Genomic DNA, 111,924 nt, shown 5'->3' with positions numbered 1-111,924 from the left:
TTGCGGCCGGACCGGCGTTCCGGCCGGTCCGGCACCAGGGTCGTGCAGGCACCGCGCCCGCTGCGGTCCGCGCTCGGCGGGCAGCACCGGGTGGGGCGCCGCGGCCGGGCGTCGACCGGGCGCCGTCGCCGCATGCGCGGCCGGCGTCTCGCTCGCGCGGTCGGGCGGTGGGTCAGGCCGGGCCGGTCGCCGCGTCCTGCTCGCGGCTCGCGGCGCGCTCCGCCTTGGCCTCCGCCTTCTTCTTGTGCGGACCGAGCACCATGATCATGTTTCGGCCGTCCTGCTTGGGCCGCGACTCGACGAAGCCGAGCTCCTCGACGTCGTCGGCCAGCCGCTGCAGCAGCCGGAAACCGAGCTCCGGGCGGGACTGCTCACGACCACGGAACATGATCGTGACCTTCACCTTGTCCCCGGCCTTCAGGAACCGCACCACGTGACCCTTCTTGGTCTCGTAGTCGTGCGGGTCGATCTTCGGGCGGAGCTTGATCTCCTTGATGATCGTGTGCGCCTGGTTCTTCCGCGCCTCACGCGCCTTCATCGCGGACTCGTACTTGAACTTGCCGTAGTCCATGAGCTTGGCGACGGGCGGGCGCGCGGTGGGCGCCACCTCGACCAGGTCGAGGTCCGACTCACGCGCGAGTTCAAGGGCCTTGGCGATGGGCACGATGCCCACCTGTTCGCCGTTCGGGCCGACGAGCCGGACCTCGGGCACGCGAATGCGGTCGTTGATACGCGGTTCGGCGCTGATGGGACCTCCTTGGGGCCGTTCTCAAGTTCTGGGACCGGTCGTACCCCGAGGCTCTCACGCGAAAAGCCCCGCACGACTCACGTGCGGGGCCACCTTCGGTCGCCCTGGACGGCGGAACCGTCCGGGGACGACGGCGAGACGAGCGCGCCGCGCCCGTTCGCCGGACCGATACCCACCGGCCTCACGGCCGGTCAGGTGGGAGGTGGCCTCCGCTTGAGCGCCCGGCGCGCACGACCTCGTCGGTCGCGTGCACAGGGCCGGTCGGCCACCAACACTACCACCTGCGAGGCGCGTGCGCGCCCCGCGGGTTCCGCGTGCACCGCGGAGTACGCCGTCCGTAGTAACCCGGCGGGGCGGTGCCGCATTCCCGGGCGCCGGCCGCCTCGCGCGCGCGGACCGGTCGCCGATCGCCGTCCGGCCGCCTTTTCCCACGTGAAGGTGAGGGTCATCTGGCTCGGCGGGCGCCTGGCACCGGACGCCCGCGTTGTTACCGTGGTGCCAGGACGGCCCGGTGGGGCCGGCGTCAGAGAGGTATTCCCGAGATGCCCTCAGTCGAGACCGGTTCCCCCGGCCCCCTCACCGCCTCGCCGCCGGTCCGCCTGCAGTTCGCGCAGAAGGCGTTCATCACGGCCGGCGGCCGGCTGCTGATGGTGCGCAAGGCGGCGTCCGACCCCTTCCACCCCGGCCGCTGGGAGGTGCCCGGCGGGCGGCTGGACGTCGGCGGCGACCTGGACCTCGACGACCACATCCGGCGGGAGGTGTGGGAGGAGGTCGGTCTGAAGATCGACCCGGGCCCGCCGTTCCACCTGTGGCAGTGGTTCATGGACGACCGGTCCCCGGACGCGCGGGGCGGGCGGATCCGGGTGGTCGCGGCGGCGCGGCACTGCCGCCCGCTCACGCTCGACGTCGCGTTCGGCAACCAGGACGAGAGCGACCATCTGGACGGATGCGCCTGGGTGCCGCTGGACGCGGTGTGCTCCTACCCGCTGATCCCGAGCCTGCGCCCGGTGGTGCGGGCGTTCCTGCCCCTCGCCCGCTGACCACCGGATGGACGCGGGCACGAGCGGGGGCGGGGCCTCCCCCGCGTGCCGGCCCGGCCTGGACGCGACGGGCCGGCGCCGATTCTCCCTGTTCGTGATCGGCGACGTGCGGATCGAGGTGCGGGCGGCGCTGGACGGCGTCCGGTTCGGGGAGCTGACCGCCGACCGGCTCTGTTACGCGCCGGCGCGCGCGCTGGTCGCAGGGACGGCGGTGAACCTGGCCCGGTGCGCGGTGGCCCGCTTCCGCCGCGTGAGCGTGCTGGCGAAGATCGGGGACGACGGGTTCACGCCCGTGATTCGGCGGGAGCTGCGCCGGATCGGCGCCCGGGACCGGCTGCGGGTCGAGCCGGGCGCGCCGAACGGGGTGACGGTGATGCTGCGCGACGGGCCGGCGGGCGGCGGGCCGGGGGTGCGGCTGCTGGTGGCCGACCAGGACGCGCCGGGCCGCCGGCTCACCGAGTCGGAGGTCCGCTCGGCGGCACGCGCGATCGGCCGGTCGGACGTGCTGTTCCTGGACGGATATGCGCTGCTGTCGCCGGTGTCGCGGGCGGCGCTGCGCGCGGCGGCGGACACGGCGCGCGAGGCGGGGACGGCGGTGGCGTTCGATCTGGTCCCGCACGACATCGACGCGCGGCTTCCGGCGGCGGACGTGCTGCCGCTGCTGTCGGCGGCGGACCTGGTGATCGCGGAGGCGCCGACGCTGGCGCGGCTGCTCGGCCGGGAGGTGCCCGCCGGGGCGGACGAGGTGCGGGCGCTGGCGCGCGCGCTGGACGACCTGGTCCCGGGGACCCCGCTGTGGCTGCTGCGCTTCGGCCCGACCCAGCTGGAGCGGGTGCTGGCCTACCAGTGGGAACGGCTGCTGATGGAGTACGAGACCGGGTACCGCGACGGGGACGCGCGCGCCGGGTTCGGTGACCGCCTGGCGGTGTGGGAGCTTCACCAGTGGCTGTCGTCACGGTGATCGTGTAGGGGCGGGCCGTCGAGGGCGGCGGTCGCGCGGCGCAGCGTCCGCAGGGTCCTCAGGAACCGCCGGCGGCTTTCGGGGAGGCCGAACGTCTCCTGCCAGCGCCACGTCCCGGCCGTACGGTGCCCACTTCTGCTGTTGAGGGCGACGGCCACGGCCCAGCGCAGGAACTGGCCGCGCACCCCGTCGCCTGGATGGACGGTCGCCGTCCCCCGCTCCTCGATGAGCAGGTAGGAGCGTCCGGTGCGGAAGCGGGCGCGGACCGCCGCGTGCCCGGCGGGGGCGCCGGGCAGGCCCCGCCGCTCGACCACGTCGCGGACGCCCGGCGTCCCCGGAAGGAGGTGCCAGTGCGCGTGGTCGATGCAGGCGCCGCCGCCCTGCGGCAGCGCGGGCCCGTGCTCGAAGAGCAGCAGCTCACCGGTCCCGTAGGCGTGCCGGTAGAGGCGGGCGACGCGGTCGCGCCAGTGCAGGGCGCCGGCCCACAGCCGCTCGTCGAAGTCGCCCGCGCACTGGCGGTGCTCGCGCGTGACGAGGAGGAGGTGCCCGTCGGCGAGCGGCGCGACGTCCGGCATCAGCAGGAAGTCGCGGTCCCGGGCGAGGACGGACGGCTCGCCCGGCAGCCCGGCCATGGCGTTGATCCGGAACCGGAGGGGCGGGCACAGCACGCACTCGGGGCCGGGCTCGTCCTGCACCGATGGCTCGGCCAACGCCTCCTCCAGCACACGGGGACGCACGGGCGGTCGCTTCCAGCGTGCCCGCCGCGCCGCGCCGGCGATCTGTGCGGGCGCGGCCACAGACCCGGGACCCGCGGGGTACAAAACATGGCCAAATGGGCACATATGGGGATAGAAGGCAGCACCGTGAACCAGACCCCACAGCCCCCCGCACCGGCGCCCCGCGCCGCCCCGTCCGCCGCCGCGCCCTCCGGCGCCCTCGCCGCTCCCGCCATCGACATGGCGGTGCTCGAAGCCCGGCTCAACGAGTCCCTGGACGTCCTGCGCGACACCTACGCGCCCGCGTCTGGCAGCGGCGGCGGCTGGTACCACGAGCTGGCCCGGCCCGAGCCCGGCACGACCGCGACGGCGCTCGGGTTGCTGGCGTTCGTGGAGGCGGGCCGCCCGTTCGAGCACTTCGACGAGGGCCTGGCCTTCCTCGCCGAACGGCAGGCGGCGTCCGCCGACGCGCTGCGCGACGGCGGCTGGGCGACCCGGACCAGCCTCGGCATGCCCGTGGTCGAGGCCACCGGATGGATCGCCCGGTTCCTCGCCCGCGCCCGCTGCGACCTGCGCGAGGACGCCCCGGACCTGCGGCGCGCCTACCGGTGGCTGCTGCGCAACCAGAATCCCGACGGCGGCTGGGGCTCGCTGTACGGCTGCGCGTCCCGGGTGTGGCAGACGTGCCTGGCGCTGCGCGCGCTCGCGCAGCTCAACCCGTACGACCCGGCGGTGGACCGGGGCGTGGAGTGGCTGACCGCCGACCGGACGGCGCACCGGCCCGCGTGGGGACCGGTGCCGGCGGCCGCGCCGACCGTGACGCACACCGCGTTCGTCCTGGTGACCCTCGCCGAGGCGCGGCCGGGCCTGCGGACCGAGCGGCTGCTGGACGCCTACGACTGGCTGCTCGCCCACCTCGACCCCGACGACGACCACACCTGGATCGAGACGTACGAGGTGTCCCCGCACGGGCTCGGCTCGCGGCCGGTGTGGCGGCTGGCCCTGTGGCACTACGGCCTGCCGATCGCGCTGACCGCGCTGCTGCGGGACCCGCGGGGCCCGCACGGGCCGACGGTCGCCCGCGCGTTCCGGACGCTGGTGCGCGGTGAGGTCGCCGACCCGCGCCTCAACGGCCTGCCCGGCGGCGGCCGTACCTCGCTGTGGACGCTGTGGTGGCGGCTGGAGACGCTGATCGCGCTCACCCGCGTCCCGCTCGCCGGGAGCGCGGACGTGCTGCACTGGTTCCCGGACGCGACGGTCGTGCAGCGCGCCCACGCGCGCGAGCGCCCGGTGGCGGCGCTGCTCCCGCACCGCCGGCTCGTCGACCCGGTGGCGCTGGTGCGGCGGCACTGGTCGGCGCTGGTGCTCGGGTTCGTCTGCGTGTCCAGCGCGTTCGGCGTCACGCTGGGCGCGTGGGGCTGGCGCGACTTCTGGCTGAGCGTGATCGTGCCGATCGTGCTGGCCAGCGTGGACGAGTCGCTGAAGCGGCGGCGGACGCCGCGCGGCCCGCCCCCGGCGGCCCCCTAGCCGGCCCTAGCCGCCGGTGGAGGCGGCGCGGCGGGCCAGTTCCGCCTCGCCGGCGCCGCGCATCGCCGCCACGGGGACGTCGTCGCGGCCGGTCATCAGCTCGACCTGCCGGACGGCCTGGTGCAGCAGCATCGCGAAGCCGCCGACGACCGTGCCGCCCGCGCGCTCCACGGCCGCGGCGAGCGCCGTGGGCCACGGCGCGTACACCACGTCGAACAGCGCGGCGCCGGACGCCGCGACGGGCCCGGCGAAGGCGTCGGCGGCCCGTCCGGGCAGGGTCGACACCACCAGCCCGGCCGGCAGGTGGTCGGCGACCCTGTCCAGGGTGACGACCCGCACGGCCAGCCCGCAGCGCTCGCCGACCTCGGCCGCCTCCGACGCCCGGCCCGGGTCGCGGACCGCGAGGACCGCCGCGTCCAAGCCCAGCTCGGCGAGCGCGGCCAGCGCCGACGCGGCCGTCGCACCGCCGCCGAGGACCACCGCGGACCCGGGCGAGCCGAGGCCCGCTTCGCCGAGCGCGGTCACGATTCCGTGCACGTCGGTGTTCTCGGCGTGCCGGCGCCCGTCGCGGAAGACGAGCGTGTTGGCGCCGCCGACCCGTTCCGCCAGGTCCGACACCGAGTCGGCGAGCTTCAGCGCCACCCGCTTCAGCGGCATCGTCAGCGACAGGCCCGCCCACTCGGGGCCGAGGCCGTCCAGCAGCCGGGCGAGGCCGTCCTCGCCGCACTCGACGGCGTCGTAGCGCCAGCCGTCCAGGCCCATCGCCGCGTACGCCGCCCGGTGCAGCACCGGCGACAGCGAATGCGCGATCGGCGATCCCAGCACGGCGGCGCGCCGCACCTCACCCACCTGCCCGCTCCGATCCGTCACGCGTCAGCCGTTCGGGTGCTTCTTCTGCCACTCGCGGAACTCCTGCTCCAGCTTCTGGCGCTCGGCGTCGGTGCTGGCGAACTTCGTGACCTTGTGGGTGGGGTCGGTGGCCACGAAGTACAGCCAGTCCCCGGACGCGGGCGACAGCGCGGCCTCGATCGCGTCCGGACCGGGGTTGCAGATCGGTCCGGGCGGCAGGCCCTTGTGCTTGTAGGTGTTGTACGGCGAGTCGACCTGCAGGTCGCGGTTCCGCACGTCCAGCGTCCGCTTGTTCAGCGCGTACAGGACGGTGGTGTCGAACTGCAGCGCCATCCCGGCCTTGACCCGGTTGTAGATGACCCGGGAGATCTTCGGGAGGTCGCTCGGCTTGCCGCCCTCGGCCTGCGCGAGGCTGGCCAGCGTCAGCACCTTCAGCGGGCTGAGGCCCGCCTCCTTCGCCTTGCCCTCCAGGTCGGAGCTGCTCGCCTCCTTGTTGAACGCGTCGATCATCTGCTGGACGATCTTGCGCGCCGACCCGTTCGGGTCGAGGTCGTAGCGGCCCGGGTACAGGAAGCCCTCCAGGTTCCCGCCCGCGTACGACGGCAGCCCGAGGCCGCCGGTGTTCTTCGCGACCGCCTGGAAGTCCCGGACGGGGATCCCGGTCTTCTTCGACAGCAGCTGGAAGACCTCGATCGCCCGCTTGCCCTCCGGGATGGAGATCTGGTTCCCGGCCCGCGACTTCGGGTCCAGCAGCAGCGCCATCGCCGCCTTCGACGACATCTGGAGGCGCATCTGGTAGAAGCCCGGCTGGATGCTGGAGGCGCGCGTCTCGGCGTTGTAGACCTTCACGAACGCCCGGGTGCTCTTCACGACGCGGTGCTCCTGCAGCGTCGCCGCGATCACCGCGCCGCTCGCGCCGTCCTTCACCTGGACCGTGACATTGCCGGTGCCGGAACCGGAGTAGTCCGGCGGGTGCAGCCGGTTGTCCAGGATCGCGACGCCGAACACGCCCGCGGTGCCGAACACCGCGACGATGAACGCCAGCGCGAACAGGAACGCGGCGCGGCCGCTGCGGCGGCGGCGCTTCTGCCGCTTGCGGGCGCGCCGCTGGTCCCGCCTGCTCGGCGGCTCCTGCGGCTGCCCCTCCTCGTACGGATCACCGTACGGATCGGAGAAAAGGTCCAAATCGTTCATGAGCTCCCCCGGACGATCTCGCCTGGGGGGCGCCCGGTCAACCGTTCCCCGTCCAGGGCCGCTTGAAGCAGGACCGCGGCCGCGGCCTGGTCGACGACCTTGCGGCGGGCCTGACCGCGCACTCCCCCCGCCCGCAGCCCGCTCTCGGCCGTGACGGTGGTGAGCCGCTCGTCGTACAGCCGGACCGCCTCCGGGGGAAGGCGGTCCGCCAGCCGGGCGGCGAACTTGCGCGCCGACTGCGCCGCCGGGCCCTCGCGGCCCGACAGCGACGTCGGCAGCCCGACGACCACTTCGATCGCCTCGTGCTCGGCGACGAGCTCGACCAGCCGGTCGATGTCGCCCCGGCCGCTCTTCACGGTCTCCAGGGGGGAGGCGAGGATCCCGCCGGGATCGCACCGGGCGACGCCCACCCGGACGCTTCCCACGTCCACCCCGAGCCGCACGCCCTGCCTCATCGCTCCGCTCCGCTCCGCGGTGCGGGACGCCCTGCGGGGGGCGCCGCGCCGGTCACGAACCTCATGACGCGCCGCCCCTTAACCCGCCCGCGGGGCTCACGCGGCCCCTACGGCTCGTTCGACCGCGGCGAGCGCGTCGTCGATCGCGGCGGGGTTCGCGCCGCCGCCCTGCGCGAGGTCGTCCTTGCCGCCGCCCCCGCCGCCGAGCGCCTTGGCGGCCAGGCCGACGAGCGCGCCGGCCTTCAGGCCGCGCTCGCGCGCGCCCGGGGTGACCGCGACGACCACGACGGGACGGTCCTTCGGGACGCCCGTCACCATCACCACGGCGGGCCGCGCCTGCAGCCGGCCCCGCACGTCGACGGCGAGCTTGCGCAGGTCGTCGGCGCCGGTGCCGTCGGGGGCGCGGTGCCCCACGAACGCGGTGCCGTTCACGTCCTTCGCGCCGTCGGCGAGGGCCCCGGCGGCCGCGAGGATCTGCTGGGAGCGCAGCTTCTCCAGCTCCTTCTCCGCCTCGCGGAGGCGGCCGACGACGCCGGAGATGCGCTCGGGCAGCTCCTCCTTGCGCGCCTTCATCTGCTCGGCGAGCTGCGCGACCAGCACGCTCTCGCGGGCCAGGAACCGGAACGCGTCGATGCCGACGAGCGCCTCGACGCGGCGCACGCCCGCGCCGATGGACGACTCGCCCAGCACCTTCACCAGGCCCAGCTGCCCGGACCGGGCGACGTGGGTGCCGCCGCACAGCTCGCGGGAGTAGTCGCCGACCTCGACGACCCGGACCTCGTCGCCGTACTTCTCGCCGAACAGCGCCAGCGCGCCCATGGCGCGGGCCTCGTCGATCGAGGTGTGGAACGCTCGCACGTCCAGGTCGCCGATCAACACCTCGTTGACCTCGTCCTCGACGTCGCGCAGCACGCTCGCCGGGACGGCGCCGGACGCGGTGAAGTCGAACCGGAACCGGCCAGGCGAGTTCTCCGAGCCGGCCTGCGCGGCGGACTCGCCGAGCGCCCGCCGGAACCCGGCGTGCACGAGGTGGGTCGCGGTGTGCGAGCGGGAGATCGCGGCGCGCCGTGTCAGGTCGATCTCGGCGTGCGCGGAGTCGCCCGCCTGCGCCTCGCCGCTGCGGACCCGGCCGCGGTGCACGATCAGCCCGGCCAGCGGCGACTGCACGTCGTGGACGTCGATGACCGCGCCGTTGCCGAGCCGGATGACGCCCTGGTCGGCGAGCTGGCCGCCGCCCTCGGCGTAGAACGGGGTGCGGTCGAGGACGACCTCGACCTCGGTGCCCTCGCCCGCCGCGGGCGCGTTGGCGCCGTTGACCAGCAGCCCGACGAGCCGGGCGTCGCCGGTGACGTCGTGGTAGCCGATGAAGTCGACCTTGCCGCCGGCGCCGGTGAGCAGCTCGTCGAGGACGGAGACGTCGAGGTTGCCGGTCTTCTTGTCGCGGGCGTCCTGCTTGGCGCGGTCCCGCTGCTCCTTCATCAGCCGGCGGAAGCCGTCCTCGTCGACCTGGAGACCGGCCTCGGAGGCCATCTCGAGGGTCAGGTCGATCGGGAAGCCGTAGGTGTCGTGCAGCTTGAACGCCTGGTCGCCGGCCAGGGTCCTCCCGCCCGCGCGCCGGGTCTCCTCCACCGCGGTGTCGAAGATCGCGGTGCCGGTGCGCAGCGTCTGGAGGAAGGACTCCTCCTCAGCGTCGATGACCGTGTGGATGTTGGCGGCGGTGCGGATCAGCTCGGGGTACTGCTCGCCCATCGCGGAGATCGCGACGGAGGTCAGCTCGTGCATCAGCCCGGCCTCCTGGCCGCCGAGCAGCCGCAGGTTCCGGATCGAGCGGCGCAGGATGCGGCGCAGCACGTAGCCGCGGCCCTCGTTGCCGGGGCGGATGCCGTCGGCGACCATCATCGTCCCGCTGCGGACGTGGTCGGCGATGACCCGCAGCGACACGTCCGCGCGGTGCTCGCGCCCGTAGGAGGTGCCGGTCAGGTTCGCGGCGCGGTCCAGGACCCGCCACAGGGTGTCGGTCTCGTAGATGTTGTCGACGCCCTGCAGGACCGCCGCCATGCGCTCCAGGCCCATGCCGGTGTCGATGTTCTTGGCGGGCAGGTCGCCGAGGATCGGGAAGTCGGTCTTGCTGTTCCCGGGGCCCCGCTCGAACTGCATGAAGACGAGGTTCCACACCTCGAGGTAGCGGTCCTCGTCGGCGACCGGGCCGCCCTCGCGCCCGTACTCCGGGCCCCGGTCGTAGTAGATCTCCGAGCAGGGGCCGCAGGGCCCGGGGACGCCCATCGACCAGAAGTTGTCCTCCATGCCGCGCTTCTGGATGCGGTCGAGGGGGACGCCGACCTTGTTGTGCCACAGGTCGCGGGCCTCGTCGTCGTCGTGGAAGACGGTGACCCAGAGCTTGTCCTCGGGGAAGCCGAAACCGCCGTCCTCGCGGGAGCGGGTCAGCAGCTCCCACGCGAACGGGATCGCCTGCTCCTTGAAGTAGTCCCCGATCGAGAAGTTGCCCAGCATCTGGAAGAACGTGGCGTGCCGGGTGGTCTTGCCGACCTCGTCGATGTCGGGCGTCCGCACGCACTTCTGCGCGCTGGTCATCCGCTGCGACGGCGGGGTGCGCTGGCCGAGGAAGTACGGCTTGAACGGGACCATGCCGGCGTTCACCAGCAGCAGGGTCGGGTCCTCGGCGACCAGGCTGGCGGAGGGCACCACCGTGTGCCCGCGCTCCTCGAAGAACTTCAGGAAGCGGCGCGCCACCTCTGCCGACTCCATGATCAGTGGCCATCCTTCTCGTCGTCGATGATCGTGTAACGCGCCCGCAGCACCCGGCGGGGCCGCGGCCCCGGGGTCTCGGGCGGAGCCTGGTCCATCCGGACGGCCTCGCGCAGCTCCTCCTCGCGGGCCTGCATCCCGGTACGCACGTCCGCCGCGAAAAGCCTCAACCGCTCGCTCGCGGACTGCCCGGTCGACACCGCCCGCGCCGCGACCCCCTCCGGGGACCAGGTGCGCGCGAACCGCTCGACCCGGCGCTTGACGCGGTGCGTGGCGTAGACGCCCGCCCCTGCGCCGACCGACAGCCAGAACAGCCGCTTCACTTGCGCCCCTTCCCCGAGGAGCGGGCCGGGAGCTGCGGGCGGCCGGACGCGGCGGACCGCCCCTCCCCGTCGCGGTTGCTCAGGGCCTTGCGCACCCCGTAGGAGAACGCGGCCGCCTTCACCAGCGGCCCGCCCACCACCGAGGTCATCACGGTGGTGACGGCCGAGACGTTCTGCGTGACGCCCGCGACCTGCTTGGTGATGACGTCGGTGCGGCCGAGCTGCTCGTTGGCGCGCTTCACCGTCGTCGTCATGTCGTCCAGCAGCGGGGCCGCCTGGTCGCCGAGGTCGCGCACGAGCTTGCTGGCCTCGCCGAGCAGCCGGGCGAGCCGCAGCAGCGTCAGTGCGACGAACGCGACGAGCACAGCCCAGAACACGGCCACGATGAGACCTGCTAGCTGTCCACCAGTGAGCATGAGGGCTTCCGTTTCGCTGTGGTTCCGGCCCGGGCCGGGCGCTGGCCTGACAGACCTTACCGGCCCGGACGCGCGCCGTGGGCGCCGGTCACGGCCGGGCGGCGGCGGGCACCGGCCCGGCGGCCGGCGCGCCGGGACCGCGCCCGGGGCCGTTCCCGGCAGAGTAGCGGGCCCGCGCCGCCGATGCCGGGAGCACGGCGCCGGGAAGATCGATCTTCATCGGCCCGGCTCACCGTCCGGGGTCGCCGCGCAGCACCGAGCGGATCCGCGCGAGGACCTCGGTGAAGCGGGACTCGGCGCCGTGCCGCGTCGGCCGGTAGTACTCGCGGCCGTCCACCGAGTCGGGCGCGTACTGCTGCCGGACGACCCCGCCGGGATGGTCGTGGGCGTACTTGTAGCCCTTGCCGTGCCCGATCTTCGCGGCGCCCTTGTAGTGCGCGTCCCGCAGGTGGCCGGGGACGGGCCCGGCCAGGCCCTTGCGGACGTCGCCGAGCGCCCCGTCCACCGCCATGATCACCGCGTTGGACTTGGGCGCCAGCGACAGGTGGATCACCGCCTGGGCGAGGTTGATGCGGGCCTCGGGCAGCCCGACGAACTCCACCGCCTGCGCCGCCGCGACGGCCGTCTGCAGCGCGGTCGGGTCGGCCATGCCGACGTCCTCGCTGGCGTGCACGATGAGGCGCCGCGCGATGAACCGCGGGTCCTCCCCCGCCTCGATCATGCGGGCGAGGTAGTGCAGCGCGGCGTCGACGTCGCTGCCGCGGATGCTCTTGATGAACGCGCTGATCACGTCGTAGTGCTGGTCGCCCTCGCGGTCGTAGCGGACGGCGGCCCGGTCGACGGCCTTCTCCAGCACGTCGACGTCGATCACCGCGCCGTCGTCGACGACGAGGGCCGCGGCCTCCAGGTAGGTGAGGGTGCGGCGGGCGTCGCCGCCGGCGAGCCGGATCAGGTGGTCCTCGGCGGCGGGGTCGAGGCCGACCGTCCCGCCGAGGCCGCGCTCGTCGGCGAGGGCCCGGCGGACCACCTCGCGCAGGTCGTCCTCGCCGAGCGGCTCCAGGGTGAGCAGCAGCGACCGCGACAGCAGCGGGCTGATCACGGAGAAGAACGGGTTCTCGGTGGTGGCGCCGATGAACGACACCCACCGGTTCTCCACGGCCGGGAGCAGCGCGTCCTGCTGGGCCTTGTTGAAGCGGTGCACCTCGTCGACGAACAGGACGGTCTGCCGCCCGGTCATGCCGAGCTCGCGCCGGGCCAGGTCGATCTCCGCGCGGACCCGCTTCACCCCGTCGCTGACCGCGGAGATCTCCACGAACCGGCGGGAGGTGACGTGGCTGACGACCGTGGCGAGGGTGGTCTTCCCGGTGCCGGGCGGGCCCCACAGCACCAGCGACATCGGGACGTCGCGGTCGACGAGCTGCCGGATCGGGGTGCCGGGGCCGAGCAGGTGGGTTTGGCCGACGACCTCGTCCAGCGCGCGGGGCCGCATCCGGACCGCGAGCGGCTGCCGCCCGGCCTCCGCCGCCGTCGGCGGCGCCGCGGACGCGCCGCGGTCACGCTCCGCGGAACGGCCCCCGGCCTCGGCCGACGGATCGTCGAAGAGCCCCTCCGGCTCGCCCGGTTCCGCCCTGCTGGTCACGCTCCGACACTATCTCGCCGCGGCGACACTCCCGCCCGCTCGGGCGGCCGGTCCGCCAGCGCCGGGATCCTGGACGTCGCCCCCAGCGTGAGGACGACGATCGCGCAGCCGACGATCCCGTCCGTCCAGTAGTGATTGGCCGTGACGACCACGATGGTGAACGTGAGCACGGGATGCAGGGCCAGGATGTAGCGCCAGCGGCCCCCGCCGTAGCGGATCGCGCCCCAGGCGACCAGCAGCGCCCACCCGACGTGCAGCGACGGCATGGCCGCGAACTGGTTGGCCATCCCCTCCCCCGGCTTGGAGCTGTAGGAACTCGGGCCGTACACGTTCATCAGGTCGATGAACCCGTGGCCGGGCAGCATGCGGGGCGGCGCCAGCGGGAAGGCGAAGTGCAGCGCCAGGGCCGCCGCCGCGGTGATCGCGATCACGGCGCGGACGCGCGGCCACCCCTCCCGGTGCCGGAACCACATCCAGGCCATGAACAGCAGGATCGCCGGGAAGTGCACGCGGACGTAGTACTCGTTCGCGGCGCGCACCCAGCCGTCCCAGCCGAGCGCCCACTTCTGGAACGCCGCCTCGTCCGGCAGGTGGAGCGTGCGCTCCAGGTCCCACAGCCAGCGGGCGTGCGCGAACGCGTCGCTCGGACGGCCGTCGGCGAAATGGCGGCCCAGCTCGTAGGCCCCGATCACCACGCCCATCACCAGGACCTGCAGGGCGGTCGCCGCCGCGAGGCGGCGTCCGGTCAGATCGCGTTGCAGAATGGCCTCCGTACCCCCAGATCGCCGCATAGGGTTCATCCTCCAGGCCCCCGGCGCGGCGCGCCTGATCCGTCAGGAGGGTATCGGTCTCCGCCCGGAGTCCGAGACGGGACCGGGAACCCCCCGTCCCGCCGCCGCGTTGTTACCGGCCGGAAGACGTAGTCAGGAGCGTGACGGTGTCCGGAACGGCCCACCGCCGGCGCCATGGGCAGGCGGGCCTGCTCGTGGCGCTGTTCGTCGTGGCCGGGCTCGTCTTCAGCTACGGCCTCGGGCACGGGCTCCCCGACCGGGTGTGCATCGAGAACGGGATGAGCGTGCCCGCCGAGGTCGCCGCCGCGCTGCACCACACCGCGGCGGAACCCGGCGGCCCCGCCTCCGCCGGCCGTGCCCCCACCGGGCACGCGCCGGCCGCCCACACCGCTCCCGTTCACGGCGTTCCCGGGCATCCAGGGCCCGCCGCCACGTCCCTCAGCGCGCCGCTGAGGCTCCCCCCGCTGGCTCCGGCGGACGCGTGCCTCTGCCTGGCCGTGCTCTTCGCCCTCATGCTGCTGGGGCTCGCCACGGGCCGCCGGGCGCTGCTGCGCCTGCCCGCCCGCGGCGGCCGGGCCCCCGCCCCGCCGCCCGGCGGCTTCTTCTCGCCCGTTTCCCTGGCGTCCCTCCAGGTTCTCCGGCTGTGACGGACCGGCCGTAAGGCCCACCGGCACCGCCCGCCGCGCGCATCCCCGCGCCGGCGCGATGCCGCCATGTCCGTATGCCCCCTGAGACTCCTGAGAGGAGCGCTCCATGTCCAAGAGCGCCCGGAACAAGCAAGCCCGGAAGAAGAACGCCCTGACGCAGCGGCAGGTGCCGTGGGGCGGCATCGCCTTCTTCACCGTCATCGGCCTGATCGCCGTCGTCGCCATCGGTTACGCGTTCGTCCAGTCGAGGCCGTCGTCCGCCGACGACGCCTCGTCCATCAAGGGCGTGGTGGTCAAGAACGGCCTTACCCGCAACCACACGACCGACTCCGTCACGTACGACGCGAGCCCGCCCATGGGCGGCGACCACGACCCGGTGTGGCAGAACTGCGACGGCCGCGTCTACGACCAGCCGCTGCGCAACGAGAACGCCGTCCACTCCCTGGAGCACGGCGCCGTCTGGATCACCTACCGCCCCGGCCTGGCCGCCGCCCAGCTGGACGCGCTCAAGGCCAAGGTGGAGCGCACCGACTACACGTTCCTCAGCCCGTACCCGTCGCTGGACGCGCCGATCGCGCTCACCGCGTGGGGCCACCAGCTGAAGCTCCAGGACGCCGGTGACGCGCGCGTGGACCGGTTCCTGAGCGCGTTCGTCAAGGGCCCGCAGACCCCCGAGCCCGGCGCGGCCTGCGACGGAGCGAAGGACACCCCGTGACCGGGCCCGACGACGCCGTCCGGCCCCGGGGCCGCCGCGTCACCGTCGCCATCGCGGCCCTGGTGCTCCTCGCCGCCGCGGCGCTGCTCGGGACGGCGGCCTGGAAGTCCGGCGAGCCCGGCACGGACGGCCCCGAGGCCGGGTTCGCCCGCGACATGAGCGCCCACCACGCGCAGGCCGTGGAGATGTCGTTCATCGTCCGGGACCGGACGTCCGATCCCGCCGTCCGGCTGCTGGCCTACGACATCATCAACACCCAGTCGGCGCAGATCGGGATGATGACGGCCTGGCTCGACCAGTGGGGAGTGCCGAAGACCGACCCGGCCGGCCCGATGCGCTGGATGTCCGGCCACGCCGGGATGGCCATGCCGGCCCCCGCGACCGGCGCCGCCATGCCCGGGATGGCGACCGACGCGCAGCTCGCCGAGCTGCGCGAGGCGTCCGGCAAGGACGCCGAGGTGCTGTTCCTCCGGCTGATGATCGCGCACCACCGCGGCGGCGTGGACATGGCCCGCGCCGTGCTCGAGCGGACCGGCCGCGACCAGGTGCGGCGCCTGGCCCGGACGATGGTCGACGGCCAGCTCTCGGAGATCACGCAGATGAACGCGATGCTCCGGGAGCGCGGCGCGGCGCCCGCCTGACGGCCCGGCGGGCGGTGCCGCCGCGCCGCCCGCCGGGTCCGCCCGCGCCGCGTCCGGACGAGCTTCGCGATAGCGCTTGACAGCGCGGTCCGATCGCGGGTCACTGACCACCATGGCTCACAACCTCAGCGGCTACCACCGGGCTCTGGACCTGTTCGAAGGTCTGCTGGCCGGCGTCCCCGGGGACGCCTGGGACGCCCCCTCGCCCTGCGACGGCTGGACGGCGCGGGACGTCGCCGGCCACGTCACCGGCGGGCAGTACCTGGTCCGGTCGCTGGCGACCGGGGAGCCCGCGCCGGACGTCGCCACCGACCCGGCGCGCTTCGTGCCGGGGGACGCCCTCGCCGCGTGGCGGACGGCCCGCAAGGAGGCCGCCGCGGCGCTGACCCCGGACGGGCTGAGCCGCCCGGTCCCGGTCGGCGCGCTCGGCCGGCTGCCGCTGGGCGACTACCTGCAGGGCTACATCCTGGAGCCGCTGGTGCACGCCTGGGACCTGGCCCGCGCCACCGGCCAGCCGACCCGGCTGGACCCCGACCTCGTGCACCACGCGCTCGCGACCGCCCACATGATCGCCGCCGACCTCCGCACCGCGGGCCAGCTGGCCCCCCAGCTCCCCGCCCCCCAGGGCGCCGACGAGCAGACCCGCCTCCTCGCCTTCCTCGGCAGGCCGATCACCTGACGGAAGAGCCGGTTCGAACTCGGTCCCGAAGAGCCGGCTGAACCGCCGACGGGAGGCCGGACCTCAGCCACGGCCACGGGCAGGCCCGCGGAGCGAGTGCAGCGAGCGCAGCGGGCATGCCCGACGACGGGCAAGGCGTTTCACGCGGAGCGCCAGCGGAGCGGGAAACGCCTTGCCCGTCGCAACGGGGGTTCCAGGGGGTCGCCCCCCTGGGAAAATCAGCTGAATTCGGCGAGCGTCCGCTCGGCCTCCTCGAGCCAGGCGCGGCGGGCGCCGAGGGCCTCCTCGGCGTCCTTGACGTCCTTGTCGCGGCCGGCGGCGCGGGCCTTGTCCAGGCGCTTCTCCAGCTGGTCGATGGAGCTGCGCAGCTGGTTGACGGTGGCCTCGGCGCGGGCGCGGGCCTCGGGGTTGGTGCGGCGCCACTCCGACTCCTCGGCGGTCCGCACGGCCTCCTCGATCTTGCGGAGCCGGCCCTCGAGGCGGTCGCGCTGGTCGCGGGGCACCATGCCGGCGGCCTCCCAGCGCTCCTGGATCGCGCGCAGCGCCTGGCGGGCCTGCCGGACGTCCCGGACGGGCAGCAGCCGCTCGGCCTCGGCGAGGATCTTCTCCTTCTCCTCGGCGTTGCCGCGGAACTCGGCGTCGCGCTCGGCGAACGCGGCGCTGCGGGCCTGGAAGAAGGTGTCCTGGGCACCCTTGAAGCGGGCCCACAGGTCCTCTTCGGCGTCGCGGGAGGCGCGGCCGGCGAGCTTCCAGCGGCGCATGAGGTCGCGGTAGGCGGCGGCGGTCTCGCCCCAGTCGGTCGACTCCCGCATCGCCTCGGCCTCGGCGACGAGGCGCTCCTTCTCCCGGCGGGCCTCCTCGCGCTGGTCGTCCAGGGTCGCGAAGTAGACCTTGCGGCGCTTGGTGAAGGCGTTGCGGGCCGAGGAGAGCCGCTTCCACAGCGCGGTCTCGGTGGGCCGGTCGATGCGGTCGGCGGCCTTCCACTCCTCGACGAGCTGGCGGAGCCGCTCGCCGCCGTTCTTCCAGTGCGTCTCCTCGGCGGCGATCCGCTCGGCCTCGGCGACGATGCGCTCCTTGACCTCGCGGGCCTCGTGCCGGTGCTGCTCGCGCTGGGCCTTGACCTCCTCGCGGCGCCGGCCGACCTGCTCGGTCAGGCCGTCGAGCCGGCGGGCGAGCGCGTCGAGGTCGCCGACGGCGTGCGCCTCGCCGACGGCCTCGCGCAGCCGGGCGATGCTGTGCTGGGCCTGCGCGGGCTGCAGGTCGGTGGTGCGGACGCGCTGTTCGAGCAGGCCGATCTCGGTGGCGAGCGCGTCGTACTTGCGCTTGAAGTAGGCCAGGGCCTCTTCGGGCGCGCCGGCCTGCCAGGAACCGACGACGCGTTCGCCGCCGGACGTCCTGACATAGACGGTGCCGTCCTCGTCCACCCGGCCCCAGGGATCGGTCGCGCTGGACACCCTTGCCTCCTGAATCGCAGGTCCGATCGGGCTCACGGCCTCCGGACCCTCCACACCTTAGTATCCCGATCGCCTAAACCGGGGCGATCGTGACGTCCTGGATCGTGACCTTCTTCTTGGGCTTCCCGTCGCCCGCGGGGTCGGAGCCCGCGGCGGCGATCTTCTGCAGGACGTCCAGCCCCTTGGTGATCTTGCCGAACACCGAGTAGTCGGGCTGGAGCTGCGAGTCCTTGTAGACCAGGAAGAACTGGCTGCCGTTGGTGTCGGGCCCCGAGTTCGCCATGGCCAGCGTCCCGGCGGTGTACTTGGCGTTCGCCGTGTTCTCGTTGGCGTACTCGTACCCGGGCCCGCCGGTGCCCTTGCCGGACGGGTCGCCGCACTGCAGGACGTTCAGGCCGCCACTGGTCAGCCGGTGGCACGGGCTGTCGTCGTAGAAGCCCTTCTGGGCGAGGTAGACGAACGACCCCACGGTGCAGGGCGCGGCCTTGGCGTCCAGGGCCATGACGACGTCGCCCTGGTTCGTCTTCACCGTGGCCTGGACGGTGCCCTTGTAGGCGGGCTTCTTCGGCGGCGTGCCGAGGTCCTTGACCTTGCCCACGGGCTGGCCCGCGGGGTTGTAGGCGCAGTGGAGCCCGTCGGCCTTGGACTTGTCGTCCTTGCCGGTGAACACGACGACCGCGGCGCCGCCCACCACGACGACCGCCACCGCCACCGCGGAGCTGATGATCTTGACGCGGCGGGCCTTGGCGGCCGCTTGCGCCAGCGCCTGCTGCTGCCGCTCGTAGCGCTGCCGAGCGAGCTGCTTCTTGCGGTCCTTCCCCGCCACGTGCCTGCCCTTCCGCTGTGATCAGGTGAACGTGCAGCGCATAGTAGCGGCACCCGAGCCCCGGCCGGACTCCAGCCTGAACGAACGTGGAGGAAGCCGCGACGGCCCGGGGCCGCCTCGCCCGATCCGCCGCGGACCGCCGCGGACCGCCGCGGACCGCCGCGCGACACGGCGATCGGCCTATCTCGTTCGCGATGGCCGCGGCCGCGCCGGTACGCTCGGACAAGCCCACCCGAGATGGTTCTAAGGAAGGACGACCGTGCTCGTCGCCGGGTTCCCCGCTGGATCGTTCGCCGCGAACTGCTATGTCGTGGCGCCCGCCGCGGGCGAGGAGTGCGTCATCGTCGATCCGGGCCAGGACGCCGAGGCCGGGATCGAGGAGATCCTGCGCGAGCACCGGCTGAAGCCGGTCGCGGTGCTGCTGACGCACGGCCATATCGACCACGTGTGGTCGGTGGCGCCGGTGTGCGGCGCCAAGGACGTCCCGGCCTACATCCATCCGGACGACCGCGACCTGCTCACCGACCCGGCCAAGGGCCTGTCCCTCGGCCCCGGGCAGCAGCTGTTCGGGGGCCTGGAGCTGACCGAGCCGGACGACGTGCGGGAGCTGGCGGACGGCGCCGTGCTGGAGCTGGCGGGGCTCAGCTTCACCGTCGACCACGCGCCCGGCCACACGCCCGGGTCGGTGACCTTCCGCACGCCGAAGACGCAGGAGCTGCCGGACGTGATGTTCACCGGCGACCTGCTGTTCGCCGGGTCGATCGGCCGTACCGACCTGCCGGGCGGCTCCTACGAGGAGATCCTCGCGAGCCTGTCCCGGGTGTGCCTGTCCATGCCGGACGAGACGGCCGTCCTGCCGGGGCACGGCACCCAGACCACAATCGGCCGCGAGCGCGCGACCAACCCGTTCCTGGCCGAGCTGAAGCCCGCCGGCGGGCCCAACAAGGGATTCTGAGCCGAAAAGATCATGAGTTCGAGTTTCCGGGCCCCCAAGGGGGTCAGTGAGTACGTTCCGCCGCGCGCGGACCTCTTCTACGCCATCCGCGAGGCGTTCGCCGAGCAGGCGCGGCTGGCCGGCTACGGCTACCTGGAGCTGGCCGTCTTCGAGGACACGAACCTGTTCCGGCGGGGCGTCGGGGAGTCCACCGACGTGGTGTCGAAGGAGATGTACACCTTCGAGGACCGGGGCGGCCGGTCGCTGACGCTGCGGCCGGAGTTCACCGCGTCGGTGCTGCGGGCCGTCCTGGAGAACAACCTGCACAAGGGCGCGCTGCCGGTGAAGGTGTGGACGAGCGGGCCCGCGTTCCGCGCCGAGCGCCCGCAGCAGGGCCGGTACCGGCAGTTCTACCAGCTCGACCTGGAGGCGATCGGCACCGAGGACCCGCAGGTCGACGCCGAGACGATCGCGATCGCCGCGAACTGGTACCGCTCGCTCGGCCTGACGCAGGTGCGGCTGCTGCTGAACTCGCTCGGCTGCAAGGAGTGCCGTCCCGCCTACCGGGCGCTGCTGCAGGACTTCCTGCGCAGGCTCGATCTGGACGATGACACCCGCGCCCGCGTCGAGATCAACCCGCTGCGCGTCCTGGACGACAAGCGCCCTCAGGTGAGGGCGCAGCTCGCGGACGCGCCGCTGATGGCCGACCACCTGTGCCCGGACTGCAAGGCCTACCACGACCGGGTCCGGGAGCTGCTGTCCGACCTCGGCATCGCCTGGGAGGACACCCCCACCCTCGTCCGCGGCCTCGACTACTACACCCGCACCACGTACGAGTTCGACCACCCGCTGCTCGGCGCGCAGTCCGGCATCGGCGGCGGCGGACGCTACGACGGCCTGTCGGAGGACATCGGCGGCCCGCCGCTGCCCGGCATCGGGTTCGGCCTCGGCCTCGACCGGACGATCCTCGCGCTGGAGGCCGAGTCGGCGGAAGGCGAGGGCGAGGCCGTCGCGTTCGCCGCGAAGCCGCGCTGCGAGGTGTTCGGGGTCGCGCTCGGCGACACCGCCGAACGCCGGCTGTTCACCCTGGTCGACGAGCTGCGCCGGGCCGGGATCGCCGCCGACATGGCGTTCGGCGGAAAGAAGCTGAAGGGCGCCATGAAGGACGCCGACCGGTCGGGCGCCCGGTACGCCGTGATCCTCGGTGAGCGAGATATCACCGGCGGCGTCGCCCAGGTCAAGGACCTGGCCGAGGGCGAGCAGAACGCCGTCCCCCTCACCGACCTCACCACGACGTTGAAGGAAAGGCTTCGGAAATGATCCGCACCCACGAGGCGGGCACGCTCCGCAAGGAGCACGCCGGGCAGCAGGTCACGCTGGCCGGCTGGGTCGGCCGCCGCCGCGACCACGGCGGCGTCACGTTCATCGACCTGCGCGACGCGTCCGGCACCGCGCAGGTCGTCTTCCGCGAGGACGAGGCGGCGCACGACCTGCGCTCGGAGTTCTGCGTGAAGGTCGTCGGCGAGGTCCGGGTCCGGCCCGAGGGCAACGAGAACCCCGAGCTGCCGACCGGCGAGATCGAGGTCGCCGCCACCGACATCCAGGTGCTGTCGGAGTCGGCGCCGCTGCCGTTCCCGATCGAGGGCGACGTCAACGTCAACGAGGAGATCCGGCTCAAGTACCGGTACCTCGACATCCGCCGCGACGCCGTCGCGCGGGCGATGCGGATCCGCTCCGAGGCGTCCTTCCTCACCCACGAGGTCATGCGCGAGCACGGCTTCGTCAACGTCGAGACCCCGACGCTGACCCGCTCCACCCCCGAGGGCGCCCGCGACTTCCTCGTGCCCGTCCGGCTCAAGCCCGGCCACTGGTACGCGCTGCCGCAGTCGCCGCAGCTGTTCAAGCAGCTCCTCATGGTCGGCGGCCTGGAGCGCTACTACCAGATCGCCCGCTGCTACCGGGACGAGGACTTCCGCGCCGACCGGCAGCCGGAGTTCACCCAGATCGACATCGAGATGTCGTTCGTCGACCAGGACGACGTCCTGAAGGTCGGCGAGGACCTCGTCGCGCGGCTGTGGAAGGAGATCGCCGGGTACGAGATCCCCCGGCCGATCCCCCACATCACCTACGCCGACGCGATGGCCCGGTACGGCTCCGACAAGCCCGACCTGCGGTTCGGCCTCGAGCTGACCGACATGACCGAGTACTTCGCCGGCACCTCGTTCCGGGTGTTCCAGGCCCCGTACGTCGGCGCGGTCGTGATGCCGGGCGGCGGGGCCCAGACCCGCAAGGAGCTGGACGCCTGGCAGGACTGGGCGAAGGCCCGCGGCGCCCGCGGCCTCGCGTACGTCCTCGTCCAGGAGGACGGCACGCTCGGCGGCCCCGTCGCGAAGAACCTCTCCGACACCGAGAAGGAGGGGCTCGCCGCGAAGACCGGCGCGTCCCCCGGCGACGCGATCTTCTTCGGCGCCGGCAAGCGGCACGCCACGCAGGAGCTGCTCGGCGCGGCCCGCCTGGAGATCGGCCGCCGCCGCGGCCTGATCGACGAGTCGGCGTGGAACTTCGTCTGGGTGGTCGACGCCCCGATCTTCGAGCCCGTCGAGAACGACAAGGGCGAGCAGATCGGCTGGACGTCGGTGCACCACCCGTTCACCGCGCCGAAGCCGGAGTTCGCCGACACCTTCCACGAGGACCCGGGCTCCGCGCTCGCCGACGCCTACGACCTCGTCCTGAACGGCAACGAGATCGGCGGCGGCTCCATCCGTATCCACCGCGCCGAGATGCAGCAGCGCGTGTTCGACGTGCTCGGGCTGTCGAAGGAGGAGGCCGAGTCGCAGTTCGGCTTCCTGCTGGAGGCGTTCAAGTTCGGCCCGCCGCCGCACGGCGGCATCGCGTTCGGCTGGGACCGCACCGTCATGCTGCTGGCGGGCGGCGACACCATCCGCGACGTGATCGCCTTCCCGAAGGCCGCGTCCGGCCTGGACCCGCTGACCGCGGCGCCGACCACGATCACCCCGGCGCAGCGCAAGGAGGCCGGCGTCGACGTCATCCCCGAAGACGCCCCCGCCGACAGCTGACCGGCAGAACCCCGAAGGGCGGCCACCGCGCACCGCGGTGACCGCCCTTCGCCGTTGCCGGCCGCCGACACCGCGCGCAGGAGACCGCCGCCGCGCACGCAGGAGGCCGCCGCTCCTCCGGCGGCCGCAGCGGAGCGCCGGCGGAGCGGAGGTCGCCTTCTCGTTGAGGTCAGCGGGTGGCGCCGCTGGTGACGCGGTAGACGTCGTAGACGCCGTCGATGGAGCGGACGGCCTTGAGGACGTGGCCGAGGTGCTTCGGGTCGCCCATCTCGAAGGTGAAGCGGGAGACGGCGACGCGGTCGCGGGTGGTGGTGACGGACGCCGACAGGATGTTGACGTGCTGGTCGGACAGGACGCGCGTCACGTCCGACAGCAGGCGCGGGCGGTCGAGGGCCTCGACCTGGATCGCGACGAGGAAGACCGAGTCCTCGCCCGGGGACCACTTGACGTCGATCAGCCGGTCCGGCTGGGACTTCAGGCTGGCGACGTTCGCGCAGTCGGCCCGGTGGACGGACACGCCGTGGCCGCGGGTGACGAAGCCGACGATGTCGTCGCCGGGCACCGGGGTGCAGCAGCGCGAGAGGCGGACCCACACGTCGGGGTCGTCGGCGACGACGACGCCGGGGTCGCCGGCGGGACGGCTCCGCTTGCGGCGGGTCGGCAGCGCGATCTCGGCGAGGTCCTCCTCGGCGCTCTCCACGCCGCCGAGGGCGTCGACGAGGCGCTGGACGACGGTCTGCGCGGACACGTGGCCCTCGCCGACCGCCGCGTACAGCGACGACACGTCGGTGTAGCGCATGTCGCGGGCGAGGGCGAGCAGCGCCTCCCCGGACATCATCCGCTGCAGCGGCATGTTCTGCTTGCGCATCGCGCGGGCGATGGAGTCCTTGCCGGACTCGATCGCGGTGTCGCGGCGCTCCTTGGAGAACCAGTGCTTGATCTTGTTGCGGGCGCGGGCGGACTTGACGAAGCCGAGCCAGTCGCGGCTCGGGCCGGCGTCCTGCGACTTGGAGGTGAAGACCTCGACGGTGTCACCGTTGTCGAGGGTCGATTCGAGGGGGACGAGGCGGCCGTTCACGCGGGCGCCGATACATCGGTGCCCGACCTCGGTGTGGATCGCGTACGCGAAGTCGACGGGGGTCGCGCCCTGCGGCAGCGCGATGACGTCGCCCTTCGGGGTGAACACGAACACTTCGGAGACCGACAGGTCGAAGCGGAGCGACTCCAGGAACTCGGCCGGGTCGGCGGTCTCCTTCTGCCAGTCGAGGAGCTGGCGGAGCCACTGCATGTCGCCGGCCTTGCGGCCGCCGACCGTCTCCTCCTTGTACTTCCAGTGCGCGGCGACGCCGTACTCGGCGCGGCGGTGCATGCCCCAGGTACGGATCTGCAGCTCCACGGGCTTGCCCTCGGGGCCGATCACCGTGGTGTGCAGCGACTGGTACATGTTGAACTTCGGCATCGCGATGTAGTCCTTGAACCGGCCGGGGACCGGGTTCCATCGCGCGTGGATCGAGCCGAGGGCGGCGTAGCAGTCGCGGACGCTGTCGACGAGGACCCGGATGCCGACCAGGTCGTAGATGTCGTCGAAGCTGACGTCGCGGGCGATCATCTTCTGGTAGATCGAGTAGTAGTGCTTCGGCCGGCCGGTCACGGTGGCCTTGATCCGGGCCTCGCGCAGGTCGGTGGAGACGTTCTCGATCACTTCCTGCAGGTAGACGTCGCGGCGCGGGGCGCGCTCGGACACCAGGCGGGCGATCTCGTCGAACCGCTTGGGGTACATCGTGGCGAACGCGAGGTCCTCCAGCTCCCACTTCAGCGTGTTCATCCCGAGGCGGTGCGCGAGCGGCGCGAACACCTCGAGGGTCTCGCGGGCCTTCTTCTCCTGCTTGTGCCGCGGCATGTAGCGCAGCGTCCGCATGTTGTGCAGCCGGTCGCCGAGCTTGATCACCAGGACGCGGATGTCGCGGGACATCGCGACGACCATCTTGCGGACGGTCTCGGCCTCGGCGGCCTCGCCGTACTTGACCTTGTCGAGCTTGGTGACGCCGTCGACGAGCGCGGCGATCTCGTCGCCGAAGTCGGCGCGCAGCTCCTCGAGGGTGTACTCGGTGTCCTCGACGGTGTCGTGCAGCAGCGCGGCGCAGAGCGTCTCGGTGTTCATGCCGAGCTCGGCGAGGATGGTCGCGACGGCGAGCGGGTGCGTGATGTACGGGTCGCCGCTCTTGCGCTTCTGGTCGCGGTGGTAGTGCGCGGCGACGTCGTAGGCGCGCTCGATCAGCCGCAGGTCCGCTTTGGGGTGGGTGTTGCGGACGGTCTTGATGAGCGGTTCGAGTACCGGGTTCATAGCGGGACCCCGCTGGGCGCCCAGCCTGGCGAGCCTGCGGCGCACCCGGGCGGCGGACGGTGGGATCGCGGCCGGCGTCGGCCTGGACTGGGCATCGGAGGGCGTGGCTCCCGGGGCGGCGGGCGCCGGCGGCGTCGCCGGCCCCTGGACGGGGCGGGCCGCCGCGGCCGGCGTTCCGGCGGCCCCGCCGGCGGGGGGCGCCGTGGCCTGCGGCTTCTCCGCGGTCGTTCGCGGCGCGGACGGTTTCGCGGCGGACGGTCTCGACGCCGCCCGTTTCGGCGCGGACGGTTTCGCCGCGGACGATCCGGACGACGGCGGGGCGGTGGCGTCCTTCGGGGCCTCGGTGCCGGGCCGCTGCGCGGGCGCCGCGCCGGACGCCTCGTCGGCGGGCGTCTCGTCGGCGGGCGCCTCGGCGGGCGGCGATCCAGCCGCCGCCGATGATCCGGATGACGATGATCCGGTGGACGGTGATCCTGCGGGCGGTGATCCGGTGGACGGGTCCTGGGCGGTGGCGCGCGGGCGGGCGGCGGGCTCGTCGGCGGGGCGTCGCTCCGCGGCGGTGGGCGCACCCGTCCGCTCTGCGGACTCCGCGGCGTCCCGCTCACGGCGGGTCTCGTCCGCGGCGTCCACGGCGGCGTCGGTCACCGCTCCGGTCGATACCACCTCACCGCGCACCCAGCCTCCTCAGCCCTCGCGGGCGCCGTCTCCGCGCCGGCGGGAACGCACCCGTCCCCGGCGGAACCCTGGTGGCCAGTGTATCCGCCGGGCATTTCGTCCTAGACCGTAACCAATGAATGGACGTCCAGATTCCCCAGCTTGCCGCGCCCGTGCAGGAACGACAGCTCCAGCAGGACCGACAGGCCGACGACCTCGCCGCCGCCGCGCCGGACCAGTTCGGCGGCGGCCCGGGCCGTCCCGCCGGTGGCCAGCACGTCGTCGACGATCAGCACCCGGTCGCCGGGCTCGAAGGCGTCGACGTGGATCTCGATCGTCTCGGTCCCGTACTCGAGATCATAGGTCTCCTCGTGCGTCCGCGACGGCAGCTTCCCCTTTTTGCGCACCGGGACGAACCCCGCGCCGAAGTGGTAGGCGACCGGCGCGGCGAGGATGAAGCCGCGCGCCTCGATCCCGACGATCTTGTCGACGGTGCCGCGGCCGTGGTGGTTGACGATCGCGTCGACGACGCCGGCGAACGCCACGTGGTCGGCCAGCAGCGGGGTGATGTCCTTGAACACCACGCCCGGCTTCGGGTAGTCGTCCACGTCGCGGATCCGCTCCTGGATCAGCTTGCCGAGGTCCACCGTTTCACTCCCTGTGACGAATCCCACGTGATCCCGCTCATGACCGCGCCGTGCCCGCGCCCGTCACCACGGTGGGTGACCGGCGCGGGCACGGCGCGTCTCGCTCTACTTGCCGCCGCGGCGCTGCTGGCGGGTGCCGCGGCGCGGTTGCTGCCGCGGCCCCGTCTGCACGACCTTCCGGACGGTCACGCCGGACGGCAGGGTCCCGGAGGCCGGCGCGTCGTCGTCGCCGTCGTCGTCCGGCTCGTCGCCGGACGCCGTATCGCCGGAGGACGTGTCGCCGGACGCCCCGGTCGCGGCCTTGACCTTCGCGCTCCTGGCCTGCCGCTTGGCGCTCTGCTCGCGGCGGGCGATGTTCGCGCGGATCTGCTTGTACTTCGGCTCGCGCTCCTTGAGCTGCACCAGCAGCGGCGTCGCCACGCACAGCGAGGAGTACGTACCGATGATCATGCCGACGAACAGCGCGAGCGACAGGTCCTTCAGCGTGCCCGCGCCGAACAGCGTGGTGCCGATGAACAGGATCGCGCCGACCGGCAGGATCGCGACCAGCGAGGTGTTCAGCGACCGGACCAGCGTGCTGCTGAGCGCCTGGTTCGCCGCCTCGCTGTAGGTCGTCCTGGAGGTCGGGCCGAGCGGCTTGGTGACCTCCTTGATCATGTCGAAGACGACCACCGCGTCGTACAGCGAGTACCCGAGGATCGTCAGGAACCCCAGCAGCGTCGCGGGCGTGACCTCGAACCCGGACCAGGCGTACACGCCCGCCGTGATGATCAGGTCGTGCGCGAGGGCGACGACGGCGGCGACCGCCATCCGCCACTCGAACGCCACCGACAGGTAGCCGATGATCAGGATCATGAAGACGATGAGCGCCTGCCACGCCTTCTTCTGGATCTCCCCGCCCCACGAGGCGCCGACCACCTGGGTGCTGACCTTGCTGGCCGGGACCTTCAGCTCCTTGGTGATGGTCGACTTGACCTGGGTCACCTGGTCCGAGGACAGGCTCTGGGTGGTGACCCGCCAGTCGTCGCCGGCCTTCTGCACGATCGGGTCGTGCGCGCCGCCGTCGGTCGCGGCGCCGCGCACCTGCTCGATCGAGGAGCTCGGCGCCTTGAAGGTGAAGACCGAGCCGCCCTTGAACTCCACGCCGAAGTTGAGGCCCTGGATCAGCAGCCCCGCGATCGACAGGATCAGCAGCGCCCCGGACAGCGAGTACCAGATCTTCGGCTTGCCGACGATGTCGGCGCTGATCTCACCCCGGTAGATCCGGGAGATGACCGCGCGCAGCCCCATGGCTCAGGCCTCCTGGCTCGTCTTGCGGGCGGCGACGCCGTCGGCGTCCTGCGGGTTGCGGCGCAGCCGCTTGGCGTCCAGCCCGGACATCGGATGCCCGCGGCCGAAGAACTTCGTCCGCGACAGCAGGGCCACCAGCGGCTTGGTGAAGAAGAACACCACCACGATGTCGATCAGGGTCGTCAGGCCCATCGCGAACGCGAACCCGGCGACGCCGCCGACCGCGAGGAAGTACAGCACCACGGCGGCCAGGAACGTCACGGCGTCGGCGACCAGGATGGTGCGCCGCGCCCGCTTCCAGGCGTTCTCCACCGACGAGCGCAGCCGGCGGCCCGCTCTCAGCTCGTCCCGCAGCCGCTCGAAGTAGACGATGAACGAGTCGGCGGTGATGCCGATCGACACGATCAGGCCGATGATGTGCGGCAGCGAGAGCCGGAAGCCCATCCCCTCGCCGAGGATCACCACCGCCTCGTAGGTGATGATCGACGCGACGATCAGGCTGGACACCGCGACGAGGCCGAGGCCCCGGTAGTACAGCAGGCAGTAGACGACGACCAGGCCGAGGCCGATCGCGCCGGCGATGAGGCCGCCGGTCAGCTGGTCGGAGCCCAGCGTGGACGACACCTCGTCGATGGAGCTCTGCTTGAACTCCAGCGGCAGCGCCCCGTACTTCAGCACGTTGGCGAGGTCGGTCGCGTACTGCTGGGTGAAGCTGTCGGCGGGGCCGTCGATGCTGGCGCTGCCGCCGGTGATCGCGCCCTGGTTGATCTGCGGCGCGGAGACGACCTGGCCGTCCAGCACGATCGCGACCTGCGCCTGCGGCGACGACGAGTCGCTCTGGTAGGCCTTGGACGCGTCGGTGGTGACGTCGCCGAACTGCTTGGCGCCCTTGCCGTCGAACTTCAGCGACACCGACCAGCTCGCCTGGCCCTGCTGGGAGTTCGGCGGCATCGCGGTCGCGCTCTTGACGTTCTCGCCGAGCACCCGGACCGGGCCGAGGATGTACTTGCCGACCTGGCCGTTCTCGACCTTCTGCGCGCATGCCGCGACGAACTTGCGCTTGGGGTCGTTGGCGCCCGGCGCGTGCCGGTCGCCGTTGTAGCAGTCCAGCGACTCGAACTGCTGGATGACCGCCTTGTCGGTGACGCCCGGGTAGGTCTGGGTGCCGGTGCCGGTGGACGGCGACACCAGCGGCGAGGACGGCGACGCCGACGGGGAGGCCGACGGCGACGGCGAGCCGGACCCGGACGGGTTCGGCGTCGGCGCCGCCAGCGCGTCCGACACCGCACGCTTGCGCGGCGTGGCGGACGCGGACGGCGACGCCGACCCCGACGGCTTCGTCGTCGGCTTGCCGGACGGGCTCGCCGTGCCGGACGGGCTCGCCGACGGGGAGGGCGTCGCCCCGCCCGCCGTGGGCTTGCCGTCGGCGTAGGCGAACACCTGCCGGAACTGCAGCTTGGCGGTCGTGCCGATCAGCCCCACGACGCGGCTCTGCCCCTCGCCGGGCACGTTCACCACGATGTTGTTGCTGCCCTGCTTGGCGACCTCGGCGTCGGACACGCCCAGACCGTTGACCCGCTGCGTCATGATCTTGACGGCCTGGTCCATCAGGCCGGACGGCGGGTTCTTGCCCTTCTCGGTCTTGGCGGTGAGCGTGACGGTCGTCCCGCCCGCGAGGTCCAGGCCGAGCTTCGGCTTGGTCTGCCCCTGCAGGAGCGCTACGCCGGCCAGGATCGCGATGACCGCGAAGAGCGCGAAGAGCGTGCGCCCGGGCTTGGGAACGTTGCTAGGCGAGGCCACTGGTCGTTTTCTTCCCGTCCTTGAGTCGTTGCCGGAGGCGCGTCAGGCCGAGGGCTTCTCCCCGGCCTTGGCCTTCGCCTTGGGCTTGGACTCCCCGGCCTCGTCCTCGTCGTCGAGGTCCGCCGCGCCGGCGGCGCCGCCGGCGTCCTTGGACAGGTCCACCTCGGACGGCTCGTCCTTGGACAGGTCGACGCGCTCGCCGTCCTCGTCCGCCTCGAGCTCGTCGTCGTCGGCCTCGTCGTCCAGCTCCTCGGGCTCGTCGTCCTTGAGGACCTGCATGACGGCCTGCTTGACGAAGTGGACCTCGACGCCCGGCGCGATCTCCAGCAGGAGACCGTCGTCGTCGACGGAGACCACGGTGGCGCGGATGCCGCTGGTGGTCAGCACCCGGGCTCCCGGTTCCATGGCGCTCTGCATCTGCATCTGCTCCTTGCGCCGCTTGCTCTGCGGCCGGATGAGCAGGAAGTAGAACACCACGGGGACGGCGAGGAGCAGCAGCAGGTTGAAGCCCCCGCTGCCGCCGGACGAAGCCGCCAAAATCATGTCGCTGCCCATTACTGGGGCATCCTTCCGATGTGGTTTGCCCAGCCTGTGACCGGATCGGCCACCCCATGGGGAACGCGGGCTGGAGACGGTGGAACCAAGTCCCGGAGTCTAGAGAGTACGCGAGACCCCGGCAACGACGTGACGATCCGCGACGCCGGGAAGTTCCCATCCCGTTACAACATGATCACTATTCGGGCCGATCGGCGCCGTCGTCCACCTCGAACAGCGTACCGGCCATGGGCGACGCGGCCGGTTGAGCGATGCCGAGATGCGCCCACGCGGCGGGCGTCGCGATGCGGCCGCGGGGCGTCCGGGCCAGCAGGCCCTGCCGGACGAGGAACGGCTCGGCGACGACCTCCACCGTCTCGGGCTCCTCCCCCACGGACACCGCCAGCGTCGACAGCCCCACCGGCCCCCCGCCGAACTTGCGCATCAGCGACTCCAGGACGGCCCGGTCGAGCCGGTCCAGACCACGCTCGTCCACCTCGTAGAGTCGCAGGGCGGCCTTCGCCAGCTCCCGCGTGATCACGCCGTCGGCGCGGACCTCGGCGTAGTCGCGGACGCGGCGCAGCAGCCGGTTGGCGATCCGGGGCGTCCCCCGGGACCGCCCGGCGACCTCGGCGGCGCCGTCGTCGGTGATCTCCACGTCCAGCAGCCGCGCCGACCGCCGGACGATCACCTCCAGCTCGGCGGGCTCGTAGAAGTCCATGTGCGCGACGAACCCGAACCGGTCGCGCAGCGGCCCCGGCAGCATGCCCGCCCGGGTCGTCGCGCCGACCAGCGTGAACGGCGCGATGTCGAGGGGGATCGCGGTCGCGCCCGGCCCCTTGCCCACGACGACGTCGACCCGGAAGTCCTCCATCGCCATGTAGAGCATCTCCTCGGCGGGCCGCGCCAGCCGGTGGATCTCGTCGAGGAACAGCACCTCGCCCTCGGCGAGGGTGGACAGCACCGCCGCGAGGTCCCCGGCGCGCTCGATCGCGGGACCGGAGGAGATCCGCAGCGGCTGCCCCAGCTCCGCCGCGATGATCATGGCGAGGGTCGTCTTGCCGAGCCCGGGACCGCCGGACAGCAGCACGTGGTCGGGCGTGCGGCCGCGGCGCAGCGCCCCGCGCAGCACCAGCGACAGCTGCTCGCGGACCCGCTCCTGCCCGACGAAGTCGTCGAGCTTCTTCGGCCGCAGCGCCGCCTCGATCACCTGCTCCTCGGCGCCCTCCGCGTCCGCCGAGACCAGCCGCTCGCCGTCCTCCATCACTTGGCGAGCTTCTTCAGCGCGGACTTCAGCAGCGCCGCGACCGGGGGCGCCTCGGCGCCGTCGAGGTCGGCGGCGACGGCGTCGACGGCCGCGTCGGCGTCCTTGGCGGACCAGCCGAGGTTGATCAGGCCCATCTGGACCTGGGTGCGCCACGCCTCGGCCGCGGCGGGCGCCCGCACCTCGGCGGCGCCGTCGCCGACGGGCCCGCCGAGCCGGTCCTTCAGCTCCAGGACGATCCGCTGCGCGCCCTTCTTGCCGATCCCCGGCACCTTGGTCAGCGCGGTCAGGTCCTCGGTGGCGACGGCGCGGCGCAGCGCGTTCGGGGTGTGCACGGCGAGCATCGCCAGCGCGAGGCGGGGGCCGACGCCGCTGGCGGTCTGCAGGAGCTCGAACACCGTCCGCTCGTCGTCGTCGGCGAACCCGAACAGGGTCAGCGAGTCCTCCCGGACGACCAGCGAGGTCGGCACCTTCGCGTGGTCGCCGACCCGCAGCCCCGCGAGGGTCGCGGGCGTGCACTGCACGGCCAGGCCGACGCCGTGCACGTCGATCACCGCGCCGTCCGGCCCGGCGGCGGCCACCTGGCCGCTGACGAAGGCGATCACTGGACGCTTCCTCCTCTGCTCCGGCCCCCAGGGGCGGTGGTGCTCCGGGCGGCCAGCCGCTCGCGCTCGGCCCGCGCCAGCTCCTCGACCCGCGAGACCTGCGCCCGCGCGAGCCGCCGCTGCGCGCTGCCGCGCCACACGTGGCAGATCGCGAGCGCGAGCGCGTCGGCGGCGTCCGCGGGCTTCGGCGCGGTCTCCAGGCTCAGCAGGCGGGTGACCATCGTCGTCACCTGCGCCTTGTCGGCGCGGCCGTTGCCGGTGACGGCGGCCTTGGCCTCGCTCGGGGTGTGCAGCGCGACCGGCAGGCCGCGGCGGGCGGCGGCCAGCATCGCGATGCCGGCGGCCTGCGCGGTGCCCATCACGGTGCGGACGTTGTGCTGGGAGAACACCCGCTCGACGGCGACGGCGTCGGGTCGCAGCTCGTCCATCAGCGCCTCGATCCCCCGCTCGACGCCGAGCAGCCGCAGCGCGTGGTCCTCGGCGGGGTCGGTCCGCACCACCGACACGTGCACCAGCTGCAGCCGCTTGCCGGGCGCGCCCTCGACGACCCCCACCCCGCACCGGGTGAGCCCGGGGTCCACCCCCATCACCCGCACGGCCGCTCCTTCGATCATCTGTTCGGCCGAACACGCTACCAACTCAGGATGACATCGTCCGCGTGCGGCTGGCGTGTCCCGCTAGAAGTAGTCGCTAGAAGTAGTCGAGCGAGAACGGCGTGGCCGCGAACGCGGCGGAGAGCGCCCCCGCGTCCCCGCCGGCGAGCAGCCCCACACGGCGCAGGGTGGCGACCGGTACGCCCGCGTACAGGGCGGACAGGCCCCGCGCACCCATGCGGACGGCGGCGGCGTCCGCGCCGGACCGTTCCAGCCGCCCCTCGCCGTCCTTGATCTCCAGGCGCCAGTGGCCCGAGTTGCCCGGCCGCTGCGGGTCGTCGATCTCCAGCGGGACCGTGACGGCGACCCCCTCGGGGTAGCCGCGCGCCTCGATCGCGGCGGGCGCGTCCACCACCCGCAGCATCCACTGGCTGCGCCGGACGGTCTCCTTCTCCCGCTCCCCCGGCAGCCACAGGACCGGGTCCATGGGCGAGATGCAGGCCTTCACCGTCGACGCCGTCGAGGAACCGGAGCCCACGATGGCCCAGAGCGCGCGCAGCGTCCGCTCCGAGGCCGCCACGGCCCGGATCACCTCCAGCGCCGCGTTCCCCTCGGCCCAGCGGTAGGCGAGGAACCCGTCCTCGGCGAGATAGCAGTACTCGTTGGGGTCGTCGAGGAAGCCCGGCCACATCGACTCGTGCCAGCCGATCGGCCCGCAGTCGCCGGCGGACGCGTGGGCGCGGCCGACCACCGCCGCGACCTCCGCCGCGTCCTCGGGCCCGGCGCGGCGGACCGGCACCCGCTCGGCGGCGATGCCGCGCAGCGCCTCCACCGGAAGCTCGATCTTGTGCTGGGCGCCGGCGTGCTCCCAGCCGAGCGACCGGTAGATCCGCGTCGTCGCCGGATACAGCATCGACACCGCGTGCCCGAACCCGGCGCAGCGCTCGAGCATCTCGGTCATGAGGCGGCGGCCCACCCCGCGCCCGCGCTCCTCCGGCGCGACCGTGATCCCGCTGACGCCGCCCATGGAGACCGCGCGCCCATGCCACCACTGCGTCATGTCGTGGATGCGGCCGGTCGCCACGATCCGGTCGCCGTCGAAGCCGCCGAACTGCCGTCCCGCCGCCAGCACCGGCCGGCTGCGGCGCAGCGCGGCCTCCCATTCCGCGTCCGTCAGCCGCCCGAAGGCACGGGCGCGGATGTCCCGGGTGGCTTCCATCTCCTCGGGGGTGAGCTCGCGGATCTCCATGATCCCGACCGTAGACCATCGCGCGGACGCACCGGGAAGCCGAACGCCGCCGCGCCCTCACGGGCGGCGGCGGCGTTCCCGGCGTGCGACGCGGCTCTCAGGCGTCGATCTTCTCCATCACTTCGTCCGAGACGTCGAAGTTGGCGTAGACGTCCTGGACGTCGTCGGAGTCCTCGAGGGCGTCCAGCAGGCGGAAGACCTTCTTGGCGTTGTCCTCGTCGAGCGGGACGGTCACGCTCGGCAGGAACTTGCTCTCGGCCGACTCGTAGTCGATCCCGGCCTCGACCAGCGCGGTGCGGACCGCGACCAGGTCGCCGGCCTCGCTGACGACCTCGAAGTTCTCGTCGTCGAGCTCGTTGACCTCCTCCGCGCCGGCGTCGAGGACGGCCATCATCACGTCGTCCTCGCTGGTGCCCGCCTTCGGGACGATCACGACGCCCTTGCGGTTGAACATGTACGACACCGAGCCGGGATCGGCGAGGGAGCCGCCGTTGCGGGTGAGGGCCACCCGGACCTCGGACGCGGCGCGGTTGCGGTTGTCGGTCAGGCACTCGATCAGCACGGCGACACCGCCGGGGGCGTAGCCCTCGTAGGTGATGTTCTGCCAGTCGGCGCCCCCGGCCTCCTCACCGGCGCCGCGCTTGCGCGCGCGCTCGATGTTGTCGTTGGGGACGGAGTTCTTCTTCGCCTTGTAGATGGCGTCGTACAGGGTGGGGTTGGCGTCGGGGTCGCCGCCGCCCGTGCGGGCCGCCACCTCGATGTTCTTGATCAGCTTGGCGAAGAGCTTGCCCCGCTTGGCGTCGAGGGCCGCCTTCTTGTGCTTGGTCGTCGCCCATTTGGAATGGCCGGACATTCAGTCAATCCTCCTTGCGCATCGCCCGGCGCACCAGATCGGCGAAGTAGTGGTGCACGCGGAAGTCGCCCGTCAGCTCCGGGTGGAAGGAGGTCGCCATGAGGCGACCCTGGCGGACGGCGACGATCCTACCGGCGTTCGGGCCGCTCTCGGCGCGTCCGAGGACCTCGACGGCGTCGCCGACGGACTCCACCCAGGGTGCGCGGATGAAAACGGCGTGGTACGGCGTGTCCCCCATACCGGTCAGCGGCACGTCGGACTCGAACGAGTCGACCTGCCGGCCGAACGCGTTGCGCCGCACGGTCATGTCGATGCCACCGACGGTCTCCTGCCCCGCCACGCCGTCCCGGATCCGGTCCGCCAGCATGATCATGCCGGCGCAGGACCCGTAGGCGGGCAGTCCCCCCTCGATCCGCTTGCGCAGCGGCTCCAGCAGCTCGAACGCGCGCGCCAGCCGCCACATGGTGGTGGACTCCCCGCCCGGCAGGACGAGCCCGTCGACCTGGTCGAGCTCCTCGGCGCGCCGCACGTTGAGGGTGCGCGCGCCGGCCTGCTCCAGGGCGCGGGCGTGCTCGCGCACGTCGCCCTGGAGGGCGAGGACGCCGATCGTCGGTACGGCAGCAGTCACGTGGGTGAACCTCTCAAGGGTCGCGCGGACGCGGATATAGGCAAAAACCGTGGACGTTCGTACAACACGGCGGGACGCGGTGGATCTTCCCCTAGGGCGTGTCCGCACCCGCCGCGTGCACCCGAGCCGTCGCGCGAGCGCGTGACCTGACCGGGGAGGCGAAGCCGGAGGCGAGCCTCCCCGGGAAGATCGCGAAGCGATGCCGCGCTCGCCCAAGACAGGTCGGGGTCCGAGCCGCCAGGCGAGGACCCCGGGCCTGGCTTGCCGAAATCACGCGTGCTTGAAGCGGCGGAGCGGGAGCTCCAGCGGCAGGAAGCCGTCCTTGCCCCGGTCGGCGATGCCGCGCCCGAACATGTGGGCAGCGGCGAGCGCGAGCCCGAACTCCTCGTGGTCGAACGGGAGCGGGACGTCCGGGGCGCCCGCGTCGATGGCCCGCCAGAACGGGCGCTCGGCGGGGAGCCGCTCCCCCTGGTCGACGACGACGCCGTCCTCCGCGGTGACGAACACGTCGCGGAGCAGCTCGCCGTCGGTGTACCAGCGGAACCAGCAGCCGCGGATGACCGTGTGCAGGACCAGCACGCCGCAGGACGCGCCGGGCAGCGCGGCGGCCGCGGTGTCGGCGATCCGGCGGGCGTCGTCGTCCAGGCAGAACAACCGCCGGTCGCACAGCAGCAGCGCCCGCTCGAACGCGCCGACGAACAGCTCGTCCTCGTACGGCCAGAGCGCGAAGTCCAGGACGGTGTCGCCGGTCTCGGTGAGGGTGGCCGCCGGGTAGAGGCCGCGCGCGATCCGCGCCGCCTCGCCGGGGTCGGGCACGAGGCCCGGCCGGAACACCTCGGTGGGTTCACCCGCGCTCGCGCACGCCAGCGCGACGGACCAAGCCATGCTCTCCCCTCCCGCGGCCGGGCACCGCGCAGGGGCGCCCGGTCTCCGGGGGGCCCGCCCCGGCGACCCGGCCCCTCACCGGCCGCGCCGCCAGCGTAATCCCTCCGGCGCCGCGCCGGGGAGGGGGCCACCCGCCTGACCGCCCGGTCATCGGACCGGGCGGCCGGGCGCGCGATCCGGGCACGCGGCTCGGGCACGGCCGGGCGTCACCAGCCGCGGTGGGCGAACTTCTGGTCCTCGCCGAGGGAGGCGACGTTGATGCCGACCATGGCGTCGCCGAGGCCGCGGGACACCTTGGCGATCACGCCGGGGTCGTCGTGGAAGGTGGTGGCCTTGACGATCGCCTCGGCGCGCTGCGCCGGGTTGCCGGACTTGAAGATGCCGGAGCCGACGAACACGCCCTCGGCGCCGAGCTGCATCATCATCGCGGCGTCGGCGGGGGTGGCGATGCCGCCGGCGGTGAACAGCACCACGGGCAGCTTGCCGGCCTGCGCGACCTCCTTGACCAGCTCGTACGGGGCCTGGAGCTCCTTGGCCGCGACGTACAGCTCGTCCTCGGGCAGCGACTGGAGGCGGCGGATCTCCTGCCGGATCTGCCGCATGTGCGTGGTGGCGTTGGAGACGTCGCCGGTGCCGGCCTCGCCCTTGGAGCGGATCATCGCCGCGCCCTCGGTGATGCGGCGCAGCGCCTCGCCGAGGTTGGTGGCGCCGCACACGAACGGGACGGTGAACGCCCACTTGTCGATGTGGTTCTCGTAGTCGGCGGGGGTGAGCACCTCGGACTCGTCGACGTAGTCGACGCCGAGGGCCTGCAGCACCTGCGCCTCGACGAAGTGGCCGATGCGGGCCTTGGCCATGACCGGGATGGAGACGGCGCTGATGATGCCGTCGATCATGTCGGGGTCGCTCATCCGGGAGATGCCGCCCTCGGCGCGGATGTCGGCGGGCACCCGCTCCAGGGCCATCACCGCGACGGCACCGGCGTCCTCGGCGATCTTCGCCTGCTCGGGGGTGACGACGTCCATGATCACGCCGCCCTTGAGCATCTCCGCCATGCCGCGCTTGACGCGGGCGGTGCCGGTCTCGGGCGCGTTCTCCGGGGCGGAATTCAAAGTGGACACGGGCATTCCTCACGTGCGCGGACGACAGTTCGCCTTCCATGATATTGCCTGCTAGCGGGGCCTTTCGACGCCCCCGCGGGGGCAGGCCAATGGGCGGGAATTGGCCGTTGACCGGCCGCCCGCGGCGCTATGGAATGTGGGGCTTGCCGTCGTTCAGCAGGACCACCCAGACCTGTCCGCGCGCGAACGTCATCGGCTTGCCGTCGGCGGTGGTGTAGGTGGTGCCGGAGGTCTCCGAGGGGCGCGACCACTTGGCGTCGTAGGCCTTGCCGTCGCGCAGCACGGTGGCGCGGCCAGTGCCGGTCGTCTGGATCAGCGGGGTGTAGCTGCCGAGGAAGTCGTGGAACTTGGAGCGGGTCGTCTTGGCGTACTGGACGACGACCGTGGCGCCGCCGAGCCGTCCACCTTCGGCCGCGGTGTCCGGTTTTCCGCCCCAACTGGCGAGCCATCGCTTCTGCTTGGCGGACCAGGTGAAGCCCATCGTCGCCGCCGGCCATCTCGCTGTGAACGAACCGGTCGGCTTGCCGCCTTCGGGCGCGGGGCCGAAGCGGAAGCCGATGTCGCGCGGCGCGGACGCCTTGGGCGCGTCCTTGAGCAGGGCCTTCGGGTCGCCGTAGAGGTTGTAGGGGATCCGCCTCGCGCTGGAGCGGGAGTAGGCGGATCCCGCGTTCTCCTGGGAGATGTCGTACACCGGCGCCTTGCGGATGTACTTCTTCATCTTGCTCTGCACGCCGGAGAACGCGAAGGCGGGATGCCCGAACTGCGGGAGGATGTGGAGGTCGGAGATGCGGGCGCTGCGGACCGGCCCGACGCGCTTCGGCAGCTTGGACGAGTACACCGCCATCAGCCGGGTCTCGCCGCCCTCCACCTGCTCGACGTAGACGATGTCGGCGGCCGACACCCCCGCCTGGGGCAGCGCGGGCTTGGTGTTCTCGATCTTCACGGCGAGGACCGGGTTCTTCAGCCCCGTGGTGCCCCCGTTGAACGGGTGCGTCGCCGGCGCGGGGGTCCCGGAGGACGTGCCGCCGTGCGCGCTCGGCGGCGCCGCGGTACCCGATCCGTGCGAGTCGGAGCAGGCCGCGAGGGCCGCGCCGAGCACGGCGGCGCCGAGTCCCACGGCCGCCCTGCCCCGTGCCGTCCTGTGCCACGCGTGTCGCATAACCCTCCCTTTGCGGCGATCTGCCCGAGGGTAGCGAACGGACATGATGCGTTCGCCCGGTCCGCTGTACGCGGCGGCCCGCCCGCGGCGATCAAAAGGGCGGCGCGGGCGCCGGGAGGTCAGATGCCGGGCGGGTCGTCGTCGATCTCGAAGAAGTCCGGCAGCGGCGCGCGGCCGGCCAGCGGCAGGACGCGGATCAGCGGCTTGCGGCGCGCGGCCCGCGCCTGCGCGACGGCGTCGTTGTAGAAGCGGCGCGCGTAGGCGACCTTCGCGGCCGACGAGGACAGCTCCTCCAGCACGTCGGTGCCGTCGCCGCCCTCCCCCGCGACCGTGCCGGCGAAGTCCGGCTGGTCGGCCACGGCCCGCAGCGCGCGCGACAGATCGCTCTCGGCGAACTCGCGGTTGTCGGCGTCAGCGGTCCGGGCCTCGTGCGCAGCTGTCGCCAGCACCAGGCTCGCGGCCGGGTCCAGCAGCCGGGACGCCGCGAGCTCCAGCGCCGCGGCGGCCCGCCTCACCAGCGCGGCGTCCAGCGCGGCGCGCGCGGTCTCGACGCGGACGTGCAGCCGGTCCAGCCGGGTGGCGCGCCACGACACGTACACCCCGACGAGGAACACGACGGCGATCCAGAACAGCACGTCGATGATCCAGTGGTAGAGCATCGGGCCGTCCTCAGGCGCCGGAGCCGGACTCGACGACGCCCGCGCCCGCGTACGCGACCGTCTCGTAGACCCGCAGCACGTCGCGGGCCACCGACGACCAGTCGTAGGCGCGGACGGCCGCGCGGGCCTCCGCGGACAGCTGCTTGCGCCGGGCCGGGTCGTCGAGCAGCGCGGCGGCCGCGGCGGCGAGGGCCTCGTGGTCGCCCGCCGGGAACAGCGCCCCGGCGCGGCCGCCGAGCAGCACCCGGTCGAACGCCTCGATGTCGCTGGCGAGGATCGGCGCGCCCGCCGACATCGCCTCGGCGAGCACGATGCCGAAACTCTCGCCGCCGAGGTTGGGCGCGACGAACGCGTCCACCGAGTGGTAGGCGCGGATCTTGTCCTCCTCGCTCACCATGCCGAGCACGATCACCCGGTCGCGCAGCTCCGGGGAGACGCGGGCGGCCACGTCGTCGGCGTCGCCGGGCCCGGCGAGCAGCAGCCGCAGGCCCGGGCGGCGGCGCCCGAGGATCTCGAACGCGCGCAGCAGCACCGGCAGGCCCTTGCGCGGCTCGTCCATCCGGCCGAGGAAGCCGAGCGCCTCGCCGCCGCCCGGCCCGCCGGCGCGCCCCCGCCAGCCCGGCAGCGGGGCGGCCATCGCGTACCGCTCGGTGGCGACCCCGTTCGGGATCAGCACCGCGTCGCCGCCGAGGTGCTCGACCAGGCTGGTGCGGGCCGCCTCGGACACCGCGATCCGCCCGTTGATCTTCTCCAGCGCGCTGCGCAGGATCGGCGCGGTCACCGACAGCGCGCGGGACCGCTCGTAGGAGGCGTGGAAGGTGCCGACGATCGGCCCGTCCGCCGCCCAGCACGCCAGCAGGCCGAGCGACGGCGCGGCGGGCTCGTGGACGTGCAGGACGTCGAAGCCGCCCTCGTTGATCCAGCGGCGCACGCGCGCCGACGACAGGAACCCGAACGCCAGCCGCGCCACCGACCCGTTGTAGGGGACGGGGACGGCGCGCCCGGCGGAGACGGCGTAGGGCGGCAGGTCGGCGTCGTCGTCGGCGGGCGTCATCACCGACACCCGGTGCCCGAGCGCGATCAGCGCCTCGGCGAGGTCGCGGATGTGCTGCTGGACGCCGCCCGGCACGTTCCAGGTGTAGGGGCAGACGATGCCGACGTTCACCGGCGCGCCTCTCCCGGCCCGGCCGGGTCCAGGTCGTCCACCCAGACCTTCTGCAGCATGTGCCAGTCCTCCGGGTGGGCGGCGATGCCCGCCTCGAAGACCCGCGCGACCTCCTGCGTCATGGTCTGGATCTTCTCCCGTCTGGCGCCCTCGGCGGGGACCTGGACCTCCTCGTGGACGCGCGCCGCCCAGTACTTCCCCTCGTACCAGAGTGTCACGGGAATGAGGGCGGCGCCGGTCTGCAGCGCGAGCGCGGCGGAAACCGCGGGCATCCGCGCGGTGGCGCCGAAGAACTCCACGTCGACGCCGCTCGCGGTGAGGTCGCGGTCGACGACCAGGCAGACGGGCCGCCCGGCGCGCAGCCGCTGCGCCATCCGGCCGAACGCGGACGCGCCGGTGTGCGCGAGGACCTCCATGCCGAGGCTCTCGCGGAACTCCACGAACCGGTCGAACAGCGACTCGGGCCTGAGCCGCTCGGCGACGGTGGTGAACGGGTGCCCGCAGGCGGCGAGCCAGGCGCCGGCGTGCTCGTAGTTGCCCATGTGCGGCAGCGCGAGGACCACGCCGCGGCCGGCCTCCAGGTTCGCGAAGATCTTCTTCTCGCCGGTGACCCGCATCCGGCCGACGATCCGGTCCCGGCCGTACTCGGGCAGCCGGAACACCTCCAGCCAGTAGCGGGCGTAGGAGCGCAGCACGCGCTTGCTGAGGACGCGGACCTCGTCGTCCACGGCGTCCTTGCCGAGGACGCGGCACAGGTTGCGCTCCAGCTGCCGGACGCCGCCGCCGTTGGCCTGCCAGGCGCGGTCGGCGACCGCGGTGAACACCAGCCGGGCGGCGCCCTCGGGCATCTTGCGGACGACCGTCCAGCCCAGCGCGTAGGCGGCGTCCATCACCTCGTCGCGCAGCGACGCGGGCGCGGAGCCGCCTGCGGGCGCGGTCACGGGCACGGCTCCCTCCTGGGCGCGGCCTGGTCGGCGGCGCGGCCCGGTCACGGGTACGGCGTTCGGCGCGGCGGGGTCAGCGGCGCGGCTGCGGGCCCGCCTTCGCGTGCGCCTTCTCGCCGTTCTCCTCGTCCTCTTCGTTCCCCGCGGCGGACGCGCCGGACCCCGCGGCGGGGCCGGACGCGGCGGGCTTCGGCGCCGGGTCGTCCTTCGCCTGGGCGTAGACCGTCGCGAACCGCTGCCCGACCGTGACCGTGCTGAGGACCGCCAGCACCCACAGCGCGATCGCCAGGATGTAGGGGACGCCGAGGCCGTCGAAGCCCGCCGCCACCAGGGCGATGAGCAGGCGCTCGGAACGCTCGGCGATCCCCACGTTGCAGGTGTACCCGAGACCCTCCGCCCGGGCCTTGGCGTACGACACCACGACCCCGGAGACCAGGCAGAACAGGGCGACGCCGGCGAGGCCGTGCTGCCCGTCCCGGTACAGCCCGATCATCAGCCCGGAGAAGATCGCCGCGTCCGCGACCCGGTCCAGGGTGGAGTCCAGGAACGCGCCGAACTTGGAGATCTTGCCGGTGACACGGGCGACCGCGCCGTCGAGCATGTCGAACAGCACGAACGCGGTGATCACCATCGTGCCCCAGAAGAACTCCCCGCGCGGGAACAGCACGAGCGCGCCGGCGGCGACGCCGGCGGTCCCGATGAGGGTGATGGCGTTGGGCGACACCCCGGTCCGCGCGACCGTCCGTCCGATGGGCGTCAGGACCCGCCCCAGCGCGGGCCTGATTCTGTTGAGCATCGCCGTCCGTTCTCCTGCTGCCGGAAGTGGGGCCGCCGGCATCGGCCAGGGGGCCGCCGTTGGCGCGTCCGATCGTAGTGCCGCCGCCGGCCCGGCGTGGTCAGGCCCGGGTTTGCGGCCCCGCGCGGCGGACAGAAGCAGGTTGTTTGCCGTTCACCCCTTGTGATCCCGCCGCACACGGGAAAGGGTGTTGACACGGGTGTGACGTCGGTCACGCACGTTGGACGAGGACGCCGCACTCGGACGTCAGGGCCGGGCCCCTCCGGGCCGGGCCCCAGCCGCACGCGGGCCCCCGCGAGGAGGCCCGTCCGAGGAGGTAGTCATGGCGGACAAGGGAGGACACCCGGGAGCCCCCGGCAGGGCACCGGAGGCCGGCGGGTGCGACAGGGTGCGCAACGTCGCGCTGGTCGGCCATTCGGGGGCGGGAAAGACCACGCTCGTGGAGGCGCTGCTGACCGCGGCGGGCACGCTGCAGCGGGCCGGCCGGGTCGAGGAGGGCACCACGGTCAGCGACTTCGACGACGTCGAGGTCCGCCAGCAGCGCTCGGTCAACCTCGCGCTCGCCCCGCTCACGCACGGCGACATCAAGGTCAACCTCATCGACACCCCCGGCTACGCCGACTTCGTCGGCGACCTGCGGGCCGGGCTGCGCGCCGCCGACGCGGCGCTGTTCGTGATCTCGGCGGTCGACGGGATCGACGGCCTCACCCGGATGATCTGGGACGAGTGCGCGCGGGTCGGGATGCCCCGCGCGGTCGTCATCACCAAGATCGACCAGCAGCGCGGCGACTTCGACGACGTGGTGCTGAGCTGCCAGGACGCCTTCGGCGAGGGCGTGCTCCCGCTGTACTTCCCGGCCGCGGACGGCGACGGGCTGAAGGGCCTGGTCGGGCTGCTCACGCAGCGCTGCCTGGACTACTCCACCGGCGAGCGCACCGAGTGCGCGCCCGACCCGCGGTACCTGGAGCAGATCTCCGAGCAGCGCGCGTCGCTGATCGAGGGGATCATCCAGGAGAGCGAGGACGAGACCCTCATGGACCGGTACCTGTCCGGCGAGGAGATCGACGTCAAGGCGCTCATCGAGGACCTGGAGACCGCGGTGGCGCGCGGCAGCTTCTACCCGGTGCTCGCCACGTCGGTGCCGCACGGCGACCACCCCGGGCCGGTCGTCGGGATGCTGGAGCTGCTGGAGGTCATCACGCAGGCGTTCCCCTCGCCCCTCGAACACGGCATCCCCCCGGTGACGCCCGTCCAGGGCGGGCCGCCGAAGGAGATCGGCTGCGACCCCGACGGGCCGCTGGTCGCCGAGGTGGTCAAGACGACGTCCGACCCGTACGTCGGGCGGATCTCGCTGGTCCGGGTGTTCTCCGGGACGCTGCGTCCCGACACCACCGTGCACGTGTCCGGGCACGGCATGCAGGAGCGCGGGCACGAGGACCACGACGTCGACGAACGGGTGGGCGCCCTCACCTCCCCGCTCGGCAAGACGCAGCGGACCGTCTCGTCCTGCGGCGCCGGCGACATCTGCGCGGTGGCGAAGCTGTCGCGCGCCGAGACCGGCGACACGCTGTCCGACCCGTCGGCGCCGATGGTGATGGCGCCGTGGACGATGCCGGACCCGCTGCTGCCCGTCGCGATCCGCGCCAAGTCCAAGGCCGACGAGGACAAGCTCAGCCAGGCGCTCGGCCGGCTGGTCGCCGAGGACCCGACGCTGCGGCTGGAGAACAACGCCGAGACGCGGCAGCTGGTGCTGTGGTGCATGGGCGAGGCGCACGCCGACGTGCTGATCGACCGGCTCAGCGCCCGGTACGGCGTCGAGGTGGAGCGGGTCGAGCTGCGGGTGCCGCTGCGCGAGACGTTCGGCGGGTCCGCCAAGGGCCTCGGCCGGCACGTCAAGCAGTCCGGCGGCCACGGCCAGTACGGCATCTGCCACATCGAGGTGGAGCCGTTGCCGTCCGGCGAGGGCTTCGAGTTCGTCGACAAGATCGTCGGCGGGGTGGTGCCGCGGCAGTTCATCCCGTCGGTCGAGAAGGGCGTCCGGCAGCAGATGGAGCGCGGCGTGTCCGCCGGGTACCCGCTGGTCGACATCAAGGTCACGCTGTACGACGGCAAGGCGCACTCGGTGGACTCCTCCGACATGGCCTTCCAGGCCGCCGGCGCGCTCGCGCTGAAGGACGCCGCCGGGCAGGTCCCGGTGCTGCTGCTGGAGCCGGTGGACGAGGTGAGCGTGCTGATCGCCGACGAGTACGTGGGCGCGGTGATGTCCGACCTCACCTCGCGGCGCGGCCGGGTGCTCGGCTCGCAGGCGGTGCCGGGCGGCCGCACGATGATCAAGGCGGAGGTGCCGCAGCTGGAGATCGTCCGGTACGCGATCGACCTGCGGTCGATGTCGCAGGGAACCGGCACGTTCGACCGGGCGTTCCTGCGGTACGAGCCGCTCCCCTCGCATCTGGCGGACAAGGTCGCGAAGGCCGAGGCGGTGCACGACTAGCGCGCGGCGGGCGGGGCGGGCCGGCGTCCGCCCCGCCCGCCCCCGCCGGCCCGTCCACCCCCGGGCTTGGACCACGCGGGACACCTCCGTTGATCCTTCCGGAGTCGTCCAAATGGCGGCGCGGACTCATCCCTGAGGGTGACTCCGATTTCGGCATCTCGGGCGATGGCGGGCGGTTCGCGGCGTGAAACTCTTACTGCGCCATGAACGACACGGGGGAAGACCGGCGGCCCGCCCGGCCCGGGCGCCGCAACATCATCCGGGGCCTCGGCCTCGCGGCCGGCGGGCTGCTCGCCGGCGGCGCCGGGTTCGCCACCGAGCAGGCCTGGCGGAGGGAGGACCCGCCGACCCCCGCGTCCGCGGCGTCCGTCGACTCCTGGCAGCCGCCCGACCGGCAGGTCGACGTCGTGTGGGCGGTGAACACCCGCCGCCGGCTCGTCGCGCTGACGTTCGACGACGGGCCGATGGAGCGCTGGACCCCGCAGGCCCTCGACGCGCTCGACGAGGCGAAGGTGCCGGCGACGTTCTTCATGGTCGGCAGCCGCCTCGCCCGCAACGCCCGCCTCGTCGAGGGGCGGCTCGGCCGGCACGAGGTCGGCAACCACACCTGGAAGCACGACGACCTGTCGAAGCTGAGCCTCGCGCACGCCTACCGCTCCATCCACCGCACGCACGAGACGATCGAGCAGGTCACCGGGCGCGCCCCGACGCTGCTGCGGCCGCCGTGGGGCCGGCTCGGCGGCACCACGCTGCACGTCGCCGCGCAGCACGGCTACGACCTCGTGCTGTGGTCGCTGCTGGTGCAGGACAGGGCGCTCGGCCGCGAGCCGGACGAGATGGTCGCCGCCGTCGTCGACAACGCGCGGCCCGGCACCATCGTCCTCGCCCACGACGTCGGCGCCGCCAGCCGGAAGACCGCGATCGAGCGGCTGCCCGCGATGATCCGCGGGCTGCGCGGCCGCGGTTTCGACTTCGTCACCGTGTCGCAGCTGCGACGGGCCGCGCTCTAGGCTTGTCCGGTGAACCCGTCCGTCCTCCGCCTGAGCGCCCGCGCGCGGCTCTGGCGATCGCTCGCCGGCGCGGCGTTCGTCGCCGCGCTGCTGTTCACGAGCGCCTTCGGGAGCAACGACGACTTCCCCATCGGGCCGATGACGCAGTTCGCGTTCTCGGTGAAGAACGACGGCGGGACGATCGGCTCGTTCTGGCTGGAGGCCGACACCGCCGAGGGCCGGCACGTCGAGCTGTCCCGGGACGCCGTGGGGACCGGCATGAAGCGCGCCGAGATCGAGGGGCAGATGGACCGGATCGTCCACGACCCGTCGCTGCTGCAGGGCATCGCCGAGGGGCAGCACCGGCTGCATCCCGGCGACCCGCGGCTCACCCGGATCTACGTCGTGGAGGAGATCAAGAGGCTGGAGCACGGCAAGGTCGTGTCGTCCAGGCGCGTCAACCGCGTCGTCTGGGACGTGCGGTGACCGCCGCCGCGACGCCGGAGGCGCCCCGGCCCGTCCGTCCCGCCGGGCCGGGGCCCGCCGCGCGCGGGCCGTGGGGCCGCTGGTGGTTCGGGCCGGTCCCGCGCGCCCGCGTCGCCTGGCTGCGGATCCTCGGGTACGCGTTCCTGCCGTTCGACATGCTGCTGCTGACCAGCAGCTCGCTGGCGCACGCGCGGCTGCCCGCCGACCTGTACCGGCCGGTGCTGGTCGGTCGGCTGCTCCACCTTCCCGCGCCGACGCCCGCCGCGATGTACACGCTGCTGGTCGTGACGCTCGCGGCCGGGTTCGTCGCCGCGACGGGCCGGTTCCTGCCGCGCCTGACGGGCTACGTGTGCGCCTGCGGGTACCTGTGGTGGGTCACGATCAGCATGTCGTACGGGAAGGTCGACCACGACCATCTCGCGCTCGTGGTGGCGCTGTTCGTCCTGCCGAGCGTCGGACGGGCCCGCATCGACGACGAGCGCGGGTGCGAGGCGTCCGCCTGGGCGGTGCGCGGCATCCAGATCTCGGTGGTGGCCGCCTACTTCCTGTCGATGTGGGCGAAGGTGAAGATCGGCGGGTTCCCCGCGTGGCCGAACGGCGCGACCGTCCAGTGGGCGCTCAGCCGCCGCGGGACGGCGTTCGGGCGCAGCCTCATCGGCTACCCGCTGCTGCTGAAGGCCAGCCAGTGGTTCATGTTCCTGGCCGAGGCGGTCTCGCCGGTGCTGCTGTTCCTGCGTGGACGGCCGCTGTACCTGTTCGTGCTGTTCTTCGCCGGGTTCCACGCCGTGACCTACGCGCTGATGAGCATCCACTTCCTGCCGCACGCGATCTGGCTGACGGCGTTCCTGCCGCTGGAGAAGCTGACCGTGCGGCTCCCCGCGGGGCTCCGCCGGGCCCTCGGCGGCCGGACGGACGCGACCGCGCCCGAGGCCGCCTGAAGCCACGCCGGGCCGGGCGTCGCCGGGCCGCGGCGGTCAGCCCCGGGCGCCGGGCCGCTGCGCGGCGGGCAGCATGCAGGCGGCGGTGCCGCCGGGCATCCGCTGCCGGTTGTTCGCGACGAGCCGGTAGACGGCGTGCGCGAGCCAACTCACCGGCGGCGTCCGCATGACGACGCCCGGGACGCGCCACACGCCGCCGGCCGCCGTCAGCAGCCGCCCGATCGCCTCCGCGCCGCCGCTGACCCGCCCCGCCCGGTCGACCCACAGCACCTCGTGCTCGGCGCGCTCCTGCGTGGTGCCGAGCGCGGCGAGGTCGGCGAACTGGAAAGCGACGACCTCGGCGTCCACGGGGACGCGGCGTTCGAGGAAGCGCACCGAGGTGGTGCAGAAACCGCAGTCGCCGTCGTAGACCAGCACCGGCCGCTCGCGTCGCGTCATGGCGTCCATCATGCCGTGCCGTGCGCGCGCCGGCGCCGTCAGTCCTGCGGCCAGGCGTCGGCGAGGATCTGCCGGGTGTCGCGCAGCAGCTGCGGCAGCACCCGGGTGTGCCCGACGACCGGCATGAAGTTGGTGTCGCCGCCCCAGCGTGGCACCACGTGCTGGTGCAGGTGGGCGGCGATGCCGGCGCCCGCGACCAGCCCGAGGTTCATGCCGACGTTGAACCCCTGCGCGCCGCTGGCCTTGCGCAGCGCGGCGAGCGAGCGGCGGGTGAAGACGGCCAGCTCGGTGTACTCCGCCTCGTCGAGGTCGCCGTAGTCGGCGACGTGCCGGTACGGGACGACCATGAGGTGCCCGGAGTTGTACGGGTAGAGGTTGAGCACCGTGTACACCGACCGGCCGCGCGCGACGACGAGGCCGTCCTCGTCGGTCATCGCCGGGATCTCGCAGAACGGGCAGCCCTCCCCCGCCCCCGGCCCGGTGGGCTTGTTCTCGCCCTTGATGTAGGCCATCCGGTGCGGGGTCCACAGCCGCTGGAAGTTGTCGGGCACGCCCGCGCCGCCCCTCTCCTCCTCGAGGCGGGACTGGTGCTCCGCGGCACCCGCGCCGGACGCCTCGTCGCGCCCCTGCTGCTCCACGGGCTTCTCCGGCTCTGTGGTCAAGGCGGCGGTCTCCTTTTGTTCACGGCCTGACCAGCAGCATAGAGAGACCGGGGCGCCGGCACGTAGCCGGGATGCCTCTCGCGGGCGGGCGGGCGCGCCGATGGCAGCGCCCCGCGGACGCGCCCGCAGGAGGGGCCTGCGTGACGTCCCGCCCGTCTCTCCGACACCATGGGTCGTCCAGCCGACCAGTGGGAGCGATCATGACCGAGCTCGAGAAGGGCCGCGCCGGGGACGGCGCCGAACCGCGCCCGGGGGCGGGGTCGACGCCGTTCTTCCCGGGGGCGCCCGGGCTGCCGGGCCCGGTGCCCCCGCCGGGCGCGCCGCTAACGGCACCTCCCGCTCCGGCCGCCCCTCCCGCTCCGGCCGGTGCGGCGCCGCGGGTGGAGGGGCGGATCACGGTCGGCGACGAGGTGGCCGAGAAGGTCGCCGTGCTCGCCGCGCTGGAGGTCGGCGGGGTCTGCGGGCTCGGGTCGGGGGTGCGGGTCCGCTCCGCGGGCGACGCGGTGACGGTCGACGTCGGCATCGCCGTCGAGTACGGCCACGTGATCATGGACGTGGCGGCGGCGGTGCAGGCCGGTGTGGCGCGGATGGCCGGGCTGATGCTGGGCGCGCGGGTCTCCGCGGTCAACGTGACGGTGGAGGACGTCCGCCGGTCGCCGGGTGCGGGCTCCGGCGCGCCGAACCCCGGTCAGGCGGGCATCGGTCAGGCGGGCGCCGGACAGGTGGGCGCAGGTCAGGCGGGGCGCGCGTAGCAGTTCTGCATCGCCACGCCGACCGACACGGTCGTCACCTTCACCCGCCGCACCAGCTGCGCGGGGACGTTCTTGAACCGGAACGTGTGCGGTTTGCCGCCCGACACGGTCGTCTGCTGCGCCTGGGGCGCGTGCCCCTTGATGGACAGTTCGGCGCGGATCGCGCCGCTGGACGACACGGTGATGGTGACGTCGATGTTCCCGCCCGCGGCGCGGTAGAACGCGGTCCCCTGCGGGCACCAGTCGGTGCCCGCGGCGCCGTTCTGGTCGGGGATCTGCATGCCGCCGCCTTGACCGCCCCCCTGGCCGCCGCCCGTGTAGGGCGAGCCGCCGCTGTTCTGCGGGACGGGATTGGTCGGCGTGACCGGCTGCCCCGACCCGCCCGGGACGACGCCCTGCCCGGCCGTGGGCGACGCGCCGGGGCTCGTCGTGCCCGCCGCGCCGGCGCCGTCCTTGTGCTTGTCGAGCAGCGGGACCAGGAGCACCACGATGGCGGCGGCCACGAGCAGCGCGGCGCCGCCGTAGCCGGCGACCCGGCCCCAGACCGAGCGCGCCCGCCGCGGCCCCCGCCGCCGCGGCCTCGTGGACTTCATCTCGCTCGTCTCCCCGGTCCGTGGCACGTGACCGTTGAGGCTACCAACTCCGCGGATCTCCCACGCCCGCTCCCGGCGGCCCGCCCGCCGCGCTCAGCCGAGCAGGCGCCGGGTCAGCTCCGCCAGGCTCCGCGCCACCTCGGCGGGCTCGTGCAGCGGCGCGACCGCGTGGCTGACGGTGACCCGCATCAGCGTCTCGACAAGCAGGTCCTTGACGTCGGCGGGGACGTCCGGCCAGGTCGCGTCGGCGTAGCCGCGGAAAGCCGCGACCACGTGCCCGACCACCGGGTCGCGGCCGCGGGTGGCCAGCGCGATCAGCTCGTCGTCGCGGGACCGTCCGGCGCCGAAGATGTTCCGAAGCAGGGACCGCCGCGCCGCCTCGGTGAGCGCGAACAGCACGGCCGCCTCCACCGCCGCCGGGACGTCGTCGGCGTGCCGCTCCATCCGCTCCTGGACGCCGCCGAGGAACGCGTCGACCTCCCGCTCGACGAGCGCGCGGCCGAGCCCGACCTTCGACCCGAACTCGTTGTAGGCGGTCTGCCGGCTGACCCCGGCGTCCCGCGCGACGCGGGCGAGGCGCAGCGCGCCCCAGTCCCCGTCCTCGACGATCGCGGAGGTGGCGTCGAGCATCCGCTCCCGGGGGCCGCTGCGTGGACACATCCCGCGATTGTGCCCAGTGCCGATCACGTCCCGCACGGAGATCTTGTCACTCGGTGGACAAGAGAGTCACGGCCGCGTTGTCACATATTGCGTGATGTGACGTTCACGAAGAGGAGAGCCGCCCGCGCCCTGCCGGCCGGCCTCGCGGCGGCCGCGATGACCGCCGCGCTCGCCGCCGTTCCCACCACCGCGCACGCCGACACCCCTGCGCAGGCCGACACTTCCTGGACGGTCCGCAAGGCGCCCTTCACCCTCGGCACCAGCGGCCTGAACGCCGTCACCGCCGCCGGGTACGGCGCGGTCTGGGCCGGCGGCTACCAGTGGCAGAACTCCTACGTGCCCCCGTACTGCGGGGAGATCGGGCCGTGCAGCCCGCGCTACTACCAGAACCCCGTCCTGCAGGGCGGCGACGGCGCGTCCTGGTCCTGGATCGGCACGCCCGGCATGACGGGGGCCGGGCAGATCACCGCGCTCGACGCCGTCTCCGCGACCGACGTATGGGCCGCGGGTCCCCACGACCGCTCCGACGGGGGCGGCTGCGGCACGCCCTACCTCGCGCGCCTGAGCGGCGGCGCTTGGGAGGAGCTCTCCGCGCCGCTTCTCACCTGCTTCTACGCGCTCGACGCGGACGGGGCGGGCGCCTGGGCGGCCGGATACGCCGACCGCGCGCACGGCGGCTCGGCCGTCTACCGCTGGACCGGCGGGATATGGAGACCGCAGGACACCGGGGCGGTGGAGGTCCGCGCCATCAGGCAGCGGACACCGGACGACGTCTGGGCCGTGGGCGCGGAGCCCGACCTCTACGGGGAGGGGCGGTTCTACGCGGCGCGCTTCGACGGCTCGGCGTGGCACGACATGACGCCGCCGCAGCTCGCGGGGCGGTACGGGCGGCTCACGGGCGTCCTGCCCCTCGGGGCCGACGACGTCTGGGCCGTGAGCGACGCCGGCGCCCACCACTGGGACGGGTCGGCCTGGCAGAGCCCGCCGGCGCCCGTCGGCGTCCGGTTCACCGGGCCTCTCGAGGACGACGGCGCGGGCGGCGCATGGGCGATCGGGGCGCGGCGGAACGCTCCGGAGGGCTCGGTCCTGCTGCACTACACCGGCGGCGCCTGGCGGACGGAGCTCGAGACGACCGCGGTCGTCAAGGGGCTCGCGCGCGTGCCGGGCACGCGGACGATGTGGGCGGTCGGCGCCCTGGCCGGCAAGCCCTACGTGCTCTCCGCGAGCTGACGGGCCCGTCCCAGGGCCGCGCCCGCGCGGGGGCGGGCGCGGCCCGGGAGGGGCGTCAGATCTGGATGCGGGCCTCGACGGCCTTGACGATCTCCTCGACGGCCTCGTCGATCGGCACGCCGTTCTTCTGCTCCCCGTTGCGGTACCGGAACGACACCGCGTCCTTGGCGACGTCGTCGTCGCCCGCGAGCAGCATGTAGGGGATCTTCTGCTTCTGCGCGTTGCGGATCTTCTTCTGCATCCGGTCGGAGGAGGAGTCGACCTCCACCCGGACGCCGCGCTCGCGCAGCCGCGCGGCCACCTTGTCCAGGTGCGGGACGTGCCCGTCGCCGATCGGGATGCCGACGGCCTGGACCGGCGACAGCCACGGCGGCATCGCGCCCGCGTAGTGCTCGATCAGCACGCCCATGAACCGCTCGACCGACCCGAACAGGGCGCGGTGGATCATCGCCGGGGTCTGCCGGGTCCCGTCGGCCGCCTGGTACTCCAGCCCGAACCGCTTCGGCTGGTTGAAGTCCAGCTGGATGGTCGACAGCTGCCAGGTCCGCCCGATCGCGTCCTTGGCCTGCACGGAGATCTTCGGGCCGTAGAACGCGGCGCCGCCCGGGTCGTCCACCAGGTCGAGGCCGGACTCCTCGGCGGCCTGGCGCAGCGCCTCGGTCGCCTCCGCCCAGTCGGCCTCGTCGCCGATGAACTTGTCGGAGTCGTCCCGGGTGGACAGCTCCAGGTAGAACTCCGAGAGCCCGAAGTCCCGCAGGACGCTCAGCACGAAGGACAGCAGCGACTTGATCTCGTCGCCCATCTGCTCCTTGGTGGTGTAGATGTGCGAGTCGTCCTGGGTCATGCCGCGCACGCGGGTGAGGCCGTGCACCACGCCGGACTTCTCGTACCGGTACACCGACCCGAACTCGCACATCCGCAGCGGCAGCTCGCGGTACGACCGCCCGCGCGCCCGGAAGATCAGGTTGTGCATCGGGCAGTTCATCGGCTTGACGCGGTACTCGACCTCGTCCACCTCGAACGGCGGGAACATGTCGTCGCCGTAGTAGGGCAGGTGGCCGGAGATCTCGAACAGCGACGACTTGGTGATGTGCGGGGTGTTGACGAACTCGTAGCCCGCCTCCTGCTGCCGCCGCCGCATGTAGTCCTCCATCTCCTTGCGGATGATCCCGCCCTTGGGATGGAAGACGGGCAGCCCGCTGCCGAGCTCCGGCGGGAAGGAGAACAGGTCCAGCTCGGCGCCGAGCTTGCGGTGGTCGCGCTTCTCGGCCTCGGCCAGGAACTCCAGGTACTCGTCCTGCTTCTCCCGCGACTCCCACGCGGTGCCGTAGATGCGCTGCAACTGCGGGTTCTTCTCGCTGCCGCGCCAGTACGCGCCGCCGGACCGCATCAGCTTGAACGCCGGGATGACCCGGGTGGACGGCAGGTGCGGGCCGCGGCACAGGTCCTTCCAGCGCAGCTCGCCGGACTTGGCGTCGAGGTTGTCGTAGATGGTCAGCTCGGCGCCGCCGACCTCCACGTTCGCGCCGTCCGCCGCGTCCTCGACCGGGCCCGAGCCCTTGAGCCCGATGAGCTCCAGCTTGTACGGCTCGGCGGCCAGCTCGGCGCGGGCGTCGTCGTCGGAGACGGGGCGGCGGGAGAACCGCTGGCCCTGCTTGACGATCTCGCGCATCCGCTTCTCGATGCGCTTGAGGTCGTCGGGGGTGAACGGCTCGGCGACGTCGAAGTCGTAGTAGAAGCCGTTCTCGACCGGCGGGCCGATGCCGAGCTTGGCCTCGGGGAACAGCTCCTGCACGGCCTGCGCCATGACGTGCGCGGCGGAGTGCCGCATGATGGCCCGGCCGTCGTCGGAGCCGATCGCGACCGGCTCGACGGCGTCGCCGTCGTGCAGCTCGCCGGCGAGGTCGCGCAGCTCGCCGTTGACCCGGGCGGCGATCACGGTGCGGCCGTCGGCGTCCAGTGCCTGCCCCGCGGTGGTGCCCGCCGGCACCGCCCGCTCGCTCCCGTCGAGGGTGATGCGCAGCTCAGACACGGTGGACACGGGTACTCCTCGGGATGGTGGGTTGGGATCAGCGGGTTCCGATGCTATCGACTCGGGGTGTGCCCCGGACGCATCCGGTTCCATCGGACGGCTCCTGTTCCTCCTCTGGGAGGCACCGGAGCGACCCCGGAAAGCGGTGAAGGCCCCGGGATCGCTCCCGGGGCCTTCACAGCGTGCGATGTCAGTACATGCGGCCGTGGCGCCGGGGGCGACCCGGCGTCGTCGTCTCGAGCACGAGCGATACGGCCTGCATGGGCCCATGGTAACCGACGCGGGCGGCCCCGGGCAGGGAGGTTTCCGCGGTCACGCGCGGGCCTCGCGTCTCGGCCGTTCGAGCCGGTCCATGTCCTCGAGCTCGCGTCCCCTGGTCTCCGGGACGGCCCGGATCACGAAGATGAACGCGAGTACCGAGAACGCGGTGTACAGGCCGTAGGCCAGGCTGAGCGAGAAGCCGGAGATGCCGGGGAACGTGGTGGTGACGACCCAGTTGGCGATCCACTGCGCGGCGGCGGCCACGGCCAGCGCCGACGCGCGGATGAAGTTGTTGAACATCTCGCCGAGCATCACCCACACGACCGGGCCCCAGGTGGCGGCGAACGCGGCGACGAAGACGTTGGCGGCGACGAGCGCGACCGGCCCGGCGGCGCCGCTCAGCTCCGGCTTGCCGTCCACCACGTGGGCGGTCGAGAAGCAGGCCGTCAGCGTCCCGAGCGACAGCGCCATGCCCGCCGCGCCGCCGAGCAGCAGCGGGCGCCGCCCGACCCGGTCGACCAGCGCGATCGCGACCAGCGTGAACGCCACGTTCACCACCGAGTTGATCACGGAGGTGAGCATCGCGTTGCTCTCGGAGAACCCGACCGCCTGCCACAGCGACGACGAGTAGTAGAAGATCACGTTGATGCCGACGAACTGCTGGAAGACCGACAGCAGGATGCCGACCCACACGATCGGCAGCAGGCCGAGCCGCGAGCCGCGCAGGTCGCGCAGGTGCACCGCGCGGTCCTCGGCGATCGACCGGCCGATGTCCTGGATCTTGCCGTCCACGTCGCCGCGGCCCATGACCCGCGCCAGCACCCGCTTCGCGTCGGTCGTCCTGTGCTTCTTGACCAGGTAGCGCGGCGACTCGGGGATCGTCGTGGCGATCACGCCCCAGAACACCGCGGGCACGGCCGCGCTGGCGAACATCCAGCGCCAGGCGCCGCCGCCCCACGGGAACGTCCCGGTCGCGCCGCCGTCGGAGACCTGGGCGATGACGTAGTCGACGACCAGCGCGGCGAAGATGCCGAGGACGATCGCCATCTGCTGGAGCGAGCCGAGCCGGCCGCGCAGCTCCGCGGGCGCGATCTCGGCGATGTAGGCGGGCGCGATGACGGACGCGGCGCCGATCGCGAGGCCGCCGACCAGCCGCCACGCGGTCAGGTCGGCGGCGCTGAAGGCGAACGCCGAGCCGAGCGAGCTGATCACGAACAGCGCGGACGCGGCCAGCATCACCTTCACCCGGCCGATCCGGTCGCCGAGCGGGCCGGCGAACCAGGCGCCGACGGCGCAGCCGAGCAGCGCGGCCGACACGACGAAGCCGACGACGAAGCCGCTCAGGTGGAAGGTGTCCTTGAGCGCGTCGACGGTGCCGTTGATGACCGAGGAGTCGTACCCGAACAGGAACCCGCCGAGCGCGGCGGCCCCCGCCAGCAGTGCGGCGGTGGCGGCCGAGTGGGAGGGGCCGCCGTGCTCCTCGCCGGCCGTGGTCTTCGCTCCGCTGCCCGGTGTGCTCATGGAGCCGGATCTTCCCCGTAGGAAGGACCTTATGCGGCGGCGTTGCCCGCGCCTCACCCGCGGATGGCGATTCCGAGACCGTGAGCTGGGACGCGGCCGGACCCGTCACCGCGGCGCGGCGGGCGCCGTCCCTGCGGCGGGCGCGGTCCCTGCGGCGGGCGCCGCGTCACCAGTCGTCGGCGGACTCCGCGGCGAGCCGGACGAGTTCGCCGCCCGCGTCGAGGTCGTACCGGCGCATCGTCGACAGGGGCGGCGAGTACACGTGCACGCTCACCGCGGGCGCGTCCGAGGTGTTGCGGACGTCGTGGACGTAGTCGGGCCCGAACGAGCGGACCTGCCCGGCGCCGACCTCGCGATGGGTGCGGACGCGGTGCTCCTCCAGCGTGCCGAGCGCGACGGCGAAGGCGCCGGCGGAGCCGCCGTGGTCGTGGAACCCGGTGGACTGGCCGGGCAGCCAGCTGATCAGCCAGATCTCGTGGTCGGCGTCCTGGTGGACGCGCTCGTACCAGCGGCCCTGCGGGTCGAGCCGGACCCGGTGGACCCATTCCTCCGGGTGGTCGGCCAGCGCGCGGGCCCGTTCGGCGAGCCGCGCCGGCGCGAACGGGGCGGCCGCGTCCCGCGGCTCCTGCGGCGCGGGCGCGCCGATCCCGGGCGTGCCGTTTTCGGGCGTGCCGGACTCGGTGGCGGTGACGGTCATGCGTCGTTCTCCTCGGCTGTGCGGTGGGACGTGCTGGAACGCGTCCGCCGGCGGGGGTCCGCTAGCGGGGCGTCCGGCGACACAGCGCGCTGGCCTGGCGGCGCAGATCGACGTGCAGGCGCTCGTGCAGCGGTGCGGAGATCGTCACCCCACGAGGATCGGCCATAATCCCTATAAAGTCAATCGGGAAAGGCTGGATGCCGCCCACCGCGGCCGTGGGCAGCGGTGATACCAGCGGGGGCGGCCCGATCTCCCCCCGCGGAGGCAGGCGGGCGCGGCGCCGCGCGCTCTAGGCTCGCAGGCGAGATGAACGAACCACACCGCTCCGACGCCGGCGCGCGGCCCCGGCTGCTCGCCGGGGTCGCCGCCGCCGTCGTGCCGGGCCGCGACGACCCCGCCGTCCCCCTGCTCCCGGGCCGGCTGCTGCTGCGCGTGCCGATCCTGGTCCTGCTGCTCGCCATGACGATCGGCTTCACGGCCGGGTCCATCGCGATCTCCATCGCGAGCTACCACGTGGACGCGGGGGCGGCGTGGCCGCTCGGGGTGCTGATGGCCAGCCCGCTGATCTTCGCGGCCCGCTGGCCGCTCGCCGCCTGGCGGATCGCGGCCATCGGGCTGCTGATCACCGTGTTCGTCCGGCACGGCACCGGCTTCATGCCGTGGCCGGTCACCGCGATCCTCGCGCTGGTGGTCATCCTGTTCTTCGCCGGGATCGGCTGCGACCGCCAGACGACCGTCGGCGTCGGCGCGGTGACGATCGTGGGGGTGCTGCTGCCCGCCGTGCTGTTCGGCATGCCGGGCTGGTTCGGCATCATCCTCGCCGGGATCACCGCGCTCGTGCTGACCTTCGGCGACGCGGTCGGCGGGCGCCGGTCCGCGGAGGAGGAGCTGCGCCGCCGCGAGGAGCAGCACCGGCAGGACCTGGCCCGGCAGGCGGTGCTGGAGGAGCGCGCCCGCATCGCCCGCGAGCTGCACGACGTCGTCGCGCACCACATGTCGGTGATCGCGATGCAGGCCGAGGCCGCCCCGTTCAAGATCCCCGACCTGCCGGACGCCGCCCGCGAGACGTTCGGCGTGGTCCGGGACGCGGCCCGCGAGGCGCTCACCGAGACCCGCCGCGTCGTGGGGCTGCTGCGCTCGGACGACGAGGGCGCCGAGCGCGCCCCGAGCCCGGGCCTGGACCGGCTCGACGAGCTGGCCGCGGCGGCCCGCAACTCCGGGCTGTCGGTCGCCACCGTGGTCGTCGGGATGCCGCGCCAGCTGGACGCCGGGGTGGACCTGTCGGCGTACCGGATCGTCCAGGAGTCGCTCAGCAACGCCGCCCGGTACGCGCCGGGATCGCGCGTGCACGTGGAGATCAAGTACGGCCCGGAGGCGCTCGCGGTGACCGTCGACGACGACGGCGCGCGCGGCGTCCCGGACGGGACGCAGGGCGGCGGGCACGGCCTGGTCGGGATGCGCGAGCGGGTCACGATGCTCGGCGGGACGCTGTCGGCGGGCCCGCGCGGCACGGGCGGCTGGACGGTCGCGGCGGAGCTGCCGTACGGGGACTGATCGTTCCCCGTAGGGTGGCGTCGTGACGATTCGGGTGCTGATCGCCGACGACCAGGTGATGATCCGCGACGGGCTCGCGGCGCTGCTGTCCTCCGATCCGGAGATCGAGGTGATCGGGCAGGCGGGGAACGGGCGCGAGGCCGTGGACATGGCCCGCGCGCTGGATCCGGACGTCGTGGTGATGGACATCCGGATGCCGGAGATGGACGGCCTGGCCGCGACCGCGGAGCTGATCGGCGCGCCCGCCGGGCGCGACACCGGGCAGGACGCCGGGGACCCCGCGGACGTGCGGCCGAAGGTCCTGGTCCTCACCACGTTCGACCTCGACGAGTACGTCTACGAGGCGCTCGGCGCTGGGGCCAGCGGGTTCCTGCTGAAGGACGCGTCGGCGGCGGACCTCGTGACCGGGGTGCGGGTCGTGGCGGCGGGCGACGCGCTGCTCGCGCCGTCGATCACCCGGCGGCTGATCGGCGACTTCGCGCGCCGGCGCCGCCACCAGCGGCCGAGCCCGGCCGCGACGGCGGGGCTGACCCCGCGCGAGATGGACGTGCTGCGGCTCATCGCGCGGGGCCTGTCCAACGCCGAGATCGCCGCCGAGCTGGTGCTCGCCGAGCAGACGATCAAGACGCACGTCGGGCACGTGCTGACCAAGCTGGCGCTGCGCGACCGCACCCAGGCGGTCGTGTTCGCCTACGAGAACGGCCTGGTCGGCTAGCCCGGCCGGCCCGGGTCAGCGGGACGGGTCGAGGACGAGCTTGCCGGTGGTGCGGCGGGCGCGCAGGTCCTCGTGGGCCTTGCGCACCTCGGACAGGCCGTACTCTCCGCCGCCGATGACGCGCAGCCGCCCGGCGGCGGCCAGCCCGAACAGCTCGTCCAGCGCGGCGCGCATGACGTCGCCGGGTAGCTGGAAGACGTGCGCCAGCCACATCCCGGAGATCGTGGTGGAGTGCGACATCAGGGTGGCCGGGCGCACCGGCGACGGCTCCTTGCGGGACGCCATGCCGTAGAAGGCGAGCCGGCCGAACGGCGCGAGCGCCTTCAGGCTCTGGTCGGTGACGGTCCCGCCGGTCATCTCCAGCACGGTGTCGACGCGCCGGCCGCCGTTCGCCTCGATGAGCGCGTCCTTCAGGTCGGGCTCGTTGGCGTCGATCGCCACGTCCGCGCCGAGCTCGAGGGCGAGGTCGCGCTTGTCCTTGGACGAGGCGGTCGCGATGACGCGCCCGGCGCCCCAGGCCTTGGCGAGCTGGACGGCGAGGGTGCCGACCCCGCCGGCGGCGGCGTGCACGACGACCGACTCCCCCGGCGCCAGGTGCACGCTGCGGCGCAGCAGCACCCACGCGGACGCGCCCTGCACGATCATCCCGAGCGCGGTGACGTCGTCGACGCCGTCCGGGACGTCCCAGGCGAGCGCCTCGGGCGCGACGGCCTTCTCGGCGTACCCGCCGGTGCCGACGAGCGCGACGACGCGGCGCCCGTCCGGGGTGGTGCCGACGACCTCGCCGCCCGGCACCATCGGCAGCGTCGACTCCGACAGGTAGCTGTTCTCGGCCTGGTGGGTGTCGGCGTAGTTGATGCCGGCCCGGGCGACGTCGACGAGCAGGTGCCCGGGCCCGGCGACCGGGTCGGGCAGCTCGGTGACGGTCAGCACCTCGGGGCCGCCGAACTCGGTGATCTGGATCGCGCGCATGACTCTCCTGTTCCGGTCTCTGGTCGGGCGTGGTCAGCGCGGGCCGGGGACGCCGCGGAACTTGAACGGCTCGGACGGGCGGCCCGGGACGACGTACCACGCCTCGCCGGCGCCGTCGGCCTCCAGGATCCGCATGAACGCCTCGACGACGTCGCTCACCTCCAGGATGGGGAAGCCGCTCTGCTGCAGCTCCTCCTTCATCCCGCCGAGGATGGCGGTGTCGGCGAACGACGGGCACAGCGCGTTCACCCGGATGCCCTCGGGCAGGTAGGTGGGGCCGAGCGCGCGGACGAGGCCGACGACCGCGGCCTTGTTCGCTCCGTAGACGGGGTCGAAGGGCGTCGCGGTGAGCGCGGCCATGCTGGCGGTCGCGATGACGTTCCCGCCGCCGCGGTTGCGGATCGCGGGCAGCGCCGCGTGCACGCCGTAGACGACGCCGTCGAGGTTGATGCCCATGGCGCGGCGGTAGACGGCGGGGTCGAAGGTCTCGTCGAGCTGCCCGCCCCCGGCGATGCCGGCGTTGAGGAACGCGACGTCCAGGCCGCCGAAGCGCTCGACGGCGGCGGCGACGGCGGCCTCGCTGTCGGCGGGCTCGCGGACGTCGCAGCGGACGAACGCGCCGTCCAGCTCCTTGGCGAGCGCGCCGCCGGCCTCGGCGTCGACGTCGGCGAGCACGACCCGGGCGCCCTCGCGGGCCAGCCGGCGCGCGACCGCCGCGCCGATGCCGTTGGATCCGCCCGTGATCAGCGCGACCTTTCCGGTGCCGTCGAAGGCTGCCATGGGGACTCCCCTCCCAAGTAACTGACTCGTCAGTTACTCTAGCGGAATGGACTTCGGTTTGAGCGAGCGGGCCCAGGAGCACCTCGGCCGCCTCCAGGAATTCATGGACTCCCACGTCTACCCCGCGGAGCCGGTGTACGCGGCGCAGCGGGCGGAGCTGCGCGAGCAGGGCCGCGAGCACCACGTCCCGCAGGTCGTCGAGGACCTCAAGGTCGAGGCGCGCAAGCGCGGCCTCTGGAACCTGTTCCTACCCGACAGCGAGGATCCCGCACACGGCCTGAGCGTCACCGACTACGCCTCGCTCGCCGAGGTCACGGGCCGGTCCCCCAGCCTCGCCCCCGAGGCGACGAACTGCGCGGCGCCCGACACCGGCAACATGGAGGTCCTGCACCTGTTCGGCACGCCCGAGCAGAAGGAGCGCTGGCTGAGGCCGCTGCTCGACGGCGAGATCCGCAGCGCGTTCGCGATGACGGAGCCGGACGTGGCGAGCTCGGACGCCACCAACATCTCGACCCGGATCGAGCGCGACGGCGACCACTACGTGATCAACGGCCGCAAGTGGTGGATCAGCGGCACCGCGGACCCGCGCTGCAAGATCATGATCGTGATGGGCAAGACCGACCCCGAGGGCCACCCGTACCGGCAGCAGTCGATGGTGCTGGTGCCGCTGGACGCCCCGGGCGTCGAGGTCGTCCGGCCGCTGCCCGTGTTCGGCTACCAGGACCAGCACGGCCACTGCGAGATCACCTTCACCGACGTCCGCGTGCCGGTGGAGAACCTCGTCGGCGAGGAGGGCGGCGGCTTCGCGATCGCGCAGGCGCGGCTCGGGCCCGGCCGCATCCACCACTGCATGCGCGCGATCGGGATGGCCGAGCGGGCGCTGGAGCTGATGTGCGAGCGCGCGGCGTCCCGCGTGGCGTTCGGCGGGCCGCTCGCCAAGCAGGGCGTGGTGCGCCAGCAGATCGCCGAGTCGCGGATGGCGATCGAGCAGGCCCGGCTGCTCACCCTGAAGACCGCGTGGCTGATCGACAAGCAGGGCGTGCAGGCCGCCCGGTCCGAGGTGGCGGCGATCAAGGTGATCGCGCCGCGGGTGGCGCTGGACGTCGTCGACAAGGCGATCCAGGTGCACGGGGGCGCGGGCGTCAGCGACGACACCCCGCTCGCCGGGATGTGGGCGGGACTGCGCACGCTGCGCCTCGCCGACGGGCCGGACGAGGTCCACGTGCGCTCGGTCGCGCGCGCCGAACTGGGCAAGTACCTCGGGAAATGACCGACGGCACGGGGGACGCGGGAACGCGGGAGACGGTGCCCGCCGGCACGGAACCGGCGGGCACCGGGCCGGCGGGCCCAGCGTCGGCGGGCGCCGGATCGGCGGGCGCCGGGCCGGGCGTGCGGCGGCGAATGCCGTACGCCCGGCGGCGCGAGCAGCTGCTCCAGGTGGCGCTCGCCGAGTTCGGCCGGCGCGGCTACCACCTCACGCAGATGGAGCACGTCGCCGCGGCCGCGCAGGTCTCCAAGGCACTGCTGTACCAGCACTTCGCATCCAAGGAGGAGCTGTTCGCCGAGGTGACGGAGGCGATCGTCGGCGAGCTCACGGCGCGGCTGAACCGTGCGGTGCCCGCGGCGCACGGCACGGCGGGCGGCATCCGGGCGATGATCCGGGTGCTGTTCGACTACGCCACCGAGGAGCCGGACGCGTGGTCGCTGGTCGTCCGGCACCTGGACAAGCCGGAGGTCGGGCTGGAGCTGCGGGAGCTGCGCGACCGGCTCGGCACCGCGTTCGCCGACCTGCTGCTGCGGCGCCGCCGCGCCGACCCGAAGCTGTCGCCCGCCGCGCTCGAGGTGAACGAGCGGCGGGCGCGGCTGCTCGTCCCGCTGATGTACGGGTCGATGCTGTCGATGGTGTCGTGGTGGCTGGAGCATCCCGACACCCCGCGCGACCGCGCCGAGCAGATGGCGCTGGAGTTCATCTGGCTCGGCCTGGACCGGCTGCGGACCGGCGAGCGGCTGCCCCGCGACTGACGGCGGGCCCGCGGCGGCCGGACGGACGCGGCGGTCAGCCGGTCGCGGCCGGCCGGCCGAAGACGTCGTCGCGGGCGAGGTCGAGCGCGGTGAGGACGGCGCCGCGCAGCACCGCGCCGGCCTCGTGCACCGCGGGCCGCACCAGCGTGGCGGCCGGGGTGCGGGCGGCGAGCCGCTCGGCGACCAGGCCCGCGAGGCGGTCGCCGCCGCCGCGCCCCAGCACCCCGCCCAGCAGGACCAGGCCCGGGTCCAGGACGGCGACCAGCGCGAACGCGCCCTCGACGACCCGGTCCGCGAGCGCCTCGGCGTCCAGGTGCCCGGCGGACGCGACGTCCATCAGGTCGCAGAAGGCGCGGCCGCCGACCCGCAGCAGCCCGACCTCCCCGGCGCCGCCGGACGCGCCGCGGCGCAGCCGGCCGTCCAGCACGATCGCGGCGCCGACGCCGTCGTCCAGCCACAGCAGCGCGAAGTCGTCGTGGCCCACCGCGGCGCCGTCGCGGTGCTCGGCGACGGCGGCGAGGTTCACCTCGTTCTCCACGACGACGCGCGCGGCCGTCCGCTCCTGCAGCGCCGGGCCGAGGTCGGGGCGCCATCCCGGCATGGCGCCGTCGGTCACCAGGCCCGTCCCGGGATGGATCAGGCCCGGGGTCCCGACGACCAGGGCGTGCAGGTCGATGCCGCCCGCGGCCTCGGCGACCGCCGCGGCGATCACCGCGGGCAGGTCGGGGGCGTCCGGCAGCGGCCGCGAGACGGAGCCGGCGGGCTCCCCGGCGAGGTCGGCGACGGTGACGTGCACGGCGTCGCGCCGCAGGTCGACCCCGGCGACGTGGGCGCGGCCGGCGACCAGGCCGTAGAGCCGGGCGTTGGGCCCGCGCCGGTCGGCGCCGGTCTCCCCGGCCACCTCGATCAGCCCGTCCGCGCGGAGCCGCTCGACCAGGTCGGACACCGTCGGCCGGGACAGCCCGGTCAGCGCGCGCAGCTGCGGGGCGGTCAGCGGGCCGCGTTCCAGCAGCAGGTCGAGGGCGAGCCGGTCGTTGATCGCGCGGGCCATCGTCGGGTCGGCGGTCTTCACGCGCCCATAGTAGTGAGGGAGGCTGCCTATTGGGCTTTTCATCAGGAAGCCTGCCTGTTAGTTTTTCCGGCATGAGCCGTCCCCATCGCGCGATCGCCGCCGTCTTCGCCGTGCACGGCGCCGTCGCGGGCACCCTCGCGACCCGCATCCCCTGGATCCAGGACCACCTCGGCCTCGGCGCCGCCGTCCTCGGGCTCGCCCTGCTCTGCCCGTCCATCGGCGCGTTCGCCACGATGCCGACCGCGAGCCGCATCGCCCACCGCATCGGCGAGCGCACCGCCACCCGCTTGCTGATCGCCTACTGGGCGGCGGTCCTCGCGCTGCCCGCGCTGTCGCCCGCGCCCGGCTGGCTGTTCGCCGCGATGCTGCTGTACGGCATGGGCGCCGGGATGTCGGACGTGGTGATGAACGGGCACGCCGTGTCGGTCGAACGGCACCTGAAGCGGCCGATCATGTCCGGGCTGCACGGGCTGTGGGCCGTCGGGAGCCTCGCCGCCGGCGGCGCCGGCATCCTCGCCGCGCACGCCGGCGTGGACGCCCGGGTGCACCTCGGGGCGGTCGCGCTCGTGCTGCTCGCGGCGGGCGCCGTCGCGGGCCGCGGCCTCCTCCCCGACCAGGCCGACGCGGACGCCCCGCCGCCCCGCCGGTTCGCGCTGCCGAACCGGGCCATCGCGGCGATCGGCGTCGTCGGGTTCTGCGCGACGTTCGCCGAGGGCGCGAGCGCCGACTGGTCGGCCGTCTACCTCACCAAGGTCGCCGGCGCGGGCCCCGGGCTCGCCGCCGCCAGCTACACGGTCTTCATGTCGTGCATGGCGGCGACCCGGCTCGCCGGGGACCGGCTCGTCCGCCGGTTCGGGCCCGCGGCGGTCGTCCGCTGCGGCGGGGCCGTCGCCGTGCTCGGCGGCGTCCTCGTCGTGGCGGCGCGCGGCGCCCTGCCCGGCATCATCGGGTTCGCGCTGATCGGCGCCGGCGTCGCGACCGTCGTGCCGCTGGTGTTCGCGGCGGCCGGGAACGCCGGGAACACGCCCGGCGAGGGCGTCGCGGGCGTCGCGACGATCACCTACCTGTCCGGGCTGACCGCGCCGGCGGTGACCGGCTGGGCGGCGGGCGCGCTGTCGTACCCGGCCGCGTTCGCGCTGATCACCTGCATTTGCGCGCCGACGGTCCTGCTCGCCGGCGCGCTGCGGCCGCGTCCCGCCCGGGCGCCGGAGGCCGCCGCGCCGGCCGTCCCGGAGCTACGCGCGTGACAGGCGCGCGAGGGCCTCGGCCGCCGGCGAGCCGGGCGGCGCGTAGTGCAGCAGGACGCTCAGGTCCGGATCGTTCTCCACGTTGATCTTCATGTAGCGGAGCGTGACCTCGCCGAGCGCCGGATGCCGGAGCCGCCGCTCGGACGGGGTGAACGGCACGATGTCATGGGACTCCCAGAACGCCCGGAACCGCGGGCTGGTCGCGGTCAGCCGCGCCACGAGCCGCTGGAAGCGGGGGTTGCCGGCCTGCCGCCCGGCCTCGTTGCGCAGCAGCGCCGTCAGCCACCGGGCCTCGGCCTCCCAGTCGGCGAACCGGTCGCGCATCCAGGCGTTGTGGAACATCATCCAGACGATGTTGAGATCCTCGCCGGAGGGCCGGTCGGGCATGTCGCGGAGCAGCGCGTCGACCGGCGCGTTCCAGGCGACGAGGTCGAGGCGGCGCGTCACCACGTGCCCGAGGTTCGGCTCCACCATGGCGAGCAGGTCGCGCACCTCCCGCGTCACCGGCACCGGCCCGGACGGCTCGGCCGCGGGCTCGCCCGCCAACTCCAGCAGGTGCCGATGCTCCGGCTCGTCGAGCAGCAGCGCGCGGGCGAGGCTGTCGAGGACCTGCCGCGACACCCCGTTGACCCGGCCCTGCTCCAGCCACGTGTACCAGGTGAGGCTGACGCCGGCGGCCGCCGCGACCTCCTCGCGGCGCAGCCCGGGCGTCCGCCGCCTCGGCCCCGGGACGATCCCCGCCTCCCGCGGCGTCACCCGGCCGCGCCGGGACCGCAGGAAGTCGCCGAGCTCCCTGCGGCGCGCGTCGGCGGTCGGGACGGGCACGGCCGGTCACCTCGCTTCGCGTATGCCTGTTAGCGGCGTTAATAGCGTTAACACTAGTCTTGTCCGGCCCGGCCGGGGGAACCAGCATCGGCCGCATGAGCACTCGAACCGTACTGATCACCGGGGCGGGCGGCGGGGTCGGCTCCGCGGCCGTCCGCAGGCTCGCCGACCTCGGCTGGGAGGTGTACGCGGGGGTCCGGCGGGACGCCGACGCCGCCCGGCTGCCCGCCGGCGTGCACGCCCTCACCATCGAACTGATCGACGAGGAGACCGTCGAGGCCGCCGCCAAGGAGATCGCCGCGCGCACCGGCGGGCGGCTGGACGCGCTGGTCAACAACGCCGGCGTCATCGTCGAGGGCCCGGTCGAGCTGGTGCCGCTGGAGGACTGGCGGCGGCAGTTCGACGTCAACGTGGTCGGCCAGATCGCGATGACCCAGGCGGTGCTGCCGATGCTGCGCGCCGCGCGGGGCCGGGTCGTGAACATCGGCGCCGTGAGCGCGCGGATGAGCGGGCCCGCGTTCGGGCCGATCGCCGCGTCGAAGGCGGCGCTGGCGTCGGTCACCGAGGCGCTGCGGGTGGAGATGCGGCCGCTGGGGGTGAAGGTCTGCGTGGTCGAGCCCGGGCTGCTGGACACCGCGATCTTCGACAAGTCCGGCGCCGCGCGGCGGGCGGCCGGCTGGCGCGGCGACGCGGACGCCCAGCGCCTCTACGAGGGCGTCACCGCGAAGATGGGGGAGTTCAACGCCCGCGCGAAACCGGGCCCGGTCGACTCGGCCGTGAAGACGATCGTCAAGGCGCTCACGGCGCGCCGCCCGAAGGCGCGCTACCTCGTCGGCCGCGACGCCCGGATGATGGCCGCGCTGGCGAAACTGCCCGACCACACCCGCGACGGCCTGCTCCTGCGAACAGTGGGCATCAGCGCCACCACCTACAACGCCTGAGGCAGCCGCCTGCACCACCACGCGAGCGCGCGATCTGAGCGGGGAGGCGACGCCGGAGGGGTGCCTCCCCGGTCAGATCGCGAAGCGATGCCGCGCTCGCACAAGCACGGTCAGGGGGCGCGCCGCGAGGCGAGCCCCCTGGGCCGGGATTGCGGAGTTACAGCGGGTAGACGCCCTCGGCCTGCGGGCCCTTCTGGCCCTGGGTGATCTCGAAGCCGACGCGCTGGTTCTCGTCCAGGCTGCGGTAGCCGTTGGTGGTGATCGCCGAGTAGTGGACGAACACGTCCGGGCCGCCGCCGTCGGGGGCGATGAACCCGAAGCCCTTTTCGGCGTTGAACCACTTCACGGTGCCTTCGGCCATGGTCTTTCTCCTCTGGGTGTGACCTCCGGGCCGCCGGGCGGCGGACCGGGCTGCAAGCGGACTCATCTCACGTCCGCCGGTCACCCGGAGAAACGGAGAACGCCCGTCGTCTTGAACTTCTACGGGCGTTTCGTAGAGCAAACGTTCGAGACTGCCTGACTGGCCGCCGCGCCTGGCCGGCCGCGGCGACAGGATCGAACCTACCCCATGCGGGCCCGGCCGGAACCCCGACACACCTAAGTCAGATCATCCAGTGCCTCGGCGGCGCGGTGGCAGTCGTGGAAGGTGCAGTACAGCGGGACGGGCGCGAACCGCACGACGTCCGGTTCGCGGGCGTCCGCGACCACGCCGTGGGTCTCCGCGAGCCGCCGCACCAGTCCCCCGGCGTCCGCGACCCGCAGCGACAGCTGGCTGCCGCGCGCCGCCGGGTCGTCCGGGGTGATCACCTGGACGCCGCGCAGCGGGGCGAGCCGGGCCGCGAGGTAGCCGGTGAGCCGCTCGCTGCGGGCGCGCAGCGCGTCCATCCCGACCCGGTCGAAGATCTCCAGGGAGGCCAGCACCGGCGCCAGCGCGAGGATGGGCGGGTTGGACAGCTGCCAGGCGTCGGCGGACGCGGGCGGCGCGATGTCGGGGTCCATCCGGAACCGGACGGACGGCTCGGTCCCCCACCAGCCCGACAGCTTCGGCACCGACGGGTCGGCGACGTGCCGCTCGTGGACGAAGCAGCCGGCGACCGCGCCGGGCCCGCTGTTGAGGTACTTGTAGGTGCACCAGGCGGCGAAGTCGACGTCCCAGTCGTGCAGCCGCAGCGGGACGTTCCCCGCGGCGTGCGCGAGGTCCCAGCCGACGACGGCGCCGGCGGCGCGGCCCGCCTTGGTGATCGCGGCCATGTCCATGAGCTGGCCGGTGAGGTAGTTGACGCCGCCGAGCATGAGGAGCGCGACGGTGCCGCCCTCGCGTTCGAGGAACGCCAGGACGTCCTCGGTGCGCAGGGTGTCCTCGCCGGGGCGGGGCGTCAGCCGCACGACGGTGCCCGCCGGGTCGAGGCCGTGGTGGACGGCCTGGCTGGCGACCGCGTAGGAGTCGGACGGGAACGCCGAGTCCTCGATGACGATGCGGGTGCGGTCCCCGGACGGCCGGTAGAAGCTCGCCATCATCAGGTGCAGGTTGACCGTCAGCGAGTTCATCGCGACGACCTCGTGCGGCAGGGCGCCGACGAGGCGGGCGGCGGGCTCGCGGAGCAGCTCGTGGTAGTCCACCCAGGGGCGGCGCGCCTGCGTGTGGCCTTCGACGGCGAGCCGCGCCCAGTCGTCGAGCTCCTCGCGGAGGCGGCCCGCGACGGCCTTCGGCTGGAGGCCGAGCGAGTTGCCGGCGAAGTAGGCCGCCTCCGGGTACGTCCCGCCGGGTGCGGGCGGGATGAGGAACTCCTCGCGCAGCGAGGGCCGCGGGTCGGTCTCGTCCAGCCGCAAGGCCTCCTGCTCGGCGCTCATGAGGCACTCCCCGCGACGGCGGTGTCGACGGCCGCCTCGGCGGCGGTGTCAACGGCCGCCTCGGCGGCGGGCACGGCGTCGGCGGTGGGCGCGAAGAACGCCTCGGCGTTGCCGCCGAGCAGCTTGGCGCGGCCGGCGTCGTCCAGGCCGGGACAGGCCCGGATGGTCGCACCGGGTTCCTTCTCCCCCAGGGGGAACGGATAGTCGGTGCCGAGCATGACGCGGTCGGCGCTCATCACCTCGACCAGCAGCCGGAGCGCGCGCGGGTCGAACACGGCGGAGTCGACGTAGAAGCGGTCGGTGTACTCCGACGGCGGGCGCGGCGAGTCGGCGCGGACGATGTCGCGCCGGTGCCAGGCGTTGTCGGCGCGTCCGAGGGTGAACGCGAGGCTGCCGCCGCCGTGGCAGAAGCACAGCCGCAGCGACTCCGGGATCCGCTCGAACGCGCCGGACAGCATCAGCGCGAGGATGCTCAGCTGCGTCTCGGCGGGCATGCCGGACAGCCACGGCAGCATGTGGCCCTGCATCCGGTCGGCGCCGAGCATGTCCCACGGGTGCGCGAGCACGGGCAGGCCGATCCGCGCGCAGTGCGCGAGGAACTCGACGATGCCCGGGTCGTCCAGGTTGCGGTCGCCGACGTGGTTGCCGATGTGCACGCCGCGGTGCCCGGCCGCCGCCGCGCGGGTCGCGACCTCGCAGGCGAGCGCCGGGTCCTGCAGCGGGACCTGGCAGAGCGGCAGCAGCCGGTCCGGCGCGTCCGCGCAGAAGGCGAGGATGCGGTCGTTGACCAGGTCGCACCAGTCGGCGGCGCGGGACGGCTCCGCCGCGTACCCGAACATCAGCGGGGTGGACGAGACGGCCTGGACGTCGACGCCGGCGGCGTCCATGTCGGCGATCCGCCGCGCGGGGTCCCACAGCCCCTCCTCGACCGGGCGGTACTCCCGGTCGCCGCTCATCATCATGCCGGTGCCGTCGCCGTGGACGCGCAGCCACGGCTCGCCGCCGTCGATGAGGACGCGGCCCTCGGCGCGGCCGAGCCGGGGGAAGACATGGGCGTGGACGTCGATGACTGTCACTGGAGCTCCGTCGAACGCGAGGGGTCAGGCGCGCGGCGCCGTCTTCGGGACCATGGATTCGGGCCACTTGCGGCCCGGGTGGACGGCACCGCAGTTCGGGCACTCGCGGTCACTGCCGTAGAAGCCCTCGAAGGCGGGCGGCAGGTCGTCCACGATCGAGCGGACCTGCAGTTCGGCGCGGTGCACGAGGTGGTGGCACTCGGTGCAGTACCACTCGAACGCCTCCTTGAGGCCCTCGGGCCGCGGGATCTCCACCACGAGGCCGATCGAGCCCTCCTCGGGCCGCTGCGGGGAGTGCCGGACGTGCGGCGGCAGCAGGAACACGTCGCCCTCGTTGATCTGCAGGTCGGTGGGCGGCTTGCCCTCCTCCTCCATGACCCGCAGGACCATGTTGCCCTTGAGCTGGTAGAAGAACTCCTCGGTCGGGTCGTCGTGGAAGTCGGTGCGCTGGTTCGGCCCGCCGACCACCATGACGATCAGCCCGGCGTCGTCGAACACCTGGACGTTCCCGACCGGCGGCTTCAGCAGGTCGCGGTGCTCGTCGATCCACGCCTGGAAGTTGAAGGGGCGTCCGAACGTCAGCTGCGGCAGGGTCATGCTCCGGCCTCCTCGCCGTTGCGTGGGATGTGGGCGATGCACGAGATCTCGATGAGCAGGTGCGGGTGGGGAAGCTGGTGGACCGCGACGGTGGTGCGGGCCGGGCCGGTCTCGTCGAAGTACTCGCCGTAGACCTCGTTGTAGCCGCCGAAGTCGTTCATGTTCACCAGGTAGGTGGTGACGCTGACGACGTCGGACAGCCCTCCCCCGGCGGCCTCCAGCAGGTCGGCGATGTTCTCGATGACGGCGCGGGTCTGCGCGCGGATGTCGAGGTCGGTGACGCCCATCGCGTCGGCGCTCGCGCCGGCGAACGTGCCGTCGGGGCGCCGCGAGCTGGTGCCGGACACGAACACGAAGTCGCCGGCCCGCTTCACGTGCGGGAACCGCCCGCGCGGCTTGGCCTTGCCCTCGACGAGGATCGCGTCGCTCATCGGGTCGTCACCTCCACGCTGCCGAGGCCGGCGCCGGTGACGCGGACGTGCGCGTCCTTCGGCAGCGGGACGGCGGCGGTCGCGGCGCCCGCCAGCACCACCCAGCCGGGCTCCAGCGTGATGCCGGCGCCGAGCGCGAGCCGCGCTGCGGCGCGCAGCGACCGGGCCGGGTCGCCGAGGATCGCGGCGGACGACCCGGTCTGCACCGGCCGCCCGTCGATCTCCATGAGCAGCCCGACGTTGGACAGGTCGCGCGGCTCGTGCCACGCGCCGAACCCGTAGAGGGCGGCGGAGGCGTTGTCGGCGATCACGTCCGGGAGCGTGAACTTGAAGTCCTCGTAGCGGGAGTCGAGGATCTCGAACCCGACGGCGACGCCCGCCACGGCCGACTCGACCTCGGCGACAGAGCGGACCTCGCGGCCGATCAGGTACACGATCTCCGGCTCGATGCGCGGGTGGATGAGGGCCGACAGGTCCGCCGACGTCCCGGCCTGCATGCGGTCGGTGAGCAGGCCCCAGATGACGTCGTCGACGCCCATCTGGACCATCTTCGCGCGGCTGGTGAACCCCATCTTCACGCCGGAGAGCCGCTCCCCGCGCGCCGTGCGCCGCTCGATCAGCTCGCGCTGCACGGCGTACGCGGTCGGCACGTCGAACGGTGCGGCTTCGGTGAGCTTCGGGATCGCGCGGACGTCGCGGACGGCGCCGTCCAGCGTCGCGGCGAGCGCGTGCACGTCGACCATCAGGAGACCTCCTTGCCGAAGGCGACGCGGACGTCGCCGAGGCCGTCGATGCGGGCTTCGAACACGTCGCCGGGCGCGGCCGGGACGACCGGGCCGAGCGCGCCGGTCAGCACCGTGTCGCCGGCGCGCAGCGGGCGCCCGACGCGGGCGAGGGTGTCGGCGAGCCACAGCGCGGCGTTCAGCGGGTGGCCGAGGCACGCGGCGCCGGTTCCGCTGGACAGCTGCTCGCCGCGCCGCTCCAGCACCATCCCGCACAGCCGCAGGTCCACGTCCTCCAGCCGGACGGGCCGGTTGCCGAGCGCGTACATGCCGGACGAGGCGTTGTCGGCGACGGTGTCGGCGAGCGTGATGTCCCAGTCGCGGATGCGGCTGCCGACGATCTCGATCGCCGGGAGCGCGAACGCGGTCGCGCGGATGAGGTCGGCGACGGTGTGCCGCTCGTGTGTCAGGTCGTGCTCCAGCACGAGCGCGACCTCCGCCTCGACACGCGGCTGCAGGACCGCGCCGGCCGGGATCTCGTCGCCGTCCGGGACGGCCATGTCGGCGTACAGCATCCCGAAGTCGGGGCTGTCGACGCGCATCTGCTCCTGCACGGCGCGGGACGTGAGGCCGATCTTGCGGCCGGACAGCCGCCGCCCCTCCCCGAGCCACCGCTCGGTCATCCGGTCCTGCACGGCGTAGGCGTCGTCGGCGGTCGCGATGAGGTCGCGGACGGGCTCGCACGGGACGCCGGAGGCGTAGGCGCCGAGAAGCCTCCCGGCCGCCGCGTCGATGTCGCTGGTCACTTGGCTCGCTCTCAGATCTGGATGCACACGTTGACGGGCTCGGAGAAGAAGTCCAGTGAGTACTCTCCCCCTTCGCGGCCGATCCCGGAGGCTTTGACGCCGCCGAAGGGGGTGCGGAGGTCGCGCAGGTTCCAGCAGTTCACCCAGACGATGCCGGTCTCCACCTTCGGCGCGACCCGGTGCGCCCGGGACAGGTCGCGGGTCCAGACGGTGGACGCGAGGCCGTAGGGGCTGTCGTTGGCGAGCCGGAGCGCCTCGTCCTCGGTGTCGAACGGCGCGACGTGGCAGACCGGCCCGAAGATCTCCTCGCGGACGGTCCGGGCCGTCTCGGGGAGGCCGGTCAGCACGGTCGGCTCGACGTGGAAGCCGCCGTCGCGCGCGTCGCCGAACGAGGGCGCGCCGCCGCCCGCGACCACGGTCGCGCCCTCCTCGCGGGCGAGCCGGTAGTACGACAGCACCTTGTCGCGGTGCGCGGCGGAGATCATCGGCCCGTAGTCCGCGAGTTCCTTCGCGCGCGCACCGAGCCCTTCAACGAACTCGTCGAAGATGGGCCGCTCGACGTAGACGCGTTCCGTGCACAGGCAGATCTGGCCGGAGTGGGTGAAGGACGAGCGGACCGTGCCCTCGACGGCGGCGTCGAGGTCGGCGTCGGCGAACACCAGCGCCGGGTTCTTGCCGCCGAGCTCGAACGAGACGGGCGTGACGTGGTCGGCGGCGTTGCGCATGATCGCCGAACCGGTCGCGGACTCGCCGGTGAAGGCGATGGCGTCGACGCCCGGGTGCCCGGTGAGGAACTCCCCGGCGGCGCCCGGGCCGTGCCCGTGCACCAGGTTGAAGGCGCCCGCCGGCAGCCCCGCCTGGTCGATGACCTGGGCGAGCAGCGTCGCGGTGGACGGCGTCTCCTCCGACGGCTTGACGACGACCGCGTTCCCGGCCGCGAGCGCCGGCGCGACCTTCCAGGTCATCAGCAGCAGCGGCAGGTTCCACGGCGAGATGATCGCGACGACGCCGAGCGGGCGCCGCACCGTGTAGTTCAGGGCCTGCCCGCCGCCGGCGCTCCAGCCCGGGACCTGCGTGGTGTAGGCCCGCTCGGGCCGCCCGTACAGCAGGTCGGCATAGGCGCGGAAGTTGCCGATGGCGCGGGGCACGTCGACGGTCTCGGCGAACGCGCGGGGACGGCCGGTGTCGGCGATCTCGGCGTCCACGAACTCCGCGAACCGCGCCTGGATCCCGTCGGCGATCCGGCGCATCGCCGCGGCCCGCTCCTCGACGCCGGCCGCGCCCCAGGGCCCGCGCAGCGCCTCGCGCGCCGCCGCCACCGCGTCGTCCACGACCTCGCGCGGCGCCTCCGGGACGGCGCCGATCTCCGCGCCGTCCGCGGGCGAGATCAGCGGGAAGGCCGGTCCGTCCGAACGGAACTCCCCGCCGACGTAGTGCTCAGCCTTCATTCCGCTCCTCCACGACGCGATCTGCCCGGACGGTCCGATCCTCTGCCCGCGGAGCTATGCCGTGCAAATACCAAAGATCCGCAGAGCTATGACGATGCTGTGATATCAAAGCGGTATGCGCGCGATCGACCTGCTCAACGGGCGGCTGAAGCTGCGGCACCTCGTCCTCGTCGTCGCCATCGCCGACCAGGGCAGCGTGCTGCGCGCCGCCGAGCACCTGCGGCTGGCGCAGCCCGCGGTGACGCGCAGCCTCCGCGAGGTCGAGCACATCCTCGGCGTCGAGCTGTTCACCCGCGGCCCGCGCGGCGTGACGCCGACGATGTTCGGCGACGCGTTCGTCGAGCACGCCCGGGCCGTGCTGGCCGAGCTGCGCCGCGCCGGCGAGCGGATCAGCGGCCTCGCCGACGGCGAGGTCGGCACCGTCACCATCGGCACCCTGCTGGCCGGCTCGAACGTGCTGCTGCCGCGCGCGATCGCGGCGCTGAAGAAGGACCGCCCCGGCATCACCGTGATCGTCCAGGAGGCCACCTTCGACGCGCAGGTGCCGCGGCTGCTGGACGGCGAGATCGACCTGATCCTCGGCCGCCTCAACCCGATCGGCGACCTGCGCGGGCTGCGCCAGATCACCCTGTACGGCGAGCCGATCCGGCTGGTGGCGCGGCACGGCCATCCGGCCCGGTCCCGCGCCGGGCTCGCGCTCGCCGACCTGCTCGACTACCCGTGGGTGCTGCCGCTGGAGCAGACCGCACTGCGCGCCGAGCTGGAGCAGGTGTTCCGCGCCGAGGGCCTCGAGCCGCCCGGCGACCTGGTCGAGTGCACGTCGGTGCTGACCGTCCGGACGCTGGTCCGCGACACCGACATGATCGCCGCGCTGCCGCAGCTGGTCGCCCGGACCGATGGCGACATCGCGCCGCTGCCGGTGCCGCTGGAGACCGTCCGCCGCCAGGTCGGCGTCACGCTGCCCGCGCACCGCGCGCCGACCCCGTCGGCCCGGCTGATGCTCGACCACCTGCGCCGCGAGGCCACGAAGATCGCGGCGGCGTGATCACAGCGGCCTGATCACAGAGAGCGGACCAGGCCGAGCAGCGCTTTGAAGGGCGCCGACGCCGGGTCGCCGAGGTCGAGCACCACGTCGAAGTGGTCGCGGTCCGGCACCACCATCGCCTCGCCGCCGTCCCACAGCGGCGCGAACCTCCGCGACTGCTCCACGAACCCGGTGCCGTCGTGCTCGGCGACCGCAATGACCGCCGGGCAGCGCCGCTCGCGCGGCAGCAGCGCGGGGCTGAGCGCCGCGGCCCGCTCCACGTCCAGCTTCACGTACTCGTTGACGTAGACGCGGGTGATCGGGCGGATGTCGAACAGCCCGCTGAACGGCATGGCGGCCTTCACGACGTCCTCGGGCAGGCCGAACCCCTCCTGCCAGCCGCCGACCATCGTCATGCCGGTGAGGTGCCCGCCGGCGGAGCTGCCGCCGACCACGATCCGCTCCGGGTCGAGGCCGTGCTCGCGGCCGTGCCGGTGCACCCAGGCGATGGACGCCCGCACCTGCCGGACGATCTCCTCCAGCGTTGCCTTCGGCGCGAGGGTGTAGTCCGGGACGACAGTGGCGATGCCGTGCTCGTAGAGCGCGCGCGCCATGAAGGACGAGTCGGCGCGCGACAGCGCCATCCAGTAGCCGCCGTGCAGGAACACGAACACCGGGCGCAGGCCGTCGTCGCCGACGCCCCACACGTCCAGCCGCTCACCGCTCGGCTCGTCGTAGACGATCCCCGGGTGGCCCGGCAGCCCGTCCACGGCCGCCTCCGACTCGGCCCGGTACCGGGCCATGTGCCGCTCGAACAGCTCGGGCCCGGCCTTGCGCCGCACGTTGTAGGCGACGTCCAGTTCCTCGTCGCTCAGCTCGCTGCCCGGCCAGTCGTCCAGATCGACCACTCCACCCACCCCTCCCGGTCCGCCCCAGCCTCCCCCCGGTGCCCCGGATCGATCAAATACCCGTCTCGTCCCCCGCTATCACCATCGCGCTATGCCGGCACCCATCCGGCTATGCCCAGACCGGCTCGTCCGACTCGGTGACCCGTCCGTCGGCGCCGAACACCAGGTACCGGTCGAAGTCGGCGGCGAACCAGCGGTCGTGCGTGACGGCCAGGACGGTCCCGGAGTACGCCGCGAGACCGTCCTGCAGCGCCTCGGCGCTCGCCAGGTCGAGGTTGTCGGTCGGTTCGTCGAGGAGCAGCAGCGTCGCACCGGACAGCTCCAGCAGCAGGATCTGCAGCCGCGCCTGCTGCCCGCCCGACAGCGTCTCGAACGGCCGGGCCCCTGCGGGCGCCAGCTCGTAGCGGGCCAGCGCCGCCATCGCGTCGTTGCGGGTCAGGGCGTGCTCGGACATGACGGTCTCGGCCGGCGTCCGGCCGTGCAGGTCCGGCCGCGCGTGCGTCTGGACGAAGTGGCCGGGGACGACCCGCGCCCCGAGCCGCGCCTCGCCGCCGTGCGGCACGTCGGCCCCGGCGAGCAGCCGCAGGAACGTCGACTTGCCCGAGCCGTTCGAGCCCAGCACCGCGACGCGCTCGCCGTACCGGACCTCCAGGTCGAAGGGACGGGCGAGGCCGGTCAGCTCCAGCGCCTCGCACACCAGGGCGCGCTTGCCGGTGCGGCCGCCGCGCAACCGCATCCGCACGTTCTGCTCCTTCGGCGCGCTCCGCGGCGGCCCGGCCTCCTCGAACCGGCGCAGCCGGGTGCGCGCCGCCTGGTACGACGAGGCGACCGCGTCGTTGTTCGCCGCCCGCTGCCGCAGCGTGTGGACCAGCCGCTTGAGCCGCGCGTGCTCCTCGTCCCATCGGCGGCGCCGCTCGTGCAGCCGGTCGGTGCGCTCGCGCCGCGCCGCCGCGTACCCGGCGAAGCCGCCGCCGTGCACCCAGAGGTCCCGGGACTCCACGGTGACGATGCGGTCGGCGGCGTCGGCCAGCAGCCGCCGGTCGTGCGAGACCAGCAGGACGGTCTTGCCCGCCGCCCGCAGCCGTCCGGCCAGCCACTCCTTGCCGGGCACGTCGAGGTAGTTGTCGGGCTCGTCGAGCAGGAGCACCTCGTCGGGGCCGCGCAGCAGCGCTTCCAGGACGAGCCGCTTCTGCTCGCCGCCCGACAGCGTGCGGACGCCGCGCGCCGCGGCACGGTCCAAGGGCAGGCCGAGCGCGGCGGTCGTGCAGGTGTCCCAGACGACCTCGATGTCGTAGCCGCCCGCGTCGGTGTAGTCGGCGATGGCCCGCGCGTAGGCGAACTGGCTCTCCTCGCTCTCGCCCAGCTCGCGCTCCGCCCTCGCCAGTGCCCCGGCGGCGGCGCGAACCGGTGCGGGCGCCACCGACAGCAGCAGGTCGCGGACGGTGCGGTCGTCCCGGACGCCGCCGATGAACTGCCGCATCACCCCGAGCCCGCCGGTGCTCGTCACGGTTCCGGACGACGGCGCGACGTCCCCGGCGATCAGGCGCAGCAGCGTGGTCTTGCCCGCGCCGTTCGGGCCGACGAGCGCGGCCTTCGCTCCTTCGCCGATCCGGAAGGAGACGTCGTCGAGCAGCGGCCGGCCGTCCGGCAGCAGGTACGTCAGGCGGCTCACCTCGATGTGCCCCATCGCGCCTCCTCGTACAGCGTTCGATATACCGGATCATAGATCTAGTACCCGCCCAATGTACTAGCCTGGTCGCATGACCGAGAGCGTGTGGCTGCGCGAGACCCGCCGGCGGCGCGAGGCGCCGCCGCTGAGCCGCGGGCGGATCGTCGCCGAGGCCGTGGCGCTGCTGGACGAGGAGGGCGCGGACCGGCTGACGATGCGCCGGCTCGCCGAGCGCCTGGACACCGGATCCACGACGCTGTACTGGCACGTCAAGACCAAGGACGACGTGCTCGACCTCGCCCTCGACACGATCTTCGGCGAGGTGGCGGTCCCGCCGGGCGCGCGCGGCTGGCGCGCGGACGTGGCCTCGCTGGTGCACGGATGGCGGGCGGCGATGCTGCGCCATCCGTGGTCGGTCGCCGTGCTCGGGCGTCCGCTGCTGGGCCCGAACGTCCTGGCGCGCACCGAGTTCCTGCACGCTTCGCTCGCCGGCGCGGGCCTCACCGGCCCCGACCTGGTCGCGGCGGCCTACGCGCTCGCCAATCTCGTCATCGGCTCCGCGCTGATGCAGGTCGCCTCCGGCGGCGCCGACGAGGCACGAGAGGCAGCGGACGGCCTCCTCGCCCGGGAGCGGGACCGGTACCCGAGCCTGGCGGCGCACGGGCACCTCAGCGGCCACGACTGGGACGACGCGTTCGCCCGCGGTCTCGACTTCCTCCTGGACGGGATCGCCCACCGGATCTGAGCCGGCGGAAACGGGCCGCGCCCGGCCCCGACGACACGGGACCGGGCGCGGCGCGGAGCGGTCAGAGGACCTTGCTGAGAAACGCCTTCGTACGCTCGTTCGACGGGTTGTCGAGCACGTCGGCGGGCCGTCCCGACTCGACGACGACCCCGCCGTCCATGAACACGACCCGGTCGGCCACCTCGCGCGCGAAGCCGATCTCGTGCGTGACGACGATCATGGTGAGGCCCTCCTCGGCGAGGGTCTTCATCGTCTCCAGCACGTCGCCGACCAGCTCGGGGTCCAGCGCGCTCGTCGGCTCGTCGAACAGCATCAGCTTCGGCCGCATCGCCAGCGCGCGGGCGATCGCGACGCGCTGCTGCTGGCCGCCGGACAGCTGGCGCGGGTAGCCGTCCGCCTTGTCGGCGAGCCCGACCTTGGCGAGCAGCTCGCGGGCCCGCTCCCGCGCCTGGGCCCGGGGCTCCCGGCGCACGCCCGTGGGCGCCTCGATGACGTTCTGCAGGACGGTCAGGTGCGGGAACAGGTTGAACTGCTGGAACACCATGCCGATCTCGCGGCGCTGCCGGGTGACGTCGCGCTTGCGCAGGTGCCGCACCTTCCCGCCGGACGCGCTGAACCCGATCAGCTCGCCGTCCACGTGCACCGAGCCGCCGTCGATGGTCTCCAGGTGGTTGACGCAGCGCAGGAACGTCGACTTGCCGGACCCGGACGGCCCGAGGATCACGACGACCTCGCCGGGGTCCACGTCCAGGTCGACGCCCTTCAGCACCTCCAGGTGCCCGAACTTCTTGCGGACGCCCCGCGCCCGGACCATCGGCACCCCGCTGCGGGGCGCGCCCTTCTCCTGCGGCTTGTCCTTCTCCAGCGTGCTCAAGCGGTCACCTCCGGGGGCGGAACCGGGCGGCGGCGCCGCATCAGGACGAAGTCCCAGAAGCCCTGCCGGGCGTTGCGGGTCGCGCCGCGCGCGTAGTGGTGCTCGATGAACGACTGCCCGACGTACAGGATCGAGGTGATCACGAGGTACCAGAGGCAGGCGACGAGCAGCAGCGGGATGGTCTGGAACGTCCGGTTGTAGATGGACTGGACGGTGTAGAGCAGGTCGGCGAGCGCGATCACGCTGACCAGCGAGGTGGCCTTCAGCATGTTGATCACCTGGCTGCCGGTGGGCGGCACGATGAACCGCATCGCCTGCGGCAGCACGATCCGGCGGAACGTGCGGACGCCGCCCATCCCGAGCGCCTGCGCGGCCTCGGCCTGGCCGGGGTCGACGGCGAGCAGCCCGCCGCGGATGATCTCGGCCATGTAGGCGGCCTCGTTCAGGCCGAGCCCGAGGATCGCGGCGACCAGCGGGGTGATGAGCTGGTTGGTGCTGCCGTGCGCGAACTCCGGCCCGAACGGGATCCCGACCGAGATGCGCGGCAGCAGCGCCGACAGGTTGTACCAGATGACCAGCTGCACCAGCACCGGGATGCCGCGGAAGAACCACACGTAGAGCCCGCAGGCGGTGCGCAGCAGCGGGTTGTCCGACAGCCGCCCGACCGCGAGCAGGATCCCGCCCGCGATGCCGACCGCCATCGCGATGACGGTGAGTTCGAGCGTGACGGCGATACCGTCCCCGATGAGGGAGGCGTTGATGTAGCGGCCGACGACGTCCCACTGGAAGTTGTCGTTGGTCCAGAGCAGGTGGACGAACTGGGCCGCGAGGACCAGCACGACCAGCGAGGCCACCCACCGCAGCGGGTGCCGGACGTGCGCCGCGCCGGCCACGTCGACGTCGGCGACGGCGTCGCCGGAGCGCTTCTCGGTCATGGTCACCGGCGGTTCACCCCTCCCTGGGCGCCAGGTTCACGCCCGGCTCGTCGAGCATGTTCGCGGTCAGTCCCCATTCGGTCATGACCTTCTTGTAGGTGCCGTTCTCCACGAGCTTGCGCAGCGCCCGCAGCAGGACGTCCTTCAGCGGCGAGTCCTTCGCCACGACGGCGCCCTGGTAGAGGTCGCCGAACCCGTTGGCCTTCCCGGTGCCCGCGAGCTGCAGGTCGTCGCCGGACTGCTTGACGAAGTAGCCGAGCGGCGCCTGCGAGGAGAAGAACGCGTCGGCGCGATGGGAGCGGACGGCGAGGGTCGCGGTCGGCTGGTCCTTGTACGACTGGACCTGCACGGCCGGCTTGCCCTGCTGGACGCAGGTGCCCGACTGCTTCTTGACCACGTCCTCGGCGGAGCCGCCCGCCATCACCGAGATCTTCAGCCCGCACGTGTCGGCGATGGAACCGATGTGCTTCGGGTTGCCCTTCGGGACGGCGAACACGACGAACTCGCGCACCCAGTCGACGAAGACGTTGTCGCCCTCCCGGTCGGGGAAGTCGCCGATCGGGCCGAGCGCGAAGTCGTACCGGCCCGCCTTGATGCCGGTCAGCTCGCTGGGCAGCCCGTCGACGGTGACGTGCTCGATCTTCACTCCGAGCAGCTGGCTGAGCGCGGTCGCGAGGTCGGCGGACGCGCCCGACAGCGACCGGCCGTCCGACCCGGCGATCTCGTACGGCGGGAACGAGCCGTTGTTGACCGAGATCAGCTTGCCGGACGCCTTCTTCTTGGCGGGCAGCGCGTCGTGCAGCGCGTGGTCGATGGTCTGGCGCAGGTCGGCGTCCTTGACGCCCTGCGCGGACTTGCCGCCGCCGAGGATCCCCTCGGCCTCGGGCGGGTTCGCGCCGCACGCGGCCGTCGCGGCGAGCAGCGCGCCCGCGAGCGCGGCGGAGATCGCCGTGCGGCCCCTCATGCCGTCTCCTCTCTGGGCCGGATGGACGGGTCGACCCGGAAGCGCCGGTTCGCGAGCACCGGCAGCTTGCGCCGGGCCTCGTCGAGCTCCTCGCGGTCGGCGACCGCCCACAGCAGCCCGGGCCGGTCGGCGAGCCGGTCGCGGACGATGCCGAGCGGGTCGACGACCATGCTCGCGCCGATGTTGCGGCGGCCGCACTCGCCGGAGGCCGCCACGTAGCAGGTGTTCTCCAGCGCCCGGGCGGTGACCATGACCTCCCAGTGCCGCTCCTTGGCGGGGCCGCGCACCCAGGCCGCCGGCAGGGCGAGCACCTCGGCGCCCGCGTCGACCAGCAGTCTGGCCATTTCCGGGAATCTTACGTCGTAGCAGGTCATGAGCCCCACCCGCCAGCCGGCGCAGTCGAACACCACGGGTTCGCCGTCGCCGGGGCGGACCCGGTCGGACTCCCGCGAGCCGAACGCGTCGTACAGGTGGACCTTCCGGTACGCGGCGACGATCCCGCCGTCGCGGATCGCGGCGAGGGTGTTGTGCACCTTTCCGTCTCCGGCGGGCTCGTGGATCCCGACGACGACGGTGGTGCGGGTGCCCGCGGTGTGCTCCAGCAGGCCCGTGACGAACGGGCCGTCGAGCGGCTGCGCGGCCTCGGCGATCCGGTGGGGCTCGTCGATGAACAGCGCGAGGGAGTCCTCGGGCAGGACGAGCAGGTCCGCGCCGCCCTCCACGGCCTCGTCGACGAGCGTCATGCAGGTCTTGAGGTTGGTCTGCCAGTCCTCGGTGGAGGCGAACTGGCCCACGGCGATCCTCACGCGAAGACCTCCTCGGCCTTGATGGGGCGGGGCGCGATGCCCTGCTCGTGCAGTTCTTCGCAGAACGCCGCGACCATCGCGGCGTTGGCCTCGGCGCCGTACGGCATCCAGTCGGCGCCGAAGAGGCGCGCCTGGGTCTCCAGCTCGTCCAGCAGCCAGGGGGTGGTGTCGGTGAGCAGCCGGCGGCGCTGCAGCCACACGCGCTTGGACTCGTCGAAGGCGTCCTGCAGCACTTCGGGCAGCCACGGGTGCTCGTCCACGACCTCGCGTTTCAGGGCAAGGATGTGGATGCCGGGGACGAAGCCGGTGCGGGCGAAGTACTCCTGCTCGGCGCCGCGGTGGTCCTCGTAGAGGTGCCGGAACCGGCTGTGCGGCGTGAACATCTCCGGCGGCATGAACGGGGTGAAGACGGCGTCGAAGGTGCCGTCGGCGAGCCCGTCGACCAGCGAGCGGTCCGCGACCCGCACGTTGGCGGGAAGCGGGCGCGTCCCGAGCCGGTCCTTGCCGGACTCGCCCTCGGTCAGGGGGCCGACGCGCCACTGGATCGCCGACAGGTCGACGCCCTCGGCGCGCAGCAGCGCCCGGGTCCAGGTGTTGCCGGAGTCGGGCCAGCCGGTCAGCCCGATCGTCGCGCCGGCCAGGTCGCGCGGCGCGGCGAACGCGCTGTCGTTCCGGACGAGCACGCAGCGCTGCCGGAAGCCGCGCATCACGAACACCGGCAGCCCGGCGAGGCGCTCGTCGCCGTCGCCGCGGCCGAGGGCGTACCGGCTGAACGACGTCTCGCCGCCGTCCAGGTCCGGTTCGGCGAGGACGTCCGGGGTGACCTCCCGGGTCTCGATCTCCAGCGCCACGCCGCGGGCGCGCACCCGGCCGGTGAGCAGCGGGACGAGATGGTCCCAGTCCCGCAGCGCCAGGCGAATACGTGGAATCGGCACAACGCTCCATTTCTGCATGTGACAGGGGGTTTGCCGCGCTCTGGGCGCGATGGGACCCGACTTTAGGCCGCGTTTGTACCGCGTACAATGGGTGTTTTGTTACTACACAAAGTTTTGCGCGGAGGTAACGTGATCGACGCGGCATGGCTGGCCGAGCGCATCGGCGACCGCACGGCCCGGGGCATCGCCGCCTCGATGACCAACCTGATCCGCAGCGGGGAGCTCCCGGCCGGGACGCGGCTGCCGACCGTGCGGGGGCTGGCCGCCGAGCTCGGCGTCAGCCCCGGCACCGTCGCCGACGCCTGGTCGACGCTGCGCCGGCACCGCGTCGTCAGCGCCCAGCGGCGCCGCGGCACGGTCGTGATCGGCCCGCCGAACGTCCCGCACCCGACCCGGTACGAGCGCATCGGCGAGTTCGGCAACCGGCTGGCCGTCGACCTCGCGATCGCCGCGCCCGACCCGGCGCTGCTGCCGCCGCTGGACGCCGCGCTGGCCGCCGGCGCCCGCACCGCGCGGCTGAACGACTACGCCCGGGAGACGATCACCCCGGCGCTGCGCGCGGCCGTCGAGCCCGCCTGGCCGTTCCCTCCCGCCGGGATGCTCGCCGTCGGCGGCGGCTACGAGGGCGTCCAGCTCGTCTGCCAGACCGTCGCCGTGCCGGGAGACCGCGTCGCCGTCGAGGACCCGACCGGCGCCCGCCTGCTCGACATCCTGGAGGCGCAGGGCGCCGAGGTCGTGCCGGTCGCCTGCGACGACGAGGGGCCCGAGCCGGACGCGCTCGCCGAGGCGCTCGCCACCAAGCCCGCCGCGTTCGTCTACCAGCCGCGCGCCCACACCCCGCGCGGGCACGCGCTGACCCCGGCGCGGGCGGCGGCCCTCGCGGAGCTGCTCGCCCCGACCAACACCCTCGCCGTCGAGGACGACGGGACCGGCGAGGTGTCGTCCTCGCCGATGGTCAGCCTCGGAGCGCACCTCCCCGAGCGGACGGTGCTCGTCCGCTCGTACTCCAAGTCGCACGGCCCCGATCTGCGCATCGCCGTGATCGGCGGCGCGGCCGAACCGGTGGAGCGCGTCCGCGTGCTGCGCAGCTTCGGCACCGGCTGGACGAGCCGCGTCCTCCAGGACGCGCTGGCGCACCTGCTGACCGATCCGGGCGCCGTCGCGGCCGTCGCCCGGGCCCGCGCCGCCTACGCCGAACGCCGCGAGAGCCTCGCGTCCGCCCTCGCCGAGCGCGGCGTCCGCACCGGGAACCGGGACGGGCTGATGCTGTGGGTCCCGGTCGCCGACGAGTCCGCCGCGCTGGTCACGCTCGCGGCGCACGGGGTCGCCGCGGTCCCGGGCAGCCGGTACCAGATCGTCCCGGCGGGCGCCCACGTCCGGATCGCGACCGGCCGCCTTCCCGACGCCCCGCTCAGCGTCGCGGAGCTCGCCGACCTCGTGGCGCTGGCGGCGGGTCCTCACTGAGAGCGGCGAGCCCGGGCAGCTCGTCGGCGTGCATCTGCAGGTACACGCCCAGCGTCTCCGGGATGAGGTCGACCGGCGCCAGGCCCGCCGGCGTGCACGGGAAGCGGTCGACGCCGTACTCGCCCTTGGACGGGTCGTCGAACTCGGGGCCGTGGCGGCGCGCCAGGTCCATCGTCAGGAGCCGGCAGACGTAGAAGACGTTGAGGCGGTGCAGCTCGGGGGTCTGCTCGGCGCACGCGAACACCTGCCGGACGGGCCCGGCGGTGGCGCCGAGCTCCTCGTCGAGTTCGCGGCGCAGCGCCGCCTCCGGACCGGCGTCGGTCGGCTCGATCTTGCCGCCCGGCGTCGTCCAGTAGACGGCGCGGCCCGGCACGGTGCGGCGCAGCAGGACCAGGTCGCCGCCGTCGAGCAGCAGCGCCCGGACGGCCCGCCGGACGCGGGGCACGGACCCGGCGGTCATGAGTTGAGGTAGGCGAGGACGGCCAGGACGCGCCGGTGCCCGCTGTCGGTCGGCGGCAGGCCCAGCTTGGCGAACACCGCGCCGATGTGCTTGCTGACCGACCGCTCGGTGATGACGAGGGTCGTCGCGATCGTGGCGTTGTCGAGGCCCTGCGCCATCAGCCCGAGCACCTCGCGCTCGCGCGGCGTGAGGGCCTGCAGCGGGTCGCTGCGGGAGGTCATCAGCTGCGAGACGACCTCGGGGTCGAGGGCGGTGCCGCCGGCGGCGACGCGCGACAGCGCGTCGAGGAACTCGTCGACCCGGCTGACGCGGTCCTTGAGCAGGTACCCGACGCCCTCCGCGCCCCCGGACAGCAGCTCGGCGGCGTAGGTCTCCTCCACGTACTGCGACAGCACCAGCACCGGGAGGCCGGGGATGCGCTTGCGGGCCTCGATGGCGGCGCGCAGGCCCTCGTCCCGGAACCCGGGCGGGAGCCGGACGTCCAGGACGGCGGCGTCGGGCCGGTGCTCCAGCAGCGCGGGCAGCACCTCGGGGCCGCTGCCGGCGACCGCGGCGACCTCGTGCCCGTCGGAGGTCAGCAGCAGCACCAGGCCCTCGCGCAGCAGCACGTTGTCCTCGGCGATCACGATCCGCACGGCAGGTCCGCTTCCAGCGTCGTCCCTCCCCCGTCGGGGCTGTCGATGCGGGTGGTCCCGTCGAGCGCGGCCACCCGGCGGCGGATGCCGGCCAGCCCGCTCCCGCGGCCCGCGTCGGCCCCGCCCTTGCCATCATCGCGCACCCGGATCAGCAGCCGGGCCCCTTCGCGGCGGACGGTGACGGACGCGGTGCGGGCTCCGCTGTGCTTGGCGATGTTGGTGAGCGCCTCCGCGACGACGAAGTAGGCGGCGGCCTCGACGGCCGCGGGCGCTCGTCCGGCCTCGTCGAGGTCCATCTCGACCGGGATGTGCTGCCCGGCGGCGAGCGCGCGCACGGCCCCGGCGAGGCCCCGGTCGGACAGGATCGGCGGGTACACGCCGCGGATGACGGTCCGCAGCTGGGTCAGCGCCTCCTCCACGCCGTCCCGCGCCTCCAGGAACAGCGCGCGGGCGGCGTCCGGGTCGGTGTCGAAGCGGCGGTCGGCGAGGCCGAGCCGCAGCGCGACCGCGACGAGCTGCGCCTGCGTCCCGTCGTGCAGGTCGCGCTCGATCCGGCGCAGCTCGGCGCCGTGCGCCTCCAGCGCCTCGGCGCGGGTCTCGGTGAGCTCCTCGACCCGCTCGGTCAGGCTGGTGCGGCGGGTGGGGCGCAGCAGCACCTCCGCCAGCCGCGCCTGCCAGCGCACGAGCCGCGGCACGAGCCACAGCAGCAGCGCCAGGTCGAAGGCCGTCTGGAGCAACGGGAGCGTGAGCGCCTGCGGCCAGGTGTACAGATCTACGAACGCCGACACCGAGCCCTTCGGCGCCGCCCACCACCACAGCGGCATCGACGCCGAGTACGGGATCGCCGGCCAGAGCCCGACCGCCAGCACCGCCATCAGCAGGCCCGTGTACCCGTGCGCCACCATCCACGCGATGTCGCGCCACAGCGCCGGCGAACGCACGATCCGGCGCGCCTCCCGCAGCCCGGCGTCCTCCCGCCCGTACGGCTCGGGGATCTCGCGGCCGAGCACCTGACCCGCCCGGCGGCGTTCCGCGTTCGCGAGCGCGCGCAGCGGTTTGACGGCGTCCGGAAGCCAGGGCAGCGCGACGACCAGCAGGGCGAGGAACAGCAGCAGCGGCGCCACGCCGAACAGCGCGGGCACGGTGATGCGCAGCGCGCCCACCAGCCGGCCGGTCGCCTCCGCGCTGCGCCGCAGCGCCGCTGTCACGCTCATCTGTGCCCTTGTCATGTCGTCTCACCGCACACGCTATGTGAGCGCGCCGCGCGGCGCACCGGAGCCAGGCCCCCTGCCGATGGTGTAGCGGGCTACACCATCGATCGGGGAGTGCGCCCCGATGTGGCCGCCCCGCCCCGGAACCTAGGTTCGTCCTGGTGAGAGCGGGTTTCCCACGGAGGGCGAGCATGACGACGATGACGGCCGAGGCGACCGCGGTGGCGGTGCGCCTGGAGTCGGTCACCAGGACCTACGGCGCGGTGCGGGCGCTGGACGACGTCACCTGGACGTTCCCGCGCGGCGGGTTCACGGCGGTGATGGGGCCGTCGGGCTCGGGCAAGAGCACGTTCCTGCACTGCGCGTCCGGGCTGGACCGGCCGACCGCCGGGACGGTCCGGATCGCCGGGACCGACCTCGGCCGGCTCGGCGAGGCGAAGCTGACCCGGCTGCGCCGCGAGCGGATCGGGTTCGTGTTCCAGGCGTTCAACCTGATCCCGTCGATGGACGTCGAGCAGAACATCACGCTGCCGCTGCGGCTCGGCGGCGTCGAACCCGACCCCGCGTGGCTGGACGAGGTGGTGCGCCGGGTCGGTCTCACGGACCGGCTGCGGCACCGCCCGGCGGAGCTGTCGGGCGGGCAGCAGCAGCGCGCCGCCGTCGCCCGCGCGCTGATCACCCGTCCGGAGGTGGTGTTCGCCGACGAGCCGACCGGCGCGCTCGACCCGCGGTCGGCGCGCGGCGTCCTGCGGCTGCTGCGCGAGGCGGCGGACGTGACCGGGCAGACGGTCGTGCTGGTCACGCACGATCCGCTGGCCGCGGCCACCGCCGACTCGGTGCTGTTCCTCAGCGGCGGACGGATCGTCGACGAGCTGTCCGCGCCGTCGGTCGCGGCCGTGATGAACCGGTGGGAGTCGCTGTGAAGAGGCTGGAGGGGAAGGGCGCGTTCGCGGGCGTCTTCGCGGCGCTGCTGTTCGCCGCGGTCCTGGTCGGGGCGTGCGGGGTGCTGCTGGAGTCGGCGCTGCTGGCGCACGCGCCGGTGGACCGGTACGCCGCGGCGGACGCGGTCGTGACGGGGCCGACGAGCGTGACGCGGCAGATGAAGCGCGTCGGTTCCGACCCGGAGAAGCAGAGCAGGCCCGTCGCCGAGCGCGCGCGGGTCCCCGTGGCGGCGGCCGGGACGCTGCGGTCGGTGCCGGGTGTCCGGGCGGTAATCGCGGATGTGTCGTTCCCCGTCCTGACGCCCACCGGGCGCGCGGTGACGGGCCACGGCTGGGACACTGCCGCGCTGCGGCCCTACAAGCTGAGCGAGGGCCGGGCGCCGCAGGGGCCGGACGAGGTGGTGCTGAGCCGGTCGGCCGGCGTCCGGGCGGGCTCGACCGTCCGGTTGCAGGCCGGCGGGACGCCCCGCCCGTTCCGGGTCTCCGGGCTGGTGTCGTCCGGGCCTGCGGCGGCGTTCTTCACCACCGCGACCGCGACGGCACTGAACGGGCATCCCGGGCAGGCCGACGCCCTCGCGGTGCTCACCCGCGGGAAACCGGACGCGGACGCGCTGCGCAAGGCCGCCCCCGGCCTGACGGTCGCGACCGGCGCGGCGCGCGGCGACGCCGAGGACCGCGCCGTCGCCTCCGCGCGCCCCGACATCGTGGAGATCGCCGCGTCGTTCGGCGGCGTCGCCGTCATGACGGCGCTGGTCGTCGTCGGCGGGCTGATCGTGCTGTCGGTGCGGGAGCGCGGACGGGAGTTCGCGCTGCTGCGCGCGGTCGGCGCGACGCCCTGGCAGGTGCGGGGGCGGCTCGTGCGCGAGACCGCGCGGGCGGCGGTGCCGGCCGCGCTGGCCGGCGGCGTGCTGTCGCTCGGCGCGGGGGCGGCGATGCACGCCGCGATGATCCGCAAGGGCGTGCTCCCGGACGGCTTCGGGCTCTCGCTCACCCCGTTGCCGGCGCTGGCGGCGATCGCCGTCACCGTCCTCGCCGCGACCGTGTCCGCGCTGCTCGCCTCGCTGCGGATCTCCCGGATCCGGCCGGTGCAGGCCCTCGGCGAGTCGGCCGCCGAGCCGGCGCGGCTCCCCCGCTGGCGGGTCATCGCGGGCGCCGTCCTCCTCGTCGCCGGCGCGAACGCGCTCGGGGTCGCGGCGGTCACGACCGGGCCGACCGCGAGCGCCTCGCTCGGCGGGCTGGTCATGGCGCTGATCGTCGCGGTCGCGCTGCTGGGTCCGCTGCTGGCGCGGGCCGGCGAGCGGGTCCTCGGGCGCGCCGCCGCCACGCTGTCCCCGGTCGCGGGGCGGCTGGCCCGCCACGCGGCGAGCGCCGCCGCGCTGCGCGCCGGCTCGATCATGACGCCGGTCGCGCTGGCCGTCGCGTTCGCGGGCGTGCAGCTGTTCGCGCAGTCCACGGTCGTCCACGCGACCGCCGTGCAGTTCGCCGACGGGAACCGCGCCGACCAGGTCATCGTCGCCGACGGCCCGGGCCTGCCGCAGGGCGCGGCGGACGCGGCGCGGCGCGTCCCCGGCGTGACCGCCGCGACGCCCGTCAAGCGCACCACGGTCGTCATGGCCGTGAAGGAACTGGGCGAGAAGAACCTGCGGTCGCTGACCGCGCAGGGCGTCGGCGCGGACGCCGCCGCCACGATGGACCCGAAGGTCACCGCCGGCGGCCTCGGCGCCCTGCGCGGTGCCACGGTCGCGCTCAGCCGGGACGTCGCCGGAGGGCTGCACGTCGGCTCCACCACGCCGCTGTGGCTGGGCGACGGCACGCGGATCGACGCCCGGGTCGTCGCGGTGTACGACCGGGGCCTCGGTTTCGGCGACGTCCTGCTCCCCCATGACCTCGCCGTCGCGCACTCGTCGACCCCGCTCGACGACCACGTCCTCGTGCGCGGGCACGCCGACCTCCGGTCCGTCACCGCCGCGTACCTCGGCGCACGGGCCGTCGACCGCGACGCGTTCGGCGCCGAACTCTCGGCCGAGACGCGCCTGCAGGGCTTCATCAACTATGTCGTGGTCGGCGCGATCGCCGGGTTCATCCTCATCGGCCTCGTCACGACGCTGGCGCTCGCGACGGCCGCGCGGCACCGCGAGTTCGCCCTGCTCAGGCTCGTCGGCGCGACCCGCCGGCAGGTCATGCGGATGCTGCGGCTGGAGGCGCTCATCGTGCTCGGCACCGGCGCCGCAGCCGGGTCCCTCATCGTCGCGGTGGTCGTCCCCGCGTTCGCAACGGCGGTCACCGGGCTGCCGCTGCCCGCGGTGTCCCCGGTGACCTGCGCCGCGATCCTCGCGACCGTGGCGGGCTCCGGCGCCGCCGCCGTCCTCGTGCCGGCCGCGGCGATGCTCCGCCGGCGCACCTCCCCGAAGATCCACTGAAAGGCGCACGTCTGATGAACGGCACCGGCAACTCCGCCCGCTGGACCCTGTTCGGCCTGCTCCTGGCCGCGAACGTGGTCGCCGGCCTCACGCTCAAGGGCACCTGGCTGGAGATCCCCGTCAGCGTCGTCACCGGCCTCGGCGTCGTCGCGGTCGTCGTGGACTACCTCCTGCGCGGCCGCCGCGGGCGACGCTGACACCCTGTGCGGGCCGCCCGGGCGGACCGAACACTCCCGCTCCTCCCCCGGGCGGCCCGCACCGCCGTTACCATCTCGGAGTGCCAAGATCCCGTTGGCATGCTCTGTACCGGAACGGCGTGAAATGGATGATGTCGAGATCCGGCGGCACCTGCCGGGCAACCTCCCGCAGCTGTTCGCCGACGGCGCGGACGGCGCCGGCCCGGAGGCGGACGGCGCCGCCGGGCGGACCCTGTCGGTGTCGCTGCCCGAAGGCGACGTGGTGTGGCCGGACCCCGGCTACCCGCAGCGGCAGCTGCTGATGCGGCCCGCCTTCTGGCTGAGCGACGAGCCCGTGCACGGCGAGCTGTGGGGCCGGCTGCGCGCCGAGCACGCCCGGTCCGGCCTGTGGCCGCTGCTCCTCGACGAGACCGACCAGCCGTGGGCGTCCGGCCAGATCGCGCCGGAGCCGGTCGAGGAGATCGGCAACTACTCCCCCGACGCGTTCCTGTACGAGGTGTGGGCCGACTGGGCGGAGCAGGCCGCCGACGACGACCACGACGACCTGGCCCCGTTCGGGCGGCACTGCCCCGGCCCCGCCCCCGCCGGCGCCCTGCTGGACGACCCGGACGCCGTCGCCGACCGGTACGCCCGCGCCCTCGGCGCGCGCGGGCCGTCCCTCGGCCTGGTCGCGGTCGAGCGCGGCGCCGACGCGATCGCGGCGGTCGGCTGGCAGGGAGCGCTGAACCACAACGAGTGGACCGCGCCGCTCGCGGCCGTGCTGCGCGGCTGGGAGGACCGGTTCGGCGCGCGCGTTGTCGGGCTCGGGTTCAACACGCTGGAGCTGAGCGTCGCCGCACCGCCGGTGACCACCCGCCACGCGGTGCACGTCGCGGCGGAGCACTGGGCGTTCTGCCCCGACATCCTCTTCCAGGGGCCCGGCACCCTCGCCGGCTACGCCGAGGAGATCCGGGGCAAGACGCACTGGTCGTTCTGGTGGGACTAGCGGCGCACCGGCGGCACTAGCCGCGCGCGCCGAGCATCCGCAGCGACAGGTGCGCGGTCAGCGCGCCGATCTCCTCCGGGGAACGGGGCCCTTCGGGGCGGTACCAGCGGCACACGTCGATCGCGAGCGACGACATCGCGCGCGCGGTGCCCTCGATGTCGGCGACGTCGAACGCGCCCGCCGCGGCGCCCGCCCGCACCTCCTCGCGGACCAGGGCGCGGACGCGGCGGCGGATCGCGGCGATGCGCCGCGCGTGCGCCGCGTCCAGCGCGCCCAGCTCGTTCTGGATGACGCGGGCGGCGCGGTGGTGGCGGGCGTGCCAGCGCGCGAACGCGTACATCAGCGCCCGGACGCGCTCGGCGGGCCCGTCGACGCCCTCGACCGAGGCCTCCAGTTCCGCGAGCACCGACTCGTGGACGGTCAGCGCGATCTGGAACAGCAGGTCCGCCTTCGTCCGGTAGTGCACGTAGAGGGCGCCGGCGCTCATCCCCGCGCCGGCCGCGATGTGCCGCGTCGAGGTGCCGTGGTAGCCGAGCTCGGCGAAGGAGTCGACGGCCGCGAGCAGCAGGCGGCGGGACGCGTCCGGCGCGACTCCGGCCCACATGGCGTCGCCGCCGTCATCGGAGCCGCTGCGGGGAGCCATGCGCAGAAGCCTAAGCGATCGCTCAGTACACTGGGCCCGCACTTCGCACCATTCCAGGAGGAACCGCATGCGGCGCACCGTCTTCGAAGCCGACCACGAGCTGTTCAGGGAGTCCGTGAGGGAGTTCGTCGAGCGGACCCTCCTCCCGCTGGACGAGGACATCCGCAATGAGCGGATGCTCAGGCGCGAGGTGTGGCTGGAGGCGGGCCGGCAGGGCCTCCTCGGCATGCAGGTGCCCGAGGAGTACGGCGGCCAGGACGCCGGGGACTTCCGCTTCAACGCCGTCATCGGCGAGGAGCTCGCGCGCGTCGCGGTCGCCTACAACTCGATCGTGTCGATCCACATCGACATCTGCGCCCCGTACCTGCTGGAGCTGGCGACCGACGAGGCGAAGAAGAAGTGGCTGCCGGGGTTCTGCACCGGCGAGCTGATCACCGCGATCGGGATGACCGAGCCGTCCGGCGGGTCCGACCTCGCGGCGCTGAAGACCACGGCGGTCCGCGACGGCGGCCAGTGGGTGATCAACGGGTCGAAGACGTTCATCACCAACGGCGGCCACGCCGACCTCGTCATCGTCGCGGCCAAGACCGACCCCGAGCGCGGCGCCAAGGGCATCACCCTGTTCGGCGTCGAGGCCGGCACGCCCGGCTTCAGCCGCGGCACGAAGCTCGACAAGGTCGGCCAGCCGGAGGCCGACACCTCCGAGCTGTTCTTCGAGAACGTCCGGGTGCCGGACTCGCACGTCATCGGGGAGCTGAACCGCGGCTTCATCCACATGATGGAGCGGCTCTCGCAGGAGCGGCTGTCCTGCGCCGTCGCCAACGTCGCGCACGCCCGCGGCGTCCTGGACGAGACGATCGCCTACGTCAAGGAGCGCAAGGCGTTCGGGCAGCCCATCGGCAACTTCCAGCACAACAAGTTCCTGGTCGCCGAGCTGATCACCAAGCTGGACGTCGCGCAGGCGTTCGTCGACCAGTGCCTGGCCGCGCACGTGGCGGGCGAGCTGTCCGCGGTCGACGCGTCCAAGGCCAAGTGGTGGAGCTCGGACGTGCAGAACCAGGTCATCGACGCCTGCGTGCAGCTGTTCGGCGGCTACGGCTACATGCGCGAGTACCGCGTGGCCCGCGCCTGGATGGACGCCCGCGTCACCCGCATCTGGGCCGGCTCCAACGAGATCATGAAGGAGATCATCGGCCGCGACGCCGGCCTCTGACCCCGCACCGGCGCGCGTACGGGCGGGCCGGCGCGGGTGCGGCCTCAGTCCTCGCGGCGCCGCTTCGACGCCGGTTCGCCGTAGCCCGGCTTGGGCTCGGGCGAGGTGTCCTGCTGCTTGCCGCGGTGGATGTTGCCCAGCCGCTCGGCGTGATGGTGCGGCTGGTGCTTCGGGGCCGAGTGCGGCTGCTTGGACGCGCCGGTGGTGACGTTCCGGGCGCTCGGGGCCTTCCCCTGCTCCCTCGCCTCGCGGGCGGCCTTCCGGCGTTGCTGGACGTTCCCTTCCATCTTCTTGCCGGCCATGGCTTCCCCCCTGTCTCCGGCTTCCGGTCACCGTCCTACCCGCCCGCCCCGGAGCCATTCGCCCGTAACATCCCACTGGTCGCAGAGCGGCACGAACCGGACGCACAGCGAGATCCGGTGGCGTCCGTCTCGAAGATGTGATGTTTTAGATCCTGCACGGAGGTGCGACGAGCGCTTCTGATCAATAACCTGCGATCATGGCGAATGTCGGGGCACGCGCGGCCAAGTGGCTTGTACGGGGATACATCGCCAGGAAGCAGCGTGCCGGATTCAATCTCGAGTCGATCCGGTTCCTGCCGAACTCCACGCTGGCGCCGCTGCGCCGCGACGGCCTGGACCCGGTGAGCGACCTCACCGAGATGCGGGAGGCGCGGAGCGTCAGCAAGCTGCCGCTCCCGTTCGGCTTCGGCGTCTGGCTGGTGACCGGCTACGACGAGGCCAAGGCCGTCCTCGCGGACGCGGACTCGTTCAGCAACGACCTGTCCAACCTCGTCGGCAAGGTGGACGTCCCGGCCGGGTTCACGCCCGGCGGGCTCGGGTTCTCCGACCCGCCCGTGCACACCCGGCGGCGCAAGCTGCTGACGCCGGAGTTCACCATGCGCCGGCTGAGCCGCCTCACCCCGCTGATCCACACGATCGTCGAGGAGCGGCTCGACGCGATGGCGGACCGGTCCGGGCCCGTCGACCTGATGGAGTCGTTCGCGCTGCCCGTCCCGCTGCTCACGATCTGCGAGCTGCTCGGCGTCTCGCACCGCGACCGCAGCGACTTCCAGCGGCTGAGCAGCGCCCGGTTCGACCTGTTCGGCGGCGCGAGCGCGTCGGTCGGCGCGATCTCCGAGTCGATGGACTACCTCCTCGAGGTCGTCCGCCGGCAGCGGGTCGAGCCGGGCCCCGGCCTGATCGGCATGCTGATCCGCGAGCACGGCGACGAGCTCGACGACCTGGAGATCGCCGGGCTCTCCGACGGCGTGCTCACCGGCGGCCTGGAGACGACCGCGAGCATGCTCGCGCTCGGCTCGATCGTGCTGCTGCGCGACCGGGAGCAGTTCCAGCGGGTGCACGACGACGACGAGGCGATCGGCCCGTTCGTGGACGAGCTGCTGCGGTACCTGACCGTGGTGCAGCTGGCGTTCCCACGGTTCGCCCGCAAGGACACCGAGGTCGCCGGTGTGCACATCGCCGAGGGCGACGTGGTGCTGATCTCGCTGTCGGCGGCCAACCGCGACCCGGCGCTCGGCCCCGGCATGGACGGCTTCGACGCCGGCCGCAAGACCCCGCCGCACCTGGCGTTCGGGTGGGGCGCGCACCGCTGCATCGGCGCGGAGCTGGCCAAGATGGAGCTGCGCGCGGCCTACCCCGCGCTCGTCCGCCGGTTCCCCGACCTGCGGCTCGCGGTGGAGCCCGACAAGCTGAGCTACCGCAAGCTGTCGATCGTCTACGGCGTCAACTCGCTGCCCGTGCACCTCGGCTGACCGGGCGGGGGCGGCCGGGGGCGGCCGGGGCCGCGCGGGTAATCGCGGAAAGCACGGGTAGTGCCCGGGCGTGACCTCACTACTGAAGGGCGTCCTGCGCGGCATGGCGGCCGGCGCCGCGGGGACGACCGCGCTCAACGCGACGACCGAAGCGGACATGGCGATACGGGGCCGCCCCGCGAGCGGAACTCCGGCCGCCGTCGCCGGTTTGCTGGCCGGCCTCGCCGGCGTGCGCCTGCCGGGCGGCGAGCTGGAGCGGGCGAACCGGCTGGACGGCCTCGGCGCGCTCGGCGGCACCTTCACCGGGATGGCCGTGGGCGCGCTCGCCGGGGCGCTGCGCGCCGCCGGGATCCGGCTGCCCGCCGTCATCGGCGGGCCGCTGCTGGGCGCGGCGGCGATGGCGGCCGCCGACCTGCCGATCGCCCGGCTGGGGATCTCCGACCCGCGCACCTGGACCCGGACCGACTGGGCGTCCGACGCGATCCCGCACCTCGTCTACGGCATCACGACGCACTCCGCGCTCGCCGCGATGTTCCGCGCCGACGAGGAGCGCAAGGCCCTCCGGCAGCCGGCGCCCGACCGCCCGTCCCGCCGGGCGCTGGTGCGCGCCGCGGCGCTCGGCGCGGCCACGGGCTGCCGCAGCTCCGCCGGGCTCAGCGCGCTGGCGCTGCGCTCGCGCCGCTACTACCCGGGCCTGTCCGGCCGGCTCTCCCATCCCGCCGTCAAGGCGCTGAACGGCCTGTTCACGGTGGCCGAGATGGGGCTCGACAAGCTCCCGGCCGCCCCGCCGCGGACCTCGCCCCAGGGCCTCGCGCCCCGGGTGGCGCTCGCGGCGGTCGCGGCCCGGGCCATGGCGCGCCGCGACGGCATCCGCAGCGGGCCGCCGGTGCTGCTCGCCGCCGCCACCGCCACGGCGAGCGCGGCGGCGGGCGTCCGGCTGCGGGAGGCGGCCGCCGACCGGATGGGCTCCGACCTGCCCGGGGCCCTCGCCGAGGACGCCGCCGCGGCGCTGCTGGGACAGGTGGGCGCCGCGCGCTGATAGTGTTGGACCGGACGAGTGATCCGTAGAGGGAGATCAGCAGTGGCAGGTGACGACGACATCTCCGGGTGATCCCGGAAGTGATCGGCCACCGGTGCGCGCGGACGAGCGCCGCCGCCGTGGCCGTCCCGTCGTCGACCGCATCCCTGCCCCCTGCCGGGCGGCCCAGCCACGCCCGCTTCATCCCACGAGGTCCCTCACGTGTCCGATGCACGCATCATCTGCTCCGGCCTTTCCTTCTCCTGGCCCGGCGACGTCCCGGTGTTCCAGGACCTGTCGTTCGCCGTCGGCGCCGGCCGCACCGGCCTGGTCGCGCCGAACGGCGCCGGCAAGAGCACGCTGCTGAAACTGATCGCGGGCGAGCTGCGGCCCGCCGCCGGCACCGTCGCCGTCGACGGCGTGCTCGGCCACCTGCCCCAGACGCTGCCGCTCGACGGCGACCTGACCGTGGCGGACGTCCTGGGCATCGCCCCGGTCGTCCGCGCGCTCGACGCGATCGAGTCCGGCGACGCCGCCGAGGAGCACTTCGCGGTGATCGGCGACGACTGGGACATCGAGGAGCGCACCCCCGCCCAGCTCGACCGGCTGGGCCTCGGCGACGTCGCGCTGGACCGGCGCCTCGGCACGCTCAGCGGCGGCCAGGTCGTCTCGCTCGGCCTGGCCGCGCAGCTGCTGAAGCGGCCGGACGTGCTGCTGCTCGACGAGCCGACCAACAACCTCGACATCGACGCGCGGCACCGGCTGTACGGCGTCCTGGAGGACTGGAGCGGGTGCCTGCTCGTGGTGAGCCACGACCGCGCGCTGCTCGACCGGATGGACCGCATCGCCGAGCTGGAGCGCGGCGAGATGCGCTTCTACGGCGGGAACTTCACCGCCTACGAGGAAGCCCTCCGGATCGAGCAGGAGGCCGTCGAGAAGGACGTCCGCAGCGCCGAGCAGGAGGTGAAGCGGGAGAAGCGGGAGATGCAGCAGGCCCGGGAGCGGGCGGCGCGGCGGCAGAGCACCGCGGCGCGCAACCTCAAGGACGCGGGCCTGCCCAAGATCCTCGCCGGTGCGCGCAAGCGGCGGGCGCAGGAGTCGGCCGGACGGGCGGACGGGGCGCACGCCGCGCGGCTCGGCGACGCTCGCGCCCGCCTCCAGGAGGCCGAGCGCGCCCTGCGCGACGACCAGTCGATCAGCCTGGAGCTGCCCGCCACCGCCGTGCCCGCCGGGCGGACGGTGTTCCTCGGCGAGCGCATGCGGGTCCGCTACGGCGACCGGGACGTCTTCGCCGAGCCGGGTGCGAGCCTGGAGATCCGGGGCCCCGAGCGCGTCGCGCTGATCGGTGCGAACGGCACCGGCAAGTCGACCCTGCTCCGGCTGATCGGCGGCGACCTGTCCCCCGAGGGCGGCGGGACGGCGCGGCGGGCCGACGGCCGCGTCGCGTACCTGTCGCAGCGCCTCGACCTGCTCGACCTCGACCGTACGGTGGCGGAGAACCTCGCCGCGTTCGCGCCGGGCGTGCCGGAGGCCGAGCGGATGAACCTGCTCGCCCGGTTCCTGTTCCGCGGCGCCCGCGCGCACCTGCCGGCCGGGGCGCTGTCCGGCGGTGAGCGGCTGCGCGCCACGCTCGCATGTGTGCTGTGCGCCGAGCCGGCGCCCCAGCTGCTGCTCCTGGACGAGCCGACGAACAACCTCGACCTGGCGAGCGCGTCCTGGCTCGTCGGCGCGCTCAACGCCTACCAGGGCGCGTTCGTGGTGGTCAGCCACGACGAGCGGTTCCTGGCCGACATCGGGGTGGAGCGCTGGCTGCGGCTCGCGGACGGCCGGCTGCAGGAGGCCGCACCGCCCGCCTGATCGCCCCGAACGGGATGAATGCCTTCTCTGACCGGCGGGTATCGGGGTCCGCATGGCCGTGACCGTCTGAGCCGACCTTCGGGGGGATCATGAAGGAGCACGAAATGGTGTCGGCCGTCCGCGAGACCGGGCGCATCGACACCGCCGACCACGCCGAGCGCGCCATCGACGCCACGCTCACCGTCCTGGGCGAGCGGCTCGCCGGCGGGCAGAGCCGCGACCTGGCCGCGCAGCTGCCGCCCGCGCTCGCCGAGGCGCTGCCGGACGAGGGCGCCGGGCACCGCTTCGGGCTCGAGGAGTTCTACGAGCGGGTCGCCGACACCGAGGGGACCCGGCCGCCGCAGGCGCGCCAGCACGCCCGCGCGGTCGTGGCCGCCGTCAAGGCGTCGGTCGAACCGGGCCTGTTCGAGCACATCATGGCGCAGCTCCCGGACGACTACGACGACCTGCTCGGCACCCAACCCGTCCAGCACTGAGCACCCGGCACCGTCCGCGCCCGGACCGGGCGCGGATCCGCCCGTCCCCGGTCCTCTACGATGCCGCGGAGGGAACGAGGGGACGGGGGCGGCTCGATGCGCGGGCATGGCGGAACGCCGCGCGGGCGCGGCAGGACGCTGCCTGGGATCGTCGCGGCGGCGGTGGTGCTGACCCTCGGCACGGACGCGTGGGTGCTCGCGTCGGGCCGGGCGGACGGCGGCGGCCGCGAACGGCGGCCCCGCGACCTGGTGTCGGTCACCAAGGCGGGCGCGCCGCCGGTCGAGGCCGTCGCGCCGCTGACCCGCCGCTACACCCCGCACCTGCTGGTCGCCGGGACCGCGCCGCTGCCACAGCAGGCCGTCGCGCGCGCCCGCCGGCTCAAGGGCGTCGCGGGGATCACCGTCGTGGACGCCGCCCGCGCGCAGGTCGGCGGGCACCGCGTCGGGTTGCTCGGCGTGGACCCGTCGACGTTCCGGGCGTTCGCACCCGAAGCGACCGCCGAGTCCGACCAGCTCTGGCGGACGGTGGCGTCCGGCGGGCTCGCCCTGTCGTTCGCGCTCGGGCAGGACGGCGCGTTCCCGCTCGGCACGGTCGTGCAGGCGGGCAGCAGCGCCCACCCCGGGCAGGTCCGGGTCGGCGCGTACGCGTCGCTGGGCATCGGCAGCGTCGACGCCGTCGTCTCGCACGCGCAGGCCCAGGCGCTCGGCATGCCGGACGGCAACGCCCTGCTGCTCAGCGCACCCAAGACCGACATCCGCAAGCTGAGCAGTCGGCTGAAGCGGATCCTGCCGCGCGGGACGCGGATCGCCGCGCTGAACGCCCCGTCGTCACCCGGCAGGGCGGCGGCGCCGAAGAGCGCGCCGCGGATGACCGGACGCCCGGACGGTGCGCTGCCGTCCCGCACCCCGATCACCGGCAACCTGATGACGCCGACGATGCGCACGGTCCTGCTGGAGATCAACGGGATGTTCGGGCCGTTCCCGACGATCGGCTGCTACCGCTCCACCGGCGACCCGCAGGACCACGGCGACGGCCGCGCCTGCGACTTCATGGAGAACACCGCCGGCCGGATGCCGAGCGCGCAGGCGCAGCGGCACGGCGACGAGGTCGCGGCGTACGCGGTCGCGAACGCGCGGCGGCTCGGCATCTCCTACGTGATCTGGAAACAGCACATCTGGAACGTGCGCGGCGGCGGATGGCGCCCGATGGCGGACCGCGGCGGCATCACGCAGAACCACTACGACCACGTGCACATCTCGGTACTCCGCTAACGCACGGAAAACCGTCGCTCAGGGCAGTTCCTGCTCGCACCAGACGGATTTGCCGTCGGTGGTGCGGCGGACGCCCCAGCGCTGCGCGAGGCGCCCGACGACGTGCAGCCCGCGCCCGGACTCCGGCATGTCCTCCTCGTCGTCCTGGGGGCGGACGCGGGGACGGCCGTCGGAGGAGTCGAACACCTCGCACACCAGCCCGCCCTCGCGGACGAGGCGCAGCCCGACGCGGCCGCCCGCGTGGCTGATCGCGTTGGTGACGAGCTCGGAGGCCATCAGCACGGTGGAGTCGGCCAACTCGTCCAGGCCCCAGCGGGCGAGCCGGTCGCGGACCAGGCCCCGGGCCCGCCGCACCGCGGCCGGCTCGGCGGGCAGCTCCCAGGTGGCGTGGTGGTCCTCCGGGATCCGGCTGAGCCGCGCCACCAGCATCGCGATGTCGTCGCGGTGCTGGTCGTCGTAGACGCCGTCGAGCGCGTCCTGGCACAGCTCCCCGAGCGGCCGGGACGCCGCGCCGGGCCCGAACGTCCGCTGCAGCCGGGCCAGGCCGTCGTCGATGTCGCGGGCCCGGTTCTCCACCAGCCCGTCGGTGTACAGGAACAGCAGCGTGCCGTCCTCGACGGTGAACTCGCGGCTGACGATCGGGCCGTCGCCGCCGACGCCGAGCGGCGGCGCGGGCGGCACCGCCAGGAAGTGGGACGCGGCGCCGGGCGGCGCCAGCAGCGGCGGCAGGTGCCCGGCGCTCGCGACCTCGCAGCGGCCGCTGACCGCGTCGTACACGACGTAGGCGCAGGTCGCGAAGTGCGGTTCGCGGTCGCCGAGGGTCCGCATCAGCGAGTCGAGCCGCTCCAGCGCCTCGGCGGGCGGCAGCTCCAGCTCGGCGAGGGTGTGGATCGAGGTGCGCAGCCGGCCCATCGTGACGGCCGCCTTCACCCCGTGCCCGGCGACGTCGCCGACGACGAGCGCGACGCGCGCCCCCGGCAGCGCGATCGACTCGTACCAGTCGCCGCCGACCTCGATGAGCCGGCTGCCGGGCAGGTACCGGTGGTGCACCTCGATCGGGGACGGCGCCGACAGCCCGGTCGGCAGCAGGCTGCGCTGCAGGGTCAGCGCGGTCGCCCGCTCCAGCGAGTACTGCCGCGCGCTCTCCACGTAGTTGGACGCGCGGGCGGCGAACTCCATCCCGATCTCGATGTCGTAGCGGTCGAACGGGCGGTGCGCGACGTTGCGGACGCCGACGAAGAACCCGAGCACCCCCGCCTGCGACATGATCGGCAGCAGCAGCATCGACGAGCCCTTGAGCAGGTCGGCGACCGGCGGGCGGTGCCAGACCTCGGCGAGCCGCGCCGCGCCCTCGCCGCCGAGCGCGGTCAGCTCCGGCTCGCCGGTCTCCAGGCACCGCGCGTACGGGGTGCCGGCCGGGTAGACGACGGACTCGCCGGTCGGGAACGCCGCGTCCCAGGCGGGGTCGCCGTCGTCGAACCCGATCGCCATCCGGCGCAGCGGCGGCCCGTCCGGGCCCGCGGGCGCCTCGTCGGCGTCCAGATGGCTCTCCAGCAGCATCAGCGCGCCGGAATTGCAGAAATGCGGCACGAGGACGTCCATCAGCCCCCGCGCCAGCAGTTCCAGGTCGAGGGTGGAGCCGATGCGCGGTAACCCGTCGTCGAGCAGCGCCCGGCGGATGACGGCGGGGTCGACGAACCGGTCGGCGAGCGGCACCGGGACGCGGATCACCGCCAGCGCGGCGAGGCCGCCGGGCTCGCCGCCGCTCATCGGGTGCACGGTGACGACCGCGTCGAGGGTGGCGCCGCCGGAGGTCTCGACGGCGAGCATCGCGGTGCGCTCCCGCCCGTGCTTCACCGCCTCCAGCAGCGGCTCGCGCGCGCCGGGGATCACCTCGTCGAGGCAGGCGCCCAGGAGCCCGTCCGGATTCGCGGACAGAACGGCGGCGGCGTTCCGCTCGGACTGGAGTATTCTCCCCGAGGAATCCGTGCCGAGAATGAGAATTCGGGTGGACGACTCCATCGCTCGATTATGGGACATGGCGCCGCCGGATGCGGCCGATACGGCGCGGGAGGCCGGTCCGGAATTGCGTTCCGGCGGGCCGCCGCCCGTTATCCGCGAATGGGCTCCGCGGGCGGGCGGCGGGCGGCCCGCGTCAGGACGGCCGTCCCCCGGCCGGGGCGCGGCGGACGGCGGTGCCGGTCACCCGCGCGGCCAGCGTTCGTCGAGGTAGTCCTGCCAGGTCCGCTTCCCGGCCTTCTGCCCGGGGGCGAGGTGGTGGCCCTCCTTGAAGCCGCGTGCCGTCCTGCCGAACAGCGGGACCGGCAGCCGCAGGCCGCGCCTGCCGCGCGCCCGCAGATAGGCCCGGGCCATGTCCTCGAGCGCGAGCACCTCGGGGCCGCCCATGTCGTCGACGCGGCGCGCGGGCCCGGGGGCGAGCGCCAGGTCGGCCAGCCGGTCGGCGACCTCGCCGGCGTCGATCGGCTGGATCCGCAGCCCGGACGGCAGCGGCATCAGCCCGGGGACCTTGGTGAGGGCGTCCAGCACCATCCCCGGAAGGGTGTGGAACTGGGTGGCCCGCAGGATGGTGTACGGCAGGCCCGAGTCCTCGATGAGCCGCTCCACCTCGTGCTTGATCCGGTAGTACGGGTACGGGATCTTGTCGACGCCGACGATCGAGATGTAGACCAGGTGCGGCGCGCCCTGCTTCCACGCCGCGTCCACCAGGTTCCGGGCGGCGGTCAGGTCGTCCTTGTAGTGCCGCCAGTCGCTGGCGCAGTGCACGATCGTGTCGGCGCCGTCGAGGGCCGCGCCGAGCCCGTCGCCGGTCTTGAGGTCCGCCTGGTGCCAGGTGACGCCGTTCTCCGGCGTCCTGGAGCGCCGGCTCAGCGCGCGCACGTCCGCGGCGTCCGCGGCGGCCAGCTTGCGGGTCAGGGGCGCGCCGAGCGTCCCGCTCGCCCCGGTCACGATGATCATTGACTCCTCCTTCGTCCGCTAAGAGGGACCGGGCAGTCTCCCAGAGCGTGACAGCGCGCGGGCGGCGAATCCGAGCTTGTCCGGATTGAGCACGGCGTGCACGGCCGTGACGCGGTCCCCGGACGCCTCCAGCACCGCGATCATGGTGAGCTCGCCGTCCACCCGGACGGCCAGCGCCGGCACGCCGTTGACCTCCTCGATCGACGGCTCGAGCGACGCCCCGGGCAGGTCCGCGGCGCGGCGGGCGACGCCGAGGAGGAACCGCGCGACCCGGGTCCGTCCGGCGATCGCGTTGCGGGCCGCGGTGACCTTGCCGCCGCCGTCGGACCAGGCGACGACGTCCTCGGCGAGGATCGCCTCCAGCCCGGCCAGGTCGCCGCGCACGGCCGCGTCCAGGAACCGCTCGACGAGCCGCCGCCACCGTTCGCCCGGCGGCGCGAACCGCCGTTCGGCGGACGCGACGCGCTGCCGGGCGCGCCGGTGCAGCTGCCGGCTCGCGGTCTCGGTGACGTCCAGCACCTCGGCGATGTCGCGGTGCTTGTAGCCGAACGCCTCGCGCAGCACGAACACGGCGCGCTCGGCCGGGGTGAGCGACTCCATGAGGGTGAGCAGGGCCAGCGACACCGAGTCGCGCTGCTCGGCGGTCTCCAGCGGCCCGAGCACCCGCGCGCCGAGCCCCCCGGCGCCGGGCACCGGCTCGGGCAGCCACGGGCCCGTGTAGGTCTCGCGGCGCGCCCGCGCCGAGGCGAGCCGGTTGAGGCACAGGTTCGTGACGACCTTGATCAGCCAGGCCCGGGGCTCCTCGACGGCCGCCCGGTCCGTGCCGTTCCAGCGCAGGTAGGCGTCCTGGACCGCGTCCTCGGCCTCCTGCACCTCGCCGAGCATCCGGTACGCCAGGCCGGTCAGACGGGGCCGCAGCCCCTCGAACGCCGCGAGGCCCGCCTCGTCCATGAGATCGGCGCCGGTCTCCATCTCACGACCTCCCGAAGACCTGCGGCGGCGGGGTGGGCGTCACGATCTCCTCGCCGTCGTGCAGCGGCGCGGCGCCGGCGCAGAACGCGGCGAGGTCGTCGCCCGCCACCATCCGGGCCCGCGCGATGCCGCCCGCGGCGCGCCGGGTCAGCTCGGCGACCGGCAGCGGCTCGCGGGACGCGGCGATGATCAGGTTGCCGAAGCGGCGGCCGCGGAGCACGCCCGGGTCGCCCATCAGCAGCGTGTGCGGGAACACCGACCGGACCGTCGCGGCGACGCGCCGCGCGAACGGCAGCCGGAACCCGTCGGCGACGTTCGCCAGGTACGCCCCGCGCGGCCGCAGCACCCGCGCCGCGTCCAGCACGAACTCGCGGGTCGCGAGCTCGACCGGCATCGACGCCTCGGCGAAGGCGTCCATCACGACGAGGTCGTCGGCCTCGTCGGCGAGCGCGGCGATGCCGCTGCGCCCGTCGGTGACGCGGATCCGCAGCCCCGGCACGCCCTTGACGGGCAGCCGCTCGCGGACGACCCGGACCAGCTCGGCGTCCGGCTCCAGGACGATCTGCCGCGACCCCGGGCGGGTCGCGGCGATGTAGCGGGGCAGGGTGCAGCCGGCGCCGCCGATGTGCACCGCGTCGAACGCCTCGCCCTCCAGCCCGAGCGCGTCGACGACGTCGCCCATCAGCCGCATGTACTCGAAGTCGAGGTAGGTGGGGTCGGACAGGTCCACGTAGGACTGCGGGACGCCGCCGACGAGCAGCATCCAGCCGCCGTCGCGGTCGGCGTCGCGCAGCAGCTCGGCCTCGCCGCCGTCGATCGTGAACGTGTCCGGCCGCGGACCGTGCCTGCCCTTGCGCGCCATGCCCCCACCCTACGGAACCGTCCCGGGCCGCCCCGATCGGCCCGCTCCGACCGGCCCGCTCCGACCGGCCCGCTCCGACCGGCCCGCGCCGGCCGACCCGCGCCGGCCGACCCGGGCGGGCCGGTGTCAGGCCTGCTCGGTGAGGGCCTGCTCCTCGGCGAAGTGGCAGGCGCTCGGGTGCGCGGACGCGTCGCGCTCCACCAGCTCGGGGACGTCCTGCGCGCAGACGTCCCGGGCCTTCCAGCAGCGGGTGCGGAACCGGCATCCGGACGGCGGGTCGAGCGGCGACGGCGGCTCGCCCTCCAGCTGGATCTGCCCCGCCCAGCCGGGGGCGTCGGGGTCGGGCACCGGGACGGCGGACAGCAGCGCCTGCGTGTACGGGTGGGTCGGGTGCTCGTAGATCTGCTCCTCGTCGCCGGTCTCGACGACCTTGCCGAGGTACATGACCGCGATCCGGTCGGAGATGTGCCGGACGGCGGCGAGGTCGTGCGCGATGAACACGTACGCCAGCCCGAGCTCGCGCTGCAGCTCGGCGAGCAGGTTCATGACCTGCGCCTGGACGGACACGTCCAGCGCGGACACCGGCTCGTCGCAGACGATGACGTCGGGGCGCAGGGCGAGCGCGCGGGCGATGCCGACGCGCTGCCGCTGCCCGCCGGAGAACTGGTGCGGGTACCGGTTGACGTGGTCGGGGTCGAGACCGACCAGTTCCAGCAGCTCCTGTACGCGCGCGCGCCGCTCCCCCTTCGGCGCCGCGTCCGGATGGATCGCGAACGGCTCCCCCACGATGTCGCCGACGGTCATGCGCGGGTTCAGCGAGGAGTACGGGTCCTGCAACACCATCTGGATGCGGCGCCGGAGCGCGCGCAGCTCCTTGCGCGGCAGCGCGAAGACGTCCCGCCCGTCGAACCGGACGGTCCCGGCGGTCGGGCGCTCGGCCGCCAGCAGCAGCTTGGCGAGCGTCGACTTCCCGCAGCCGGACTCGCCGACGACCCCGAGCGTCTCGCCGCGCCGCAGCTCCAGGTCGACGCCGTCCACCGCCCGGACGTGCCCCACCGGCCGTTTGATCACGACGCCGCGGGTGACGGGGTAGTGCTTGACCAGGCCGTCGACCTCCAGGATCGGGCCCTCACTCGGCTCCGGCACCGTGCACCTCCTCGGCGAAGTGGCAGGCGGCCTCGTGGCCCGGCGCGACGGTCACCAGCGGCGGGCGCTCGGCGGCGCAGAGCGCCTCGGCGCGCGGGCAGCGCGGCTGGAACGGGCAGCCCGGCGGCAGCGCGGCCGGGTTCGGCGGCGACCCCTTGATCGGCACGAGCGCGTCCCCGCGCCGGTCCAGCCGCGGCACGGACGCGAGCAGCCCGCGCGTGTACGGGTGGGCGGGCCGCGCGTACAGCTCGCGGGCGGGCGCCTGCTCGGCCACCGACCCGGCGTACATCACCACGATCCGGTCCGCGACGCCGGCGACGACGCCGAGGTCGTGGGTGATGAGCACCATCCCCATCCGCAGCTCGTCCTGGAGCGCCGCGAGCAGCCGCATGATCTGCGCCTGCACGGTGACGTCGAGCGCGGTGGTCGGCTCGTCGGCGATCAGCACGTCCGGCTCCAGCGCCAGCGCCATCGCGATCATGATGCGCTGGCGCATGCCGCCGGAGAACTGGTGCGGGTAGTCGCCGAGCCGCTGCGCGGCGGACGGGATCCGCACCCGCTCCATCAGCTCGACGGCCTTGTCGCGGGCCGCCCGGCGGCCGAGCCCGCGGTGCACCCGGTACATCTCGCGGATCTGGTCGCCGACGGTGAACACCGGGTTCAGCGCGGTCAGCGCGTCCTGGAAGATCATCGAGATGCGGTCGCCGCGGTAGCCGCGGCGCCGCCGCTCGGGCAGCCCGAGCAGCTCCTCGCCGCGCAGCCGCACCGACCCGCCGGTGATCTCCGCGGGCGGGGTGTCGAGGATGCCCATCACGGCCTGCGCCGCGACGCTCTTGCCCGACCCGGACTCGCCGAGAATCGCGACGGTCTCCCCCTCGCCGAGCGTGTAGGACAGCCCGTTCACCGCGCGGACGTCGCGTCCCCGCACACGGAACGCCACGTGCAGGTCGTCGACCTCCAGCAGCGGCGGCGGCTCCGCCGGCTCCCGCGGCAGGTCCTTGGCCAGCTCCGTCGTCATCGCGTGCTCACCGCAGCTTCGGGTCGAGGGCGTCGCGGGCCGCGTCGCCGAGCATCAGGAAGCTCAGCACCGTGGCCGACAGGAACACCGCGGGGAAGATCAGCAGGTGCGGGTGGTCGACGAAGGAGTCCTGCGCCAGGTTCAGCTGCAGGCCCCAGGACACCTTCGGGTACTGCAGGCCGACGCCGAGGAAGTCCAGCGTCGCCTCGCCCGCGATCACGTTGCCGACGTTGAGGGTGGCGACCACGATCACCGGCGCGATCGCGTTCGGCAGGATGTGCCGCGCCATGATCCGCCGGTCGGACGCGCCGAGCAGCCGCGCGGCCTGCACGTAGTCGGCGTCCCGGACGGCGATCACCTGCGCCCGCATGATCCGGATCATCGTGGTCCAGCCGAGCAGCACCAGCACCAGCGTCATCGCGCCGACCCCGTGGCTCGGGAACGCGACCAGGATGACGGTCGCGCCGAGCACGAACGGCAGCCCGAAGAACACGTCGGTCAGCCGCGCGATCAGCGCGTCCAGGAGGCCGCCGTAGTAGCCGGCCAGCATCCCGAACACCAGCGCGATGGCGAACGCGAACAGGGTGACCGCCACGCCGATCAGCAGGGTCGGGCGGGCGCCGTGCACGACGTGCGCGTAGTAGTCGCAGCCGGCGAGGTCGGTGCCGAACCAGTGCGCGCCGGACGGGCCGAGCTTGGCGTCGTTGGGATCGCAGCCCTCGTTCACGCCCGTCGAGGTGAACAGCCGCGGCACCGCCGCCATCAGCGCGACCAGCAGCAGGAACGCCGACGACGCCCAGAACACCCAGCGGCGCCGCAGGTCGCGCCACGCGTCGTCCCACAGCGACGCCCGGCCGAGCTCCCCGCCGGCGACCGCGACGGCCGCCGCGGCGGTGCCGGGCGCGCCCGCGCCCGCCCCGGCGTCCGCCGGCTCCGGTTCCGCGCCCGGCGGGCCGGGGTCGGCCGCGCCCGGGTCGATCGTCTTCAATGCCCCTCCGGGTCGCTCGTCACTCGTACCTGATCCGCGGGTCCAGCAGCCCGTACAGCAGGTCCACGACCAGGTTGACCAGCAGGAAGATCAGCACGAGCACGGTGACCGCGCCGACCACCACCGGCCCCTCCTTCAGCTGGATGGACTGGAACACCTGCTGACCGATGCCCGGCAGGTTGAAGATCCCCTCGGTCACGATCGCGCCGCCCATCAGGTTCCCGAAGTCGACGCCGAGGTAGGTGACGACCGGGATCAGCGAGTTGCGCAGCGCGTGCCGGCCGACGACCCGCGCCCGCGACAGCCCCTTGGCGTTGGCGGTGCGGACGTAGTCGGCGCGCAGGTTCTCGGCGAGGCTCGTCCGGGTCAGCCGGGCCACGTACGACAGGCCGAGCGAGCCGAGCACCATGCCGGGCAGCAGGTAGCTCATCGGCCAGCCGTCGTCGGTCCCGGCCGTCGGGAAGATCTTCCAGTGCAGCCCGAACAGGATCTGCGCGGTGTAGCCGAGCACGAACACCGGCACCGCGATCAGCAGCGTGGTGCCGCCGAGCACGAGCGTGTCGGCGACCCTGCCGCGGCGCAGCCCGGCCCACACGCCGAGCGCGATGCCGATGACCAGCTCGAAGATCCAGGCGGTGAGCGCGAGCTGCGCGGTCACCGTCCAGCGCCCGCCGAGCATGTCCGCGACCTTCTGGCCGTCGTAGTTCTCCCCCAGGTTGCCCTGGAGGAGACCCCACATGTACTTGCCGTACTGCACCAGCAGCGGATCGTTCAGGTTGTAGCGGTCCCGCAGCGTCGACAGGACGTTCGCGGGCACGGGCTTGTCCCCGGCGAGCGCCTGGATCGGGTCGCCCGGCAACGCGAACACCATCGCGTAGATCAGCAGGGTCGTCCCGATGAAGACGGGGACCGCCTGGAGGAGCCGCCGCAGGACGTAGCGCCACATCGCCGGTTACTTCACCGTCACTTCGTTGACGAGCAGGCCGGTGGAGAACGCCGTGATGGTGACGTTGTCCACGTGGCTGGAGCGGCCGCCCTGGCCCGCCCACGTCCACAGCGGGATCATCGGCATCTCGCGGATGGCGACGTCCTCGGCCTGGTTGTAGAACTGCAGCGCCTGCTGGTGGTCGGCGGAGCTGTTCGCCTTGGCGATCAGGTCGTCGAACTCCTTGCTCTTCCAGCCCATGCGGTTGGCGTCCGACGCCCACATGTTCTCGAGGTAGTTCTGGGCGCTCGGGTAGTCGGCCTCCCAGTTCTGCCGGTACGGGCCCTTCTCCTCGCGCTTGTTCAGCATCGAGAAGTAGTCGGACGCGGGGACCTGGCGGAACTGGATGTCCTGGATGCCGAGGTTCTGCTTCAGCGAGTTCGCGACGATCTGCATCCACTGGTAGTAGGTGGGCTGCGCGTTGGAGAAGTACAGCTCCATCGTCCCCTTGAACCCGCCGGCCTTGTCGAACAGCGTCTTGGCCTTCGCCGGGTCGAAGGTGCACAGCTCACCGCAGGCGTTCGCGCGGTGCCCCTCGATGATGGACGGCAGCAGCGAGTCGGCCGGGAAGTAGTCGCCGTTGTAGACGGCCTTGTTGATGCCCTGCCGGTCGATGACCATCGAGATGGCCTTGCGCAGGTCCGGGTTCGCGAACCGCTTGTCCCACAGCGGGAAGCCGAGGTAGTCCATCGTGCCCATCTTGCGGGGCAGGAAGCGGTCGCCGAGCAGCCGCTTCGCCTCCGGCACCTTCGCCGCCGGGATCGTCTGCAGCACGTCGATCTTCCCGGCGCGCAGGTCGGTGTAGGCGCTGTCGGCGCTGGAGTAGCTCTTCCAGATCACGCCCTTGTTCTTCGGCTTGCGCGGGCCCGTGTAACCGGGGAACGGCACGAGTTTGATCTGCTTGTTGCGTTCCCAGTTCCCGCTCATCATGTACGGGCCGTTGCCGATCGGGTGGTTCTCGAACGACTTGGGGTCCTGCAGACCCGCCTTCGGCATCGGCGCGAACGCCGGGTAGGTCAGCAGCAGCGGGAACTGGTTGAACGGCGCGGTGAGCGTCACCTTGAGCGTCGAGGGGTCGACGACCTCGACGCCGGAGAGCTTGTCGGCCTTCGGCTTGGCCTTCTCGTCCTCGGGGTTCATCGCGTCGTACCCCTGGATGTGCGAGAAGTAGTCGTTGGCGGAGTAGGCGTTCGGCCCGTACGCCGCGCTGTTCCAGGCGTCGGCGAAGCTCTGCGCGGTGACCGGCTCGCCGTTGTGGAACTTCTGGCCGCCGCGGACCTTGATCGTCCAGACCTTCTGGTCGGTGGTGCTGATGGACTCGGCCGCGAGGTTGTAGGCCTTGCCGTCCTTCGTGAGACCCTCGAGGTTGTCGAACAGGCCGCTGAGCACGTCGAAGGAGTAGCTGCTGGTGGTGTTGCCCGGCACCAGGTGGTCGGGTTCGGAGTGGCCGACGGTGAACACGCCGTCGCTCTTCTTCCCGCTCCCGCCGCAGGCCGACAGGCCGAGCGAGGCCGCCAGCGCCACCGCGGCGAGCGCCGCGACCTTCCCGCGCGCGCCCCTGCGCGGGCCCGCGTCCCTGAGGCTCGTCATGCTCCTCCTCGTGCTGTCCCCTCGTGCACCGGGCCCGGACACCCGCCGCACTTCAGGTTGGTGGCAGCGTCGTACCGGCGCGGCGGTTTCGGTATGGCGCTGACCGAGTCGAAACCGGATCGAGACTTGTTGATCAACCGTTGACACAGGTCAGCGGGCGGAGAATATTGAACTTTCCTGCGAAAGGGGCTCCACGGGTGACTCGGCGGCCGGACGCGACGGCGGAGACGGCGCAAACGGAGACGGCACCGGACCCGGGCGGGGACCCGGGCGCGGAGGCCGCCGCCATCTGCGCGGACCTCATCCGCTTCGACACCACCAACCGGGGCGAGGGGGTGGCGCTGCCGGAGCGGCCCGCCGCCGAGCACGTCGCGGCGCTGCTGGACGAGGTCGGCGTGGCCGCCGAGATCGTCGAGTCGGCGCCGGGCCGCGCCAGCGTGCTCGCCCGGATCCCCGGCACGGACCCGTCGCACCCGGCGTTCCTCGTCCACGGGCACCTCGACGTGGTCCCCGCCGACGCCTCCGACTGGACGGTCCCGCCGTTCTCCGGCGAGGTCCGCGACGGATGCGTGTGGGGGCGCGGCGCCGTCGACATGAAGGGCAGCCTCGCGATGACGCTCGCGACCGTCCGGGCGCGGCTGCGGGCGGGCCGCCGGACGCGCGGCGACCTGGTGCTGGCGTTCCTCGCCGACGAGGAGTGCACCGGCGAGTACGGCTCCCGGTACGTGGCGCGCGAGCACCGCGGGTACTTCGAGGGCTGCGCCGAGGCGATCAGCGAGTCGGGCGGGTTCAGCGTGGAGGAGGGCGGGGCCCGGATCTACCCGGTCGCGACGGGCGAGCGCGGCACCGCCTGGATGCGGCTGACGGCGCGCGGCACCGCCGGGCACGGCTCCAAGCCGGCGCCCGACAACGCCGTCGCCGAGATCGCGCACGCGGTGTCGCGGATCGCCTCGTACCGGTGGCCGGTGCGGCTGACGCCGGGCGTGCGGGCGCTGCTGGACGGCCTCGCGGACGCCCTCGGCACCACCATCGACCACGACCGGCTGGACGAGGAGGCGGCGCGGCTCGGCCGCGCCGGGCACCTGTTCGCCGGGACGGTCCGCAACTCGGCGAACCCGACGCGGCTGGACGCCGGCTACAAGGTGAACGTGGTGCCGGGCACGGCGTCCGCGCAGGTCGACGGCCGGTACCTGCCCGGGACCGGCGAGGAGTTCCTGGAGACGATCGACCGGCTGCTCGGCCCGAAGGTCGCCCGGGAGTTCATCAACCACGAGGAGGCCCCGGCGGCGGACCCGGCGGGCGCGACGTTCGCCGCGCTCGCCGGGTCGCTGCGGGCCGAGGACCCGCTGGCCCGGCCCGTCCCGTACGTGATGGCGGGCGGCACCGACGCCAAGTCGTTCAACGCGATCGGCATCACCAGCTTCGGGTTCGCGCCGCTGCGGCTCGGCCCGGACCTGGACTACTTCGGCATGTTCCACGGCGTGGACGAGCGGGTCCCGGTGGACGGCCTGGCATTCGGCACCCGCGTCCTCGACCGCTTCCTCGACACCCGCTGAGCCCGGGCCGCGCGCCCGCTCACTGCGACTTCTGGTAGCTGCGCAGCGAGAAGACCGCGAGGGCGACGGTGAGCGCGGTCAGGGCCAGCAGCCATCCGCCGTGCAGGGCGGCCGAGCCCCAGTCCGGGTCGCCCGCCATCGCGGCGCGCCCGGCGTCCAGCGCCCAGCTCACCGGGTTGAACGCCGCGACGTGCCGGATCCAAGCCGGCATCAGGCCCTTCGCCATGAAAGCCGACGACAGGAACGTCAGCGGCAGCAGCAGCAGCACGTTCAGCCCGATGATGGTGTTGCGGTCGCGCAGCAGCAGAGCGAGCGTGTTCGACAGCGCCGCGAGCACGACGCCGACCAGCACTGACGCGGCGACGAGCACGGCGAGCCCGGCGGCGCCGCCGGGGTAGCGCGCGCCCGCCGCCCACCCCAGCGCGATGATCACGATGGACTGGAACGCGGTGCTGAGCGCCTGCTCGACGACGCCCGCGTTCGTGATGGCGCTGCGCCGCACCGGCGTCACCAGGAACCGGTTCAGGGTGCCGCGCTCGATCTCGTCCATGGTGGCCATCCCGGCGAACGAGTTCAGCGACACCGCGTTCATGACCACGACCCCGGGGACGAGGTAGTCGAGGTAGGACGGGGCGCCGAAGCCGGGCAGGTCGACGACCCGCTTGAACAGCTCGCCGAACAGGAACAGCCAGATCATCGGCTGGACGAGCGTCATGACCAGGACGGCCGGGTTGCGGGCGAGCGCCGACAGCCGGCGCTGCGTCATCCACCAGGTGCCGGTGAGGAGCCCGCTCATCGCGCACCTCCGATCGCGGCCGGTTCGGGCGCCGCGTCCGGTTCGGCGTCCGCCTGTGCGAACCGGCGTCCGGCGTAGCGCAGGTACACGTCGTCCAGCGAGGGACGTGCGACGGTCGCCGCCGCCACCGGCATCCCGGCCTGGTCGAGTGCGGACAGTACGGCAGGTACGGCGGACGCACCGTCGTCGGCGCGCGCGCTGAGCCGCGTGCCGTCCAGCACGATGTCGCGCACGCCGGGCAGTCGGCCGAGCGCCGCGCGCACCCGCGCCTCGTCCGGCGCCTCCGCCCACTCCAAATGGACGGCGTCGCCGCGCAGCTCGCCCTTGAGCGCGTCCGGGGTGCCCTCGGCGACGACCCGGCCGCGGTCGACGATCGCCAGCCGTCCGGCGAGCCGGTCCGCCTCGTCCAGGTAGTGCGTGGTCAGCAGGATCGCGAGCGCGTCGTCGCCCGCCAGCCGGGCGATCTCCGCCCACATCGACGCGCGGGCCTCCGGATCGAGGCCGGTGGTCGGCTCGTCCAGGAACAGCACCTGCGGCCGGTGGACGAGGCCGAGCGCCACGTCCAGGCGGCGCCGCATCCCGCCGGAGTAGGTCTTCACCTGGCGGGACGCGGCGTCCCGGAGCCCGAAGCGGTCGAGCAGCTCGTCGGCGCGGCGGCGCGCGTCGGCGCCGCCCATCCCGTGCAGCCGCCCCTGCAGGACCAGGTTCGCGCGGCCCGACGCGCCGGGATCGGCGCCGGACTGCTGCGCCACGACGCCGATGGCGCGCCGCACCCGGCCGGGGCGGCGCAGGACGTCGTGCCCGGCGACGGACGCGGCCCCCGCGTCCGGCCGGACCAGCGTGGTGAGGATCTTGACGGTGGTGGACTTGCCGGCCCCGTTGGGGCCGAGCAGGCCGAGGATCTCTCCCCGGCCGACGGTGACGGACAGCCCGTCCAGGGCCCGGACGTCGCCGGGATAGTGCTTGACCAGATGGTCGGCCTCGATGGCGTGCGCCATGGTCGCCTCCGTGCGGCGAGACGTGCTCGGCGGGGCGTCCCGGATAGGCTGGTTTCGAGGTCTCGCCGCCGGGACCTGCTCCGCGAGCGGGTTTCCGTGGTGGGTTCTGAGGCGCGGGGGGGGGGGGTGGTCCGCCCCCCCGGGGCGGGGGGGGAGCGGCGGGGGGCCCCCGTACGCCCGGTGCGCGCTCACGGGGCGGTGGCGCCCCGCGGGG

General features: G+C 73.7%; 109 protein-coding genes. 36 read left to right on the top strand and 73 right to left on the bottom strand.

Features of this window, described 5'->3' with window-relative positions; all coding sequences use genetic code 11:
- Positions 1-172: 172 nt before the first annotated feature.
- The gene (gene infC, locus AB0C78_RS18830) at positions 173-730 is read right to left on the bottom strand and encodes a translation initiation factor IF-3 (RefSeq protein WP_281382898.1); all 558 of its coding nucleotides are present in this window, start codon (positions 728-730) and stop codon (positions 173-175) included.
- Between the two features lie 560 nt (positions 731-1,290).
- Between infC and AB0C78_RS18825 the strand changes: the two genes are divergently transcribed.
- Together AB0C78_RS18825 and AB0C78_RS18820 are read left to right on the top strand one after the other, a co-directional pair.
- Entirely contained in the window at positions 1,291-1,788 is a 498-nt protein-coding gene (locus AB0C78_RS18825; protein WP_360749263.1) for an NUDIX hydrolase, read from the top strand.
- Between the two features lie 94 nt (positions 1,789-1,882).
- Entirely contained in the window at positions 1,883-2,749 is an 867-nt protein-coding gene (locus AB0C78_RS18820) for a PfkB family carbohydrate kinase (protein WP_360749260.1), read from the top strand.
- On the opposite strand, the gene AB0C78_RS18815 is transcribed toward AB0C78_RS18820, so the two are convergent.
- Entirely contained in the window at positions 2,725-3,459 is a 735-nt protein-coding gene (locus AB0C78_RS18815) for a hypothetical protein (protein WP_360749257.1), read from the bottom strand. The two genes, AB0C78_RS18820 and AB0C78_RS18815, sit on opposite strands and share 25 nt — an antisense overlap.
- Before the next feature lie 153 nt (positions 3,460-3,612).
- On the opposite strand from AB0C78_RS18815, the gene AB0C78_RS18810 reads away from it, so the two are divergent.
- Complete coding sequence (locus AB0C78_RS18810; protein WP_360749254.1) at positions 3,613-4,992, top strand: prenyltransferase/squalene oxidase repeat-containing protein; 1,380 nt, start codon at positions 3,613-3,615, stop codon at positions 4,990-4,992.
- Between the two features lie 6 nt (positions 4,993-4,998).
- Here the strand turns inward: AB0C78_RS18810 and AB0C78_RS18805 are convergent, their stop codons facing one another.
- The 8 genes from AB0C78_RS18805 to AB0C78_RS18770 form a co-directional block, all read right to left on the bottom strand.
- Entirely contained in the window at positions 4,999-5,832 is an 834-nt protein-coding gene (locus AB0C78_RS18805; protein ID WP_360749337.1) for a shikimate dehydrogenase, read from the bottom strand.
- Between the two features lie 33 nt (positions 5,833-5,865).
- Entirely contained in the window at positions 5,866-7,035 is a 1,170-nt protein-coding gene (gene mltG / locus AB0C78_RS18800) for an endolytic transglycosylase MltG (protein ID WP_360749251.1), read from the bottom strand.
- Positions 7,032-7,490, bottom strand: coding sequence for a Holliday junction resolvase RuvX (ruvX, locus tag AB0C78_RS18795; protein ID WP_151539443.1), 459 nt, complete (start codon positions 7,488-7,490; stop codon positions 7,032-7,034). The genes mltG and ruvX overlap by 4 nt, the downstream gene beginning before the upstream one ends.
- Positions 7,491-7,586: 96 nt before the next feature.
- On the bottom strand, positions 7,587-10,256 hold the full coding sequence (alaS, locus tag AB0C78_RS18790; protein WP_360749247.1) for an alanine--tRNA ligase: 2,670 nt from the start codon (positions 10,254-10,256) through the stop codon (positions 7,587-7,589).
- Positions 10,257-10,258: 2 nt separating this feature from the next.
- A complete protein-coding gene (locus AB0C78_RS18785) occupies positions 10,259-10,579 on the bottom strand; it encodes a DUF6167 family protein (RefSeq protein ID WP_151539445.1) in 321 nt (106 codons plus the stop codon).
- Positions 10,576-10,995, bottom strand: coding sequence for a DUF948 domain-containing protein (locus tag AB0C78_RS18780; RefSeq protein WP_151539446.1), 420 nt, complete (start codon positions 10,993-10,995; stop codon positions 10,576-10,578). The genes AB0C78_RS18785 and AB0C78_RS18780 overlap by 4 nt, the downstream gene beginning before the upstream one ends.
- A gap of 229 nt (positions 10,996-11,224) precedes the next feature.
- Positions 11,225-12,484, bottom strand: coding sequence for a replication-associated recombination protein A (locus AB0C78_RS18775; protein ID WP_360749334.1), 1,260 nt, complete (start codon positions 12,482-12,484; stop codon positions 11,225-11,227).
- 146 nt (positions 12,485-12,630) lie between these two features.
- Positions 12,631-13,425, bottom strand: a complete 795-nt coding sequence (locus AB0C78_RS18770) for a phosphatase PAP2 family protein (protein ID WP_360749242.1) — start codon at positions 13,423-13,425, stop codon at positions 12,631-12,633.
- A 146-nt stretch (positions 13,426-13,571) separates the two neighbouring features.
- On the opposite strand from AB0C78_RS18770, the gene AB0C78_RS18765 reads away from it, so the two are divergent.
- From AB0C78_RS18765 to AB0C78_RS18750, 4 genes are all read left to right on the top strand, one after another.
- A complete protein-coding gene (locus tag AB0C78_RS18765; RefSeq protein ID WP_360749240.1) occupies positions 13,572-14,072 on the top strand; it encodes a hypothetical protein in 501 nt (166 codons plus the stop codon).
- Positions 14,073-14,178: 106 nt separating this feature from the next.
- Positions 14,179-14,787: a DUF3105 domain-containing protein gene (locus AB0C78_RS18760; RefSeq protein WP_360749237.1), complete on the top strand. Its 609-nt coding sequence runs from the start codon at positions 14,179-14,181 to the stop codon at positions 14,785-14,787.
- Positions 14,784-15,428 carry a DUF305 domain-containing protein gene (locus tag AB0C78_RS18755; protein ID WP_360749235.1) on the top strand — a complete coding sequence of 215 codons (645 nt, stop codon included), beginning with the start codon at positions 14,784-14,786 and terminating at the stop codon, positions 15,426-15,428. The genes AB0C78_RS18760 and AB0C78_RS18755 overlap by 4 nt, the downstream gene beginning before the upstream one ends.
- Positions 15,429-15,540: 112 nt before the next feature.
- Positions 15,541-16,107 carry a TIGR03086 family metal-binding protein gene (locus tag AB0C78_RS18750; protein ID WP_360749233.1) on the top strand — a complete coding sequence of 189 codons (567 nt, stop codon included), beginning with the start codon at positions 15,541-15,543 and terminating at the stop codon, positions 16,105-16,107.
- Positions 16,108-16,325: 218 nt separating this feature from the next.
- Here the strand turns inward: AB0C78_RS18750 and AB0C78_RS18745 are convergent, their stop codons facing one another.
- The gene (locus tag AB0C78_RS18745; protein ID WP_151539450.1) at positions 16,326-17,561 is read right to left on the bottom strand and encodes a DUF349 domain-containing protein; all 1,236 of its coding nucleotides are present in this window, start codon (positions 17,559-17,561) and stop codon (positions 16,326-16,328) included.
- Between the two features lie 73 nt (positions 17,562-17,634).
- Positions 17,635-18,387 (bottom strand): peptidylprolyl isomerase, encoded by a 753-nt coding sequence (locus AB0C78_RS18740; protein WP_360749230.1) that lies wholly within the window; start codon positions 18,385-18,387, stop codon positions 17,635-17,637.
- Positions 18,388-18,646: 259 nt separating this feature from the next.
- Between AB0C78_RS18740 and AB0C78_RS18735 the strand changes: the two genes are divergently transcribed.
- The 3 genes from AB0C78_RS18735 to aspS are packed head-to-tail and all read left to right on the top strand — an operon-like array spanning position 18,647 to position 22,398.
- Positions 18,647-19,342, top strand: coding sequence for an MBL fold metallo-hydrolase (locus tag AB0C78_RS18735; protein ID WP_360749226.1), 696 nt, complete (start codon positions 18,647-18,649; stop codon positions 19,340-19,342).
- A 12-nt stretch (positions 19,343-19,354) separates the two neighbouring features.
- Positions 19,355-20,641, top strand: a complete 1,287-nt coding sequence (hisS, locus tag AB0C78_RS18730; protein ID WP_360749223.1) for a histidine--tRNA ligase — start codon at positions 19,355-19,357, stop codon at positions 20,639-20,641.
- Positions 20,638-22,398 (top strand): aspartate--tRNA ligase, encoded by a 1,761-nt coding sequence (gene aspS, locus AB0C78_RS18725; protein WP_360749220.1) that lies wholly within the window; start codon positions 20,638-20,640, stop codon positions 22,396-22,398. The genes hisS and aspS overlap by 4 nt, the downstream gene beginning before the upstream one ends.
- 169 nt (positions 22,399-22,567) lie before the next feature.
- On the opposite strand, the gene AB0C78_RS18720 is transcribed toward aspS, so the two are convergent.
- The 18 genes from AB0C78_RS18720 to pgsA form a co-directional block, all read right to left on the bottom strand.
- Positions 22,568-24,742: a bifunctional (p)ppGpp synthetase/guanosine-3',5'-bis(diphosphate) 3'-pyrophosphohydrolase gene (locus tag AB0C78_RS18720; protein WP_360749331.1), complete on the bottom strand. Its 2,175-nt coding sequence runs from the start codon at positions 24,740-24,742 to the stop codon at positions 22,568-22,570.
- Positions 24,743-25,518: 776 nt separating this feature from the next.
- Positions 25,519-26,043, bottom strand: coding sequence for an adenine phosphoribosyltransferase (locus AB0C78_RS18715; RefSeq protein ID WP_151539455.1), 525 nt, complete (start codon positions 26,041-26,043; stop codon positions 25,519-25,521).
- A 105-nt stretch (positions 26,044-26,148) separates the two neighbouring features.
- Positions 26,149-27,333, bottom strand: coding sequence for a protein translocase subunit SecF (secF, locus tag AB0C78_RS18710; RefSeq protein ID WP_360749216.1), 1,185 nt, complete (start codon positions 27,331-27,333; stop codon positions 26,149-26,151).
- A gap of 3 nt (positions 27,334-27,336) precedes the next feature.
- Positions 27,337-29,133, bottom strand: a complete 1,797-nt coding sequence (secD, locus tag AB0C78_RS18705; protein ID WP_360749212.1) for a protein translocase subunit SecD — start codon at positions 29,131-29,133, stop codon at positions 27,337-27,339.
- A 42-nt stretch (positions 29,134-29,175) separates the two neighbouring features.
- Complete coding sequence (yajC, locus tag AB0C78_RS18700; RefSeq protein WP_360749209.1) at positions 29,176-29,688, bottom strand: preprotein translocase subunit YajC; 513 nt, start codon at positions 29,686-29,688, stop codon at positions 29,176-29,178.
- 178 nt (positions 29,689-29,866) lie between these two features.
- A complete protein-coding gene (ruvB, locus tag AB0C78_RS18695; RefSeq protein WP_360749206.1) occupies positions 29,867-30,931 on the bottom strand; it encodes a Holliday junction branch migration DNA helicase RuvB in 1,065 nt (354 codons plus the stop codon).
- Positions 30,931-31,536 carry a Holliday junction branch migration protein RuvA gene (gene ruvA / locus AB0C78_RS18690; protein ID WP_151539458.1) on the bottom strand — a complete coding sequence of 202 codons (606 nt, stop codon included), beginning with the start codon at positions 31,534-31,536 and terminating at the stop codon, positions 30,931-30,933. Before ruvA ends, ruvB begins: the two co-directional genes overlap by 1 nt.
- Complete coding sequence (gene ruvC, locus AB0C78_RS18685; protein ID WP_360749202.1) at positions 31,533-32,132, bottom strand: crossover junction endodeoxyribonuclease RuvC; 600 nt, start codon at positions 32,130-32,132, stop codon at positions 31,533-31,535. The genes ruvA and ruvC overlap by 4 nt, the downstream gene beginning before the upstream one ends.
- Before the next feature lie 94 nt (positions 32,133-32,226).
- A complete protein-coding gene (locus AB0C78_RS18680) occupies positions 32,227-33,378 on the bottom strand; it encodes a GNAT family N-acetyltransferase (protein ID WP_360749199.1) in 1,152 nt (383 codons plus the stop codon).
- Positions 33,379-33,475: 97 nt separating this feature from the next.
- On the bottom strand, positions 33,476-34,231 hold the full coding sequence (locus AB0C78_RS18675) for a YebC/PmpR family DNA-binding transcriptional regulator (protein WP_360749196.1): 756 nt from the start codon (positions 34,229-34,231) through the stop codon (positions 33,476-33,478).
- Between the two features lie 4 nt (positions 34,232-34,235).
- Positions 34,236-34,859 carry a pyridoxal 5'-phosphate synthase glutaminase subunit PdxT gene (gene pdxT, locus AB0C78_RS18670; RefSeq protein ID WP_360749193.1) on the bottom strand — a complete coding sequence of 208 codons (624 nt, stop codon included), beginning with the start codon at positions 34,857-34,859 and terminating at the stop codon, positions 34,236-34,238.
- Positions 34,860-35,129: 270 nt separating this feature from the next.
- On the bottom strand, positions 35,130-35,744 hold the full coding sequence (locus AB0C78_RS18665; protein WP_151539463.1) for a hypothetical protein: 615 nt from the start codon (positions 35,742-35,744) through the stop codon (positions 35,130-35,132).
- A 206-nt stretch (positions 35,745-35,950) separates the two neighbouring features.
- Positions 35,951-36,865, bottom strand: a complete 915-nt coding sequence (pdxS, locus tag AB0C78_RS18660; RefSeq protein WP_225991471.1) for a pyridoxal 5'-phosphate synthase lyase subunit PdxS — start codon at positions 36,863-36,865, stop codon at positions 35,951-35,953.
- 127 nt (positions 36,866-36,992) lie between these two features.
- Positions 36,993-37,982: a DUF3048 domain-containing protein gene (locus AB0C78_RS18655; protein WP_360749188.1), complete on the bottom strand. Its 990-nt coding sequence runs from the start codon at positions 37,980-37,982 to the stop codon at positions 36,993-36,995.
- Positions 37,983-38,143: 161 nt separating this feature from the next.
- On the bottom strand, positions 38,144-38,683 hold the full coding sequence (locus AB0C78_RS18650; protein WP_360749185.1) for a hypothetical protein: 540 nt from the start codon (positions 38,681-38,683) through the stop codon (positions 38,144-38,146).
- A gap of 10 nt (positions 38,684-38,693) precedes the next feature.
- Positions 38,694-39,848 carry a glycosyltransferase family 4 protein gene (locus AB0C78_RS18645; protein ID WP_360749182.1) on the bottom strand — a complete coding sequence of 385 codons (1,155 nt, stop codon included), beginning with the start codon at positions 39,846-39,848 and terminating at the stop codon, positions 38,694-38,696.
- Entirely contained in the window at positions 39,845-40,789 is a 945-nt protein-coding gene (locus AB0C78_RS18640) for a phosphatidylinositol mannoside acyltransferase (protein ID WP_360749179.1), read from the bottom strand. Before AB0C78_RS18640 ends, AB0C78_RS18645 begins: the two co-directional genes overlap by 4 nt.
- Before the next feature lie 76 nt (positions 40,790-40,865).
- Complete coding sequence (gene pgsA / locus AB0C78_RS18635; RefSeq protein ID WP_360749176.1) at positions 40,866-41,588, bottom strand: phosphatidylinositol phosphate synthase; 723 nt, start codon at positions 41,586-41,588, stop codon at positions 40,866-40,868.
- A gap of 322 nt (positions 41,589-41,910) precedes the next feature.
- Between pgsA and AB0C78_RS18630 the strand changes: the two genes are divergently transcribed.
- The 4 genes from AB0C78_RS18630 (at position 41,911) to AB0C78_RS18615 (ending at position 46,492) form a co-directional block, all read left to right on the top strand.
- A complete protein-coding gene (locus AB0C78_RS18630) occupies positions 41,911-44,079 on the top strand; it encodes an elongation factor G-like protein EF-G2 (RefSeq protein WP_360749173.1) in 2,169 nt (722 codons plus the stop codon).
- Positions 44,080-44,282: 203 nt separating this feature from the next.
- Positions 44,283-45,089 carry a polysaccharide deacetylase family protein gene (locus tag AB0C78_RS18625; protein ID WP_360749170.1) on the top strand — a complete coding sequence of 269 codons (807 nt, stop codon included), beginning with the start codon at positions 44,283-44,285 and terminating at the stop codon, positions 45,087-45,089.
- 9 nt (positions 45,090-45,098) lie between these two features.
- Entirely contained in the window at positions 45,099-45,554 is a 456-nt protein-coding gene (locus AB0C78_RS18620; protein WP_360749167.1) for a hypothetical protein, read from the top strand.
- Complete coding sequence (locus AB0C78_RS18615) at positions 45,551-46,492, top strand: hypothetical protein (protein WP_360749164.1); 942 nt, start codon at positions 45,551-45,553, stop codon at positions 46,490-46,492. Before AB0C78_RS18620 ends, AB0C78_RS18615 begins: the two co-directional genes overlap by 4 nt.
- A gap of 36 nt (positions 46,493-46,528) precedes the next feature.
- Here AB0C78_RS18615 and AB0C78_RS18610 read toward each other — a convergent pair whose 3' ends face one another.
- Positions 46,529-46,930: a DUF393 domain-containing protein gene (locus AB0C78_RS18610; RefSeq protein WP_360749161.1), complete on the bottom strand. Its 402-nt coding sequence runs from the start codon at positions 46,928-46,930 to the stop codon at positions 46,529-46,531.
- A 38-nt stretch (positions 46,931-46,968) separates the two neighbouring features.
- On the bottom strand, positions 46,969-47,481 hold the full coding sequence (locus AB0C78_RS18605; protein ID WP_360749328.1) for an HIT domain-containing protein: 513 nt from the start codon (positions 47,479-47,481) through the stop codon (positions 46,969-46,971).
- 311 nt (positions 47,482-47,792) lie between these two features.
- On the opposite strand from AB0C78_RS18605, the gene AB0C78_RS18600 reads away from it, so the two are divergent.
- Positions 47,793-48,344 carry an Asp23/Gls24 family envelope stress response protein gene (locus AB0C78_RS18600; RefSeq protein WP_360749158.1) on the top strand — a complete coding sequence of 184 codons (552 nt, stop codon included), beginning with the start codon at positions 47,793-47,795 and terminating at the stop codon, positions 48,342-48,344.
- On the opposite strand, the gene AB0C78_RS18595 is transcribed toward AB0C78_RS18600, so the two are convergent.
- Together AB0C78_RS18595 and AB0C78_RS18590 are read right to left on the bottom strand one after the other, a co-directional pair.
- Entirely contained in the window at positions 48,326-48,937 is a 612-nt protein-coding gene (locus AB0C78_RS18595) for a hypothetical protein (protein WP_360749155.1), read from the bottom strand. The genes AB0C78_RS18600 and AB0C78_RS18595 overlap by 19 nt on opposite strands.
- A 93-nt stretch (positions 48,938-49,030) precedes the next feature.
- A complete protein-coding gene (locus AB0C78_RS18590; RefSeq protein ID WP_360749152.1) occupies positions 49,031-49,597 on the bottom strand; it encodes a TetR family transcriptional regulator in 567 nt (188 codons plus the stop codon).
- A gap of 96 nt (positions 49,598-49,693) precedes the next feature.
- On the opposite strand from AB0C78_RS18590, the gene AB0C78_RS18585 reads away from it, so the two are divergent.
- On the top strand, positions 49,694-50,827 hold the full coding sequence (locus AB0C78_RS18585) for a hypothetical protein (protein WP_360749149.1): 1,134 nt from the start codon (positions 49,694-49,696) through the stop codon (positions 50,825-50,827).
- 55 nt (positions 50,828-50,882) lie between these two features.
- Here AB0C78_RS18585 and thrS read toward each other — a convergent pair whose 3' ends face one another.
- The 4 genes from thrS to AB0C78_RS18565 form a co-directional block, all read right to left on the bottom strand.
- Positions 50,883-52,868, bottom strand: a complete 1,986-nt coding sequence (gene thrS / locus AB0C78_RS18580; RefSeq protein ID WP_360749146.1) for a threonine--tRNA ligase — start codon at positions 52,866-52,868, stop codon at positions 50,883-50,885.
- Between the two features lie 303 nt (positions 52,869-53,171).
- On the bottom strand, positions 53,172-54,641 hold the full coding sequence (locus tag AB0C78_RS18575; protein ID WP_360749143.1) for a sugar porter family MFS transporter: 1,470 nt from the start codon (positions 54,639-54,641) through the stop codon (positions 53,172-53,174).
- Between the two features lie 166 nt (positions 54,642-54,807).
- The gene (locus AB0C78_RS18570; RefSeq protein ID WP_360749140.1) at positions 54,808-55,338 is read right to left on the bottom strand and encodes a cysteine dioxygenase family protein; all 531 of its coding nucleotides are present in this window, start codon (positions 55,336-55,338) and stop codon (positions 54,808-54,810) included.
- Positions 55,339-55,399: 61 nt separating this feature from the next.
- A complete protein-coding gene (locus tag AB0C78_RS18565) occupies positions 55,400-55,504 on the bottom strand; it encodes a putative leader peptide (protein ID WP_360749137.1) in 105 nt (34 codons plus the stop codon).
- A 140-nt stretch (positions 55,505-55,644) separates the two neighbouring features.
- Between AB0C78_RS18565 and AB0C78_RS18560 the strand changes: the two genes are divergently transcribed.
- Together AB0C78_RS18560 and AB0C78_RS18555 are read left to right on the top strand one after the other, a co-directional pair.
- On the top strand, positions 55,645-56,892 hold the full coding sequence (locus AB0C78_RS18560; protein WP_360749134.1) for a sensor histidine kinase: 1,248 nt from the start codon (positions 55,645-55,647) through the stop codon (positions 56,890-56,892).
- Between the two features lie 22 nt (positions 56,893-56,914).
- Entirely contained in the window at positions 56,915-57,607 is a 693-nt protein-coding gene (locus AB0C78_RS18555) for a response regulator transcription factor (RefSeq protein WP_360749131.1), read from the top strand.
- Positions 57,608-57,622: 15 nt separating this feature from the next.
- Here the strand turns inward: AB0C78_RS18555 and AB0C78_RS18550 are convergent, their stop codons facing one another.
- Together AB0C78_RS18550 and AB0C78_RS18545 are read right to left on the bottom strand one after the other, a co-directional pair.
- A complete protein-coding gene (locus AB0C78_RS18550) occupies positions 57,623-58,579 on the bottom strand; it encodes an NADPH:quinone oxidoreductase family protein (protein WP_360749128.1) in 957 nt (318 codons plus the stop codon).
- 33 nt (positions 58,580-58,612) lie between these two features.
- Positions 58,613-59,359, bottom strand: a complete 747-nt coding sequence (locus AB0C78_RS18545; protein WP_360749125.1) for an SDR family NAD(P)-dependent oxidoreductase — start codon at positions 59,357-59,359, stop codon at positions 58,613-58,615.
- 46 nt (positions 59,360-59,405) lie between these two features.
- On the opposite strand from AB0C78_RS18545, the gene AB0C78_RS18540 reads away from it, so the two are divergent.
- Both AB0C78_RS18540 and AB0C78_RS18535 read left to right on the top strand, forming a co-directional pair.
- A complete protein-coding gene (locus tag AB0C78_RS18540; protein ID WP_360749122.1) occupies positions 59,406-60,629 on the top strand; it encodes an acyl-CoA dehydrogenase family protein in 1,224 nt (407 codons plus the stop codon).
- Entirely contained in the window at positions 60,626-61,381 is a 756-nt protein-coding gene (locus tag AB0C78_RS18535; protein WP_360749119.1) for a TetR/AcrR family transcriptional regulator, read from the top strand. The genes AB0C78_RS18540 and AB0C78_RS18535 overlap by 4 nt, the downstream gene beginning before the upstream one ends.
- A gap of 34 nt (positions 61,382-61,415) precedes the next feature.
- On the opposite strand, the gene AB0C78_RS18530 is transcribed toward AB0C78_RS18535, so the two are convergent.
- Positions 61,416-62,453: an ROK family transcriptional regulator gene (locus AB0C78_RS18530; protein ID WP_360749116.1), complete on the bottom strand. Its 1,038-nt coding sequence runs from the start codon at positions 62,451-62,453 to the stop codon at positions 61,416-61,418.
- Positions 62,454-62,524: 71 nt separating this feature from the next.
- Here AB0C78_RS18530 and AB0C78_RS18525 point away from each other — a divergent pair, with 71 nt between their 5' ends.
- Positions 62,525-63,700, top strand: a complete 1,176-nt coding sequence (locus AB0C78_RS18525) for an MFS transporter (RefSeq protein WP_360749112.1) — start codon at positions 62,525-62,527, stop codon at positions 63,698-63,700.
- Here the strand turns inward: AB0C78_RS18525 and AB0C78_RS18520 are convergent.
- Positions 63,689-64,525 (bottom strand): helix-turn-helix transcriptional regulator, encoded by an 837-nt coding sequence (locus AB0C78_RS18520; protein ID WP_360749109.1) that lies wholly within the window; start codon positions 64,523-64,525, stop codon positions 63,689-63,691. The genes AB0C78_RS18525 and AB0C78_RS18520 overlap by 12 nt on opposite strands.
- A 95-nt stretch (positions 64,526-64,620) precedes the next feature.
- On the opposite strand from AB0C78_RS18520, the gene AB0C78_RS18515 reads away from it, so the two are divergent.
- Positions 64,621-65,466, top strand: a complete 846-nt coding sequence (locus AB0C78_RS18515; protein ID WP_360749106.1) for an SDR family NAD(P)-dependent oxidoreductase — start codon at positions 64,621-64,623, stop codon at positions 65,464-65,466.
- Between the two features lie 157 nt (positions 65,467-65,623).
- On the opposite strand, the gene AB0C78_RS18510 is transcribed toward AB0C78_RS18515, so the two are convergent.
- The 8 genes from AB0C78_RS18510 to AB0C78_RS18475 all read right to left on the bottom strand — a co-directional run bounded on the left by AB0C78_RS18510 (position 65,624) and on the right by AB0C78_RS18475 (position 72,397).
- The gene (locus AB0C78_RS18510) at positions 65,624-65,827 is read right to left on the bottom strand and encodes a cold-shock protein (protein ID WP_067639228.1); all 204 of its coding nucleotides are present in this window, start codon (positions 65,825-65,827) and stop codon (positions 65,624-65,626) included.
- A gap of 236 nt (positions 65,828-66,063) precedes the next feature.
- Positions 66,064-67,317, bottom strand: a complete 1,254-nt coding sequence (kynU, locus tag AB0C78_RS18505; protein WP_360749103.1) for a kynureninase — start codon at positions 67,315-67,317, stop codon at positions 66,064-66,066.
- On the bottom strand, positions 67,314-68,393 hold the full coding sequence (locus tag AB0C78_RS18500; protein WP_360749100.1) for an amidohydrolase family protein: 1,080 nt from the start codon (positions 68,391-68,393) through the stop codon (positions 67,314-67,316). The genes kynU and AB0C78_RS18500 overlap by 4 nt, the downstream gene beginning before the upstream one ends.
- Before the next feature lie 24 nt (positions 68,394-68,417).
- Entirely contained in the window at positions 68,418-68,990 is a 573-nt protein-coding gene (locus AB0C78_RS18495) for a 3-hydroxyanthranilate 3,4-dioxygenase (protein WP_360749097.1), read from the bottom strand.
- A complete protein-coding gene (locus AB0C78_RS18490) occupies positions 68,987-69,421 on the bottom strand; it encodes a RidA family protein (RefSeq protein ID WP_360749094.1) in 435 nt (144 codons plus the stop codon). Before AB0C78_RS18490 ends, AB0C78_RS18495 begins: the two co-directional genes overlap by 4 nt.
- Complete coding sequence (locus AB0C78_RS18485; RefSeq protein WP_360749091.1) at positions 69,418-70,164, bottom strand: fumarylacetoacetate hydrolase family protein; 747 nt, start codon at positions 70,162-70,164, stop codon at positions 69,418-69,420. The genes AB0C78_RS18490 and AB0C78_RS18485 overlap by 4 nt, the downstream gene beginning before the upstream one ends.
- Positions 70,164-70,949 (bottom strand): fumarylacetoacetate hydrolase family protein, encoded by a 786-nt coding sequence (locus tag AB0C78_RS18480; protein WP_360749088.1) that lies wholly within the window; start codon positions 70,947-70,949, stop codon positions 70,164-70,166. Before AB0C78_RS18480 ends, AB0C78_RS18485 begins: the two co-directional genes overlap by 1 nt.
- 11 nt (positions 70,950-70,960) lie before the next feature.
- Positions 70,961-72,397, bottom strand: a complete 1,437-nt coding sequence (locus AB0C78_RS18475) for a 2-hydroxymuconic semialdehyde dehydrogenase (RefSeq protein ID WP_360749085.1) — start codon at positions 72,395-72,397, stop codon at positions 70,961-70,963.
- Between the two features lie 115 nt (positions 72,398-72,512).
- On the opposite strand from AB0C78_RS18475, the gene AB0C78_RS18470 reads away from it, so the two are divergent.
- The gene (locus AB0C78_RS18470) at positions 72,513-73,442 is read left to right on the top strand and encodes a LysR substrate-binding domain-containing protein (RefSeq protein WP_360749082.1); all 930 of its coding nucleotides are present in this window, start codon (positions 72,513-72,515) and stop codon (positions 73,440-73,442) included.
- Positions 73,443-73,456: 14 nt separating this feature from the next.
- On the opposite strand, the gene AB0C78_RS18465 is transcribed toward AB0C78_RS18470, so the two are convergent.
- Both AB0C78_RS18465 and AB0C78_RS18460 read right to left on the bottom strand, forming a co-directional pair.
- Complete coding sequence (locus AB0C78_RS18465) at positions 73,457-74,329, bottom strand: alpha/beta hydrolase (protein ID WP_360749079.1); 873 nt, start codon at positions 74,327-74,329, stop codon at positions 73,457-73,459.
- 109 nt (positions 74,330-74,438) lie between these two features.
- Entirely contained in the window at positions 74,439-76,016 is a 1,578-nt protein-coding gene (locus AB0C78_RS18460) for an ATP-binding cassette domain-containing protein (RefSeq protein ID WP_360749076.1), read from the bottom strand.
- A gap of 73 nt (positions 76,017-76,089) precedes the next feature.
- Between AB0C78_RS18460 and AB0C78_RS18455 the strand changes: the two genes are divergently transcribed.
- Positions 76,090-76,743: a TetR/AcrR family transcriptional regulator gene (locus AB0C78_RS18455; protein ID WP_360749073.1), complete on the top strand. Its 654-nt coding sequence runs from the start codon at positions 76,090-76,092 to the stop codon at positions 76,741-76,743.
- Between the two features lie 61 nt (positions 76,744-76,804).
- On the opposite strand, the gene AB0C78_RS18450 is transcribed toward AB0C78_RS18455, so the two are convergent.
- The 5 genes from AB0C78_RS18450 to AB0C78_RS18430 are packed head-to-tail and all read right to left on the bottom strand — an operon-like array spanning position 76,805 to position 81,257.
- Positions 76,805-77,557 (bottom strand): amino acid ABC transporter ATP-binding protein, encoded by a 753-nt coding sequence (locus AB0C78_RS18450; RefSeq protein WP_173101883.1) that lies wholly within the window; start codon positions 77,555-77,557, stop codon positions 76,805-76,807.
- A 56-nt stretch (positions 77,558-77,613) separates the two neighbouring features.
- Positions 77,614-78,552, bottom strand: a complete 939-nt coding sequence (locus AB0C78_RS18445; RefSeq protein ID WP_360749325.1) for an amino acid ABC transporter permease — start codon at positions 78,550-78,552, stop codon at positions 77,614-77,616.
- Positions 78,553-78,565: 13 nt separating this feature from the next.
- Positions 78,566-79,516, bottom strand: coding sequence for an ABC transporter substrate-binding protein (locus AB0C78_RS18440; RefSeq protein ID WP_360749069.1), 951 nt, complete (start codon positions 79,514-79,516; stop codon positions 78,566-78,568).
- Entirely contained in the window at positions 79,513-80,322 is an 810-nt protein-coding gene (locus tag AB0C78_RS18435) for a deaminated glutathione amidase (RefSeq protein WP_360749066.1), read from the bottom strand. The genes AB0C78_RS18440 and AB0C78_RS18435 overlap by 4 nt, the downstream gene beginning before the upstream one ends.
- Positions 80,319-81,257 carry a hypothetical protein gene (locus AB0C78_RS18430; RefSeq protein WP_360749062.1) on the bottom strand — a complete coding sequence of 313 codons (939 nt, stop codon included), beginning with the start codon at positions 81,255-81,257 and terminating at the stop codon, positions 80,319-80,321. The genes AB0C78_RS18435 and AB0C78_RS18430 overlap by 4 nt, the downstream gene beginning before the upstream one ends.
- Positions 81,258-81,386: 129 nt before the next feature.
- Here AB0C78_RS18430 and AB0C78_RS18425 point away from each other — a divergent pair, with 129 nt between their 5' ends.
- A complete protein-coding gene (locus AB0C78_RS18425; RefSeq protein WP_360749060.1) occupies positions 81,387-82,721 on the top strand; it encodes an aminotransferase class I/II-fold pyridoxal phosphate-dependent enzyme in 1,335 nt (444 codons plus the stop codon).
- Here AB0C78_RS18425 and AB0C78_RS18420 read toward each other — a convergent pair.
- The 3 genes from AB0C78_RS18420 to AB0C78_RS18410 are packed head-to-tail and all read right to left on the bottom strand — an operon-like array spanning position 82,669 to position 85,030.
- Positions 82,669-83,181, bottom strand: a complete 513-nt coding sequence (locus AB0C78_RS18420; protein ID WP_360749057.1) for an NUDIX hydrolase — start codon at positions 83,179-83,181, stop codon at positions 82,669-82,671. The two genes, AB0C78_RS18425 and AB0C78_RS18420, sit on opposite strands and share 53 nt — an antisense overlap.
- Positions 83,178-83,816 carry a response regulator transcription factor gene (locus tag AB0C78_RS18415; protein WP_360749054.1) on the bottom strand — a complete coding sequence of 213 codons (639 nt, stop codon included), beginning with the start codon at positions 83,814-83,816 and terminating at the stop codon, positions 83,178-83,180. The genes AB0C78_RS18420 and AB0C78_RS18415 overlap by 4 nt, the downstream gene beginning before the upstream one ends.
- Entirely contained in the window at positions 83,804-85,030 is a 1,227-nt protein-coding gene (locus AB0C78_RS18410) for a sensor domain-containing protein (RefSeq protein ID WP_360749051.1), read from the bottom strand. Before AB0C78_RS18410 ends, AB0C78_RS18415 begins: the two co-directional genes overlap by 13 nt.
- 197 nt (positions 85,031-85,227) lie before the next feature.
- Between AB0C78_RS18410 and AB0C78_RS18405 the strand changes: the two genes are divergently transcribed.
- The 4 genes from AB0C78_RS18405 to AB0C78_RS18390 all read left to right on the top strand — a co-directional run bounded on the left by AB0C78_RS18405 (position 85,228) and on the right by AB0C78_RS18390 (position 89,570).
- Positions 85,228-85,950, top strand: coding sequence for an ABC transporter ATP-binding protein (locus AB0C78_RS18405; protein WP_360749321.1), 723 nt, complete (start codon positions 85,228-85,230; stop codon positions 85,948-85,950).
- Positions 85,947-88,388 (top strand): FtsX-like permease family protein, encoded by a 2,442-nt coding sequence (locus AB0C78_RS18400; protein ID WP_360749048.1) that lies wholly within the window; start codon positions 85,947-85,949, stop codon positions 88,386-88,388. The genes AB0C78_RS18405 and AB0C78_RS18400 overlap by 4 nt, the downstream gene beginning before the upstream one ends.
- A gap of 14 nt (positions 88,389-88,402) precedes the next feature.
- Complete coding sequence (locus AB0C78_RS18395) at positions 88,403-88,585, top strand: hypothetical protein (RefSeq protein WP_360749044.1); 183 nt, start codon at positions 88,403-88,405, stop codon at positions 88,583-88,585.
- 124 nt (positions 88,586-88,709) lie between these two features.
- Entirely contained in the window at positions 88,710-89,570 is an 861-nt protein-coding gene (locus tag AB0C78_RS18390; protein ID WP_151547026.1) for a DUF4253 domain-containing protein, read from the top strand.
- A gap of 16 nt (positions 89,571-89,586) precedes the next feature.
- Here AB0C78_RS18390 and AB0C78_RS18385 read toward each other — a convergent pair whose 3' ends face one another.
- Positions 89,587-90,213, bottom strand: coding sequence for a TetR family transcriptional regulator (locus AB0C78_RS18385; protein ID WP_360749040.1), 627 nt, complete (start codon positions 90,211-90,213; stop codon positions 89,587-89,589).
- A 67-nt stretch (positions 90,214-90,280) separates the two neighbouring features.
- On the opposite strand from AB0C78_RS18385, the gene AB0C78_RS18380 reads away from it, so the two are divergent.
- Positions 90,281-91,426, top strand: coding sequence for an acyl-CoA dehydrogenase family protein (locus AB0C78_RS18380; RefSeq protein ID WP_360749037.1), 1,146 nt, complete (start codon positions 90,281-90,283; stop codon positions 91,424-91,426).
- Between the two features lie 44 nt (positions 91,427-91,470).
- Here the strand turns inward: AB0C78_RS18380 and AB0C78_RS18375 are convergent, their stop codons facing one another.
- A complete protein-coding gene (locus AB0C78_RS18375) occupies positions 91,471-91,728 on the bottom strand; it encodes a hypothetical protein (protein ID WP_151547024.1) in 258 nt (85 codons plus the stop codon).
- A gap of 197 nt (positions 91,729-91,925) precedes the next feature.
- On the opposite strand from AB0C78_RS18375, the gene AB0C78_RS18370 reads away from it, so the two are divergent.
- From AB0C78_RS18370 to AB0C78_RS18350, 5 genes are all read left to right on the top strand, one after another.
- Entirely contained in the window at positions 91,926-93,200 is a 1,275-nt protein-coding gene (locus AB0C78_RS18370) for a cytochrome P450 (protein WP_360749032.1), read from the top strand.
- Between the two features lie 70 nt (positions 93,201-93,270).
- Complete coding sequence (locus AB0C78_RS18365) at positions 93,271-94,239, top strand: hypothetical protein (RefSeq protein WP_360749029.1); 969 nt, start codon at positions 93,271-93,273, stop codon at positions 94,237-94,239.
- Positions 94,240-94,440: 201 nt separating this feature from the next.
- Positions 94,441-96,075 (top strand): ABC-F family ATP-binding cassette domain-containing protein, encoded by a 1,635-nt coding sequence (locus AB0C78_RS18360; RefSeq protein ID WP_360749026.1) that lies wholly within the window; start codon positions 94,441-94,443, stop codon positions 96,073-96,075.
- Between the two features lie 89 nt (positions 96,076-96,164).
- Positions 96,165-96,551, top strand: coding sequence for a DUF2267 domain-containing protein (locus tag AB0C78_RS18355; RefSeq protein ID WP_360749023.1), 387 nt, complete (start codon positions 96,165-96,167; stop codon positions 96,549-96,551).
- A gap of 96 nt (positions 96,552-96,647) precedes the next feature.
- The gene (locus AB0C78_RS18350; protein ID WP_360749019.1) at positions 96,648-97,823 is read left to right on the top strand and encodes a hypothetical protein; all 1,176 of its coding nucleotides are present in this window, start codon (positions 96,648-96,650) and stop codon (positions 97,821-97,823) included.
- A gap of 18 nt (positions 97,824-97,841) precedes the next feature.
- Here AB0C78_RS18350 and AB0C78_RS18345 read toward each other — a convergent pair whose 3' ends face one another.
- The 9 genes from AB0C78_RS18345 to AB0C78_RS18305 all read right to left on the bottom strand — a co-directional run bounded on the left by AB0C78_RS18345 (position 97,842) and on the right by AB0C78_RS18305 (position 108,360).
- On the bottom strand, positions 97,842-99,845 hold the full coding sequence (locus AB0C78_RS18345) for a SpoIIE family protein phosphatase (protein ID WP_360749016.1): 2,004 nt from the start codon (positions 99,843-99,845) through the stop codon (positions 97,842-97,844).
- Between the two features lie 180 nt (positions 99,846-100,025).
- Positions 100,026-100,799 (bottom strand): NAD(P)H-binding protein, encoded by a 774-nt coding sequence (locus AB0C78_RS18340; RefSeq protein WP_360749012.1) that lies wholly within the window; start codon positions 100,797-100,799, stop codon positions 100,026-100,028.
- Between the two features lie 18 nt (positions 100,800-100,817).
- Positions 100,818-101,771, bottom strand: coding sequence for an RNA polymerase sigma-70 factor (locus AB0C78_RS18335; protein WP_360749009.1), 954 nt, complete (start codon positions 101,769-101,771; stop codon positions 100,818-100,820).
- Between the two features lies 1 nt (position 101,772).
- A complete protein-coding gene (locus tag AB0C78_RS18330) occupies positions 101,773-102,633 on the bottom strand; it encodes a fused MFS/spermidine synthase (RefSeq protein ID WP_151546359.1) in 861 nt (286 codons plus the stop codon).
- 126 nt (positions 102,634-102,759) lie between these two features.
- Positions 102,760-103,779 (bottom strand): dipeptide ABC transporter ATP-binding protein, encoded by a 1,020-nt coding sequence (locus tag AB0C78_RS18325; RefSeq protein WP_360749005.1) that lies wholly within the window; start codon positions 103,777-103,779, stop codon positions 102,760-102,762.
- Positions 103,763-104,797: an ABC transporter ATP-binding protein gene (locus tag AB0C78_RS18320; RefSeq protein ID WP_360749002.1), complete on the bottom strand. Its 1,035-nt coding sequence runs from the start codon at positions 104,795-104,797 to the stop codon at positions 103,763-103,765. The genes AB0C78_RS18325 and AB0C78_RS18320 overlap by 17 nt, the downstream gene beginning before the upstream one ends.
- A 7-nt stretch (positions 104,798-104,804) precedes the next feature.
- Complete coding sequence (locus AB0C78_RS18315; RefSeq protein WP_360748999.1) at positions 104,805-105,785, bottom strand: ABC transporter permease; 981 nt, start codon at positions 105,783-105,785, stop codon at positions 104,805-104,807.
- A 19-nt stretch (positions 105,786-105,804) separates the two neighbouring features.
- A complete protein-coding gene (locus tag AB0C78_RS18310; RefSeq protein WP_151543065.1) occupies positions 105,805-106,731 on the bottom strand; it encodes an ABC transporter permease in 927 nt (308 codons plus the stop codon).
- 6 nt (positions 106,732-106,737) lie between these two features.
- Entirely contained in the window at positions 106,738-108,360 is a 1,623-nt protein-coding gene (locus tag AB0C78_RS18305) for an ABC transporter substrate-binding protein (RefSeq protein ID WP_360748992.1), read from the bottom strand.
- A 197-nt stretch (positions 108,361-108,557) separates the two neighbouring features.
- Between AB0C78_RS18305 and AB0C78_RS18300 the strand changes: the two genes are divergently transcribed.
- Complete coding sequence (locus AB0C78_RS18300; protein WP_360748989.1) at positions 108,558-109,916, top strand: M20/M25/M40 family metallo-hydrolase; 1,359 nt, start codon at positions 108,558-108,560, stop codon at positions 109,914-109,916.
- Between the two features lie 19 nt (positions 109,917-109,935).
- On the opposite strand, the gene AB0C78_RS18295 is transcribed toward AB0C78_RS18300, so the two are convergent.
- Together AB0C78_RS18295 and AB0C78_RS18290 are read right to left on the bottom strand one after the other, a co-directional pair.
- Entirely contained in the window at positions 109,936-110,712 is a 777-nt protein-coding gene (locus AB0C78_RS18295; protein ID WP_360748986.1) for an ABC transporter permease, read from the bottom strand.
- Positions 110,709-111,710, bottom strand: a complete 1,002-nt coding sequence (locus AB0C78_RS18290) for an ATP-binding cassette domain-containing protein (RefSeq protein WP_360748983.1) — start codon at positions 111,708-111,710, stop codon at positions 110,709-110,711. The genes AB0C78_RS18295 and AB0C78_RS18290 overlap by 4 nt, the downstream gene beginning before the upstream one ends.
- Positions 111,711-111,924 lie beyond the last annotated feature (214 nt).

It is taken from the genome of Actinomadura sp. NPDC048394, from assembly GCF_040651755.1.
Taxonomy (GTDB): Bacteria; Actinomycetota; Actinomycetes; order Streptosporangiales; family Streptosporangiaceae; genus Spirillospora; species Spirillospora montaniterrae.
This window is presented reverse-complemented; position numbering and strand designations above follow the sequence as displayed.

Bases quoted from the DNA above. Each gene is read 5' to 3' on its own strand.
- AB0C78_RS18535 (WP_360749119.1), top strand. From the start codon at position 60,626: ATGACCGACGGCACGGGGGACGCGGGAACGCGGGAGACGGTGCCCGCC.
- AB0C78_RS18370 (WP_360749032.1), top strand. From the start codon at position 91,926: ATGGCGAATGTCGGGGCACGCGCGGCCAAGTGGCTTGTACGGGGATAC.
- AB0C78_RS18390 (WP_151547026.1), top strand. From the start codon at position 88,710: ATGGATGATGTCGAGATCCGGCGGCACCTGCCGGGCAACCTCCCGCAG.
- AB0C78_RS18540 (WP_360749122.1), top strand. From the start codon at position 59,406: ATGGACTTCGGTTTGAGCGAGCGGGCCCAGGAGCACCTCGGCCGCCTC.
- AB0C78_RS18380 (WP_360749037.1), top strand. From the start codon at position 90,281: ATGCGGCGCACCGTCTTCGAAGCCGACCACGAGCTGTTCAGGGAGTCC.
- AB0C78_RS18600 (WP_360749158.1), top strand. From the start codon at position 47,793: ATGACCGAGCTCGAGAAGGGCCGCGCCGGGGACGGCGCCGAACCGCGC.
- ruvX (WP_151539443.1), bottom strand. From the start codon at position 7,490: ATGAGGCAGGGCGTGCGGCTCGGGGTGGACGTGGGAAGCGTCCGGGTG.
- AB0C78_RS18625 (WP_360749170.1), top strand. From the start codon at position 44,283: ATGAACGACACGGGGGAAGACCGGCGGCCCGCCCGGCCCGGGCGCCGC.
- AB0C78_RS18675 (WP_360749196.1), bottom strand. From the start codon at position 34,231: ATGTCCGGCCATTCCAAATGGGCGACGACCAAGCACAAGAAGGCGGCC.
- AB0C78_RS18410 (WP_360749051.1), bottom strand. From the start codon at position 85,030: ATGAGCGTGACAGCGGCGCTGCGGCGCAGCGCGGAGGCGACCGGCCGG.
- AB0C78_RS18310 (WP_151543065.1), bottom strand. From the start codon at position 106,731: ATGTGGCGCTACGTCCTGCGGCGGCTCCTCCAGGCGGTCCCCGTCTTC.
- AB0C78_RS18345 (WP_360749016.1), bottom strand. From the start codon at position 99,845: ATGGAGTCGTCCACCCGAATTCTCATTCTCGGCACGGATTCCTCGGGG.
- AB0C78_RS18780 (WP_151539446.1), bottom strand. From the start codon at position 10,995: ATGCTCACTGGTGGACAGCTAGCAGGTCTCATCGTGGCCGTGTTCTGG.
- AB0C78_RS18470 (WP_360749082.1), top strand. From the start codon at position 72,513: ATGCGCGCGATCGACCTGCTCAACGGGCGGCTGAAGCTGCGGCACCTC.
- AB0C78_RS18595 (WP_360749155.1), bottom strand. From the start codon at position 48,937: ATGAAGTCCACGAGGCCGCGGCGGCGGGGGCCGCGGCGGGCGCGCTCG.
- AB0C78_RS18375 (WP_151547024.1), bottom strand. From the start codon at position 91,728: ATGGCCGGCAAGAAGATGGAAGGGAACGTCCAGCAACGCCGGAAGGCC.
- AB0C78_RS18590 (WP_360749152.1), bottom strand. From the start codon at position 49,597: ATGTGTCCACGCAGCGGCCCCCGGGAGCGGATGCTCGACGCCACCTCC.
- AB0C78_RS18290 (WP_360748983.1), bottom strand. From the start codon at position 111,710: ATGGCGCACGCCATCGAGGCCGACCATCTGGTCAAGCACTATCCCGGC.
- AB0C78_RS18395 (WP_360749044.1), top strand. From the start codon at position 88,403: ATGAACGGCACCGGCAACTCCGCCCGCTGGACCCTGTTCGGCCTGCTC.
- AB0C78_RS18770 (WP_360749242.1), bottom strand. From the start codon at position 13,425: ATGCGGCGATCTGGGGGTACGGAGGCCATTCTGCAACGCGATCTGACC.
- AB0C78_RS18340 (WP_360749012.1), bottom strand. From the start codon at position 100,799: ATGATCATCGTGACCGGGGCGAGCGGGACGCTCGGCGCGCCCCTGACC.
- AB0C78_RS18760 (WP_360749237.1), top strand. From the start codon at position 14,179: ATGTCCAAGAGCGCCCGGAACAAGCAAGCCCGGAAGAAGAACGCCCTG.
- AB0C78_RS18550 (WP_360749128.1), bottom strand. From the start codon at position 58,579: ATGCGCGCGATCCAGATCACCGAGTTCGGCGGCCCCGAGGTGCTGACC.
- AB0C78_RS18440 (WP_360749069.1), bottom strand. From the start codon at position 79,516: ATGAGGGGCCGCACGGCGATCTCCGCCGCGCTCGCGGGCGCGCTGCTC.
- secF (WP_360749216.1), bottom strand. From the start codon at position 27,333: ATGGGGCTGCGCGCGGTCATCTCCCGGATCTACCGGGGTGAGATCAGC.
- AB0C78_RS18445 (WP_360749325.1), bottom strand. From the start codon at position 78,552: ATGACCGAGAAGCGCTCCGGCGACGCCGTCGCCGACGTCGACGTGGCC.
- AB0C78_RS18450 (WP_173101883.1), bottom strand. From the start codon at position 77,557: ATGGTCCGGGCGCGGGGCGTCCGCAAGAAGTTCGGGCACCTGGAGGTG.
- AB0C78_RS18305 (WP_360748992.1), bottom strand. From the start codon at position 108,360: ATGACGAGCCTCAGGGACGCGGGCCCGCGCAGGGGCGCGCGCGGGAAG.
- mltG (WP_360749251.1), bottom strand. From the start codon at position 7,035: ATGAACGATTTGGACCTTTTCTCCGATCCGTACGGTGATCCGTACGAG.
- AB0C78_RS18405 (WP_360749321.1), top strand. From the start codon at position 85,228: ATGACGGCCGAGGCGACCGCGGTGGCGGTGCGCCTGGAGTCGGTCACC.
- AB0C78_RS18545 (WP_360749125.1), bottom strand. From the start codon at position 59,359: ATGGCAGCCTTCGACGGCACCGGAAAGGTCGCGCTGATCACGGGCGGA.
- ruvB (WP_360749206.1), bottom strand. From the start codon at position 30,931: ATGGAGGACGGCGAGCGGCTGGTCTCGGCGGACGCGGAGGGCGCCGAG.
- AB0C78_RS18525 (WP_360749112.1), top strand. From the start codon at position 62,525: ATGAGCCGTCCCCATCGCGCGATCGCCGCCGTCTTCGCCGTGCACGGC.
- hisS (WP_360749223.1), top strand. From the start codon at position 19,355: ATGAGTTCGAGTTTCCGGGCCCCCAAGGGGGTCAGTGAGTACGTTCCG.
- AB0C78_RS18680 (WP_360749199.1), bottom strand. From the start codon at position 33,378: ATGGAGATCCGCGAGCTCACCCCCGAGGAGATGGAAGCCACCCGGGAC.
- AB0C78_RS18750 (WP_360749233.1), top strand. From the start codon at position 15,541: ATGGCTCACAACCTCAGCGGCTACCACCGGGCTCTGGACCTGTTCGAA.
- AB0C78_RS18355 (WP_360749023.1), top strand. From the start codon at position 96,165: ATGAAGGAGCACGAAATGGTGTCGGCCGTCCGCGAGACCGGGCGCATC.
- AB0C78_RS18335 (WP_360749009.1), bottom strand. From the start codon at position 101,771: ATGGAGACCGGCGCCGATCTCATGGACGAGGCGGGCCTCGCGGCGTTC.
- alaS (WP_360749247.1), bottom strand. From the start codon at position 10,256: ATGGAGTCGGCAGAGGTGGCGCGCCGCTTCCTGAAGTTCTTCGAGGAG.
- AB0C78_RS18455 (WP_360749073.1), top strand. From the start codon at position 76,090: ATGACCGAGAGCGTGTGGCTGCGCGAGACCCGCCGGCGGCGCGAGGCG.
- AB0C78_RS18475 (WP_360749085.1), bottom strand. From the start codon at position 72,397: ATGAAGGCTGAGCACTACGTCGGCGGGGAGTTCCGTTCGGACGGACCG.
- AB0C78_RS18665 (WP_151539463.1), bottom strand. From the start codon at position 35,744: ATGGCTTGGTCCGTCGCGCTGGCGTGCGCGAGCGCGGGTGAACCCACC.
- AB0C78_RS18350 (WP_360749019.1), top strand. From the start codon at position 96,648: ATGCGCGGGCATGGCGGAACGCCGCGCGGGCGCGGCAGGACGCTGCCT.
- AB0C78_RS18420 (WP_360749057.1), bottom strand. From the start codon at position 83,181: ATGACCGCCGGGTCCGTGCCCCGCGTCCGGCGGGCCGTCCGGGCGCTG.
- AB0C78_RS18650 (WP_360749185.1), bottom strand. From the start codon at position 38,683: ATGCTCTACCACTGGATCATCGACGTGCTGTTCTGGATCGCCGTCGTG.
- AB0C78_RS18630 (WP_360749173.1), top strand. From the start codon at position 41,911: ATGGCGGACAAGGGAGGACACCCGGGAGCCCCCGGCAGGGCACCGGAG.
- AB0C78_RS18485 (WP_360749091.1), bottom strand. From the start codon at position 70,164: ATGGTCGACGTGCACGCGCTCGCCGCGACGCTGGACGGCGCCGTCCGC.
- AB0C78_RS18320 (WP_360749002.1), bottom strand. From the start codon at position 104,797: ATGACGACGGAGCTGGCCAAGGACCTGCCGCGGGAGCCGGCGGAGCCG.
- pgsA (WP_360749176.1), bottom strand. From the start codon at position 41,588: ATGCTCAACAGAATCAGGCCCGCGCTGGGGCGGGTCCTGACGCCCATC.
- AB0C78_RS18385 (WP_360749040.1), bottom strand. From the start codon at position 90,213: ATGGCTCCCCGCAGCGGCTCCGATGACGGCGGCGACGCCATGTGGGCC.
- AB0C78_RS18460 (WP_360749076.1), bottom strand. From the start codon at position 76,016: ATGGGGCACATCGAGGTGAGCCGCCTGACGTACCTGCTGCCGGACGGC.
- AB0C78_RS18560 (WP_360749134.1), top strand. From the start codon at position 55,645: ATGAACGAACCACACCGCTCCGACGCCGGCGCGCGGCCCCGGCTGCTC.
- AB0C78_RS18720 (WP_360749331.1), bottom strand. From the start codon at position 24,742: ATGAACCCGGTACTCGAACCGCTCATCAAGACCGTCCGCAACACCCAC.
- AB0C78_RS18610 (WP_360749161.1), bottom strand. From the start codon at position 46,930: ATGACGCGACGCGAGCGGCCGGTGCTGGTCTACGACGGCGACTGCGGT.
- AB0C78_RS18575 (WP_360749143.1), bottom strand. From the start codon at position 54,641: ATGAGCACACCGGGCAGCGGAGCGAAGACCACGGCCGGCGAGGAGCAC.
- AB0C78_RS18330 (WP_151546359.1), bottom strand. From the start codon at position 102,633: ATGGCGCGCAAGGGCAGGCACGGTCCGCGGCCGGACACGTTCACGATC.
- AB0C78_RS18565 (WP_360749137.1), bottom strand. From the start codon at position 55,504: ATGGCCGATCCTCGTGGGGTGACGATCTCCGCACCGCTGCACGAGCGC.
- AB0C78_RS18515 (WP_360749106.1), top strand. From the start codon at position 64,621: ATGAGCACTCGAACCGTACTGATCACCGGGGCGGGCGGCGGGGTCGGC.
- AB0C78_RS18295 (WP_360748986.1), bottom strand. From the start codon at position 110,712: ATGAGCGGGCTCCTCACCGGCACCTGGTGGATGACGCAGCGCCGGCTG.
- AB0C78_RS18775 (WP_360749334.1), bottom strand. From the start codon at position 12,484: ATGCGGCCCCGCGCGCTGGACGAGGTCGTCGGCCAAACCCACCTGCTC.
- yajC (WP_360749209.1), bottom strand. From the start codon at position 29,688: ATGGGCAGCGACATGATTTTGGCGGCTTCGTCCGGCGGCAGCGGGGGC.
- AB0C78_RS18825 (WP_360749263.1), top strand. From the start codon at position 1,291: ATGCCCTCAGTCGAGACCGGTTCCCCCGGCCCCCTCACCGCCTCGCCG.
- kynU (WP_360749103.1), bottom strand. From the start codon at position 67,317: ATGAGCGCCGAGCAGGAGGCCTTGCGGCTGGACGAGACCGACCCGCGG.
- AB0C78_RS18570 (WP_360749140.1), bottom strand. From the start codon at position 55,338: ATGACCGTCACCGCCACCGAGTCCGGCACGCCCGAAAACGGCACGCCC.
- AB0C78_RS18510 (WP_067639228.1), bottom strand. From the start codon at position 65,827: ATGGCCGAAGGCACCGTGAAGTGGTTCAACGCCGAAAAGGGCTTCGGG.
- AB0C78_RS18490 (WP_360749094.1), bottom strand. From the start codon at position 69,421: ATGAGCGACGCGATCCTCGTCGAGGGCAAGGCCAAGCCGCGCGGGCGG.
- aspS (WP_360749220.1), top strand. From the start codon at position 20,638: ATGATCCGCACCCACGAGGCGGGCACGCTCCGCAAGGAGCACGCCGGG.
- AB0C78_RS18495 (WP_360749097.1), bottom strand. From the start codon at position 68,990: ATGACCCTGCCGCAGCTGACGTTCGGACGCCCCTTCAACTTCCAGGCG.